112 protein-coding genes, 2 pseudogenes and 1 riboswitch (1 of these 115 cut by a window edge) are annotated in these 109,678 nt (G+C 72.0%); of the genes and pseudogenes, 51 read left to right on the top strand and 63 right to left on the bottom strand.

All coding sequences use genetic code 11. From position 1 onward, the window contains the following. Positions 1-259, bottom strand: the 5' end (the start) of a protein-coding gene (locus tag ACIG5E_RS23525; protein WP_396536260.1) for an ABC transporter ATP-binding protein. The gene continues 671 nt to the left of window position 1, outside the view; 259 of the gene's 930 nt are visible here — the first part of the coding sequence; it begins with the start codon at positions 257-259; its stop codon lies beyond the left edge, outside the window. A 164-nt stretch (positions 260-423) separates the two neighbouring features. Here ACIG5E_RS23525 and ACIG5E_RS23520 point away from each other — a divergent pair, with 164 nt between their 5' ends. From ACIG5E_RS23520 to ACIG5E_RS23485, 8 genes are read left to right on the top strand one after another with little or no spacing between them, the layout of a single operon-like run. Continuing rightward, complete coding sequence (locus ACIG5E_RS23520) at positions 424-1,266, top strand: helix-turn-helix transcriptional regulator (RefSeq protein WP_396536330.1); 843 nt, start codon at positions 424-426, stop codon at positions 1,264-1,266. 9 nt (positions 1,267-1,275) lie between these two features. After that, positions 1,276-2,691, top strand: a complete 1,416-nt coding sequence (gene sufB, locus ACIG5E_RS23515; protein WP_396536258.1) for a Fe-S cluster assembly protein SufB — start codon at positions 1,276-1,278, stop codon at positions 2,689-2,691. A 56-nt stretch (positions 2,692-2,747) separates the two neighbouring features. Then, positions 2,748-3,977, top strand: a complete 1,230-nt coding sequence (gene sufD / locus ACIG5E_RS23510) for a Fe-S cluster assembly protein SufD (RefSeq protein WP_396536256.1) — start codon at positions 2,748-2,750, stop codon at positions 3,975-3,977. Positions 3,978-3,982: 5 nt separating this feature from the next. Continuing rightward, positions 3,983-4,300 (top strand): bifunctional 3-phenylpropionate/cinnamic acid dioxygenase ferredoxin subunit, encoded by a 318-nt coding sequence (locus ACIG5E_RS23505; RefSeq protein ID WP_188303622.1) that lies wholly within the window; start codon positions 3,983-3,985, stop codon positions 4,298-4,300. Positions 4,301-4,306: 6 nt separating this feature from the next. Beyond that, entirely contained in the window at positions 4,307-5,071 is a 765-nt protein-coding gene (gene sufC / locus ACIG5E_RS23500) for a Fe-S cluster assembly ATPase SufC (RefSeq protein WP_030290237.1), read from the top strand. Beyond that, positions 5,068-6,327, top strand: a complete 1,260-nt coding sequence (locus ACIG5E_RS23495; protein ID WP_396536253.1) for a cysteine desulfurase — start codon at positions 5,068-5,070, stop codon at positions 6,325-6,327. The genes sufC and ACIG5E_RS23495 overlap by 4 nt, the downstream gene beginning before the upstream one ends. 15 nt (positions 6,328-6,342) lie before the next feature. Further along, entirely contained in the window at positions 6,343-6,795 is a 453-nt protein-coding gene (gene sufU / locus ACIG5E_RS23490) for a Fe-S cluster assembly sulfur transfer protein SufU (protein WP_033354873.1), read from the top strand. A 22-nt stretch (positions 6,796-6,817) separates the two neighbouring features. Beyond that, the gene (locus ACIG5E_RS23485; RefSeq protein ID WP_396536251.1) at positions 6,818-7,195 is read left to right on the top strand and encodes a metal-sulfur cluster assembly factor; all 378 of its coding nucleotides are present in this window, start codon (positions 6,818-6,820) and stop codon (positions 7,193-7,195) included. A gap of 171 nt (positions 7,196-7,366) precedes the next feature. On the opposite strand, the gene ACIG5E_RS23480 is transcribed toward ACIG5E_RS23485, so the two are convergent. From ACIG5E_RS23480 to amcB, 6 genes are all read right to left on the bottom strand, one after another. Next, positions 7,367-8,251, bottom strand: coding sequence for a hypothetical protein (locus ACIG5E_RS23480; protein WP_396536249.1), 885 nt, complete (start codon positions 8,249-8,251; stop codon positions 7,367-7,369). Between the two features lie 217 nt (positions 8,252-8,468). Continuing rightward, positions 8,469-8,822, bottom strand: a complete 354-nt coding sequence (locus ACIG5E_RS23475; RefSeq protein WP_396536247.1) for a hypothetical protein — start codon at positions 8,820-8,822, stop codon at positions 8,469-8,471. A 79-nt stretch (positions 8,823-8,901) separates the two neighbouring features. Beyond that, positions 8,902-9,618: a hypothetical protein gene (locus tag ACIG5E_RS23470; protein WP_396536245.1), complete on the bottom strand. Its 717-nt coding sequence runs from the start codon at positions 9,616-9,618 to the stop codon at positions 8,902-8,904. Positions 9,619-9,640: 22 nt separating this feature from the next. Continuing rightward, positions 9,641-10,327: a pentapeptide repeat-containing protein gene (locus tag ACIG5E_RS23465; protein WP_396536244.1), complete on the bottom strand. Its 687-nt coding sequence runs from the start codon at positions 10,325-10,327 to the stop codon at positions 9,641-9,643. Between the two features lie 84 nt (positions 10,328-10,411). Then, positions 10,412-10,588, bottom strand: a complete 177-nt coding sequence (amcA, locus tag ACIG5E_RS23460) for a multiple cyclophane-containing RiPP AmcA (RefSeq protein WP_396536242.1) — start codon at positions 10,586-10,588, stop codon at positions 10,412-10,414. After that, positions 10,585-11,727, bottom strand: a complete 1,143-nt coding sequence (gene amcB, locus ACIG5E_RS23455) for a cyclophane-forming radical SAM peptide maturase AmcB (protein ID WP_396536328.1) — start codon at positions 11,725-11,727, stop codon at positions 10,585-10,587. The genes amcA and amcB overlap by 4 nt, the downstream gene beginning before the upstream one ends. 343 nt (positions 11,728-12,070) lie before the next feature. On the opposite strand from amcB, the gene ACIG5E_RS23450 reads away from it, so the two are divergent. The 4 genes and pseudogenes from ACIG5E_RS23450 (at position 12,071) to ACIG5E_RS23435 (ending at position 14,430) form a co-directional block, all read left to right on the top strand. Continuing rightward, positions 12,071-13,222 carry an XRE family transcriptional regulator gene (locus ACIG5E_RS23450; protein ID WP_396536240.1) on the top strand — a complete coding sequence of 384 codons (1,152 nt, stop codon included), beginning with the start codon at positions 12,071-12,073 and terminating at the stop codon, positions 13,220-13,222. Then, positions 13,219-13,749 carry a GNAT family N-acetyltransferase gene (locus ACIG5E_RS23445; RefSeq protein ID WP_396536238.1) on the top strand — a complete coding sequence of 177 codons (531 nt, stop codon included), beginning with the start codon at positions 13,219-13,221 and terminating at the stop codon, positions 13,747-13,749. The genes ACIG5E_RS23450 and ACIG5E_RS23445 overlap by 4 nt, the downstream gene beginning before the upstream one ends. A 118-nt stretch (positions 13,750-13,867) precedes the next feature. Then, positions 13,868-14,020: pseudogene (locus tag ACIG5E_RS23440) on the top strand (NUDIX hydrolase); the annotation flags it as partial. Beyond that, positions 14,017-14,430: an NUDIX hydrolase gene (locus tag ACIG5E_RS23435; RefSeq protein WP_396536236.1), complete on the top strand. Its 414-nt coding sequence runs from the start codon at positions 14,017-14,019 to the stop codon at positions 14,428-14,430. The pseudogene ACIG5E_RS23440 and the gene ACIG5E_RS23435, both read left to right, overlap by 4 nt. Positions 14,431-14,854: 424 nt before the next feature. On the opposite strand, the gene ACIG5E_RS23430 is transcribed toward ACIG5E_RS23435, so the two are convergent. After that, entirely contained in the window at positions 14,855-15,232 is a 378-nt protein-coding gene (locus tag ACIG5E_RS23430) for a nuclear transport factor 2 family protein (protein ID WP_396536234.1), read from the bottom strand. Positions 15,233-15,720: 488 nt separating this feature from the next. On the opposite strand from ACIG5E_RS23430, the gene ACIG5E_RS23425 reads away from it, so the two are divergent. After that, positions 15,721-16,377 carry a Uma2 family endonuclease gene (locus ACIG5E_RS23425; RefSeq protein WP_396536232.1) on the top strand — a complete coding sequence of 219 codons (657 nt, stop codon included), beginning with the start codon at positions 15,721-15,723 and terminating at the stop codon, positions 16,375-16,377. Between the two features lie 64 nt (positions 16,378-16,441). Here the strand turns inward: ACIG5E_RS23425 and ACIG5E_RS23420 are convergent, their stop codons facing one another. After that, positions 16,442-17,773, bottom strand: a complete 1,332-nt coding sequence (locus tag ACIG5E_RS23420; RefSeq protein ID WP_396536230.1) for an MFS transporter — start codon at positions 17,771-17,773, stop codon at positions 16,442-16,444. A gap of 328 nt (positions 17,774-18,101) precedes the next feature. Here ACIG5E_RS23420 and ACIG5E_RS23415 point away from each other — a divergent pair, with 328 nt between their 5' ends. Further along, positions 18,102-19,730, top strand: coding sequence for a hypothetical protein (locus tag ACIG5E_RS23415; RefSeq protein WP_396536228.1), 1,629 nt, complete (start codon positions 18,102-18,104; stop codon positions 19,728-19,730). 63 nt (positions 19,731-19,793) lie between these two features. On the opposite strand, the gene ACIG5E_RS23410 is transcribed toward ACIG5E_RS23415, so the two are convergent. After that, positions 19,794-20,252: a VOC family protein gene (locus ACIG5E_RS23410; protein ID WP_396536226.1), complete on the bottom strand. Its 459-nt coding sequence runs from the start codon at positions 20,250-20,252 to the stop codon at positions 19,794-19,796. Between the two features lie 136 nt (positions 20,253-20,388). On the opposite strand from ACIG5E_RS23410, the gene ACIG5E_RS23405 reads away from it, so the two are divergent. Then, on the top strand, positions 20,389-21,564 hold the full coding sequence (locus tag ACIG5E_RS23405) for a hypothetical protein (protein ID WP_396536224.1): 1,176 nt from the start codon (positions 20,389-20,391) through the stop codon (positions 21,562-21,564). A 31-nt stretch (positions 21,565-21,595) separates the two neighbouring features. On the opposite strand, the gene ACIG5E_RS23400 is transcribed toward ACIG5E_RS23405, so the two are convergent. Then, positions 21,596-23,197 carry a PucR family transcriptional regulator gene (locus ACIG5E_RS23400; RefSeq protein WP_396536222.1) on the bottom strand — a complete coding sequence of 534 codons (1,602 nt, stop codon included), beginning with the start codon at positions 23,195-23,197 and terminating at the stop codon, positions 21,596-21,598. A gap of 157 nt (positions 23,198-23,354) precedes the next feature. Between ACIG5E_RS23400 and ACIG5E_RS23395 the strand changes: the two genes are divergently transcribed. The 4 genes from ACIG5E_RS23395 to ACIG5E_RS23380 all read left to right on the top strand — a co-directional run bounded on the left by ACIG5E_RS23395 (position 23,355) and on the right by ACIG5E_RS23380 (position 28,106). Next, a complete protein-coding gene (locus ACIG5E_RS23395; RefSeq protein WP_396536220.1) occupies positions 23,355-23,951 on the top strand; it encodes a PadR family transcriptional regulator in 597 nt (198 codons plus the stop codon). Next, positions 23,948-25,210 carry an FAD-dependent oxidoreductase gene (locus tag ACIG5E_RS23390; protein ID WP_396536218.1) on the top strand — a complete coding sequence of 421 codons (1,263 nt, stop codon included), beginning with the start codon at positions 23,948-23,950 and terminating at the stop codon, positions 25,208-25,210. Before ACIG5E_RS23395 ends, ACIG5E_RS23390 begins: the two co-directional genes overlap by 4 nt. A 177-nt stretch (positions 25,211-25,387) precedes the next feature. Then, positions 25,388-27,016, top strand: coding sequence for an L-glutamate gamma-semialdehyde dehydrogenase (gene pruA, locus ACIG5E_RS23385; protein ID WP_396536216.1), 1,629 nt, complete (start codon positions 25,388-25,390; stop codon positions 27,014-27,016). 160 nt (positions 27,017-27,176) lie between these two features. After that, positions 27,177-28,106: a proline dehydrogenase family protein gene (locus ACIG5E_RS23380; RefSeq protein WP_396536214.1), complete on the top strand. Its 930-nt coding sequence runs from the start codon at positions 27,177-27,179 to the stop codon at positions 28,104-28,106. A gap of 65 nt (positions 28,107-28,171) precedes the next feature. On the opposite strand, the gene ACIG5E_RS23375 is transcribed toward ACIG5E_RS23380, so the two are convergent. Beyond that, complete coding sequence (locus ACIG5E_RS23375) at positions 28,172-28,765, bottom strand: Uma2 family endonuclease (protein WP_396536212.1); 594 nt, start codon at positions 28,763-28,765, stop codon at positions 28,172-28,174. Between the two features lie 149 nt (positions 28,766-28,914). On the opposite strand from ACIG5E_RS23375, the gene ACIG5E_RS23370 reads away from it, so the two are divergent. Further along, on the top strand, positions 28,915-29,607 hold the full coding sequence (locus tag ACIG5E_RS23370) for an RraA family protein (RefSeq protein WP_396536210.1): 693 nt from the start codon (positions 28,915-28,917) through the stop codon (positions 29,605-29,607). A gap of 3 nt (positions 29,608-29,610) precedes the next feature. Here ACIG5E_RS23370 and ACIG5E_RS23365 read toward each other — a convergent pair whose 3' ends face one another. The 4 genes from ACIG5E_RS23365 to ACIG5E_RS23350 form a co-directional block, all read right to left on the bottom strand. Then, positions 29,611-30,099 carry a GNAT family N-acetyltransferase gene (locus tag ACIG5E_RS23365; protein ID WP_396536208.1) on the bottom strand — a complete coding sequence of 163 codons (489 nt, stop codon included), beginning with the start codon at positions 30,097-30,099 and terminating at the stop codon, positions 29,611-29,613. 79 nt (positions 30,100-30,178) lie between these two features. Next, positions 30,179-31,144 carry an SGNH/GDSL hydrolase family protein gene (locus ACIG5E_RS23360; RefSeq protein WP_396536205.1) on the bottom strand — a complete coding sequence of 322 codons (966 nt, stop codon included), beginning with the start codon at positions 31,142-31,144 and terminating at the stop codon, positions 30,179-30,181. Between the two features lie 187 nt (positions 31,145-31,331). After that, positions 31,332-32,693, bottom strand: a complete 1,362-nt coding sequence (locus ACIG5E_RS23355) for a TerD family protein (protein WP_396536326.1) — start codon at positions 32,691-32,693, stop codon at positions 31,332-31,334. A 183-nt stretch (positions 32,694-32,876) separates the two neighbouring features. Then, positions 32,877-34,010: a hypothetical protein gene (locus ACIG5E_RS23350; RefSeq protein WP_396536203.1), complete on the bottom strand. Its 1,134-nt coding sequence runs from the start codon at positions 34,008-34,010 to the stop codon at positions 32,877-32,879. 455 nt (positions 34,011-34,465) lie between these two features. Here ACIG5E_RS23350 and ACIG5E_RS23345 point away from each other — a divergent pair, with 455 nt between their 5' ends. Beyond that, positions 34,466-34,966, top strand: a complete 501-nt coding sequence (locus ACIG5E_RS23345; RefSeq protein ID WP_396536201.1) for an SsgA family sporulation/cell division regulator — start codon at positions 34,466-34,468, stop codon at positions 34,964-34,966. On the opposite strand, the gene ACIG5E_RS23340 is transcribed toward ACIG5E_RS23345, so the two are convergent. The 3 genes from ACIG5E_RS23340 to ACIG5E_RS23330 form a co-directional block, all read right to left on the bottom strand. Then, entirely contained in the window at positions 34,885-36,435 is a 1,551-nt protein-coding gene (locus ACIG5E_RS23340; protein ID WP_396536199.1) for a GAF domain-containing protein, read from the bottom strand. The two genes, ACIG5E_RS23345 and ACIG5E_RS23340, sit on opposite strands and share 82 nt — an antisense overlap. A gap of 208 nt (positions 36,436-36,643) precedes the next feature. Continuing rightward, positions 36,644-37,762: a M48 family metalloprotease gene (locus ACIG5E_RS23335; protein WP_396536324.1), complete on the bottom strand. Its 1,119-nt coding sequence runs from the start codon at positions 37,760-37,762 to the stop codon at positions 36,644-36,646. Continuing rightward, positions 37,762-38,157 (bottom strand): BlaI/MecI/CopY family transcriptional regulator, encoded by a 396-nt coding sequence (locus tag ACIG5E_RS23330; protein WP_396536197.1) that lies wholly within the window; start codon positions 38,155-38,157, stop codon positions 37,762-37,764. Before ACIG5E_RS23330 ends, ACIG5E_RS23335 begins: the two co-directional genes overlap by 1 nt. A 164-nt stretch (positions 38,158-38,321) precedes the next feature. On the opposite strand from ACIG5E_RS23330, the gene ACIG5E_RS23325 reads away from it, so the two are divergent. From ACIG5E_RS23325 to ACIG5E_RS23310, 4 genes are all read left to right on the top strand, one after another. Continuing rightward, positions 38,322-38,987: a DedA family protein gene (locus tag ACIG5E_RS23325; protein ID WP_396536322.1), complete on the top strand. Its 666-nt coding sequence runs from the start codon at positions 38,322-38,324 to the stop codon at positions 38,985-38,987. Beyond that, the gene (locus ACIG5E_RS23320) at positions 38,987-39,655 is read left to right on the top strand and encodes a phosphatase PAP2 family protein (RefSeq protein WP_396536195.1); all 669 of its coding nucleotides are present in this window, start codon (positions 38,987-38,989) and stop codon (positions 39,653-39,655) included. The genes ACIG5E_RS23325 and ACIG5E_RS23320 overlap by 1 nt, the downstream gene beginning before the upstream one ends. A 173-nt stretch (positions 39,656-39,828) precedes the next feature. Continuing rightward, positions 39,829-40,347, top strand: a complete 519-nt coding sequence (locus ACIG5E_RS23315) for a pyridoxamine 5'-phosphate oxidase family protein (RefSeq protein WP_396536193.1) — start codon at positions 39,829-39,831, stop codon at positions 40,345-40,347. Positions 40,348-40,573: 226 nt separating this feature from the next. Next, positions 40,574-42,151 (top strand): IS200/IS605 family accessory protein TnpB-related protein, encoded by a 1,578-nt coding sequence (locus ACIG5E_RS23310; protein ID WP_396536191.1) that lies wholly within the window; start codon positions 40,574-40,576, stop codon positions 42,149-42,151. A 213-nt stretch (positions 42,152-42,364) separates the two neighbouring features. Here ACIG5E_RS23310 and ACIG5E_RS23305 read toward each other — a convergent pair whose 3' ends face one another. Then, positions 42,365-42,646: a hypothetical protein gene (locus tag ACIG5E_RS23305; protein WP_396536189.1), complete on the bottom strand. Its 282-nt coding sequence runs from the start codon at positions 42,644-42,646 to the stop codon at positions 42,365-42,367. Continuing rightward, positions 42,643-43,080 carry a hypothetical protein gene (locus ACIG5E_RS23300; protein ID WP_396536187.1) on the bottom strand — a complete coding sequence of 146 codons (438 nt, stop codon included), beginning with the start codon at positions 43,078-43,080 and terminating at the stop codon, positions 42,643-42,645. The genes ACIG5E_RS23305 and ACIG5E_RS23300 overlap by 4 nt, the downstream gene beginning before the upstream one ends. Positions 43,081-43,362: 282 nt before the next feature. Here ACIG5E_RS23300 and ACIG5E_RS23295 point away from each other — a divergent pair, with 282 nt between their 5' ends. Beyond that, positions 43,363-44,232: a helix-turn-helix domain-containing protein gene (locus ACIG5E_RS23295; protein ID WP_396536185.1), complete on the top strand. Its 870-nt coding sequence runs from the start codon at positions 43,363-43,365 to the stop codon at positions 44,230-44,232. Beyond that, a complete protein-coding gene (locus tag ACIG5E_RS23290; protein WP_396536183.1) occupies positions 44,232-44,432 on the top strand; it encodes a DUF397 domain-containing protein in 201 nt (66 codons plus the stop codon). The genes ACIG5E_RS23295 and ACIG5E_RS23290 overlap by 1 nt, the downstream gene beginning before the upstream one ends. 49 nt (positions 44,433-44,481) lie before the next feature. Here the strand turns inward: ACIG5E_RS23290 and ACIG5E_RS23285 are convergent, their stop codons facing one another. From ACIG5E_RS23285 to ACIG5E_RS23215, 15 genes are all read right to left on the bottom strand, one after another. Continuing rightward, positions 44,482-44,862, bottom strand: coding sequence for a hypothetical protein (locus ACIG5E_RS23285; protein ID WP_396536181.1), 381 nt, complete (start codon positions 44,860-44,862; stop codon positions 44,482-44,484). Positions 44,863-45,150: 288 nt separating this feature from the next. Next, positions 45,151-45,705 (bottom strand): hypothetical protein, encoded by a 555-nt coding sequence (locus tag ACIG5E_RS23280; protein ID WP_396536179.1) that lies wholly within the window; start codon positions 45,703-45,705, stop codon positions 45,151-45,153. Next, positions 45,686-47,329, bottom strand: a complete 1,644-nt coding sequence (locus tag ACIG5E_RS23275; RefSeq protein ID WP_396536177.1) for a hypothetical protein — start codon at positions 47,327-47,329, stop codon at positions 45,686-45,688. Before ACIG5E_RS23275 ends, ACIG5E_RS23280 begins: the two co-directional genes overlap by 20 nt. Positions 47,330-47,362: 33 nt before the next feature. Further along, entirely contained in the window at positions 47,363-47,692 is a 330-nt protein-coding gene (locus tag ACIG5E_RS23270) for a WXG100 family type VII secretion target (RefSeq protein ID WP_396536175.1), read from the bottom strand. 95 nt (positions 47,693-47,787) lie between these two features. Further along, positions 47,788-48,381, bottom strand: coding sequence for a hypothetical protein (locus tag ACIG5E_RS23265; protein WP_396536173.1), 594 nt, complete (start codon positions 48,379-48,381; stop codon positions 47,788-47,790). Continuing rightward, the gene (locus ACIG5E_RS23260) at positions 48,378-49,055 is read right to left on the bottom strand and encodes a hypothetical protein (protein WP_396536171.1); all 678 of its coding nucleotides are present in this window, start codon (positions 49,053-49,055) and stop codon (positions 48,378-48,380) included. Before ACIG5E_RS23260 ends, ACIG5E_RS23265 begins: the two co-directional genes overlap by 4 nt. Next, positions 49,045-50,364 carry a WXG100 family type VII secretion target gene (locus tag ACIG5E_RS23255; RefSeq protein WP_396536169.1) on the bottom strand — a complete coding sequence of 440 codons (1,320 nt, stop codon included), beginning with the start codon at positions 50,362-50,364 and terminating at the stop codon, positions 49,045-49,047. Before ACIG5E_RS23255 ends, ACIG5E_RS23260 begins: the two co-directional genes overlap by 11 nt. After that, positions 50,361-50,660 (bottom strand): hypothetical protein, encoded by a 300-nt coding sequence (locus ACIG5E_RS23250; RefSeq protein ID WP_396536167.1) that lies wholly within the window; start codon positions 50,658-50,660, stop codon positions 50,361-50,363. The genes ACIG5E_RS23255 and ACIG5E_RS23250 overlap by 4 nt, the downstream gene beginning before the upstream one ends. 116 nt (positions 50,661-50,776) lie before the next feature. After that, on the bottom strand, positions 50,777-51,268 hold the full coding sequence (locus ACIG5E_RS23245; RefSeq protein ID WP_396536165.1) for a hypothetical protein: 492 nt from the start codon (positions 51,266-51,268) through the stop codon (positions 50,777-50,779). 87 nt (positions 51,269-51,355) lie between these two features. Continuing rightward, positions 51,356-51,676, bottom strand: coding sequence for a multidrug efflux SMR transporter (locus ACIG5E_RS23240; RefSeq protein ID WP_189916352.1), 321 nt, complete (start codon positions 51,674-51,676; stop codon positions 51,356-51,358). 7 nt (positions 51,677-51,683) lie between these two features. Continuing rightward, the gene (locus tag ACIG5E_RS23235; protein WP_396536162.1) at positions 51,684-52,436 is read right to left on the bottom strand and encodes an HAD family hydrolase; all 753 of its coding nucleotides are present in this window, start codon (positions 52,434-52,436) and stop codon (positions 51,684-51,686) included. Between the two features lie 45 nt (positions 52,437-52,481). Beyond that, positions 52,482-53,567 (bottom strand): ABC transporter ATP-binding protein, encoded by a 1,086-nt coding sequence (locus tag ACIG5E_RS23230; RefSeq protein WP_396536160.1) that lies wholly within the window; start codon positions 53,565-53,567, stop codon positions 52,482-52,484. Positions 53,568-53,601: 34 nt separating this feature from the next. After that, a complete protein-coding gene (locus ACIG5E_RS23225) occupies positions 53,602-54,411 on the bottom strand; it encodes an ABC transporter permease (RefSeq protein ID WP_396536320.1) in 810 nt (269 codons plus the stop codon). Next, on the bottom strand, positions 54,411-55,301 hold the full coding sequence (locus ACIG5E_RS23220; RefSeq protein ID WP_396536318.1) for an ABC transporter permease: 891 nt from the start codon (positions 55,299-55,301) through the stop codon (positions 54,411-54,413). The genes ACIG5E_RS23225 and ACIG5E_RS23220 overlap by 1 nt, the downstream gene beginning before the upstream one ends. Positions 55,302-55,403: 102 nt before the next feature. Beyond that, positions 55,404-56,576, bottom strand: a complete 1,173-nt coding sequence (locus ACIG5E_RS23215) for an ABC transporter substrate-binding protein (RefSeq protein WP_396536158.1) — start codon at positions 56,574-56,576, stop codon at positions 55,404-55,406. 326 nt (positions 56,577-56,902) lie between these two features. On the opposite strand from ACIG5E_RS23215, the gene ACIG5E_RS23210 reads away from it, so the two are divergent. Beyond that, positions 56,903-57,697 carry a GntR family transcriptional regulator gene (locus tag ACIG5E_RS23210; RefSeq protein ID WP_380412988.1) on the top strand — a complete coding sequence of 265 codons (795 nt, stop codon included), beginning with the start codon at positions 56,903-56,905 and terminating at the stop codon, positions 57,695-57,697. A gap of 22 nt (positions 57,698-57,719) precedes the next feature. Here ACIG5E_RS23210 and ACIG5E_RS23205 read toward each other — a convergent pair whose 3' ends face one another. Next, complete coding sequence (locus tag ACIG5E_RS23205) at positions 57,720-59,297, bottom strand: phosphonate degradation HD-domain oxygenase (RefSeq protein ID WP_396536155.1); 1,578 nt, start codon at positions 59,295-59,297, stop codon at positions 57,720-57,722. Between the two features lie 166 nt (positions 59,298-59,463). On the opposite strand from ACIG5E_RS23205, the gene ACIG5E_RS23200 reads away from it, so the two are divergent. Further along, complete coding sequence (locus ACIG5E_RS23200; protein WP_396536153.1) at positions 59,464-60,099, top strand: hypothetical protein; 636 nt, start codon at positions 59,464-59,466, stop codon at positions 60,097-60,099. A gap of 132 nt (positions 60,100-60,231) precedes the next feature. Here the strand turns inward: ACIG5E_RS23200 and ACIG5E_RS23195 are convergent, their stop codons facing one another. From ACIG5E_RS23195 to ACIG5E_RS23185, 3 genes are read right to left on the bottom strand one after another with little or no spacing between them, the layout of a single operon-like run. After that, positions 60,232-60,441 (bottom strand): hypothetical protein, encoded by a 210-nt coding sequence (locus ACIG5E_RS23195; RefSeq protein WP_396536151.1) that lies wholly within the window; start codon positions 60,439-60,441, stop codon positions 60,232-60,234. Next, the gene (locus ACIG5E_RS23190) at positions 60,441-60,644 is read right to left on the bottom strand and encodes a hypothetical protein (RefSeq protein WP_396536149.1); all 204 of its coding nucleotides are present in this window, start codon (positions 60,642-60,644) and stop codon (positions 60,441-60,443) included. Before ACIG5E_RS23190 ends, ACIG5E_RS23195 begins: the two co-directional genes overlap by 1 nt. Continuing rightward, positions 60,641-61,000, bottom strand: coding sequence for a hypothetical protein (locus tag ACIG5E_RS23185; RefSeq protein WP_396536147.1), 360 nt, complete (start codon positions 60,998-61,000; stop codon positions 60,641-60,643). Before ACIG5E_RS23185 ends, ACIG5E_RS23190 begins: the two co-directional genes overlap by 4 nt. Before the next feature lie 105 nt (positions 61,001-61,105). Here ACIG5E_RS23185 and ACIG5E_RS23180 point away from each other — a divergent pair, with 105 nt between their 5' ends. The 3 genes from ACIG5E_RS23180 (at position 61,106) to ACIG5E_RS23170 (ending at position 63,950) form a co-directional block, all read left to right on the top strand. After that, complete coding sequence (locus ACIG5E_RS23180) at positions 61,106-61,939, top strand: Scr1 family TA system antitoxin-like transcriptional regulator (protein ID WP_396536145.1); 834 nt, start codon at positions 61,106-61,108, stop codon at positions 61,937-61,939. Then, entirely contained in the window at positions 61,932-62,135 is a 204-nt protein-coding gene (locus tag ACIG5E_RS23175; RefSeq protein ID WP_396536143.1) for a DUF397 domain-containing protein, read from the top strand. The genes ACIG5E_RS23180 and ACIG5E_RS23175 overlap by 8 nt, the downstream gene beginning before the upstream one ends. A gap of 174 nt (positions 62,136-62,309) precedes the next feature. After that, positions 62,310-63,950 carry an APC family permease gene (locus tag ACIG5E_RS23170; RefSeq protein WP_396536141.1) on the top strand — a complete coding sequence of 547 codons (1,641 nt, stop codon included), beginning with the start codon at positions 62,310-62,312 and terminating at the stop codon, positions 63,948-63,950. 53 nt (positions 63,951-64,003) lie between these two features. Here ACIG5E_RS23170 and ACIG5E_RS23165 read toward each other — a convergent pair whose 3' ends face one another. Beyond that, positions 64,004-65,083 carry a pyridoxal-phosphate-dependent aminotransferase family protein gene (locus ACIG5E_RS23165; RefSeq protein WP_396536139.1) on the bottom strand — a complete coding sequence of 360 codons (1,080 nt, stop codon included), beginning with the start codon at positions 65,081-65,083 and terminating at the stop codon, positions 64,004-64,006. A gap of 98 nt (positions 65,084-65,181) precedes the next feature. Between ACIG5E_RS23165 and ACIG5E_RS23160 the strand changes: the two genes are divergently transcribed. Both ACIG5E_RS23160 and ACIG5E_RS23155 read left to right on the top strand, forming a co-directional pair. Continuing rightward, on the top strand, positions 65,182-66,273 hold the full coding sequence (locus ACIG5E_RS23160) for an amidohydrolase family protein (protein ID WP_396536137.1): 1,092 nt from the start codon (positions 65,182-65,184) through the stop codon (positions 66,271-66,273). Between the two features lie 108 nt (positions 66,274-66,381). Then, positions 66,382-67,059, top strand: a complete 678-nt coding sequence (locus tag ACIG5E_RS23155; protein WP_396536135.1) for a uracil-DNA glycosylase — start codon at positions 66,382-66,384, stop codon at positions 67,057-67,059. Positions 67,060-67,127: 68 nt separating this feature from the next. Here the strand turns inward: ACIG5E_RS23155 and ACIG5E_RS23150 are convergent, their stop codons facing one another. Further along, positions 67,128-68,000 (bottom strand): hypothetical protein, encoded by an 873-nt coding sequence (locus ACIG5E_RS23150; RefSeq protein ID WP_396536133.1) that lies wholly within the window; start codon positions 67,998-68,000, stop codon positions 67,128-67,130. Next, positions 67,997-68,929: an ATP-binding cassette domain-containing protein gene (locus tag ACIG5E_RS23145; RefSeq protein WP_396536131.1), complete on the bottom strand. Its 933-nt coding sequence runs from the start codon at positions 68,927-68,929 to the stop codon at positions 67,997-67,999. Before ACIG5E_RS23145 ends, ACIG5E_RS23150 begins: the two co-directional genes overlap by 4 nt. A 133-nt stretch (positions 68,930-69,062) precedes the next feature. On the opposite strand from ACIG5E_RS23145, the gene ACIG5E_RS23140 reads away from it, so the two are divergent. Both ACIG5E_RS23140 and ACIG5E_RS23135 read left to right on the top strand, forming a co-directional pair. Then, positions 69,063-70,241, top strand: coding sequence for a sensor histidine kinase (locus tag ACIG5E_RS23140; protein WP_396536129.1), 1,179 nt, complete (start codon positions 69,063-69,065; stop codon positions 70,239-70,241). Beyond that, positions 70,238-70,909 carry a response regulator gene (locus tag ACIG5E_RS23135; protein ID WP_396536127.1) on the top strand — a complete coding sequence of 224 codons (672 nt, stop codon included), beginning with the start codon at positions 70,238-70,240 and terminating at the stop codon, positions 70,907-70,909. The genes ACIG5E_RS23140 and ACIG5E_RS23135 overlap by 4 nt, the downstream gene beginning before the upstream one ends. A gap of 50 nt (positions 70,910-70,959) precedes the next feature. Here the strand turns inward: ACIG5E_RS23135 and ACIG5E_RS23130 are convergent, their stop codons facing one another. Together ACIG5E_RS23130 and ACIG5E_RS23125 are read right to left on the bottom strand one after the other, a co-directional pair. Next, positions 70,960-72,219, bottom strand: coding sequence for an MFS transporter (locus ACIG5E_RS23130; RefSeq protein ID WP_396536316.1), 1,260 nt, complete (start codon positions 72,217-72,219; stop codon positions 70,960-70,962). Positions 72,220-72,346: 127 nt separating this feature from the next. After that, entirely contained in the window at positions 72,347-73,201 is an 855-nt protein-coding gene (locus ACIG5E_RS23125; RefSeq protein ID WP_396536125.1) for a LysR family transcriptional regulator, read from the bottom strand. A gap of 142 nt (positions 73,202-73,343) precedes the next feature. On the opposite strand from ACIG5E_RS23125, the gene ACIG5E_RS23120 reads away from it, so the two are divergent. The 5 genes from ACIG5E_RS23120 (at position 73,344) to ACIG5E_RS23100 (ending at position 77,500) form a co-directional block, all read left to right on the top strand. Further along, positions 73,344-73,637 carry a DUF1330 domain-containing protein gene (locus ACIG5E_RS23120; RefSeq protein ID WP_396536123.1) on the top strand — a complete coding sequence of 98 codons (294 nt, stop codon included), beginning with the start codon at positions 73,344-73,346 and terminating at the stop codon, positions 73,635-73,637. Positions 73,638-73,881: 244 nt separating this feature from the next. Next, positions 73,882-74,841: an SCO1860 family LAETG-anchored protein gene (locus ACIG5E_RS23115; protein WP_396536121.1), complete on the top strand. Its 960-nt coding sequence runs from the start codon at positions 73,882-73,884 to the stop codon at positions 74,839-74,841. Between the two features lie 193 nt (positions 74,842-75,034). Continuing rightward, complete coding sequence (gene glnII, locus ACIG5E_RS23110) at positions 75,035-76,057, top strand: glutamine synthetase (protein ID WP_396536119.1); 1,023 nt, start codon at positions 75,035-75,037, stop codon at positions 76,055-76,057. A gap of 115 nt (positions 76,058-76,172) precedes the next feature. After that, positions 76,173-76,712: a hypothetical protein gene (locus ACIG5E_RS23105; protein WP_396536117.1), complete on the top strand. Its 540-nt coding sequence runs from the start codon at positions 76,173-76,175 to the stop codon at positions 76,710-76,712. Continuing rightward, positions 76,688-77,500, top strand: coding sequence for an MOSC domain-containing protein (locus ACIG5E_RS23100; protein ID WP_396536115.1), 813 nt, complete (start codon positions 76,688-76,690; stop codon positions 77,498-77,500). The genes ACIG5E_RS23105 and ACIG5E_RS23100 overlap by 25 nt, the downstream gene beginning before the upstream one ends. Here ACIG5E_RS23100 and cobC read toward each other — a convergent pair. Continuing rightward, on the bottom strand, positions 77,487-78,533 hold the full coding sequence (gene cobC, locus ACIG5E_RS23095) for an Rv2231c family pyridoxal phosphate-dependent protein CobC (protein WP_396536113.1): 1,047 nt from the start codon (positions 78,531-78,533) through the stop codon (positions 77,487-77,489). The genes ACIG5E_RS23100 and cobC overlap by 14 nt on opposite strands. Next, positions 78,530-79,798 (bottom strand): cobalamin biosynthesis protein, encoded by a 1,269-nt coding sequence (locus ACIG5E_RS23090; protein WP_396536111.1) that lies wholly within the window; start codon positions 79,796-79,798, stop codon positions 78,530-78,532. Before ACIG5E_RS23090 ends, cobC begins: the two co-directional genes overlap by 4 nt. Positions 79,799-80,020: 222 nt before the next feature. Here ACIG5E_RS23090 and ACIG5E_RS23085 point away from each other — a divergent pair, with 222 nt between their 5' ends. The 4 genes from ACIG5E_RS23085 (at position 80,021) to ACIG5E_RS23070 (ending at position 84,288) form a co-directional block, all read left to right on the top strand. Then, positions 80,021-80,956 carry an alkaline phosphatase family protein gene (locus ACIG5E_RS23085; protein ID WP_396536109.1) on the top strand — a complete coding sequence of 312 codons (936 nt, stop codon included), beginning with the start codon at positions 80,021-80,023 and terminating at the stop codon, positions 80,954-80,956. 5 nt (positions 80,957-80,961) lie between these two features. Further along, a complete protein-coding gene (locus ACIG5E_RS23080) occupies positions 80,962-82,281 on the top strand; it encodes an MFS transporter (protein WP_396536107.1) in 1,320 nt (439 codons plus the stop codon). Further along, a complete protein-coding gene (locus ACIG5E_RS23075; RefSeq protein ID WP_396536105.1) occupies positions 82,278-83,312 on the top strand; it encodes a TolB family protein in 1,035 nt (344 codons plus the stop codon). The genes ACIG5E_RS23080 and ACIG5E_RS23075 overlap by 4 nt, the downstream gene beginning before the upstream one ends. Before the next feature lie 97 nt (positions 83,313-83,409). Beyond that, the gene (locus ACIG5E_RS23070) at positions 83,410-84,288 is read left to right on the top strand and encodes a hypothetical protein (RefSeq protein ID WP_396536103.1); all 879 of its coding nucleotides are present in this window, start codon (positions 83,410-83,412) and stop codon (positions 84,286-84,288) included. A gap of 81 nt (positions 84,289-84,369) precedes the next feature. On the opposite strand, the gene ACIG5E_RS23065 is transcribed toward ACIG5E_RS23070, so the two are convergent. Next, entirely contained in the window at positions 84,370-85,323 is a 954-nt protein-coding gene (locus ACIG5E_RS23065; protein WP_396536101.1) for an EamA family transporter, read from the bottom strand. A gap of 130 nt (positions 85,324-85,453) precedes the next feature. Between ACIG5E_RS23065 and ACIG5E_RS23060 the strand changes: the two genes are divergently transcribed. Then, positions 85,454-85,966 carry a MarR family winged helix-turn-helix transcriptional regulator gene (locus tag ACIG5E_RS23060; protein ID WP_396536099.1) on the top strand — a complete coding sequence of 171 codons (513 nt, stop codon included), beginning with the start codon at positions 85,454-85,456 and terminating at the stop codon, positions 85,964-85,966. A 166-nt stretch (positions 85,967-86,132) separates the two neighbouring features. Here ACIG5E_RS23060 and ACIG5E_RS23055 read toward each other — a convergent pair whose 3' ends face one another. Both ACIG5E_RS23055 and ACIG5E_RS23050 read right to left on the bottom strand, forming a co-directional pair. Further along, complete coding sequence (locus tag ACIG5E_RS23055) at positions 86,133-86,789, bottom strand: class I SAM-dependent methyltransferase (RefSeq protein ID WP_396536097.1); 657 nt, start codon at positions 86,787-86,789, stop codon at positions 86,133-86,135. A 309-nt stretch (positions 86,790-87,098) separates the two neighbouring features. Next, positions 87,099-88,286, bottom strand: a complete 1,188-nt coding sequence (locus tag ACIG5E_RS23050; RefSeq protein ID WP_396536095.1) for an FAD-dependent monooxygenase — start codon at positions 88,284-88,286, stop codon at positions 87,099-87,101. A gap of 140 nt (positions 88,287-88,426) precedes the next feature. Here ACIG5E_RS23050 and ACIG5E_RS23045 point away from each other — a divergent pair, with 140 nt between their 5' ends. Next, positions 88,427-89,020 carry a TetR/AcrR family transcriptional regulator gene (locus ACIG5E_RS23045; protein ID WP_396536093.1) on the top strand — a complete coding sequence of 198 codons (594 nt, stop codon included), beginning with the start codon at positions 88,427-88,429 and terminating at the stop codon, positions 89,018-89,020. A gap of 132 nt (positions 89,021-89,152) precedes the next feature. Continuing rightward, positions 89,153-90,877 carry a serine/threonine-protein kinase gene (locus ACIG5E_RS23040; protein ID WP_396536091.1) on the top strand — a complete coding sequence of 575 codons (1,725 nt, stop codon included), beginning with the start codon at positions 89,153-89,155 and terminating at the stop codon, positions 90,875-90,877. Positions 90,878-90,964: 87 nt separating this feature from the next. Here the strand turns inward: ACIG5E_RS23040 and cpt are convergent, their stop codons facing one another. From cpt to ACIG5E_RS23010, 6 genes are read right to left on the bottom strand one after another with little or no spacing between them, the layout of a single operon-like run. Next, positions 90,965-91,507: a chloramphenicol phosphotransferase CPT gene (gene cpt, locus ACIG5E_RS23035; protein WP_396536089.1), complete on the bottom strand. Its 543-nt coding sequence runs from the start codon at positions 91,505-91,507 to the stop codon at positions 90,965-90,967. Between the two features lie 40 nt (positions 91,508-91,547). Next, on the bottom strand, positions 91,548-92,918 hold the full coding sequence (locus tag ACIG5E_RS23030; protein ID WP_396536087.1) for a cobyrinate a,c-diamide synthase: 1,371 nt from the start codon (positions 92,916-92,918) through the stop codon (positions 91,548-91,550). Between the two features lie 4 nt (positions 92,919-92,922). Continuing rightward, the gene (cobO, locus tag ACIG5E_RS23025) at positions 92,923-93,528 is read right to left on the bottom strand and encodes a cob(I)yrinic acid a,c-diamide adenosyltransferase (RefSeq protein WP_396536085.1); all 606 of its coding nucleotides are present in this window, start codon (positions 93,526-93,528) and stop codon (positions 92,923-92,925) included. Positions 93,529-93,533: 5 nt separating this feature from the next. Beyond that, entirely contained in the window at positions 93,534-95,624 is a 2,091-nt protein-coding gene (locus ACIG5E_RS23020) for a putative cobaltochelatase (protein WP_396536083.1), read from the bottom strand. Then, positions 95,621-97,159: a cobyric acid synthase gene (locus tag ACIG5E_RS23015; RefSeq protein WP_396536081.1), complete on the bottom strand. Its 1,539-nt coding sequence runs from the start codon at positions 97,157-97,159 to the stop codon at positions 95,621-95,623. The genes ACIG5E_RS23020 and ACIG5E_RS23015 overlap by 4 nt, the downstream gene beginning before the upstream one ends. Then, on the bottom strand, positions 97,156-98,118 hold the full coding sequence (locus ACIG5E_RS23010; RefSeq protein WP_396536079.1) for a cobalamin biosynthesis protein: 963 nt from the start codon (positions 98,116-98,118) through the stop codon (positions 97,156-97,158). Before ACIG5E_RS23010 ends, ACIG5E_RS23015 begins: the two co-directional genes overlap by 4 nt. Before the next feature lie 101 nt (positions 98,119-98,219). Beyond that, a riboswitch (cobalamin riboswitch) is annotated at positions 98,220-98,381 on the bottom strand. A gap of 235 nt (positions 98,382-98,616) precedes the next feature. On the opposite strand from ACIG5E_RS23010, the gene ACIG5E_RS23005 reads away from it, so the two are divergent. The 3 genes from ACIG5E_RS23005 to ACIG5E_RS22995 all read left to right on the top strand — a co-directional run bounded on the left by ACIG5E_RS23005 (position 98,617) and on the right by ACIG5E_RS22995 (position 102,467). Beyond that, the gene (locus tag ACIG5E_RS23005) at positions 98,617-99,270 is read left to right on the top strand and encodes a transcriptional regulator (RefSeq protein WP_396536077.1); all 654 of its coding nucleotides are present in this window, start codon (positions 98,617-98,619) and stop codon (positions 99,268-99,270) included. Between the two features lie 109 nt (positions 99,271-99,379). Further along, positions 99,380-100,504 (top strand): alpha/beta hydrolase family protein, encoded by a 1,125-nt coding sequence (locus ACIG5E_RS23000; protein WP_396536075.1) that lies wholly within the window; start codon positions 99,380-99,382, stop codon positions 100,502-100,504. Positions 100,505-101,141: 637 nt separating this feature from the next. Then, complete coding sequence (locus tag ACIG5E_RS22995) at positions 101,142-102,467, top strand: hypothetical protein (protein WP_396536073.1); 1,326 nt, start codon at positions 101,142-101,144, stop codon at positions 102,465-102,467. A 67-nt stretch (positions 102,468-102,534) separates the two neighbouring features. On the opposite strand, the gene ACIG5E_RS22990 is transcribed toward ACIG5E_RS22995, so the two are convergent. The 7 genes and pseudogenes from ACIG5E_RS22990 to ACIG5E_RS22960 all read right to left on the bottom strand — a co-directional run. Further along, positions 102,535-103,413: a CDP-alcohol phosphatidyltransferase family protein gene (locus ACIG5E_RS22990; RefSeq protein WP_396536071.1), complete on the bottom strand. Its 879-nt coding sequence runs from the start codon at positions 103,411-103,413 to the stop codon at positions 102,535-102,537. After that, complete coding sequence (locus ACIG5E_RS22985; protein WP_270143134.1) at positions 103,400-104,092, bottom strand: phosphatidylserine decarboxylase; 693 nt, start codon at positions 104,090-104,092, stop codon at positions 103,400-103,402. The genes ACIG5E_RS22990 and ACIG5E_RS22985 overlap by 14 nt, the downstream gene beginning before the upstream one ends. A gap of 519 nt (positions 104,093-104,611) precedes the next feature. Further along, a complete protein-coding gene (locus ACIG5E_RS22980) occupies positions 104,612-105,814 on the bottom strand; it encodes an acyl-CoA dehydrogenase family protein (protein WP_270143132.1) in 1,203 nt (400 codons plus the stop codon). A gap of 148 nt (positions 105,815-105,962) precedes the next feature. Beyond that, positions 105,963-106,466, bottom strand: a complete 504-nt coding sequence (locus tag ACIG5E_RS22975; RefSeq protein ID WP_396536069.1) for a MaoC family dehydratase — start codon at positions 106,464-106,466, stop codon at positions 105,963-105,965. A gap of 11 nt (positions 106,467-106,477) precedes the next feature. Beyond that, a complete protein-coding gene (locus ACIG5E_RS22970; RefSeq protein WP_396536067.1) occupies positions 106,478-107,461 on the bottom strand; it encodes an HpcH/HpaI aldolase/citrate lyase family protein in 984 nt (327 codons plus the stop codon). 43 nt (positions 107,462-107,504) lie between these two features. Next, positions 107,505-109,535, bottom strand: coding sequence for a protein meaA (locus ACIG5E_RS22965; RefSeq protein WP_396536065.1), 2,031 nt, complete (start codon positions 109,533-109,535; stop codon positions 107,505-107,507). Continuing rightward, positions 109,535-109,678: pseudogene (locus ACIG5E_RS22960) on the bottom strand (crotonyl-CoA carboxylase/reductase); the annotation flags it as partial. The gene ACIG5E_RS22965 and the pseudogene ACIG5E_RS22960, both read right to left, overlap by 1 nt.

Here is a 109,678-nt window from a genome sequence, read left to right as displayed (position 1 = left end):
ACTGGAGCATGACGCCGATCCGGGGCCGCAGTGCGGCGTTCTGGGTGACCGGGTCGAGCCCGAGGACGCGGACGGTGCCGGCGTCGGGGCGGCGGTAGCCCTCGCAGGTCTCGATGGTGGTGGTCTTGCCGGCGCCGTTGGGGCCGAGGACGGCGGTGATCGCGCCGGGTGCGATGGTGAGGTCGAGGCCGTCCACCGCGGCTTTGTCGCCGTAGCGCTTGACCAGCCCGGCGATCTCTACCGCGGGTTCGGAGTGCATACCGGCGAGTCTAAGAGGGCCGAACGGGCAGACCGGACACCGGCCTTGGTGATCGTTTTCGCTGGTCAGGTAAGGCTTACCTGCGTGACAGATGACACCGGTGAGGCCTGGGTCACGGCTTGTCCTGGCGGAAGTAATTACGCAACACTGGTGTTGTGAAAAACATGCGCGAGCACGCCCAGCAGCAGGAGGCCGAGTCGGTCTCCCACTGCGACGTGCCCGTGACGGCGGCCGAGGTGCTGCTGGAGGGCCACCGCGCCACCCGCGACCGGGTCGCCCGGTCGATCCTGGACCACGGCCCCTCCTCCGCCGCCGACCTGGCGAACCGGCTCGGCCTCACCGCCGCCGCCGTCCGCCGCCACCTCGACGGACTGGCCGCCGCCGGCCTGGTCGAGTCCCGCGAGCAGCGGGTCTACGGCAGCCGGGGCCGCGGTCGTCCGGCCAAGGTCTTCGCCCTCACCGACGGCGGCCGGGACGCCTTCTACCAGGCCTACGACCAGCTCGCGGCCGACGCGCTGCGCTGGATCTCGGACGCGGTGGGCGGCGGCAAGGCGGGCGAGGAGGCGGTCGCCGCCTTCGCCCGCGCCCGGTTCGGCAAGCAGGGCGAGAAGTACCAGGAGACCCTGCGGCGGGCCGAGGCCCAGGAGCGGCCCGAGGCCCTCGCCGAGGCGCTGAGCGCGGACGGGTACGCTGCCACGGTGCGGCGTGTCCCGTCGGCCGTGGCCAAGGCCCCGGCGGGCGCCCAGCTCTGCCAGCACCACTGCCCGGTCGCGCACATCGCCGAGCAGTTCCCGCAGCTCTGCGAGGCGGAGACCGAGGTCTTCTCCCAGCTCCTGGGCACCCATGTGCAACGGCTGGCCACCATCGCCCACGGCGACGGGGTCTGCACCACCTATGTGCCGGCACCCGGTGCCGCATCGTCGCCCGCCCAGCGCCCCGCGGGCAACGGTTCCGATGCAGCGCCGACTGCCGGTACGTCCACCGAAGATTCTGCGTCCGCGCGTTAGGAAGCTCGCATGACTGACACCGTTTCGCACCCGGAACTCGAAGGCCTGGGCAATTACGAGTACGGCTGGGCCGACCCGGACACCGCCGGTGCCGCGGCCAAGCGCGGGCTCAGCGAGGAGGTCGTCCGCGACATCTCCGCGAAGAAGAACGAGTCCGAGTGGATGCTGAACCTGCGGCTCAAGGGCCTGAAGCTGTTCGGCAAGAAGCCCATGCCCACCTGGGGTTCCGACCTCTCCGGCATCGACTTCGACAACATCAAGTACTTCGTCCGCTCCACCGAGAAGCAGGCCGAGTCCTGGGAGGACCTGCCCGCGGACATCAAGGCCACCTACGACAAGCTGGGCATCCCGGAGGCGGAGAAGCAGCGCCTGGTCGCCGGTGTCGCCGCCCAGTACGAGTCCGAGGTCGTCTACCACCAGATCCGCGAGGACCTGGAGGAGCAGGGCGTCGTCTTCCTGGACACCGACACCGCGCTGCGTGAGCACCCGGAGCTGTTCAAGGAGTACTTCGGCACCGTCATCCCGGCCGGCGACAACAAGTTCGCCGCGCTGAACACGGCCGTGTGGTCCGGCGGCTCCTTCATCTACGTGCCGAAGGGCGTGCACGTCGACATCCCGCTCCAGGCCTACTTCCGGATCAACACCGAGAACATGGGCCAGTTCGAGCGGACGCTGATCATTGTCGACGAGGACGCCTACGTCCACTACGTCGAGGGCTGCACCGCGCCGATCTACTCCTCCGACTCGCTGCACTCGGCGGTCGTCGAGATCATCGTCAAGAAGGGCGGCCGCTGCCGCTACACGACCATCCAGAACTGGTCGAACAACGTCTACAACCTGGTCACCAAGCGCGCCGTGGCGTACGAGGGCGCGACCATGGAGTGGGTCGACGGCAACATCGGCTCCAAGGTCACCATGAAGTACCCGGCCGTCTACCTGATGGGCGAGCACGCCAAGGGCGAGACCCTGTCGATCGCCTTCGCGGGCGAGGGCCAGCACCAGGACGCCGGCGCCAAGATGGTGCACATGGCGCCGAACACCTCCTCGCACATCGTCTCCAAGTCGGTGGCGCGCGGCGGCGGCCGGACCTCCTACCGCGGTCTGATCGAGATCGGCGAGGGCTCGCACGGCGCCAAGTCCAACGTGCTCTGCGACGCGCTGCTGGTCGACACCATCTCGCGCTCGGACACCTACCCGTACGTGGACGTCCGCGAGGACGACGTGTCCATGGGCCACGAGGCGACCGTCTCCAAGGTCAGCGAGGACCAGCTGTTCTACCTGATGAGCCGCGGCCTGACCGAGACCGAGGCGATGGCGATGATCGTCCGCGGCTTCGTCGAGCCGATCGCGCGCGAGCTGCCGATGGAGTACGCGCTGGAGCTCAACCGGCTGATCGAGCTGCAGATGGAGGGCGCGGTCGGCTGACCCCCGCCGCCACCGCCGTCCACTGATTTCCGAGGAAGAGAGCACTACGAACAGCCATGGCTGAGCAGAACACCACCGGCTCCACCACCGCCGGTTCGATCGAGGTCGGCACCGCCGGCGCGGGCGCGCAGCTCGCCGGCCCCGGCACCGGCCGGACCGCGGTCCAGCAGCCGATCGACGCGCGCGTCGCGGTCAAGCCGTCCTTCGACGTGAACGACTTCCCGGTGCCCACCGGCCGCGAGGAGGACTGGCGGTTCACCCCGCTGCACCGCCTCGGCGGGCTGCACGACGGGACCGCCGCCGCTGGCGAGCGGGGCGAGGACAAGGTCGAGTTCGCGCTGCCGGACGGCGTCACCGCCGAGACCGTCGGCCGTGACGACGCGCGCCTGGGCAAGGCCGGCACGCCGGTCGACCGGGTCGCCGCGCAGGCCTTCAGCGCCTTCGAGCAGGCCCTCGTGGTCACCGTCCCCAAGGACGCGGTGCTGACCGAGCCGGTCAAGATCGACGTGCGTGCCCAGGGCGGGGTCCGCTTCGCCCACGTGGTGATCGACGTCAAGCCGTTCGCCGAGGCCGTCGTGGTGCTCAACCACGCGGGCACCGGCACCCGGGCCGCCAACGTCGAGCTCCTGGTCGGCGACGGCGCCAAGCTCACCTTCGTCTCCGTGCAGGACTGGGAGCGGGACGCCGTCCACGTCGCCCAGCACAACGCGCTGGTCGGCCGGGACGCCTCGTTCAAGTCCGTGGTCGTCACCTTCGGCGGCGACCTGGTCCGCCTGCACCCGCGGGTCAACTACGCCGGCCCCGGCGGCGAGGCCGAGCTGTTCGGCCTGTACTTCGCCGACGCCGGCCAGCACCTGGAGCACCGCCTGATCATCGACCACGACACGCCGCACTGCCGGTCGAACGTGGCGTACAAGGGCGCGCTCCAGGGTCAGGACGCCCACGCGGTCTGGGTCGGCGACGTGCTGATCCGCGCCGCCGCGCTCGGCACCGACACCTACGAGCTCAACCGGAACCTGGTGCTCACCGACGGCGCCCGGGTCGACTCGATCCCGAACCTGGAGATCGAGACCGGCGAGATCGTCGGCGCCGGCCACGCCTCGGCGACCGGCCGCTTCGACGACGAGCAGCTGTTCTACCTGATGGCCCGCGGCATCCCGGCCGACGAGGCCCGCCGCCTGGTGGTCCGCGGCTTCTTCGCCGAGCTGCTGCAGCAGATCGGCGTGGCCGAGGTCCAGGAGCAGCTCATGGAGAAGATCGACGCCGAGCTGGAAGCGGCGGTCTGAGCCCGATGAGCTTCCTCCGTGCCTGCGCGTTGAGCGACCTCCAGGAGGACGTGCCCAAGCGCGTGGACCTCAACGGCGTGCCGGTCTCGATCGTCCGCACCGACGAGGGGGTGTTCGCGATCAACGACACCTGCTCGCACGCGAACGTCTCGCTCTCCGAGGGCGAGGTCGAGGACTGCATGATCGAGTGCTGGCTGCACGGCTCCAGCTTCGACCTGCGCACCGGCAAGCCCTCCGGCCTGCCCGCCACCAAGCCGGTCGCTGTCTACCCCGTAAAGATCGAAGGGGACGATGTGCTCGTCTCCGTCAACCAGGAGTCCTGAGTACACATGGCAACCCTTGAAATCCGCGACCTGCACGTCTCCGTCGAGGCCGAGAACGGCCCGCGCGAGATCCTGAAGGGCGTCGATCTGACCGTGAAGCAGGGCGAGACCCACGCCATCATGGGTCCGAACGGCTCCGGCAAGTCCACCCTGGCCTACTCGCTGGCCGGCCACCCCAAGTACACCGTGACCGGCGGCTCGGTGCTGCTGGACGGCGAGGACGTCCTGGAGATGTCCGTCGACGAGCGGGCCAAGGCCGGTGTCTTCCTGGCCATGCAGTACCCCGTCGAGGTCCCGGGCGTCTCGGTCAGCAACTTCCTGCGCACCGCCGCCACCGCCGTCCGCGGCGAGGCCCCCAAGCTGCGGCTGTGGGTGAAGGAGGTCAAGGAGGCGATGGCCGCCCTGCAGATGGACCCGGCCTTCGCCGAGCGCAACGTCAACGAGGGCTTCTCCGGCGGTGAGAAGAAGCGCCACGAGATCCTCCAGCTGGAGCTGCTCAAGCCGAAGATCGCGATCCTCGACGAGACCGACTCCGGCCTGGACGTCGACGCGCTGCGGATCGTCTCCGAGGGCATCAACCGGGTCCGCTCGACCGGCGAGGTCGGCACCCTGCTGGTCACCCACTACACCCGCATCCTGCGGTACATCAAGCCCGACTACGTCCACGTGTTCGCGGGCGGCCGCATCGTCGAGTCCGGCGGCGCCGAGCTCGCCGACAAGCTGGAGAACGAGGGCTACGAGGCGTATGTGAAGGGCGGCGCATCCGAGTGACGCATTCGCTGACCGGTCTGCTCGACACCGACGCGATCCGCAAGGACTTCCCGGTCCTGCAGCGCGTGCTGCACGAGGAGAAGCCGCTGGTCTACCTGGACAACGCGGCCACCTCGCAGAAGCCGCGCCAGGTGCTGGAGGCCCTGAACGCGTACTACGAGCGGCACAACGCCAACGTCCACCGCGGCGTGCACGTGCTCGCCGAGGAGGCCACGGCGATGTACGAGGGCGCCCGCGACAAGGTCGCGGCCTTCGTCAACGCGCCGAGCCGCAACGAGGTGATCTTCACCAAGAACGCCTCCGAGTCGCTCAACCTCGTTGCCAACATGCTTGGTTGGGCCGACGAGCCGTACCGGGTGGACGCCGACTCCGAGATCGTGATCACGGAGATGGAGCACCACTCCAACATCGTCCCGTGGCAGCTGCTCTCGCAGCGCACCGGTGCGAAGCTCAAGTGGTTCGGGCTGACCGACGAGGGCCGGCTCGACCTGTCGAACATCGACGAGCTGATCACCGAGAAGACCAAGGTGGTCTCCTTCACCCTGGTCTCCAACCTGCTCGGCACGATCAACCCGGTCGAGACGATCGTCCGCAAGGCCCAGTCGGTCGGCGCGCTGGTCGTCATCGACGCCTCGCAGGCCGCGCCGCACATGGTGCTGGACGTGCAGGCGCTGGAGGCCGACTTCGTCGCCTTCACCGGCCACAAGATGCTGGCCCCGACCGGCATCGGCGTGCTCTGGGGCCGCCAGGAGCTGCTGGAGGACCTCCCGCCGTTCCTCGGCGGCGGCGAGATGATCGAGACCGTCACCATGGGCTCGTCCACCTACGCCCCGGCGCCGCACAAGTTCGAGGCCGGCACCCCGCCGATCGCCCAGGCGGTCGGGCTGGGCGCGGCCATCGACTACCTGTCGGCGATCGGCATGGAGAAGATCGCCGCGCACGAGCACGCGATCACCGAGTACGCGGTGGAGCGCCTGCTGGAGGTCCCGGACCTGCGGATCATCGGCCCGCGCACGGCCGTGGACCGCGGCGCCGCGATCTCCTTCACCCTCGGCGACATCCACCCGCACGACGTGGGTCAGGTGCTGGACGAGCAGGGCATCGCCGTGCGCGTCGGGCACCACTGCGCGCGGCCGGTCTGCCTGCGGTACGGAATTCCGGCGACCACGCGAGCGTCGTTCTACCTGTACTCGACGCCGGGCGAGGTCGACGCGCTGATCGACGGCCTGCACCACGTCCGGAACTTCTTCGGCTGACGGGACGCGCAGGACATGAAGCTCGACTCGATGTACCAGGACATCATCCTGGACCACTACCGCAACCCGCACGGCAAGGGGCTGCGGGACGGCGACGCCGAGGTGCACCACGTCAACCCGACGTGCGGCGACGAGATCACCCTGCGGGTGAAGCTCGACGGCGCGAAGGTCGCCGACGTCTCCTACGAGTCCCAGGGCTGTTCGATCAGCCAGGCCAGCGCCTCGGTGCTGAACGACCTGGTGGTCGGCAAGACCGTCGGCGAGGCGCAGGCCGTCCAGGAGGCCTTCCTGGAGCTGATGCAGAGCAAGGGCCAGGGCGAGGGCGACGAGGAGGTGCTGGAGGACGCGGTCGCGTTCGCCGGCGTCTCCAAGTACCCCGCCCGGGTCAAGTGCGCCCTGCTCAGCTGGATGGCCTGGAAGGACGCCACCGCCCAGGCGCTCGCCCAGAACCCCGCAGTGAACGACTGAATCCGCGAAGGAGGACAAGACCATGACTGACGCAACCCCCTCCGCCGCGGAGGAGCAGCCGAACGGCGGCATCGTCGGCACCACCGCCGGCACCGTCTCGGTCGAGGACCTGACCGAGGCCCTGATGGACGTCGTCGACCCCGAACTGGGCATCGACGTCGTCAACCTGGGCCTGATCTACGGCATCCACATCGACGAGACCGATGTGGCCACCATCGACATGACGCTCACCTCGGCGGCCTGCCCGCTGACCGATGTCATCGAGGACCAGGCCAAGACCGCCACCGACGGCCTGGTCCAGGACCTGCGGATCAACTGGGTCTGGATGCCGCCGTGGGGCCCGGACAAGATCACCGACGACGGCCGCGAGCAGCTCCGGGCGCTGGGCTTCAACGTCTGAGGTCTGTCGATCGTCAACCTGCTGCCGCGCAAACCCATGGGTTTGCGCGGCAGTGGTGTATCCGCGCCCCGGGCCTCGCCGCGTGCCGCTGGTGGGGCAGGACGATATACCTGCCGGAAGCGAGAGGCCCCGTCCTGCCGGAGCCCCTTCGGACCCGTGGGAGAGCGTGTCTCAGGCGGCGATGTTTGCAGGCCGACTGCCGGCCAGTGCGGAGCGCAGGGCGGTTCGGACTCGGGCGGCACCTGTGGCTGCCACGTCCGCCCCCTTGCCGACCGTGAGGGTTCGGGTTGTCAGGCCGGCGCACGGGCGGCAGATGCCCGGTTGGGGCACGGGGTCGTGGCACTTGGCACACTCGGCGTACCGGGCCGGTGGCCGTGCAGCGGGCCGGGCGGGCGGCATCTTGCGCTCCAGACGGTAGCGGAGCACGGCGGCCGCCGAGTGCATCGGGGCGGGCAGGCCCGGCAGCAGGGCGTGGGCGAGGTCGGCGTGGGTCGCGCCGCGCTGCAGCCACTGTGCGACGAGGGGCGCGAGTTCGGCGGCTTCGGCCTCGCCCAGGTGCAGTCGGGGCTCGGGGCGGATCACCCGGAACAGGGTTGCCACTGCCTCGCGGATCTCGGGTGGCACCTCCCGTCCTCCCGGGTCGCTTTCGTCGGCCGGGCTCGTGGGGAGGGAGGGTTCTTGGCGCCGGTTCTTTGCAACAGGGCTGCCAGCACTGCCGGTTGCCGCTTCACCGGGCGCCGGACGGGTGGCACCCGGCGTCGTGAGCTGCGGGGTGTCGTAGACGTGGTTCTCGGTGATGATCGTGCCGTCGGGCAGGCGGATCGTCTCGATCCGGTAGTAGCCGGCCTCGGTCAGCTCCTTCAGGGCCTTGCGGATCGCGCCTCGGCCCTGGGGGCTGGTGTCGGCCATGTGCCGGCCGTCCTCGCGCCAGCCGTCGGGGCGGGAGAGGAGGTCCGCGAGCAGGCCTCGGGCGGTGTAGCTCAACCGCCGGTACTGGAGCAGGGCGTTGGGCAGCACGGTGAAATTGCGCACGTGGGCGCTACGATGGACGCGCATCGGGAGTGTCAGCTCCTGTTGCCGGACCCCGGAGCGTTGGCGCGCTGCCGGGGTCACCTGTTTTTGGTTGGATTACGGAACGTACCACGGCACTTGACGCAGTGTGAGACGTTCGCGACATTCAGTGCGCGACCAGTGCGGGCCAACCCGGTTGGGCCGCCCCCAAGACCCGAGCCCGCCGCGTCCATCACGGCCCGCTCGCGTCAGCAGGCCAAGGTCAGGCGGCTTCGGCCCGACCCACTGCTGCTGCACTCGGCTGCGCGAGCCAGACCAGCCGTGCGGTGATCCCCGGTCGCCCGGCGAAATGGCGCAAGGCCCGATCGGGAGACGTGAGGGTCATTCGTGCCCGCCCGTCGATGCTGATCACGTGCGCTCGCCCGCTGTGGTCGGCGACCCCCCAGGCCACGACCCACCCGTCGACGTCCGGGAGGCCCTCACCCCAAACCTGGACGACGGCGAACAGGCGGGGTGCGGTGTCGAGCACGAGCCCGCACAGCTCCTGTTCGAAGGTCGGGCCGGTCGGCAGCCGAGGCGTGACCGGACGGGGGCTTTGCGGCGGCGCAGCAGCCATGGAAGTCTCCTACGTGAATGGCGATCGGACGCGGCGCTGCCACCAGAACGGGCAGCGGAACAGCTCGCACGGGTCGGTGTCAGATCAGCGAGGCCAGGACGCCGCGTGGCCAGTGGCCGAGCCAGAACGCGGCGGTGGACGGTTGGGGCTGGTCCTCGGTGGAGCCGTCGTGGGGCAGCAGCTCGGTGGGCGCGATGTAGCCCTCGCCGGGGTCGATCCGCAGCCGGAAGACATGCAGGGGCAGCCCGAGGGCGGCGTAGGCCCGCAGGTCGTCGGTGTGCGGATAGCGGTCCTCGGGGTCGGCGTGGAGATCGCGGCAGACGGCGCGGATGTCGAGGCCACCGAGCAGGAGGTAGCGGCTTCCGGGACCGAGGTTGAAGCACAGGCGTCGGCGACCGGTGTGCTTGGCCTGGTAGCGGAGCCTGTCCCAATTGTCGATGTGCAGGCCGATGCGGCAGCCGTCCTGGTCATTGGGAGTGGTGGTGAGGGCCTTGGCCGGGCTCCTGGCTTGGCCGAGGTGGACGGCGTCCGGGTCGCCGAGTTGGTCGGCGAGGGCGGCAAGGGTGGCCGGCGGCGGGCCGTCGGGCAGCTTCACCAGTTCCACGAGCGTGCTGTCGGCGCTCCGCTCGGTCGGGCGGAGTTCTGCCGCCAGCACGGCGGTGAGGGGCTGCCAGGGGCCGGCCGGGAGGACAGCCTCGTCCTCGTAGTCGGGCTCGCCGCGAGCGGTGCGGACGCCGGTGCTGTCACACCTGGCGATGAGGGCGGCGGGATCGGTGTGGGCGATGGCGAGAGTCACGCGGATTCCTCCCGGGCTGGGTTTACCGGTCGTCGAGGTTGTCGGCGAAGGTCACGTCCAGCTCGGCGACCAGGGCTTCGGCGAGTTCGGTCTGCTGGGGGCGGTCGATGAGGACCTTGCCGAGGTTGGCGACGCCCCGCAGCGTGGTGAGGTTGTTGCCCCGCAGGTCGAGGCCCTGGTACTTGCCCCGGCCGAACTCGGTCAGCCGCAGGTTGCAGGCGTCGAGGACCGCGCCGCCGAGGTCGCAACCAGTGAACGACGCCTCGGTGAGCGCGCACTTGGAGAAGACGACCGCGCCGGTGGCGCGGATCTGCTCGAAGGTCGCGTAGTCGAGCTTGCAGTTGTCGAAGAGGACGTTGTCCAGGGTTCCGCCGATGAGCCCGGCGCCCATGATCTTGCAGTTACGGAAGACGACCCGGGAGAGCTTACTGTCGGTGATGCGGGCGGCGGCGAGGTCGCAGGTGTCGAACTCGACGGATTCGAGGCGGACTTGATCGAGCTGCATGCGGCTGACCCGTAGGTTGGAGACGCGGCCGGTGACGAGGCGGGTCTCGGCGAGGTCCAGGTCCCGCAGGTCGGCGTCACCGTACTGGAAGTCTTGGACGATGCCCCGGGCGGAGTCGAGGGTGGCGACGTTGGACAGGTACAGGCCGGGTTCGTCCAGGTGGGGCAGGGTCACGGTGGCACGGCCGAAGGTGATGCTGTCCATGAGGGGCTCCGCTCTCTCGAGGGTTGGGCCGGGCCCGCACCGCTGGTGCGGGCCCGGGGTGGTTCGGGGTTGGCGCTACTTGCCCTAGTTCTTGTTCGACCAGTTGTCCCAGGTGGGCCGGTTGTCGAACTTCGGCCCGTTGTTGTCCCAGGTGGGCCGGTTGTCGAACGGCCCGGCGGTGGGGTCGGTCACGGTGACGACGCCGGTGAGATCGGCGACGACGGCGGTGTTGCTGGCGGCCAGCAGTTCGAGCAGGCTCATGCGGCTTTCTCCTCTTGGACGGTATCGGACAAGGCGGTGACCAGGGCCTGTCGGGACACACGGCAGTAGTTCGTCTCCGTGGTGTCCAGGCGGCCGTTCTCGAAGTAGCGATTGCCGGCCTGGGCCCCTCGGCAGAAGTCGAAGACGTCACAGGTGGTCTCGCACGCGTCCAGCCCGGTCAGGAACTCACGTACGTAGCGCAGGCGGTGGGCGCGGTCCAGCATCGAGCCGATGCTCTGCTCCAGGACGTTCCCGGCCCGGAAGTCGTCGTAGGCCGGGTCGGTGGTCCCGGCGAGTTCGGGCGAAAGCAGGACGACTTCGCCGTTGGAGGCGATGGTCGGGATCGGGTCGATCAACATGCGATCCCAGGTGGCCCGGTGTCCGTCGCGGACATCCCGCAGGTAGCCGCCGAGTCGGTCGATCTCGCGGATGGTCAGGTCGCGGTTGCAACGTGACCAGGCGATGGTGCGGCGCCAGAACTCGCGGGCCTGCTCGGCGGTGGGAAGCGTCCGGTCGGTGTTGACGCCTTCCCTTTCCTCCATGTTCAGACCCACCGTGTGGCAGCCGAGGTCGGCCACGAAGTCGAGCAGGCCCTCGGGGTCGCCGATGCTCTCGGCGGTGACGATCGCGATCGCCGAGAACCGTACGTCGTACTCGCGCAGGCACCCAATGCCCTTCATGATCCGGTCGAAGGCCGGACGTCCGGTCCAGTCCACGCGCCGACGGTTGAGGGCGGAAGGGCCGTCGATGCTCACCCCGACGCGGAACCCGTACGCGGTGAGGAAGTCGCACCAGGCCTGTGTGATCAGTACGGCGTTGGTCTGCACCGAGTGCTCGACCAACCCGGCCTGCCGCAACGGCTCGAACGGGGCCAGCAGCTCCGCGAGTCGCGTGCGGCCGACGGCCAGCGGCTCGCCGGCGTGCCAGACCACCTCTACCGGCTCCAGTGACGCGGTATCGGCGAACTCGGCGACGGAGCGGGTCACCGCCTCGGCGATCGCGACCGACATCGGTGCCCGCCGCTTGCGGTCGGGCAGGTAGCAGTAGGTGCAGTCCAGGTTGCAGAGAGAGTCAGCTTGGACAACGACCGTCCTCGGACGACGGGCAATGCGGCGCCGATATCGGGCCGGGGAGTGCATCATGCTGCTCCTCCAAGGGCGGAGACTGGGCCAGCGCAGGGCGGTTCACGGGGCGGGATCCTGCACCGGGGCCGCCCGGGGCGGGCGGCGTGCAATCAGTGAACGATGGTCACAGGCCGTACGGCGAGGCAAAGTTGCTGGCACTCTGGTCCCATTCCGACCGGAAAACTTGACCGTTCCATCACCTGGCTCCATGCGCAGAACGTGACAACGCGACTACGTTGACCTCATGCTGGCCAATGTCCCGCTCCGCCTCCGGATGTCCGAACGCCGCATGACCAAGGCCGAGTTGGCACGCGAAGTAAACACAGAGATCAGGACCCTCACGGGGAAGCTCGGCTCCGTGTCAGAGCGCACGGTGCACAACTGGCTGACCGGCGCGACCCGGTGGCCGCCGGTGAAGATCCGCCTCGCACTCAGGGCAGTATTCGCATGTACGCCCGAAGACCTGGGCTTCGTCCCGACCGGACGGGCCCGCACCACACCGGAGGACGACGTGAGGCGACGCGACTTCATAGCGGCGGCCGGAGGCGCGGCCGTGACCGTGCTCACGAGCTCCCCGGCCGTGGCATCGAGTGGCCGGATCGGCGTCGGTGACGTGCGGAGACTGCAGGCCCGCTTCGCCGAGGTCATCGTCAGCGACCACCGCCACGGCGGTCGGCTCAGTATCGAGACCAGGGCGACCGCGCTCGCCGAGGAAGCCCTGGACTTGCAGAAGAACGGCACCGCGACCCAGCGGGTCCGGGCCCAGTTGTACGAGTGCGCGGCATCGTTCATGTCCTCGGCGATGTGGGCCGCGATCGACGGCCGTCGCTTCGACGCAGCCCTCGAACACCACCAGAAGGCTGCCACCCTCGCGGCGATGTCCGGCGACTCCGGCATCCAGTTCCGCATCTGGTCCCACGCGGGTAGCCTGTACCGGCACCTCGGGCAGGCAGGCGACGCGCTCGCCGCCAATGAGGTCGCCCGCAGCCTACCGATCGCCCGACGCGACCCGCTGTTCGCCTCTCTCGGACACGCCCGCCACGCGGCGATCCACGGCCTGACCGGGGACTCCAATGCAGTCCGCCGGTCCATCGGGCACGCACAGGACGCCCTCAACCGAGCCGACCTCGACGTCTCCCGACCGGTGTGGATCACCGCCTTCTACGACCAGTCCGAACTCGACTCCCTCGCCCTCGCCGCCCACCTCGCGGCCGGGAACTGGGAGGACGCGGAAGCACACGCGCACCGCAGCATCGCCCAGCGGCGCGACACCATGCAGAGGTCCCGAGCGATCACCACCGTCCGGCTTGCCCGCGCCCAGCTCGGGCAGGGCGATCTCGAGCCCGCGGTCGCCACCGCCATGTCCGTCCCGGCCGAGGACTTCGCGCACCCCCGCGTCACCCGGATGCTGGCCGCCTTCGGTACCTCGCTGCACGAGCTGGCCGGCGGCAGTGGCCCGGACCGCACCTGGTCGGCATACGCCCACAACAGCTGGAGGACCACCGCGTGACCGTCGAACTCCGCCACCACACCACCCTTCCCCCCGAGGCCCGGCAGGACCTGCTGGACGTGTACGCCGATGTGCGGGCCCCTCTGCTGCACTTGCCGAACTACCGCGTCGACGTGTTCGCCGAACGCCTCGACCGGCATGCCACCGAGCCCGGCTTCGGGCTCGTCCTCGGCTACGACGGCGAGGTACCGGTCGGCTACGCCTACGGCAACACGATCGAGACGAGCGACCGGTACTGGAAGCGCATGACCGAGCCCCTTCCGGACGGCTACACCGAGGCCCCGGCTCTGGCCATCAAGGAAATCGGCGTCCGGACCCGCTGGCGCGGCACGGGAGCCGCCCGCCGGATCCACGACGACCTGCTGAGCCGCCGCGTTGAGGGCCGTGTCACCCTCCTGGTCAACCCGCTCGCCGGGGACGGCAAAGTCCAACGGCTCTACGAGACTTGGGGCTACCAGGCGTTCAACACGCAACAGCCCACTCCGGATTCGCCCCGGTTGACCGCGATGATCCGCCCGATCCACTGAGCCTGGGTCGGCGACGCCTGGTAGTACCCGCCGATGTTGCCGTGCTCGCCGCGTGTGGCCGTCCACAGCGTCAGGGGACGGGCCATTTGGTCAACCAGCTGCCGCGCAAACCAAGTGCTTCCTGGGCAAGTACCTGGCCGGCGAGGCAACCAACAGCGACGCCGTCGAGAACGTCGACGTGATACGGGCTCCTCGAAACTCGGTGGCCCGCTTCATCGACGTCGATACGATCTTCCCACCCGTCCTGGCCGCCCTGGAGGAGCAGACGTGACACAGCAGACTGCGGAGGAACGCCCGGGTATTGCCGCCGCGATCGTGGTCCACGAAGGCCGCGTCCTGATGGTCCGGCGGCGGGTCAGCGAGGGCCAGCTCTCCTGGCAGTTTCCGGCCGGTGAGATCGAGGCCGGCGACTCGCCCGAGGAAGCGGCCGTCCGCGAGACTGCGGAGGAGACCGGCCTGGGAGTGGCCGCCGTCAAGCTCCTGGGCGAGCGGGTGCATCCGAAGACTGGTCGGCTGATGTCGTACACGGCCTGCGAGATCGTCAGCGGCACCGCCGAGGTGGTCGACACGGACGAGCTGGACGCCCTCGCGTGGGTGGCACTCGCCGAGATACCCGAGTACGTGCCGTACGGGCTCTTCGAGCCGGTGCAGGCGTACTTGGATATCGCGCTCACTGCCTGACCCGATAGCTCTACGGGCGGCCACCACTGGGGGCTGCCCGTAGAGCTAGCCGTCACACCGGCGTCGCCGCAGCCGTTTGATTTCGAGATCAGCACCGAGAGGTGGAAGTCCTGGCCGGGGCGGCACGCGGCCAGGCCCGGGGCGGGTACCCGTCGGCAGGCGGGTGGGGGGTGGATGGTGGGGAACGGCGGTAGAACTGCTCAACGAAGCAGATGATGCGCGGGTGTTCACCCGGCGGCGGGCGAAGCGGGGTAGGCAGGGGCCGCTCGATGGCTGCCGCGAGGATCGAGGACCGGAGCACGGTGCGCGACTTCCTGGCCGAGGCCGGACCGGGCCGCACAGCGAGCTCGGCGACGTCCAGATCGTCCTTGACCAAGGGCCGACGGGGGCAAGTTCAGGCGAAGGACGGCGACAGAAGGATGACTCAGGAGTCGAACGGCTCGATCTCGCCCGCGAAGACGATGACCTGGTCGATGAGGTTTCGTCGCAGATGGACGACATCCGTTCCCGTCAGGCGGGGGCCTCCATCAGGCGTGGTGAAGGTCCACTGGTACCGGGCCCATTCGTCAGGCATGTCCACCGCTGAGCAGCGCACCATCGTGCCGGTCCCCGCCGGGTGGCGTCGGATGTCCAGCACGAACCGCTCGACCGCCCCGATTCCTTCGCTGCGACCCAACGGCCCCCAGAAGACCACGTCTGAGGTCAGGGCCTGGGAGAGCAGGGGAGTCACATAGCTGTCGTCCGAGGCGTTGAACGCGGAGATGAACGTGTCGATCGCGGAGCGTGCGGTCTCTTCCTGCATGCCCCAGTAATACCAGGAGTTCGGGCGCGCTCGTCCCACGAGCCGCCTTCCGATCACGGTGAAACTTCCCGGCCACAGCACTGGTCACCGCCTCCGCCAAGGGCGAGCAGCGTCGTGCCCGACCCGAGGGCCTGGGCGCAGCTACCAGGGGGCAGTCAGCGCCACGCGCCGCCTGGCTGGGCGGCACGCGGCAGAGGGCGCTCATCTCGGAGCCCCGGCGGTCCGGGTTCATCGCGGCGACGGCGGTGGTGAACAGGGAGGGGAAGGCGACGCCCTGGCAGGCGCCGCCGAGGACCCTGCCGATGAAGAGCAGCGCCGGGGTGCCGGCCGTGCTCGCTGCGTGTGGCCGTCCACAGCGTCAGGGGACGGGCCATTTCGTCAATCTGCTGCCGCGCAAACCTCTCCTTCGGGGGAAAGGTTCGTGCGGCAGTGGTATATCCGCGAGCGGGCGGCCAGGCTGGAGCCGCGACCTCGGAGGGAGCGAAGTCATGTCGGTGATTGCGTTTGCGCAGTTGCTTCTGCCTGACTCGCCGTACGCCATGTGGGTTCGGGGAGAGCTTGAGGAGTACCTCCGGCTCCCGGACGACGGCACGCGGGTTGAGGTGATCGGAGGGGAGATCGTCGTGTCACCGGCGCCGGTAGTTACGCATGCGGTATTCCTCTCGCACATCGAGCGGCGGTTCACCTTCGCCCTGGGGGCGGATCCAGACTTCCCGTGGAGGGTGCTTCAATCGATCGATCTGGATTTGGTGGAAATCGGAGACGGTTACATTCCGGACCTTGTCATCGTGGATACCGAGGTGGAGGAGCGCGCGCTGAGCGGGAACGTAGCTCGTCTCTACCCGCACGACGTTGCCATGGTGGTCGAGGTGACCTCCCCGTCGAACGCGCGGTACGACAGGCGCCCGATGTTCGGCCGGCAGGTCAAACCCACCAAGTGGAATGGCTACGCACGGACGGGCGTGCCGTACTACCTGCTGGTGGACCGTGATCCGCGGCAGCCCGGTGTCACGCTGTTCGGCGAGCCGAAGAAGGCCGAGGGGGTGTGCGAGGTGCTCGGGGAATGGAAGTTCGGCGAAACCGTTCGCCTGCCGAAGCCCTTTGACATCGAGGTTCCCACCGAAAAATGGAAGCCTTGGGAGTAGACGGAAGACGCCGCTGCCCGGGACTTCTTCGGAAGTCCCGGGCAGCGGCGTTCGTCGTACGGGGTCAGGCCTGTTTGGGCTTGCGGGCGACGGCGACTGCCAGGGCGGCGCAGAGGACGGCCGCGACGGTGGCGAAGCCGCTGACGGCGGGGAGGAGGCCGTAGGCCTGGACCAGGGCGCCGACGGCGATGATGGGGAGGGAACTGCCGAGGTAGACGATGATCCACAGGGAGCTCATCTCGGAGCCCCGGCGTTCCGGGTTCATCGCGGCAACCGCGCTGGTGAACAGGGAACGGAACGCGACGCCCTGGCAGATGCCACCGAGGACGCTGCCGATGAACAGCAGCGCGGGGGTGCCGGTGTACCCGGCGGCGACGACCAGGCCGAGGCCGCCCGCCAGGCCGGTCATGCCGAGGGCGATGACCAGGCGGTCGGCGGTCGGCGGGACGATCAGCTGGGCGGCGGCCGAGGAGCCGAGCAGCAGGGCGGCCACGATCGCGCCGGTCAGGTGCGAGGGGGTGTGGAGCAGCTTGGCGGAGAAGGCCGGGGCGAGGGCCAGGTAGACGCCGAAGACCCCGTAGGAGATGAAACCGGCACCTGCGGCGAGCAGGAACTCGCGGCGGCCGGCCCGCGGCAGTCGCAGGCGCTGCGGGCGCAGGTGGGCCGGGGTGGTGATGCGCGGCGGGGACGCGGGCGGGCGGTTGCGGCCGGGCATCCGGGGGTGGACGACGGCCAGCGGTATGCACAGCGCGACCAGGGCGATGGCGTGCAGCAGGAAGGGCGTCAGCAGCGGGTCGGAGCCGCCGGACAGCAGCGCGCCGACGATCGGGCCGAGTGCGACGCCGCCCGCGGAACACGCCAGGGTGAGCTTGGCGGCAAGCGTCGGGTGGTCCGGCAGCAGGTCGCCGAGGGCGGCGCCGGCGGCGCCGGTGGACAGGCCGACGGCGATGCCCTGGACGGCGCGGCCGAGCGCCAGCTGCCAGAAGCTGCCGGAGGTGGCGAACACGACGTCGCCGGCGGCGGCCAGCGCCACGGCGGGCAGGATGAGTGCGCGACGGCCGAGGTGGTCGGACCAGTGGCCGACGATGGCCAGCACCGGGACCAGCGCGAACACGTAGATCGTGAAGAGGATCGTGGTGTCGAGCGGGCCGAGTCCGAGGCGCTGCTGCAGGAGCGGGTAGATCGGCGTCGCCAGGTTGGCGCCGATCAGCATGAACAGCAGGGCGGCGGCGACCAGGCCGACGCGGACTCCGCGCAGCGCGTTCCAGCGGCTGATCGCGGCGAGCTGGAGCTGGGCGCGTGGCGCGAGCTCCAGGGGGAGCAGGGCCTCCGACAGTCGGCGTCCGTCGAGCTGCGCGGTGCGCAGGCCGGAGCCGGCGGGGGAGAGGTCCGCCATGTGAGGGGTCTCCTGTGGCAGGGCACCACCGGGGTCGGCGGGGTGTGCCGGCGCGCCCGTCCTGAGGCGCTGTGGTGGTGGCCGCGGTGCGGGGCTCCCTGGTGGAGCGGATGAGCTGAGAGAAGAGGGCTTCGTTGCCCGGTGGGCGCGCGGGGTTGTGCGCGGTACCACTGCGAAGGATAAAGGGTGGGCGCACGGAAGCGGCGCGCGCCCCTGTGTACGCCCCCTGCGGCCGGGCATCGGGGGTGCCCGGCCTATACGCTGAGGTGGTAGATCGGGTACGCGGAGCTGTTCGAGCTGACCGCTGGCTGAGGGAGAGCGCACAACGATGGCCGGACGACGTCGGAAGAACGGTGGGGCTTCGGCGGGGGAGGGCGCGGCCGAGGCCGTGCTGCCCGCCGACATGGAGCTTCAGGACCTCTACGGGGCGTTCGCCGCGCACGGCCTGGACGACGAGGACCTGGACGACGCCGCGGTCCTGGTGCCGCCGGTGAAGCTGCCCGCCGAGCAGGAGCTGGCCGAGCAGGCGAAGGCCGTGCCGATGTTCGGCTACGCGCTGGCGCTGGCTCGCTGGGCGGCCCCGCACCGGGTGGTGGACGAGTTCGGCGACCTGGTCGAGGAGGACCGGGCGCCCGCCGCCCGGCTGCTGGGGCTGGCCCCCGCCGAGGGCGAGGTGCCGGAGGAGGCCGAGGTCGAGGCGCTGCGCGCCTGGTCGCTGGCCTGCGACCTGGACCTGGTGGAGCTGGGCACGACCAAGGACGGCGAGCACGTCGCGGTGCCGGGGCCAGACCTGGAGCCCGCCGAGCAGGGGGACCCGGAGACCGTCCTGGAGCTGTGGCTGACCGCGGCCGGGATCGTTCGGGAGCTGGCGGTGGAGGCGGACTCGCTGCCGGAGGAGGAAGAGGAGGAGGCCGAGGAGGCCGCTCCGGAGGGCGGTGGCGACGAGGACGAGGACGGCCTGAACGAGGTCGAGGAGGCCCGGGACGCCGCCGCCGAGCTGCTCGACGAGGCGCTGCAGGTGCTGTACGAGACCACCGCCTTCGCCGACCCGGGCAACGAGACCGTGCCGCTCGGCGTGCTGGCCGCGCTGCTGGTGGTGCCGGAGGGCGAGGAGCCGAGCGAGGAGCTGCTCGGCGACATCACCGATGTGATGGTCGCCCTGGACCCGATGCTGGGCGACCTCGCCGAGCTGGGCCTGCTGGACTACCGTCCGATCGACCCGGAGCTGTTCGACGAGGAGGAGGGCGAGGAGCCCGCCGTCGTCGGCGAGGAGGCTCTGGACGAGGAGGAGTCGGCCCGCTTCGGGCTGGTCCGGCTCACCCCGCTCGGCCAGTACGGCATCCGGCAGTGGCTGCTGGAGGACGGCTACGACGCGCCGCTGGTCGGCGAGCTGGCCCAGGGGGACGCGGCCGAGCTGCTGCGCGGGGTGTGCGAGTCGGCCAACGTGCTGCCGGAGGAGGAGCTGCGGGTCTGGGTGGCCGGCCGGGAGCCGGTGCCGGCGGCGCGCGAGCTGCTGGCGGCGGCGCGCGGCGACGACGCGTACGGGCCGCTGCGCCGGATGCTGTGCTTCTCGGCGCTGAACCTGCTGGGGGCGGACGCCGAGCCCGCCGTCCGGGAGGTGCTGGACGACCGGGAGCTGGGCGGCTCGGCCAGGGCCTGGCTGTCCGCGCTGGGCGCGACGGACGTGCCGGTGCCGGACCGGGCGATGGCGCTGTGGACGGTGGTCGACACCTTCGCCGCCCAGCTGCTGGACAGCGGCGGCGATGCCGCGCTGCTGCGCGAGCTGATCACCGACCTGCCGGTGAAGGGCGATCCGGCCGCGTGGTTCGGTGAGCTGTGGCGGGTCGACCACCCGTACACGGCGGACGTCCTGGAGGCGATCGGCGAGCTGCACACGGACCGGGCGCTGGCCAAGGAGGCGCGCAAGGCGGCCTTCAAGGCACGGTCCAAGGGCTGAGCCGCTGGGCCGAGGGCTGAGCCACTGGTCCGAGGGCTGAGCCGCCGGTCCAAGGGCTGAGCCCTACGGGAGGTCCAGCGAGCCGTCCTCGGTGAAGGGGAAGAACGGGTTGTGGGCCAGCTCCCACAGGTGCCCGTCCGGGTCCTCGAAGTAGCCGGAGTAGCCGCCCCAACTGGTCGGGACCGGCGGCTTGACCACCACGGCGCCGGCCTCGACCGCCGTCCGCAGCGCGGCGTCCACCAGCGCGGGGGACTCCAGGTTCACCGCGAGGGTGACGCCGCGGAAGGACGGCTCGCCGGTGGCGGGCACGCCCGCGTCGGCGGCCAGCTCCTCGCTGGGGAAGAGGCCGAGCACCGAGTCGGCGGTGCGGAACCAGACGATCTCCGGGCTGGAGGCGGAGGAGCGCTTCCAGCCGAGGTCCTCGTAGAAGCGGGCGCTGCGGTCGAGGTCGGAGACGCCGAGGGTGACGATGCTGATCCGGGCGGGGAAGGTGGCCTGGGCTGCGCTGTTCTGTGCTGTCATGCCGCCAGCGTAGGGAGGGCGGCTGACATCCGGCCCGACTGACACGGCCACCGCGCCCGTCCGGCAGTCGAGCTGATGACCCGGCAGCTCCGGCCACGTAAGGTGGCGTCAGCGGTGCGGGCGCGAGGACTCGGGGGTGCGGCACAGGATGGTGCGGGAGAGCGGCGGAAGGCCCCAGGAGCCCCGGGAGTGGAACGCCGAGCGGTCGGGGCCGGAGCGGCCGGGCACGCAGGATCGTTTCGCCGACCAGGAGGAGTTCTCCCGCCGGACCCTCGCCGCGGTGGACTTCCCGGTGTACGGCGTGGCCGGGTCGACGGGCCGCGGCGAGGCGCTGGCGGCCTTCGAGACCTGCGGCGACGAGCTGCGCTGGGTCGAGGTGCAGATCGGTGACTGGACCACCGCGGCCGGACCGTACGTGACCGTGCGCACCTACCGGCCGGGGGCCGACGACTGCGAGGTGCTGCCCGAGCTGGAGGACGTGGTCGAGGACGAACGCGACCGGGTCTACGAGCAGTTGGGCATCGACGAGGGCGACGGTCCGGGCCGGGTGCGGGCGCTGCGCGAGTGGATCACCGTGGACGGCGAGTCCTGCGCGGTGGAGGTGCACGAGGACCGGCCGGTGGCGGCGGGCGGAAGCGGGGCGGCCGGGCAGGTCTGGGCCGGACGACTGCGGGTCGGCGGGCAGGCCGTCACGGTGTGCGGGCGCGGGCTGCCCCCCGGCTGCGTGGAGCTCGGCGGGATCGGGGACTTCGAGTGCTACCTGCGCGGGCGCACCGAGCTGCTGCGCGACCTGGCCTCCCGGCGGGCCCGGTACGTGCCGGTCGAGGAACGCGAACTGCCGCCCGCCGCAGGGCTGGAGGCGCACCGGGAGCTGATCGCGCAGAGCATCGCGGAGGCCGCCGCGATCGAGGCGCAGGTGCGGGCCGGGCGTACGCCGAGGCTGCCGCGCGGGCTGCGCGGGGACGCCTGCGCGGTGCGCTGGGAGGCGGCGGTGCGCCAGCAGATGCGGCTCGCCACGGAGACCCGGGAGGAGGCCGCGGCGGCGGTGACCTCGATGGTCAACCACCTCAACCGGCTGTCCCAGCAGACGGCTTGGCTGGTCGGCACGCCGGAGGGGGAGGCGGCGGTCGAGGAGGTCGTCCGGTACACGGTGTTCGCCAGTGAGGTGGCGAGCCTGCCGGCCCAGCGGGCGTGGGAGCAGCTGTGGCGGGAGCGGCCGGGCGGTGGCGGCGAGGGGGCCTGGGAGGAGCAGCGGCTGGTGGAGCAGCTGTGGCTGTCGGCCTGGGAGCAGTGGCGGGCGGGGCGCGGCTGACCGGCGCTCGGTGAAGCTCTCGCCCGTGGGCCTAATCGTCTGCGGGCAGCCGCAGTTGCAGCATCGCCAGCAGCCGCTGCTGCGGCTGGGCGAGGTCGATGCCGGTCAACTGCTCGGCGCGGCGCACCCGGTAGCGCAGGGTGTTGGGGTGGATGTGCAGGGAGTCGGCGGCGACCCGGACCTCGCCGAGCGCGTCCAGCCAGGCGAGCACGGACTCGGCGAGCCGGGTGCCGTGCCGGCGGTCGTACTCGGTGAGCGCGGTGAGCCGCGGGTCGCGCAGGCCGCCGCGCTCCTGGAGCAGCGCCAGCATCTCGCTGACCAGCACCTCGGCCTGGACGTCGATCAGCGCCGCGACGTCCAGGTCCACCCCGCCGCGGCCCATCGCGTCCAGGATCCGGTCGGCCTGGGCGCGGGAGTCCGGCACCTGGGAGAGGCCGTCGACGGTCGAGCCGATCGCGGCGCGCAGCGGGACGCCTAGGTGCTCCCGGGCGGCGGTGACCACCTCGTCGGCCCAGCCGCGCACGGTGGTCATCGGCAGGCCCGGCGGGAGTTCGGGCAGCAGCACGTAGACCCGGGACTCGATCGGGGCGAGCAGTGCGGTGCGGTGCCGGGCGGCGGTGTGCACCGAGATCAGGCCGGTGACGTCGGAGCGGTGCAGCGCCCCGGTGGTGTGGGCGCTGTACGCCAGTACGGTGGCCGGGCGGCGCAGGTCCAGGCCGAGGTGGGTGGCCAGCGACTGGGGGCCGGTGGAGCCCTCCAGCAGTCCGGTCAGCAGGGTCTGGGTGAGCCGGACGTCGGCGGACAACTCGCGTCGGCGGCGCACCAGTTGGGCGGCGGCCACCCGGGCGGCGCCGACCAGGGCCTGTTCGGCCAGCGGGGCCAGTGGCTGGGCGCCCTCCTGCACCCAGATGGTGCCGAGCGGCTGCGCCCCGGCCCGGATGCCGACCGCGAGGCGGCGGCGCAGGCCGAGTTCGGGGTGCGGCTCGACCGCGATCGGGGCGTCCGAGCTGCGCAGGTGCTGGAAGATGCCCCACTCGCGGAGCTTGGAGAGGTACGGCTCCGGGCCCTGCCAGCCGAGGATGGACAGCCGGCGCAGGTCGTCGACCTCGTCGGAGTCGGAGGAGCGGGAGTAGGCGAGCACCCGGCTGGAGGTGTCCTCGATCGAGACGATGCCGTTGGTGAGCACGGCGACGGTCTGGGCCAGCGAGAAGAGGTCGCCGGCGTTGGGCTCGGGGGCGCCGGGGGAGTCCGGGGCGTCCGGGCCGGCGATGATCGCCCGCGCCAGCGAGTCGAGGTGCTCCCAGCGGGTCTCACGGCGCACCGAGAGCAGGGCGACGCCCGCGTCGGTGGCGGCCTCGCGCAGGGCGTCGGCCTGGCCGGGGGCGTCCAGCTTGACCGCGACGGCGGCGGCGCCGGCCCGGCCGGCCGCGCGCAGGGCGGGGAGGGCGGCGCGGCCACGGGCGCCGATCGCGAGGACGAGTTCGCCGGGGGCGGCGGTGGGCGGGTCCTCCGGGTCGAGGATCGCGACGTCGCGCACGGGGACGTCCAAGCCCAGTGGGGCGGCCTGGAGTTCGACCAGGGGCTCGCCCAGGGACATCAGCAGTTGGCGGAGCGGAAGGCCGGGGGTGGTCACTCCGGGCCTCCTTCATCCGCTCGGACAACGGTGTGTGGTTGATTTTAGCCGGGCGGACAGAGTTCTGGGCTGTCCGGCGTTGGTTACTCCTGAATAGTTGACTCTGACTATCCGAGAATGGATAGTCAGTACTGACCAAGTGATGAGGAACGTTCTCATGGCGAAGCGACGCAAGGTCTCGAACCCACTGGCCCTCGCGGTCCTGGCCGAACTCGGAGCCGAACCGATGCATCCGTACGAGATGGGTCGTCGGCTCAAGGAGCACGGCAAGGACCGCAACATCAAGTACAACCGCAGCTCGCTCTACATGGTCGTGGAGCAGCTGCGGAAGGCCGGGTTCGTCGCCGAGCAGGAGACCGTCCGCGACACCCAGCGACCGGAGCGCACCGTCTACGCCGTCACGCCCGAGGGGCAGGCGGAGCTCTTCGACTGGATGCGCGAGTGGATCGCCGAACCGCAGGAGGAGTACCCGGCCTTCGGGGTCGCCCTCTGCCTGCTCGTGGTGCTTCCGACCGAGGAGTCGGCCGAGCTGCTCGGCCGTCGGCTGGAGGCGCTGGACGCGCGGATCGACACCTCGCGCGCCATGCTGCGCAAGGCCGACGGCATGGGCGTCCACCCGATGTTCGTCGTCGAGGAGGAGTACGCCCTCGCGTTGCTGGAAGCGGAGCGCCGCTACACCGAGAACCTCATCCGACAGATCGGGGAGCCGGAGTTCAACCGGACCCTGCAGGAGTTCATGAGGAGCCTGGAATGAGCACCACGCGTACGTCGAAGAAGAAGGCCCTGGTCATCGGCGGCGGCATCGCCGGCCCGGTGATGGCGCTGGCGCTGCGCAGGGCCGGCATCGAGGCGGAGATCTTCGAGGCCTACGAGACCTCCGCCGAGGGCATCGGCGGAACGTTCATGATCGCCCCCAACGGGCTCGGCGCCCTGGCCGTCGTCGGGCTGGAGGCGGAGGTCGGCCGGATCGGGCAGCCGGTCGGGCCGATGGTGATCGAGGACGGCAAGGGCGGGGCGCTGGCCGAGTTCGCCGGCCTCCCCGACCTGCCGCGCGGGCGGCTGATGCGCCGCGCCGAGATGTACGAGGTGCTGCAGCGGCGGCTGCGCGAGACCGGCCTCGAAGTGCGCTACGGCAAACGGCTGGTGGGCGCCGAGGAGACCGCCGACGGCATCACCGCGCACTTCGCCGACGGCACCAGCGCCACCGGCGACCTGCTGATCGGCACCGACGGCACCGGATCGACCGTCCGCACCCTGATCGACCCGGCCGCGCCCGCCGCCCGGTACACCGGCCTGCTCGGCGTCGGCGGCTACAGCCCGTACCGGCTGCCCGGCCGGGCCGGACGCGGCGAGACCGTGCACTTCGCCAACGGCGCCCGTGCCTTCTTCGGCTACTGGGGCCTGGCCGACGGCAGCGGCACCGCCTGGTTCAGCAACATCCCGCAGCCCGAGCAGCTGAGCCACGAGCAGGCCCGCGCGGTCAGCCCGGAGGACTGGCTGCGCCGCTGCCGCGAACTGCACGCCGACGACCTGCCCGCCCGCGAGGTGCTGCGGGTCGCCGACGCCGGGACGATCGAGACCTTCCCCCGGCTGGAGATCATGCCGTCCGTCCCGCACTGGTACCGCGGCCGGATGGTGCTGGTCGGCGACTCGGTGCACGCGCCCTCCAACAGCTCCGGGCAGGGCGTCTCGCTGGCCGTCGAGAGCGCCGTCGAACTCGCCCGCTGCCTGCGCGACCTGCCCGACCTGCCCGACCACACCGAGGCCTTCGCCGCGTACGAGGCGATGCGCCGGCCGCGGGTGGAGAAGATCGCCGCCGACGCCGAGCGCACCAACAACCAGAAGGCCTCCGGGCCGGTCGGGCGGATGGTGTTCCGGCTGGTCGCGCCAATCATGATGCGGACCTTCATGAGCCCGGAGAAGATGCTCCGGCCGGTGCACGGGTACCGGATCGACTGGGAGCGGCGGGTGGTGCCGGTGACGCCGGTGAGGCCTGCGGGGCGGGCCGCCTGACGGGCGGTCGTGACCGCGGCGTGACCGCCTTAGTCGGGGCGGACAACGCCGTACGGGGGACTTTAGCCGCCCGGCCAATCAAGTGGCCGGGCGGGCAGGAATAGCGTTCGTGCTGTGGCCTGCGTGCGACCCGCGCAGGCAATCCCCCCGCATTGAACGAAGGAGAGCGTGCGCTCTATGGACGCTGTGACCCAGGTCCCCGCGCCGGTGAACGAGCCGGTCCACAGCTACGCACCCGGCAGCCCGGAACGGGCTCGTCTGGAGGCCAAGCTGAAGGAGCTGGGCGGCCAGGAGCCGGTCCAGCTGACCATGACGATCAACGGTGAGCGCCGGATGGGCGGCGGCACCGAGATCCACGTCGTCCAGCCGCACAACCACGCGGCTCGGCTCGGCACCCTGCGCAACGCCACCCAGGCCGATGCGCAGGAGGCCATCGACACTGCCCTGGCCGCTGCGGCGGGCTGGCAGGCGCTCTCCTTCGACTCCCGCGCCGCGATCTTCCTCAAGGCCGCCGACCTGCTGGCCGGCCCCTGGCGCGAGACCCTGGCCGCCGCCACCATGCTCGGCCAGTCCAAGACCGCGCAGCAGGCCGAGATCGACACCCCCTGCGAGCTGGTCGACTTCCTGCGCTTCAACGTGCACTTCGCCCGCCAGATCATGGCCGAGCAGCCGATCTCCTCGGACGGCGTGTGGAACCGCAGCGACCACCGCCCGCTGGAGGGCTTCGTCTACGCGATCACCCCGTTCAACTTCACCGCGATCGCCGGCAACCTGCCGACCGCGCCCGCGCTGATGGGCAACGTGGTGCTGTGGAAGCCGTCCCCGACCCAGCAGTACTCCGCGCACCTGCTGATGCAGCTGCTGGAGGAGGCCGGCCTGCCCAAGGGCGTCATCAACATGGTGACCGGCGACGGCCTGGACGTCTCCGCCGTGGCGCTCAAGCACCCGGCGCTGGCCGGCATCCACTTCACCGGCTCCACCGCCACCTTCCAGCACCTGTGGCGCGAGGTCGGCAACAACATCGCCGGCTACCGCACCTACCCGCGGATCGTCGGCGAGACCGGCGGCAAGGACTTCCTGGTCGCCCACCCGTCCGCCGACCCCGCCGTGCTGAAGACCGCGATGACCCGCGGCGCCTTCGAGTTCCAGGGCCAGAAGTGCTCGGCGCTCTCCCGCGCCTACGTCCCCGCCTCGCTGTGGGCCGGCCTCAAGGACGAGTTCGCCGCCGAGGTCGAGGGCCTCACCATGGGCGACGTCACCGACCTGTCCAACTTCATGTCGGCCGTCATCGACGAGCGCGCCTTCGCCAAGAACAAGGCCGCCATCGACCGCGCCCGGGCCGACGACTCCGTCGAGGTCCTCGCCGGCGGCACCTACGACGACTCGGTCGGCTACTTCGTCCGTCCGACCGTCCTGGTCTGCCAGGACCCGGCCTCGGAGTACTTCCGCGACGAGTACTTCGGCCCGATCCTCGCCGTGTACGTCTACGAGGACGAGAAGTACGAGGAGATGCTGGCGCAGATGGAGTCGGTGTCGGCCTACGGCCTGACCGGCTCGATCATCTCCCAGGACCGCGCGGCGGCCCAGGACGCGATGCACAAGCTGCGCTTCGCGGCCGGCAACTTCTACATCAACGACAAGCCGACCGGCGCCGTCGTCGGCCAGCAGCCCTTCGGTGGCGGCCGGGCCTCCGGCACCAACGACAAGGCCGGTGCCAAGCAGAACCTGGCGCGCTGGACCTCGACCCGCTCGGTCAAGGAGACCTTCGTCCCGCCGACGGACTACCGCTACCCGCACATGGGCTGACCAGCCCTGTTGCCGACCGATTCGCTGTAGAAGCCAACGGTCACCCGCGACGCCCGGTCCCGCAGCCGGGCGCCGCCCCGCCGGGGCGGCGGGCCACCCCCGTACCGCCGCCCCGGCCCTCTTTCTGCCACCCTTGGAAACACCAGCTCCAGGAGTCACGATGCTCCGTTCCGCCCTTCTCGCGGCCTCCCGGTCCCCCCAGGTCCGCACCGTGGTCGAGAAGTTCCCCCCGACCCACGCGATAGTCGAGCGCTTCGTCGCCGGTGACGTCCTCGACGACGCCGTCACCGCCTGCGACGACCTGGTCGCCACCGGCCGCAAGGTCACCCTCGACCACCTCGGCGAGGACACCAAGGACGCCGCCCAGGCCGCCGGCACCGCCGAGGCGTACGAGCACCTGCTCAAGGCCCTCAAGGAGACCGGCCTCGCCGCCGGCGCCGAGGTGTCGGTGAAGCTGTCGGCCGTCGGCCAGTTCCTGCCGGTGGACGGCGAGAAGATCGCGCTGGAGAACGCCCGCCGCATCTGCGAGGCCGCCGCCGACGCGGGCACCACGGTGACCCTCGACATGGAGGACCACACCACCACCGACTCCACCCTCGCCATCGCGCGCGAGCTGCGGGCGGACTACCCCTGGCTGGGCATCGTGCTCCAGGCCTACCTGCGCCGCACCGAGGCCGACTGCCGCGAGTTCTCCGGCGCCGGTTCGCGCGTGCGCCTGTGCAAGGGCGCGTACAAGGAGCCCGAGTCGGTCGCCTTCCAGGGCAAGCACGAGGTCGACCTCGCGTACGTCCGGGCCCTGAAGGTCCTGATGGCGGGCGAGGGCTACCCGATGATCGCCTCGCACGACCCGAACATGATCAAGATCGCCGGCCAGCTGGCCCAGTGGAACAACCGCACCCGGGACTCCTTCGAGTACCAGATGCTGTACGGCATCCGCCCCGAGGAGCAGCTGCGCCTCGCCGGCGAGGGCAACACCATGCGGGTCTACCTCCCGTACGGCCAGGAGTGGTACGGCTACTTCATGCGCCGCCTCGCCGAGCGCCCCGCCAACCTCACCTTCTTCCTGCGCGCCATGGCCACCCGTAGCTGACCTGGTGCCCGGGCAACGCAACGGCCCGCACCCCTGACGGGGGGTGCGGGCCGTTGCGCTTGTCTCTAGAGGAAGGGTTTGGTGTCCAGCTCGAAGTCGAACGGGGCCGGGAGAGCGAGGGGCTCGCCGAAGGCGGCCAGGTGGACTTCGGTGTACTCCTCGCGGTGCGGCTTGCTGAAGAGGCTGACCTGCGCCTTCTGCCTGTCGATGAGGAGGTAGAGCGGGATGCCTGCCCGGGCGTAGCAGTGCCGCTTGGTGATGCGGTCCTGGTCGGGCCGACTGGACGTGACTTCGGCGACCATCACCATGCCGTCCGGGTCCATCCACGGCGGAGCGCCCTTGAAGAGACGGAGCTCCTCGGGTGCGAAGATCGCGTCCGGGATCACGTGGTTCTTCGGGCACAGACCGCCGCTTACGAGGCGGAGGCCTCTGGTACCGGAGGTGCTCATGTCGGTCGCCGCGCGGCGGATGACCTGCTTGACCAGGTGGTTGATGCAGTCGTCGTGATCTCCGTCCGGCGGTGGTGCCACGATGATCTCTCCCTCGATCAGCTCAGCTCGGAAGCCTTCGGGGGAGTGCAGGCTCAGGAAGCTCTCCAGCAGGATGTCGGCCTGCGATGGGGAGCCCGTGATCGGTTGCTCATGCGCCACAGCACTCATGATGCCCCTCCTTCAGATGGGCGTCACGCTATTCGCGGTCGGGTCCGGATATGCAGTACACGGCGGGCTTTCACTCGATGGTGTGAGTTTGAGGCTCGGCGTAGGATCGCGCTGCTGGTCAACTTGGCTCTTGCTGGGAGGAGTTGGGGATGCTGAAGGAGTTCGAGGGGTTGTCGACGCCGTTGGTGGCGGATGCGTGTGTGCGGGTCGGGGTGGGGGTGCGGGTGGCGCCGGTGGGGGTGGGGGCGGTGGTGGCCGGGGCGCGGGTCGCGGGGCGGGTGCTGCCGGTGCGGCACTACGGGAGCGTGGACGTGTTCCTGGAGGCGTACGGGGCGGCGCGGGACGGGGACGTGCTGGTGATCGACAACGGCGGGCGCACGGACGAGGCCTGCATCGGGGACCTCGCGGTGCTGGAGGCGCGGGCCGCCGGGGTGGCCGGGATCGTGGTGTGGGGGCTGCACCGGGACACGCCGGAGCTGGTGGAGATCGGGCTGCCGGTGTTCAGCTACGGCGCGCTGCCGCTGGGGCCGCTGCGGCTGGACGGGCGGGAGCCGGAGGCGCTGGTGTCGGCGCGGGTCGGGCCGCACCTGGTGAGCGCCGAGGACGTGGTGTTCGCGGATCCGGACGGGGTGCTGTTCGTGCCGGCCGACCGGGTCGACGAGGTGCTGGAGACGGCAGCCGGGATCGCCCGGACCGAGCGCGCGCAGGCCGGGCGGATCGCATCCGGGGACACGCTGCGCAGGCAGACCAGGTTCGAGGAGTACCTGGAGCTCCGCGCGGTCCGTCCGGAGTACAGCTTCCGGCAGCACCTGCGCACGGTCGGCGGGGCGATCGAGGAGTGAGCCTCAGAGCGGGCGGTGCATGACGTGCAGGCCGACGTAGCCGTCCACCGGGTGGTGGAAGGCCTCGGGGACGGTGCCGACGATCTCGAAGCCCAGTGACCGGTAGAGCTTGACGGCGTGGTGGTTGTTGGCGACCACCGCGTTGAACTGCATGGCGCGGAAGCCGGCCTGGCGGGCCCAGTCGAGGGTGTACTCGACCAGGGCCCGCCCGATGCCCTTGCCGTGGTGCGCCGGGTCGACCATGTAGCTGGCGCTGGCCACGTGCGCGCCGTTGCCGGGGCGGTTGCGGTTCATGGTGGCGGTGCCGAGGACCGTGCCGTCCTCGTCCACGGCGACCACCGTGCGGTCGGGGGCGGAGCGCATCCACCACTCCCGGCCCAGCTCGGAGGGCATGTCGAGGGGGTAGGGGAAGGTTTCGCCGTCGGCGACGATGGTGTGGAAGAACGGCCAGATGGCCGACCAGTCCTCGGGGGTGGCTTCGCGGATGTGCATCGGACCAGGATGATCGCGGACGGGTGGTCGGGCCAGTGGTTTTCCGGTGGGTTTTCCAGTGCTCGCCGAGGGGTGCCGGTCAGCTGCCGAGGACGGTGTCCTCGACCTGGGTGGCGGCGAAGGCCTGGCCCTTGGCGTTGGGGTGCACCACGGCGTACTTGAGCGGGATGACGCTGGTCAGCACGCCGTCCAGCCAGTGGTCGGCGTCGCAGACGCTGTGCCCGGCGGAGCCGGGGTAGAGGTCGACGTAGGTGTCCTGCCGGGCCGAGGTCACCTGCTCGATGACCAGGTTGAGCGGCTCCAGGACGCGGGTGCGGGCCCAGGCGAGGTCGCCGGCGGTGAAGGTGGCGAACTGCAGCGGGTCGCCGTACCGGCAGAGCTTGGCGTCCGTGGGGATCAGGTGCGGGTACCCGACGGTGATGACCCGGGCGGACGGGGCCTTCAGCCGCAGCGCGCCGAGCATGGTGTTGTAGTCGGTGCGCAGCTGGTCGAACCGGCCGGCCAGCTGGGCGTCGTACTTGTCCTTGCAGGGCGTGCCCTGGCCGAGGTTGGTGGCGCCGAGTTCGATGCAGTCCTTGAGGATGCCGGCGAAGCCGAGGTCGTTGCCGCCGATGCCGACCGTGATCACCCGGGTGTCCGGGTCGACGGCGTCGACCTGTGGCGGGACGGGCGGGTAGGGGGCGTTGGGGTCGGTGCCGAGCGGCGGGAGGGGGCGGCCGATCGGGCTCTGCTTGTTCGCGTGGACGTCCAGGGTGGTGGCCCCGCTGCAGCTGACGTTGCGCAGGTCGGCCAGGGAGCCCAGGTCGCGGCGGATGAGCTCGGGGTACGAGCCGGTGGTGCGGGCGCAGCCGTCCTGGGGCGCGGTCAGGTCGCCGGTGGCCTCGATGACGCCCGCCGTGTAGGAGTCGCCGAGGGCGGCCCACTTCAGCGCGCCGGCGCGGGTGGCGGGCTTCGCGGCGGCCTGGGCTGCGGTGGGGGCGATCAGACCGGCGGTGAGTGCGACGGCGGTACCGGCGACGGCGAGGCGGGACGGGGAGCGGGGCACGGTCTCTCCTCAACGGGTGCACGAGTGCGGGAGTCAGAGGAGAGCGCGATTCACCCCCCCCGGAGAGTCAATCGAGTCGAACCGTATGCGACTTGATGCCTCGGGAGGGTGAATTCGCGGGCGTGGCTGTGACGTTGTGGGGTGGGTGAGCCGCGTGAGCCGCGTGGGCCCCCGCGGGCCCCTCGGGTCAGAGGAGGGCGGCGGAGGGCTCGATCATCGCCCGGGCGGTCTTGCCGTCGACGAACTCGCCGAGCGCCGTCATCTCCCATTCGCCGGAGGGGCGGCGGACCAGCTTGCACATCACCACGCCGGTGCGCGGCTCGGACTGGGTGAGGTCGAAGCGGACCAGCTCCTCCTCGGTGCGGACGTCCACCAGGCGGCAGTAGGCGTTGCGCAGTTCGGTGAACTTCTGGCCGGAGAAGGAGTTGACCACAAAAACCAGTGCGTGGACCTCGGCCGGCAGGCCCTCCAGGTGGACGGTGATCGACTCGTCGTCGCCGCCGTCACCGCCGACCAGGTTGTCGCCGGAGTGGGCGATCGCGCCGTTGAAGATGGTCAGCTTCATGAACCAGGCCGTCTCCAGGCGCTGGTGCCGGGCGTCGAAGGCGAGGCAGGAGGCGTCCAGGTCGATGTCCCGGCCGCGGGCGGCGGACTCCCAGCCGAGGGCCATCCGGACCGAGGAGAGGAAGGGGCGGCCGTTCTTCACCAGGGAGACGGAGCTGCCCTTGACCAGGCTGACCCGGCCCTTGTCCAGGGTGACCTTCGGGCGCTCGGCGGGTGCCGGGGCCGGCGTCGGGGCTGCCGGGGCCGGGGCCGGGGGCGGGGGCATGGTGGGCATCACGGGCATCGCGGGCATCGTGGGCATCGCGGGCATCGACGGGACGGTGGCGAGGGCGATCCGGGGGTCGACCGGGGGCATCGGCGGCACCGGGGGAACGGGCGGCAGCGGTGGGGTCGGCGGGGTCGGCGGGGCGACATCGGCGGTGGAGTGGATCTGGACGGTCGGTGCGCTCGCCGAGGCCGAGGCCGAGGCCGGGGTCGGCTGCGGCGCGGGGGAGTCGTCGACGGTGACGCCGAAGTCGGTGGCGATGCCCGCCAGGCCGTCGGCGTAGCCCTGGCCGACCGCGCGCACCTTCCAGACCCCGTTCCGCCGGTAGACCTCGACCACGATGAGCGCGGTCTCCAGGCCCAGCCGCGGCGGGGTGAAGGTGACCAGCACCTCGCCGGTGTCGGCGTCCCGGAGGGTGGCGGTGGGCTCCATCCCGGCGAAGGTGGCGGACTGGTCGGCCGGGCTGGCGGTGATCACCACCTTGCTGATGTCGGCCGGGACGGCCGGGGTGTCGACGGTGATCGCGTCCGGGGCTCCGGCGGAGGCCGGGCGGAGGCTGACGCCGGGCCCGTGCGGGGCGTTGAAGAAGACGAAGTCGGCGTCCGAGCGGACCTTTCCGGCGTCGGTCAGCAGCAGGCCGGAGACGTCCAGCGCCTTGGGCGCGGTGACCTCGACGGTCACCCGCGCGGCGGTCAGCGGTGCGTTGCCGCCTTGGGTCAGGACGGTGGACAAGGACTCCTCCTCGGGTGCGGAACGACGGCCCGGGCCGGGGCCGGTGGGGCGCCGGGCCGGGTGCTGCCCACAGTAACGAACATGGGTGCGGGGATGAGCCCGGTGAGCTGCCCGATCGTCGGACGGTCTGACCGGTTGATCGGATAGGAGGTTCGACCGGCCGACGGGCGGTCAGCGGGCCTGGTGCGCCAGGTGCTGGGCGGGCTGCGGCAGCAGCGGGCCGAAGCCGCCGAGCGCGGCGACCGCCCGGGGGCGGTCGATGCCGAAGGCGGCGGCGTTCCAGCTCTCCTGCGGGCCCGGCTTGCGCACCGGGCCGACCTGGTCGGCCGGGCGGGTGCCGCGCACCACGAAGGCGTAGCGGCCGGGCTTGACGTCGGTGCCGGGCGGGGTGGTGAAGCGGTAGACCAGGGTGCCGCGTTCCTGCTGGGTGGTCACCACGGCGCCCGGCAGGTCGGTCCAGACGGCGCCGCTGCCGGGGGCCAACTCGCCCGGGGCGAGCCGGAATTCGGCCTGCAGGGCGGTGACCGGCTCGGCCACGGTGAGGTCGAGCCCGTGTCGGAGGCCGTCGCGTCCGACGGCGGTGGTCAGGCCGGCGCCGGTCAGGGCTTGGTCGGTCTCCGGGTCGGAGCCGTCGGCCGCGGGGGTGCCGGTGTCGGGGGTGCCGGTGTCGGGGATGTCGACGGTGGGTGCGCCGGAGTCCCCGAGGGAAGCGCCCGGCCCCGGGGCCGGGGTGGTCGGCCGGAGCCCGGGCGGGTGCGGGGACTGCCCGGCGTCGGTCTGCCCGGCGCCGGCTTGGGCCGCTCCGGCCTGACCGGTGTCGGCCCGCCCGGTGTCGGTCTGCCCGGCGGAGGGCGTGGCCGGCGCGAACGAGGTGGCCGGCGCGGACGGCTGCGCCGAGGGCGAGGCCCCGGCGTCCGGCTGCCCGCCCGTCCCGGTGCCGTTCGCGGGGGTGCCGGCCGAGGACCGGGGGTCGTGCCCGGCGGAGGCCTGGCCGCCGGTCGACGGCGTGACCGGGACCGCCGCCCCCGGCCGCGGTCCACCCGGCGGCGTGGCCACGGCGTTCGCCGGACCGGCGGGGTGGGCCGAGGCATGCCCCGAGGGCTTCGGGTCGTGCGGACGGCCGGAGGGCGGCGCGGGCGTGTCCGTGGTCCGGTCGGAGGCCGCCTCGGCCTGGTCGGTGGCGCCGGGGCTGGGCGGCGGGGTGGTGCCGACCCGGGCGACGCCGGCCCGACGGCCGATGCCCTGCTGCTCGTTCAGCAGGAGGGTGGTGGCGATACTGATGCCGACGACGGTGGACATCGCCATCGCGGCGCCGGAGAAGCGAAGGGTAGGCAGCCGGAACCGGCCGCCGAACGGGCGTGGCCGACCGTGTCGACCCTGCCGTGCGGGCTCGTGCTGCACGTCCCGCGCGGTCTCCCCACGCACAGCCACCGGACCCCTCCCTCCCCGAAGTTGCCGTCGCGTCGCCGTATTCTTCCACGCACCGGCGACGGGCCCGGATCCGGCCGTCCCGGGCCGGTCCCGACGCGGGCCCGCGTCGGGAGGGGGAGAGCGTACCAGCGGGTGGTCGAATGACGGACAGTATCCCTCCATTTTCCGGACATCCGTTGGACGAACGGAAGTTGACGGTCCGTCTGATACGACGGGTAGGGATCGGTCGGGCCGGAGAAGGGCTGTTGCAACCCCCTTGCAACCCTTGCCCGCCCGGCCGCGGGTGGCGCAGGCTGATGGCATCCCGCGCCGTTCCCGGAGAGACCGTCATGCCGCCCGACCCGCTGTCCGCAGCCTCCAGTGCCCCCCTCGCCGCCACCCCCACGGGCGGCGATGGGGGCGGCTCCACCGCCGCTCCGGCGGCGGTGGAGGAGGTGCTGACGCTGCGGATCTCCCTGGGCGATGAAGTGGTCGGCGAGGTGCGCACCCGGTTCCGCTTCGACGCCGCGCGCCCCTACGAGGTGCTGCTGACCTTCCATCTGGGGCGTCCGGACGAGGCGGACTGGGTGTTCTCCCGCGACCTGCTGCGCGACGGCCTGCGGACGCTGAGCGGCCAGGGTGACGTCAAGCTGTGGCCGGCGTACTGCCCCTGCCACGGCTCGACGCTGCACCTGGCGCTCGAATCCCCGTACGGCAGCGCCCTGCTGGAGGCCTCCAAACCCCGGGTGCGGGCCTGGCTGGACCGCACCTACGCGCTGGTCTCGGTCGAGCAGGAGCGCGACTGCGGCCCCACTGATGCCCAGCTGGCCGCACTGCTCGCGGGCGGCTGAGCCCCGGGCTCGCCGTTCGAACGCGGTGAGGGCAGCGGTGCGGGCAGGGGCGCCGCGGCGCCCGGCAGCCGGACCCGGTCCGCCGCCAGCTCCGCCCGCAGCCGCCGTACGGCCGGCGCCGTCGAGGCGGGCAGCAGGTCGTACGGGTCCTCCGGCCCCTGCACGGTGACCAGCACCGAGTCGGCGAAGCGGTACGGCCGGTGGGCCAGCAGGCCGCCCAGGTAGCGGCGCAGCCGGGACAGCTCGGCCCGGACCGTCACCGTTCGTCCCGCGTCGCCGAACAGCGCCTCGGCGAGCTGCGCCGCGGTGCTGCCCTCCCGGGTGGTGGCGAGCAGCAGCAGCAGTTCGGCGTGTCGCGGGCTGACCGGGTGCGACCAGCTGTCGGCCGCGCCGCGGACGGACAGTTCGGGGCGGTCCGGCTTGCGCAGGTCGAGCAGGAGCCGGGCGCCCTCGGCCTGTTCGGCGCTCACCGTGCCGGAGCCGTCCGTCTCGGGCGGGCGGACCGGGCGCACCAGCCAGCCGTCCGCGAGCGGTTCCAGCACGCACTCGCCCAGTCCCGGCACCCAGTGCACGGCGGCCGGGGCCCAGCCCTCGCTGGGGATGCGGAGCCGGCTGGGCGGCGGCAGCCCGGCCGAGGCGGCGGTCCAGCCTGCCGCGTCCACCACCAGGGCCGGGCCGCCGACCCGGGCGAGCAATGGGGCGGCCAGGGTGCGCAGCTGGTTGAGCGCCTCCAGCCGGTGGGCGCGCAGCTCGGTCTCGGCGAGCCGGGCGGCGGTGGCGGTGAGCTGGAGCAGGTACGGGCGGACGTTGTGGGCCGGGCCGCTGAGGTTGATCGCGCCGACCAGCCGGCCGGTGGCCGGGTCGTGCACGGGCGCGGCCACGCAGGTCCAGGTGTGGTGGCTGCGCAGGTAGTGCTCGGCGGAGTGGACGTGCATCGGGCGCTGGGCGCGCAGCGCGACCGCGATGCCGTTGGTGCCGACGCTCTCCTCGATCCAGCGGGCGCCGGTGACGAAGCCGATCCGGTCGGCGCTGCGGCGCAGGCCGCGCTCGCCCTCCTGCCAGAGCACGTGGCCTTCGGCGTCGGCGATGGCGAGGATCAGCGGCGCCTGGCCGACCGGCTCGAGCAGGGTCTCGCGCAGTACCGGCATGACGCTGTCGAGCCCGCTGGACCGGCGGCGCTGCTCCAGTTCGGCGGGGCCGAGCAGGACGGCGGCGGCACCGGTGTCGGGGTCGAGGCCGAGGCGGCGCAGCCGGGCCCAGGAGTCGCCGATCTCGGGGCGGGGTTCGAGCAGGCCCGGCCCGTTCGGGCCGCCGGGCCCACCGGGTCCGCCGGGTCCGCCGGTCTCGGGGAGGGCGAGTTCGCGGGCGGCGGCGTCGGCGAGGGTGCGCTCGTGGACCTTGGCCAGCTCCGCCGCGGTCGGCGGGGTGCGGCGCTCTGGTCGTCGGGACTGCCGTCCGGTCTGCCGCACTCGTTCTGCTCCTCGCCGCCGTTCGAGGACGCGCCGGGGTCGACGCGCTGACGAAAGCGTACGGGTGCGGTGGGCGTGTGGGGATGGGGTCTGCCAACTCCGCATACCGCTCGGTACGGAAACCGTTCCGAGGTGCACTGGCTCTTCGGGTGGAGGTGCAGCGGCGCTTCGGGTGGAGGTGCACCGGCGCTTCGGGCAGGGCGGCTTTCTAGCGCGGCGCACCCGGTTCGTGCTGGGCCGCCTCGACGGTGTGGTGCAGGTCGGCGGTGGCCTCCAGGGTGGCGCCGGTGGTCAGCGCCAGGCAGGCGGCCAGGGCCAGGGCGACGGCGCGCAGCCGGGTGGCCGGGGTGGTGGAGGGGCGGGGCTGGAGCAGGGCGGCGACCCGGCGCGGGACCGGGCCGGAGTGCGCGGCGGCGACCAGCCGGGGGCGGGCCGGCCAGGGCGAACGGCTGGCGGCCAGGGCGGCCCGGCCGACCGCGCGGGCGGTCACAGCGCGGTCGCCGACCCGGGCCGCGGCCACCTCGTCGGCCCAGCGCTCCAGGTGGTACCCGAGGGGCGCGCGCAGCAGCCGCAGCGCCGGGTGGAGGTCGGCGGCGTGCTCGGCGAGGGCGAGGAACACGTGGTGGCGGCCGGTCAGGTGGGCGCGTTCGTGGGCGAGCAGGGCGGAGCGCTCGGGCCCGCTGAGGGCGCGCAGCATCCCGGAGGTGACCACGATCCGGCCGGGCTCGCCGGTCCGGCCGGGGAGGCGCAGGCGGCCGGGGAGGGCGAAGGCGTCGGCGCGTTCGTCGTCCAGCACGGTGAGCGGGTGCTCGCCGGGCTGCCGCAGCCGGGCCAGGGCGTGTCGGCACAGGGCGGAGCCCGACAGCCACTGGGTGGCGCGCGCCCGGCGCACGGAGGCGCTCCGGGGGCGCATGTCCGGATGCTGGTCACCGGCGGGGCCGTCGCCCGCGTACGGCCCGTCGGCAGGCAGTGCGGGCAGGGCGGCCCGGGCGGTCCGCAGTTCCAGTCGGCGGCGGCGGGCGGTCCGGACCGCCAGCGCGGCGAGCGCGGCGAGCACCAGGCCGGCCAGGGCGGCCGCGAGCGGGGCGCTGGGTGCGGCGGCGGTGAGCCAGGGCAGCGAGAGGTGGCCGAGGGCGGCGACCGGGGGCAGCTGGAGCAGCCCGGCGGTGGCGAGCAGGCCGAGCGAGCAGAGGGTGCCGCCGGCCAGGACGGCGGCGGTACCGGCCAGCAGCCAGGCGGCGGCCCGGGGCGGGAGCGCCTCGGCGAGGCGGCGGGCCAGCGGGACGGCGAGGAAGGGCAGCAGCAGCGGCACCCAGACGGCGAGCATCACGGTGCCGCCCCCGCCGATTCCGGTCCGCCGTCGCCGAGCAGCGCGCGCAGCAGCTGCTCGTCCTCGGCGGAGAGGTCGGAGACGAAGCGGGCGAGCACGGTGGAGCGGTCGGCCTCGCGGCCCAGCTCGGTGTGCATCCGGCGGGCGGCGAGGCCCGCGGTGTCCTGGACGGTCGGGGTGTACGCGTAGGCGCGGCCGGCCCGGGTGCGCTCGACCGTCCCCTTGTCGTGCAGCCGGGCCAGGATCGTCGCGATGGTGGTGCGGGCGAGGTCTCCGCCGAGCGCCGTCTGGACGTCCTGCGGCGTCATCGGTTGCCGGGCGGACCAGAGGGCGGCCAGCACCTCGGCCTCCAGCTCCCCGGCGGGCCGGCGGGCGGACGGTACGTCGGACATGGCGGCGCTTCCTCCAGCTTTCGTCTACAGTCATGTAGACCGTCTACGTCACTGTAGACGGTCCTGGGCGGGTTCGCCGCGAACCGCGACGGACCGCCCCCCAACGTACGGGAGGTCCGCCAGCCTTGCTTCAGTTCCCTGCCGATCCGGCCGTCCACCTCGCGGTGGGCCCTCATCTCGCGGTGGCCTCCCACCTCGCGGTGAACCCGCTGGACGCGTCCTCGCTGCTCGCCGCCTTCGGCGCGCTGGGCATCGCCGTGGTGCTGTTCGCCGAGACCGGCCTGCTGGTGGGATTCTTCCTGCCCGGCGACTCGCTGCTGTTCACCGCGGGCCTGCTCTGCGTCCCCGGCGCCACCAAGGGCCCGCAGCTGCACCTGTGGCAGGTGCTGCCCGCCGCCCTGGTCGGGGCGCTGGCCGGAGCCCAGGTCGGCTACCTGATCGGCCGGCGCGGCGGCCGGGCGCTGCTGAGCCGCACCAAGCGCAAGAGCCTGCTGGAGGGCGTGGCGCGGGCCGAGGAACTGCTGGCCAAGTACGGGCACGGCAAGGCGATCGTGCTGGCCCGGTTCATCCCGGTGGTCCGGACGGTGCTGAATCCGCTCTGCGGCGTACTCGAAGTGCCCGCTCGCTCGTTCACCGTCTGGCAGGTGGTCGGCGGTGTGGTGTGGACGGTCGGCGTGGTGCTGGCCGGGTACGGGCTGGGATCCTCGATTCCCGGGATCGACCAGTATCTGCTGCCGATCATCGGTCTGGTAGTAGTTGTCTCCGTGCTCCCCATTGTTCTTGAACTGTTCCGCGCCCGTAAGGCGCGCCGTCACGGAGGTGACGTGTGATGTCCTCTCGGGCCCTGGCCGTCTACGACGGCAGCGGGATCGACGGCAGCCTCTACACCCGGGTCAACGGGTGGGCGCAGTCGGCCCCGCACTGGCTGGACGACGTGATCAAGGTCTGGTCGGCGATCGGCCTCGGGCTGTTCGCGCTCTTCATGCTCTACGCCTGGTGGCGGGCGCGCGGCGCCGACTCCGTGGTGATGGCCAAGGTGCTGGCCTCCCCGGTGATCGTGGTCGTCGCGTACGGCATCAACTCCGTGCTCAAGAGCATGGTCGAAGAGGTCCGGCCGTGCGCGCAGATCCGCGGCAGCGTCTCGCTGGAGACCTGCCCGAGCGCGACCAGCGGTGACTGGTCCTTCCCGAGCAACCACTCGGTGATCGCCTTCGCCGCCGCCATCTCGCTCTGGTTCGTCAGCCGCCGGCTCGGCGCCGTCGCCACCGTCTTCGCGGCCCTGATGGCCGCCTCCCGGGTCTGGGTCGGCGTGCACTACCCGCACGACGTCGCGGTCGGCGCCCTCGTCGGCACCCTGGTCGCGCTGGTGCTGGCGTCGCTGGCCGGACGCTGTGGGCCACTGGTGGACAAGATGCGCGCCGGCGCGCTGCGCCCGCTGCTGGGCCCCGGCACGGTGCCGGTGGTGACCCGCGGGTACGCCTCGCACCGGGCGCGGTAGTGCCCATTTCGTGAGCGCCCCACCCCTTGTCCGGTTTCGGACGGGGGGTGGAGCATGTGAGCCGGGCGTGGGGCCCCTGACCGGGGCGCCCGCCCGGCTCAGTCGTGCTCAGGCGCGTCCGGGGGCCGCGCTCGGGGCGCGGCGGCGCCGGGCGCCACCGGAGGGAGTGCCGAATGCCGTACCGACTCGACATCACGCAGGGGGACTGGCCGGGCGACCTGCTGCACAAGGGCGTCGAGGGCCTGCTCGCCGAAGCCATGGTGCTCACCCTCGCCACCGCCGGCCACGAGCACGGGCCGCACGCCAACCTCGCCTTCTACGCCCACGACGAGGACCTCGTCCTCTACTTCGTCAGCGAGCGCTCCACCCGGCACAGCCACCACCTCGCCGAGGAGGCCCGGGCCGCCGCCACCGTCTTCCTGCCGCCGCCCGCCTTCGGCGAACAACTGCGCGGCCTCCAGCTGACCGGCAGCGCCGGCGAGGCCTGGGGGCGGCAGGCCGAGGCGGCGCTCGCGGCCTACCAGGGGCGCTACCCGTCCTTCGCGCAGGACGAGGAGACCCGCCGGCAGTACCTCACGGGGGGCGGGGCGGCGGCGCTGTACCGCTTCCAGGTCGAGGAGCTGACGGCGGTCGACGAGCCGAACTTCGGCCGGCGCAACTACCTGCGGGCACGGGTGGTGCGGGGGTGGTGAACTGCTGTGATTGAGTGCTGTTGAGCGATCTTTGGTCTTTATGGGTGAGTTTGTCGACCTTCTGCCGATGTTCCGTCAAGATGCTTTCGCTTGAGTCATTTCTGGGTGTCGGTGCCGTTGCATGTGTCACCCTGTGCGTGGTCGAAGGAATCGCCGGGGATTGGGGGTCGAGGTGGCTGTTTTTCGGCAGATCGCTCGGCCGTTCGTCGCCGATCCCGCGTCGGGCGTGTGCATACGGGACCGACTCAAGGGCCTCACCGCCGAGGACGACGCGGTGTTGCGCCTGCTGGGAGGGCACCTCGGATCCCTCGCCACGCGGGATCTGGCCCGGCGGGTCGCCGACGGCCTGGAGCACTCGGCCGAGACGTGGGCGGCCCGCAAGCGGGACCTCACACCGCAGTCGTCGTCACGCTGGGCCGGGTCCATCACGAAGGCCACGCACGACCAGTGGGGTCTGTCCCGTCGTGCGCAGTGGCAGCACCTTCAGGGGCTGGAGGCGGGGATCGCCACGATCCGCCATCGCCTCGCGTTGCCGCTCGGTGAGAAGGGCGCCGGACGTCGACCCGGAGGCTACCGCTCCCGGCGGGAGTGGCACGCCAAGTCCCGCCGCCTGGAGCACCTGGAGCGCGAGCACGAGCGGGTGAGGGCCGACCGTGAGGCGGGCCGGGTGTCGGTGGTGCGCGGAGGGCGCAAGCTCCTCAACAACCGGCACAACCTCCAAATAACTGGCCAGACCGTCGGGCAGTGGCGCGCCCGGTGGGAGGCGGCCCGCTGGTTCCTCGCCGCAGATGGGGAGTCGGGCAAGCGCTACGGGAACGAGACGATCCGGGTCACCCCGGCCGGTGGGATCAGCGTCAGGCTGCCGGCGCCGCTCGCGCATCTGGCCAACGCCCCGCACGGCCGGTACGTCCTGGCCTCGACGGTGTCGTTCCCGCACCGGGGCGCGGAGTGGCGCGACCGCATCGAGGCGAACCGGGCCGTCGCCTATCGGATCCAGCTGGACGTCGAGCGGGACCGCTGGTACCTCGATGCAAGCTGGCAGCGCAAGGACCTTCCCGTCGTTGCGCTGGAAACCCTGCGGTGCGGCGAGGTGATCGGCGTGGACATGAACGCCGACCACCTCGCCGCCTGGCGCCTGGACACCCACGGCAACCCCACCGGCCGGCCACGCCGCTTCGACTACGACCTCAACGGGCCGGCCCCGCACCGTGACGCCCAGATCCGGCACGCGCTCACCCGCCTGCTCCACTGGGCGAACGACACCGGCGTCAAGGCGATCGCCATCGAGGACCTGGACTTCACCGACTCCAGGACCCGCGAGAAACACGGTCGCAAACGCCGCTTCCGGCAGCTCGTCAACGGCATGCCCACCGCGAAGCTGCGCGCCCGGCTCCTCGCGATGACCGCCGAAGCCGGGATCGCAGTCATCGCGGTCGATCCCGCCTACACCTCTATGTGGGGAGCCGAGCACTGGCAAAAGCCCCTCACCACACCAATTCGCCCCGTGAGCCGCCACCACGCGGCGGGCGTGGCGATCGGCAGGCGTGCCCTCGGACACCGGATCAGGCGACGGACGGCACCGCCCCGTGCACACCAGAGTGATGTGCACGGGCATCGGACCGCCCAGGCCCGATCCGGTGACTGGGGGCGTGAGGGAAACCGCCCCCGCGTACCCGGACCACGGACACGATCCGTCGGCGCTGAACGCGGAAGGAACGCGGTGGACCAGAACGCCCACGACCGTTCGGGGCGTTCGGCTGAGCGAAGGTCCTGGCAACAGGACTCACTCCCGCTCAGCCTCTAGGAACGGTGGAAGCGTACGCCGGGCCCCTGACGGCCTCCGGGCGGGGTGCCAGGTGGACCCTGGTGAGCCGTCGTCTCCGAGCGGGGTGCCGTATGGGCCGCCATCCCCTCGCGTGACCAGGAAGTCGGCCGGTCCAACTTCCTGGTCATCGTCGGCGGCGCCGGGCAACGGCGCAGGCGGCGCGGGTCAGGCGGACCTCGCCGGTGCAGACGATCAGGAGGAAGAGGAGGTTCGCCGCGCCGGGGTGGTCGTGGCGGAGGGGGTGGACGGCCAATTCGGCGAGGCCTGCGCTCGTCGGTACGGCGAGGGCGGCCCCGAGGAGGGCGAGGGCGGCGGGCCGGTGTACTCGGGGCGGGTGGTCCACTCGATGCCGCCGTGCAGGGGGCGGAGGTAGTAGCGGCCGCCGATGACGTCCATGAGGATGCCGGTGCGCCCGGTCCTGCGGTCGTGAAGGACGTCGCCGGGGCGGGGAGTGCTGGGGGTCGGCGCGCTCATCGATCGTCGTCACCGCCGGTCCAGGGGGCGATCTCGTGCAGGCGGCGCAGGCGGAGAACGCCCTGGTAGGAGAGGGTGGCCAAGCCGCCCCGGAGCTCGACGACTTCGGCCGGGATGAGCGGCGCTCCCGGAGTGGTGATCTGCCACTCGGCGGGCGTCATGGTGACGGTCTCGCCGACGGCGGGCACCCAGGGGTCCCGCGCCCACCGGGCGCGGACGCCGTCCCGGATGACGTCGGTGAGCTGGACGATGACGTCGGGCCGGGCGGCGCCGAGGTTGATGAGCGCGACGCCGGTGGTCGCCGCGCACTGCCAATCGACGGCAATGGAAGGCAGCTTGACGTCGGCGGCCGCGAGCGTGGCGACCAGGTCGTCGTGCGCGTCGGCCGCCTCGCGGCGGCTTTCGGTGGTGAGTCTGCGGAAGGCGGATCCCATGGCGATCACTCCTTGGGGAGGCGCGAGCGGGTCGGGGCGTGGAAGGTCGACGCAGCAGACGAGTGCTGTGCGTAGTCGTTCCGACGCGGAGAGCATGGCAGCAAAGAGTCGCCGTGCGCGACTTGCTCGCGAAAATTTCGCCGCGCGAATTCATGTTCGAGGAGGCGTTCTTGGCGTCGACCCACCCCGTCTGGGCTATCGTCGGCGTCGTCCAACCCGTGGCTCCCTGCCGCCGGGCCGTCAGGCTCGGTGGCAGCCCGACCGGAGGAGCAGGTAGCGCGCATGGCCGGAACCAGCGACCTGGGCTCGCCCACGCTGTGTCGACTCAAGCTGAGACTCGAACTCCGCGCACTGCGTGAGGAGGCGGGCCTGACGTCCAGTGATGTTGCGAAGACGGTCAGGTGGTCCGCGGCCAAGATGACCCGGCTGGAGACTGGCGACGGCTGGGTGCAGCCCACGGACGTCGAGGCGCTGTGCCGGCTGTACGGTGCGAGCGCGGAGAAGACCGAACTGCTCGCCTCGTACGCACTGGTGACGAAGACGCACAAGGACGAGTGGAAGAGCAAGGAATACCAGCAGGTCATCCTGCCTGGATTCTCTGCGTGGCTGGGGCTTGAGAACGCGGCCGCGCACGTCCGAACATACGAGTCGGAGTATGTGCCCGGGCTGCTCCAAACCGAGTCGTACATGAGGGAGTTGCTGAGGCACACGCGTCGGCCGCAGGAGGAGATCGATCGGCAGGTCGAGATCCGGCTCAAGCGGCAGGCCGTCCTGACGAGGGAGATCGATCCGGCTCGCCTGAGCGTCGTCGTCAACGAAGCTGTGCTGCGACGTGTGTTGGGAGGCTCGGAGCTGATGCGTGAGCAGCTGAACCACCTGGCGAATCGAGCCACGGCCGCCAACGTCAAGTTGCAGGTAGTTCCGTTCCGAAGTGGGTTCCACCCCGCGATGACGGGCTCGTTCACGATGCTGAGCTTCGAGGACGCGAAAGTGGGCCCGATCGTGCATATTGAGGCGCTCGGGTCCGCGACGGTGATAGATGATCGTGAGCGCGTTCGAGGCTACGAGGACACGTGGGCCGATCTGATCGGCACGGCGGCCAGCCACGACCGATCGATCCGTATGCTCAAGCAAGCGGCCAAGGAGATGTGATGTACCTGCACGACCAGACGGCGGGCTGGTTCAAGTCCAGTTACAGCAGTGAGCAGGGCGGCAACTGCGTGGAGGCACTGCGGCTGTCCTCGGGGGTCGCGATCCGCGACTCGAAGGACAAGAGCGGCCCGCACCTCCAGTTCACCACTGAGGCCTGGCAGAGCCTCGTCGTGAGCGTCAAGGCCGGCGAACTCGGTTAGTTGCGAGCGTTGGGGGCTCCGGCTGGCCGGAGCCCCCAACGAAGGCACTTCAGTGGGCTGCATCGTGCTTCGCACGGTTGAACCGGGCCCAGCCTGCCGCGTCCACCGCGTCGAGGGCCCGGTCGTCCAGTCCGACGACCGGGGCCAGGGACAGGTGCTTCCGAAAGTTGCCGCGCGGCACCATGATCATGCCGAAGTCGATGAAGCCGTTGGCGAAGGAGAACCCGGAGCCACCGCGCTCGTACAGGCGGAGCAGGGGCTCGAAGGGGTCCGGCAGCGGGCGCAGCTGCACCCCAGGAGCGCTGGTCAGGGCTGCCCACTGGACGGCGGCCGCGCCGCTGTCCATGGCGTATGAGGAGCCGGAGGCGTCGTCGATGAAATCCTCGATGTCCGTGATCACTGCCGGGGCGGCCCGGACGGTGGGATCCACGACGGCCGCGAGGTCGAAGAACGGCCATCGCTCTGGGTCCCCGTAGACATCGAGTCAGAGAGCGGCCCGCCGGAAATACTCCTCCATCAGCGCGGCGCGTGAATAACTCCTTTCCATGGCCTCGGCGGGCGACCTCCAGTTGATGGCCTTGAGGCGATCAACCATCGACTGCACAGCATCGGAACTCACTTGAGGGTGAGACCTTTCACACGAGCGCTCGGGTGGTTCGGGGCGTTGGTGGCTCCGGCCGGGCCGGAGCCACCAACGATGGCACTTTGCTGCGGTCTGTCACCCGTGGTCGACGTTGGCCTGTTCGTACTCGCGGTCCAGGGCGTCCAAGGTGGCGGTGTCGAGGGCGGTTGCGGGTTCCGGGGAGAGGTGCTCACGCCAGGGCTTGATCTGTACTCGTCGGGTACCGAAGTTGAAAGCCCAGCTCTCGTCGGGGACGAGTTCCCCGCCCCGCTCGTACATGAGGATGAGGGGCTCGAACGGGTCCGGAAGGTCCGGAAGCTGCACCCCCGGCGTGTCCCGCAGCGTCGCCCACCGTACAGCCGCGCGGCAGGCGTTCTCAGTCGAGATGCCGCCGACGTTTGCCACCAGGAACTCCTCAAGCCGCTCGGCCACCTCGGGGTCCACCCGAACTTCCGGTGCGAGGGCCCCGGCGATGTCGAAGACAGGCCACTTCGGCGGACCGCCCAGTACCTCGGCCCAGAGCGACGCTCGGCGGAGGTACTCGACCATCAGCCGGGACATTGAGGCCACATGCGCGTTGTGGCCCTCCATGTTGGTCCACTTGATTCCGGCCAAGCGTTCCATCATCGCATCAGTGAGAATTCTGCTCATTCGCGTGCCACCACTCCAGGATTGATTGAGCCAGTAGATGGACATTTGAGAGGTCCTTCGCGATCGGCACGTCGGGCGGTTTGATCCCGAGCTCCCTCCAGTGATTCAACGTACCTTCAAGCGTAAGGGGGAAGCCACTTCCAGATTTCGGCGCCAAGTCGTGTGCACCGACATTGCCGGGGCGAGGCGTGTACTCATCCACCCACGCGCTCGGATCCTCGGAACGGTACGGTAGGCCGGCCTGCATGAGGATGCTCTCGACGTATTCGTGGGCAATGATGCCACGGACGATTCCGATGGTCGACTCCGAGACGTTCCAGTTCCTGGCGCGAAGCCAGTAGTCGGCCAATTCGTCGCGAGCGTTGAAGTACTCATTGTCCACTGACTTGCCGGGGCCGAACTGAACCTTGTGCCTGGTCTGGAAAAGATGCTCCTTGGCCTTGGCGACAATATTCTCGTCGATCTCCAGGTTCTCGGCGATCCGAGGAATGTCATCCTCCATCGCGCGAATTTTCTCGTATCTCGGCAATGCCTCCGGGTCACTTCGTGCGGCGTATTCCGCCTTGAGGTCCCCTGCCGGGATGTTCTCCGAGCTCGGCGGAACCCGGTCCGGGGTCAGGTTCGCGCCCGAGGTGCCGGGATGCACTCCGCTGGTCGGCTCGGTAGGTGCGGTCGGCTTGGTGGGTGCGGGCACTTCCACCGTGGGGCGCTTGCCGGTGCCACGTGGCCCGGCGGCTCCGCCGACGGCGCCGAGGACGAGGTCGAGGGGCATGACGGGGCCGGTCTTGAACGCGGTGTCGTAGCCGTAGGTGAGGCCGGCGCCGGTGATCATGCGGCCGGGGACGGTGTCGGCGGCGTTCGCGACCTTGGCGAGGCCGGCGAGGGCGACGGAGGCGTTCTCGGTGCCCTCGGCGGCGGTGGTCACGACGCGGGCGCCGGCGCCGAGCCCGCCGCCGGCGCCGCCCATGATGCCGCCGGTCTTGGCGGAGTCGACGGCCTCGGTGAGGCTGTAGCCGCCGTCGCCGAACAGTTCGACGCGGATGGGCTGGGCGACGGCGAGGTCGACGGTGATGGCCTCGACGGCGCCGAAGGCGGCGCCGACCAGCACGGTGGCGGCGATGGTGGCGATGGCCTCGGACACGGTGACACCGACGGCCGCGGCGGTGGCGACGATGCCCGCGGCGGTGGCGGCGGCGATGTCCGCCGAGATGCTGAAGGTGACGATGGCCAGGGCGGCGCCGACGACGAGGGTGCCGCCGACGATCGCGGCCTCCTCCTCCAGCTTCTTGATCGCTTTGTCGACCTCGTGGGCGAAGTCGCGCAGCGCCTTGGCGAGGGCGCGGCAGGCGTCGGCGGTCTCGGGCAGCCAGCCCTTGCCCTTGCCCGCGCTGTCCTTGCCGCCGTAGTACCGGGCCCAGAATTTGCCGAAGGCGTCGATCGCGGGGCCGTGGTTGTTGGCGACGATGGCGGCGGCGGCCTGGTTGGTGGGAGCGGTGACGTCGTCGATGGCGGTGGCCATCGCCTCCCACGCGTCGGCCACCGTGCGCAGCTTGTCCGGGTCGGCGTCCGGCCACCACATGCCGGTGACCTTCTGCACGGCCTTCGCGGCCGCGGACTCACCCATGCGTCACCGCCGACCGGCAGGGGTTGCCGGTCATCAGGTGAGGTCCTTCCGGGCCTTGTTGTCCGCGTCGGTGTGGTTGTCGGCGTGGGCGACCAGGCCGTCGTGGATGCTGGTGAGCCCCTGGACCAGGATGTCGAGCCCGGAGAGCACGTGGTCGTGCGGGCCGTTGTAGGCCGCCGCGAACTCGTTGCCCTGCTTGTCGCTGCCCCAGGGACTGCCCGCGTCGGCGAGGCTGTGCCTGAGCTTGTCGAGCGCCTCCTTGAGCGCCTTGCTCTGGTTCTCGAAGGTCGGCGCGGCGTCCTTCAGTTCCCCCGGCCGGATCTTGAACTCCGGTCCGCCGGCCTTCGCTGCGTCGTCTGCCATCGAGTCAACCCCCGTACTGCCCGTTCATCAGAAAGCGCGAAGGACAGGACGGCCAGACAGGGTGACGTGGTTTCAGCGCGGCGGCGTGATGCGGGTCATACCGAGGAGGGTCGCCGCCGGGAGGCGAGGCCGATCCACAGCACTGCGGCGGAGGAGGCGAGCAGGACGGCGGCGGCCCAGAAGAGGTCGGTGCGGAGGTCGATCTCTTCCGGGCGCTTGGGGCGGGCGGTGCCGTCGGGGGCGGTGCGGACGGTGACCTGGTCGCCGATCCGCAGGGTCTGGGAGCGCTGGTTGAGGGTGCCGCCGGGGACGGGGGTGCCGTCGTCGGTCACCAGGCGGTAGTCCCAGGAGGGGTCGCGGTTGCCGGGGGTACGCTCCACTTCGACGACCCGGGCGGACACCGTGGGACCGGCGCTCAGCACCACGTCGTCGCGCACGTTGCCCGTCGCTGCCGCCGCGACGAGCAGCGCGAGCGGGGCGATCAGGGCCGCGAGGCACCCGAGCGTGCGGCCGGCCAGGCGGCCGAGGCCGGCCGACAGGACGGCGGTGCCGAGCACCAGGGCGCCCAGACCGGCCGGCCAGCCGTACGCCCCGTAGGCGGCGGAGAGGCCGACGATCGACAGTGGCGCGGCGAGCGCGAGGGCGATGACCAGCGGGATCGAGCCGCGGCGGGGCGGAGCCGTGGTCATCCGAAGGCCTTCCGGATGTTGTCCCACTGCTCGGGCGGCAGCTGGTCGAGGCTCTCGTCCCGGGGCGGGTGGAAGGCGATGCCGCGGAAGGCGGTGGCCAGCAGGGGGAGCCACTCGTCCCAGTGGTCGATGTCCTCGGTGGTGAAGACGGCGGCGACCACGTGGGGGCTCCACGGGTGCGGGATCAGCAGCTCCAGCTGGCGCACGGTGCTGACGGTGGAATCCGGCACGCCCCACACCGCGCCGGGGACCGGGACGGTCAACTCCCGAGCGGCGAGGGCGGCGCGGCCGATCGGCAGCTCCACCACGCCGACGTCGGCGTCCGGCCAGGCCGCAGCCAACTCCTCGGCGGCGCGGTCGGGGTAGCTGTCGCGCGGGCCGAGCTCCTGGGGGCGGACGAAGACGGCGAGCATGCCGTGGATCGGCTCGCCGTCCTCGGCGCGGACCAGGCAGCTGGACAGGTGGACGGCGCCCTCGCGCAGTTGGGCCTGGAGGGCGGTCTCCGCGGCGATCACCGCGCTGAGCTTCTGCTCGGGGAGGGTGTCCGGGAAGAGCGCGTCCAGGCTCTCGGCGGCGCGAGCCATCCGGTCGCCGAGGTCCTCGTCCAGGTCGACGGTGGTGAAGCCCGCGGGCAGGGTCAGCCACAGTGCGGGGAAGGCGGTCTCAATGGGCATAGCCGGTCGCCCATCCCGTCACGCCGATCAGGTTGCCGAGGGCGGACACCGTGCCGACGACGGCGTTGGCCTTGCCGCCGCCGAACGCGACGCCGGCCGAACCGACGACGTTGTTGGCTCCGGTGGTGTTGTTGACCGCACTGTTGAGGTCGTCGCTCGGGTTGTCCTGGGTGAGGGCGTACGCGGTCGGGGCGTTGAGCCCGGCGGTGGTGGCGCCCTGGACGCCGTCGGAGACGTCCATCGCGGTGGCCTTGGAGAGCCCGAGCTTGATCGCGGGCTTCTCGATCGCGGTGGTGAAGACCGGGTTGGCCGGGTCGACCGCGCGGGCGGCGGCGCGGACCTCGGTCGTTCCGGTGGCGAGGGCCCCGCGTACGCCGGAGCCGGCGGCGCTCGCCTCCCGGACGGCGGTGGCGCCCTTGGCGGCGACGCCCACCCCGGGGATCGCGCCCAGCACATCGCCGCCCAGGGTCAGCCAGTTGCCGATGTTCTTCTGCGGTGGCCACAGCTTTCCCTCGGCGGCGAACTTGGTTCCGTGCGCAAGTGCTGCCGCGCCGCTGAGCAGGATGGCCGGCAGGGCGAAGGCCGGGAAGAAGATCGCCGCGACGCCGCAGACGCCCGCGGCGACCGTGAGCAGGTCGGCGCCGTGGTTCTTCAGCCAGTTGCCGACCTTGCTCAGCCAGCCCGGCTCCGGTGGGGCCTTGCTGTCGGCGGCCTTGCGGATGGCGGTGGCGGTCTTGTGGGCGTCGGACTTGTGGCCCTCGGCGAGTTCGTGGGCCTGGCTCTGCAGGCCGCTGAGGGTGGTGGTGGCGCTGGTGAGGAGTTCGGCGGCGGCGTCGAGGTGGCTCTTGGCGGCGTTGTAGCGCTGTTCGGCGGCGGCGAGGGAGGCGTCGTCGGGGAAGCTCCGGCCGGCCAGTGCGAGGTCGGGGGCGGCGGCCGCGGTGCGGTGGGCCTGTTCGGCCTGGTCCTTGGACTGCTTGGCGGTGAGCGCGGCGCGGGCCAACTCGGCTGCCTTGGGCTGGTGTTCGGTGAGCGCTTTGTACCAGACGTCGAGGGCCTGGTAGGCGGCGGTGACGGACTCGGCGGCGTCCTGGAGGTAGCCGGGGAGCTTGCCGAACTGGGCGGCGAAGGCCTTGGCGGCCTCGCCCGTCCACTGGCCCTGGTTGCCGGAGATCTGGGTCAGCGTGGTGTGGACGCCGGTGAGGTGCTGGGAGACCCGGCGCAGGCTGCTGCTGAGGCCGGCCACGGCGGCCGGGTCGCCCGGGGTGGGGTTGAAGCCGAGGCCGGACCAGTCGGGCTTGGGATCGGTCATGACCGCCCCTGCGCGGGGGTGAGGGCCTTGGTGACGTTCTGCTCGGTGCCCGCGTAAGACTGCTGCACCTTCTCCAGGCCCTCGTCGAGGACCTTGACGCACTCGCGGACCTTCTTCAGGCCGTACTCCCACTTCTCCTGGAAGTGCTTGCCGGCGTCCTCCAGGAAGTCGAAGCCGAGCCCGTCCCGGCTGGCTTCCTTGAGCGCCTTCATCCCCTGGTCGAGTTCGTCGCCGCAGCCCTTGAGGTCCTTGGCCAGCTTGGCGAGGAACTCGGGACTTACCGTGAAATCGGCCACTTTCTCCCCCGATGCGTCGGTTGTCGGACCGGCCGAGCATAACGCCGTTCGGTACGTGCGCGATTCGTGCCGTAGGGGCGCGGACGCTAACGGGGGAGGAAGCGGGCGTGGCGGGGTCAGCGGCGCCAGAAGCCGCGCTTCTTCGGGGCGATGAGCTGCACCACCGCGGCGACGAAGAGGTCGGCGACGGGGGAGGGGCCCGGGCCGTGGTTGAGGTGGCTCTCGGTGGTCCACTCGCCGAGGACGGTGCCGGGGCTGCCGTCGAACGGGTTGACCGCGTACTCCAGGGTCAGGTAGCGGACGGCGTTGGCGCCCTTGGGCAGGACGGAGGCGCAGAAGTACGCCTCGGTGGAGCCGACCGGGGTGGGCAGGGTGACCAACAGCAGGCGGTGGCCCTCGACTTCGACGTGTCGGCAGTCGAGACCGTGGCTGGGCAGCCGGTCCTCGGGCGGGAGGGTTTCGCCGAGGCTGTTCCAGAGCTTGGTGAAGGCGGGCAGCAGACTGCCGCCGTTCGGCGCCGGGCTGGTCACCTGGGGGCCGAACTGCAGCAGATGGCGCGAGAGTTCGCGGTGAACGAAGCGGTAGTGGTGTGGCCGGGGGTTCGTCATGGGGACACGGTAGCGAACGGGCCGGGCCGGGACGTCGGCGCATCCGACGGCCCGACCCGGCCCGGGGTCAACAGAACTGACTGTCCGTCAGTGACTGCCCTTGAGATTGAGGACGACCACCCCGACGATCACCAGGGCGAGCCCCAGCCACTGCAGCCGGCCCAGTGACTCGCCGAAGGCGACCACGCCTATCCCGGCGACGGCCGCCGTCCCGGCCCCCGACCAGACCGCGTACGCGACCGAGACCGGTATGTGCTTGAGCGCACGGCCGAGCAGGTAGAAGGACAGCGCGTAGCCGATGCCCACCCCCAGGCTGGGCCAGAGGCGGGTGAACCCCTCGGTGAGTTTGAGGCAGCTGGTGGCGCAGACCTCGCTCAGGATGGCGAGGGCGAGCAGAACGTAGGGCATGTCGCTGTCAAACGGCCGGGGCGGCGCAGAGCTTCCCCAGCAGCGCGAGGTCGGCCCGTTCCAGGCTGTCCAGCAGGGTGATCCGGTCGCCGTCGGGCATCGGGACGGCGGTGGACGGCACGGCGAGCACCGCGCAGCCGGCCGCGGCGGCGGAGGCGACCCCGGTCGGGGTGTCCTCGACGGCGACGCAGGCGGCCGGGTCCAGGCCGAGCCGTTCGGCGGCGGCCAGGTACGGGTCCGGCGCGGGCTTGGTTCGGGCGGTGTCCTCGGCGGCCAGGGTGACGGCGAACCAGTCGTGGCCGATGGAGGAGAGGACGAGGTCCACCACCAGGCGCGGGGAGGCGGAGACCAGCGCGGTGGGCACCCGGGCCTCGCGCAGGGCGGCCAGCAGGGCGAGCGCGCCGGGGCGGGGCACCGTCTCGGCGGCGACCTTGGCGGCGAAGGACTCGCCCAGCCGGGCGGCGAGTTCGGCCTCGGGGCGGGTGGTGCCGCTGACCCGGTGCAGGTGGGCGGCGGTGTGCTCGACGGCCTGGCCGAGCACCTCCGGGGCGTCCTGGTCGGTGAGCGGGTGGTCCAGTTCCTCGGCGAGTTCGGCGGCGGCCTGCCACCACAGTTGCTCGGTGTCGACCAGGGTGCCGTCCATGTCGAAGAGGACGGCGGAGGGGAGCGCGGCGGAGGGGAGCGCGGCGGAGGGGAGTACGGCGGATTCGGGCCGGACGGATTCAGGCCGGACGGATTCAGGCAGGGAGGATTCAGGCATGGCGGTACCTTCGGGTGTTCTTCGGTCGATGCGGGGAAGAGGTTCTCAGGCGGCGCGGCGGTCCACCAACACCGGGCGCTCCGGCAGCGTGAGCTCGGCGCGGGAGCCGGCCGGCAGGGCGGCGGCGGCCTCGGTGGGCAGGTCGGCCTTGACCTCGGTGCCGTCGTCCAGGCGGACGGTGAGCCGGGTGACAGCGCCCAGGAAGGACGCGGTGACCACCAGCGCGGGGCCGGTCCCGGACGGGCTGAGCAGGACGTTCTCCGGGCGGACCAGCACCTGCAGCTCGCCGTCGGCCGGGACCTCGCCGTCGACCGCGTGCCGGCGGCCGAGCACCTCGACGCCGTCCGAGGTGCGGGTGCACGGGATGCGGCTCATGGTGCCGACGAACTCGGCGACGAACGCGGTGGCGGGCCGGCCGTACAGCTCGGACGGGGTGGCGCACTGCTCCAGCTTCCCGGCCCGCAGCACGGCGACCCGGTCGGCCATCGACAGCGCCTCCTCCTGGTCGTGGGTGACGAACAGGGTGGTGATGCCCAGCTCCTGCTGCAGCCGGCGGATCTCCTCGCGCAGCTGGAGGCGGACCTTGGCGTCCAGCGCGGACAGCGGCTCGTCCAGCAGCAGCACGCGCGGCTGCAGTGCGAGCGCGCGGGCGAGCGCGATGCGCTGCTGCTGGCCGCCGGACATCTGGTGCGGGTAGTGCTCGGCGCGGTGCGGCAGGCCGACCAGCTCCAGCAGCTCCTGGGCGCGCTTGCGGCGCTCGGCCTTGCCGGTGCCGCGCATCCGCAGCCCGAAGGCGACGTTGTCCAGCGCGGTCAGGTGCGGGAAGAGGCTGTACGACTGGAACACCATGCCCGCGTCGCGCTTGTGGGCGGGGATCGCGGTGATGTCCTGGCCGTCGACCAGGACCTCGCCGGAGTCGTGCTGCTCGAAGCCGGCCAGGATGCGCAGCGCGGTGGTCTTGCCGCAGCCGGACGGGCCGAGCAGGGCGAGCAGTTCACCGGGCTGGACGGTCAGGTCCAGGCCGTCGAGGGCGGTGGTGGCGCCGAACGCGCGGCGCAGCGAGCGGAACTCGACGGTGGCGCTGCCGGGGGCGAGCGAGACACCGTTCGCGAGGGCGGTGGCCGTGGTCATGGCTGGTGACTCCTGGAGAGCAAAGGGGGGTTGGTCAGGACCGGGCGGCCTTGCGGCCGCGGCCGACGGCGGACATCAGCAGCAGGACGAGCCAGACGATCAGCAGGCTGAGCATCGAGACCGCGACGGACATCTGGCCGTCGCTCTTGCCGTTGGAGTTGATCCACACCGAGAAGGGGGTGAAGCCGAGGATGGAGGCGGTGGTGAACTCGCCGAGCACCAGCGCGACGGTGAGCACGGCGGCGTTCAGCAGCGAGCTGCGCAGGTTCGGCAGGACGACGGTGAACACCGCGCGCAGCCAGCCGGCCCCGCAGTTGCGGGCGGCCTCGACCAGGGTGACCACGTCCACGCCGCGCAGACCGGCGTCGATCGACCGGTAGGCGAACGGCAGCGCCATCAGCACGTACGCGATGACCAGGACGATCGGGAAGTTCGGGTCCTGGATGGCCACGATGGTCTGGAAGAACGGGGTGTCCTGGAGGTAGTCCGGGCCCCAGCGCAGCACGCCGATGATGCCGGTGGTGAGCGCGACGACCGGGACGACCAGCGGCATCGAGCACATGACCTCGATCACCGGGCGCAGCTTCGGCGCGCCGAGTCGGGCGGCGAGCACCGCCGGGACGAGCAGGAGCAGCAGCACCACCACGGTGACGGCGGCCAGTTCGAGGCTCAGCACCAGGCTGTCGGTGAAGCCGGGGGCGTTCAGCAGCTCGGTGTAGGCGCGGAAGGTGGTGCCGCCCTTGTTGTCGTCGATGCTGAACCACAGCGAGGCGGCCATCGGCACCGCGAAGTAGATCCCGCAGATCAGCAGGACCAGGCCGCGGCCGAAACGGATGCGATTGATCAGGCGAGCCACTTGGCACTCCGGCGCTGAAGGGGCAGGTACAGGGCCATCACCAGGCAGGCGACCACGATCATGTCGAGGCCGAGGGCGAGGGCGAGGTTGCCCTGGCCGACCAGGACGTTGCCGGACAGCGCGTCGCCGATCTGCATCGAGATCAGCGGTACCGAACTGCCCACCATGGCCTCGGCGGTGGCGTACGCGGCGAACGAGGCGCCGAACAGCAGCACGAAGCCGCCGAGCAGCGAGGGCAGCAGGACGGGCAGGGCCACGTGCCGCCAGTACTGCGGCGAGGTGGCGCCGTTGTTGGACGCGGCCTCGCGCCACTGGGTCTTCAGGCCCTCCAGGGCCGGGGTGATGGTGATGACCATCAGCGGCACCAGGAAGTAGAGGTAGACCACCGACAGGCCGGAGAAGGTGTAGAGGTTCCAGCCGTGCTTGGTCAGGCCGAGCTTCTTGGTGACCTCGCCGGAGTTGCCGAGGGTGGCGACGAACATGAAGGCCAGCGGGACGCCGCCGAAGTTGGCGAGCACGCCGGAGGCGGACATCACGGCCTCGCGGAAGGCCCGGAACCGGGAGGTCGCCACGGCCTGGGCCAGCGGCAGACCGACCACGGTGGCGATCAGCGCGGTCAGCAGGGAGAGCTTCACGCTGCCCCACAGGGCCGTCCAGTACGCGCCCTGGAGGGAGCCGGTGAGGTTGTCGGTGGTGAAGGTGCCGCCGCCGTCGGGGGCGTCCGAGGAGGTGGTGAAGGCGCCGATGGCGATCGCGACGGCGGGCAGGCCGAAGCCGATCACGAAGAACAGCACCAGGGGGAGGGCGGCGAGCCAGGCGCGGCTGCCGCGGGCCCGGCGTCCGGCCGGGCGGGGGGCCTTGGTCTTCACAGCCGTGATGGCCGGGGTGGTGGGGGAGGAGGCGGGGCCGGGGGCGCCCCCGCCGCTCTGGGCGGCGGAGGCGGTGGCCGGCACCGGGGTGGGAGCCGTGGTCATCTCAGGTCAGCCCGCGATCGCCTTGGCCCAGTTCTCGGTCACGACCTTCTTGGCCGCGTCCGTCTGGTCCTGGGTCGGGAAGGTGGTGAAGGGCTTCTCGACGGTCGGCAGCTTGGCGGCGGCGGTCGCGTCCAGGGTGCCGGCGGTCTTCATGGCGTCGAACAGGGCGGGGGTGGCGTAGCCGCCGAGGAAGCCGTTCTGGCCCTGGGCGCTGTAGAGGTACTCCTCCCACAGGCGCGCGGCGGCCGGGTGCGGGGCGTCCTTGTTGATCGCCTGGTTGTAGTACTGGGCGTAGGAGCCGTCCGAGGGGATGGCCACCTGCCAGTCGATGCCCTTGTCCTTGAACTTGTCGCTGTAGCCGGCGTTCAGGTACGACCAGTCGATGCTGATCGGGGTCTCGCCCTTCTCGATGGTCGCCGGGGTGACCTCGACCGGGTTGAAGTTGCCGGCCTGCTTGACCTTGCCGAAGAAGTCGATGCCGGGCTGGATGTTGTCCAGCGAGCCGCCGTTGGCGAGCGCGGCCGCGTAGACGGCGCCGAAGGCGGCACCGGCCTTGGTCGGGTTGCCGTTCAGGGCGACCATGCCCTTGTAGTCGGGCTTGAGCAGGTCGGCGAAGGTCTTCGGGCAGACGGACACCTTCTTGGCGTCGCAGCCGATCGACATGTAGCCGCCGTAGTCGTTGTAGCTCAGGCCGTTGGCGTCCTTCATGGTGGCCGGGATCTTGTCGAAGTCGGTCACCTTGTAGGGGGCGAGCAGGCCCTGCTTGCCGGCGCTGATCGCGAAGGCCGAGCCGAGGTCGACGACGTCGGGGGCGCGGTCCTGGCCCTTGCGGGAGGTGACCGCGTTGATCTCGTCCTGGCTGGAGCCGTCCGGGTTCTCGTCCTCGATGTCGATGCCGTACTTCGCCTTGAAGTCGTCCATCAGCTTGCCGTAGTTCGCCCAGTCGCGCGGCAGCGTGATGACGTGCAGCTTGCCCTCCTTCTTGGCGGCGGCGACCAGCGCGTCCATGCCGCCGAAGTCGGCGACCGAGGTGGCGGTCTTGGCGCTCTTGCCGCCCGAGAGGTCGTTGCTGCCGGCCTTCGCGGAGGAGGAGCCGGCGGAACCGCAGGCGGTGAGGGACAGCGCGGCGGCGGTCAGAACGGCCGCGAAGGCGGCGGAGCGGGCGCGGTGCAGGGACACGGGTCAGTCTCCTGAGACGGGGGAACTGCAAGCGGGTGTCTTGAACGGGGGAGCAGGCGAGTGGCGGTTCGGAGGCTTCCGGTAACCGTTCGGAACCGTCCGAGTTGACTAGCCAACTTCGCTGTCGGGGGTAAGTAACCCGAAGTTCGGTGACGGGAAGGTGAACGGACGGCCCAGAACCGGGGTCGGCTGCGGGAACGGTGGAATCCGGCCATCGGAGCGTGATCCGTTCGGTGCGATGCTCGAACCGCGCAGCGGGATAAGGTCGGGCTGTCCGCGCCGGTACGGCTGCGCAGGACACCGCCCCAGGAGGGACATTGACTGACGTGGCAGTAGAGCCCGGGCGCCCCGTCGAGCGTGCGACCGGCGAGCGCGCGACCGGCGCCCTGTACCGCAAGGTCGCCGCCGATCTGCGCGAGGCCATCACCACCGGCGCGTACGGCGAGGCGGGCCGGCTGCCCGCCGAGGGCGCGCTCGCCGAGCAGTACGGGGTCTCCCGCGGCACCGTCCGCCAGGCGCTCGCCGTGCTGCGCTCGGACGGGCTGGTCACCTCCCGCCGCGGCACCCGGCGGGTGGTGCTCGGCGGCGCCCGGGTGCAGAGCTTCTCCGAACTGCTCAGCTTCACCCACTGGGCGTACTCGATGGGCGAGGAGCCCGGCGGCATCCTGGACTCCCTGGTGCGCCGCCCGGCCGACGCCGCCGAGCGCGAGCAACTGCGCCTGGAGCCGGGCGCCGAGGTGTACGTGACGGTCCGACTGCGGACCCTGTCCGGCACGCCGGTGATGGTCGAGCGCACCATCTACCCGCCGCGGGTCGGCGAGATCGTCGCCGAACTGCCGCCGGACGTGGTCTCCCACACCGAGGTGCTGCGCGAGCACGGCATCCTGTTCACCGACGCCGACCACACCATCGACATCGTCGCGGCCAACGCCGAGGACGCCCGGCTGCTCGGCTGCCGCCGGGGCGGCCCGCTGCTGCGCGAGCGGCGGCGCACGACCGATCCGACCGGCACGCCGGTGGAGTGGTCCCAGGACCGCTACCTGCCCGGGACGGTGGCCTTCAGCGTGCACAACTCACTTGCCACGTCGGCGCTTTCGCGGCACGCCCGGGAGCTGGACTGAGCTCCCGGGCGCTGTTCGGGTACTAGCGCATGAGCGAGGCGAGCAGCGGGCGGTAGTGCTCGAAGTCCGGCGTCTTCGCGCCGGGCTCCTTCGCCCGCTCGTCCCAGCGACGGACGGCCACCGCGTCGACGGCGCCCGGGAGTTCGGCGAAGGCGGCGGCCTCGCGGGCGTCCATCGGGCCGCCCTGGACGGTGAGGGTGTACTCGGAGGCGGCGGAGAGCTCGGCGTGGTAGTCGGGCTCGACGGCGCACAAGTAGCGCTTGGCGGCCACGTGCAGCCGGACCGGCTCGGTGACCTCGGGGCCGAACCAGCGGGCCAGCCAGTCGGCGCCGCTGTCGCTGTGGTGGTTGTCCTGGCCCTGCATCAAGTCTCGTCCGTGCAAGGCGCCTTGGAAGTGTCCGATGTCATGCAGCAGTGCGGCGGCGATGAGGTGATCGGGGGCTTGTGCGGCCTCGGCAGCGGCGGCGGCCTGCAGCATGTGCTCGGCCATGGTGACCGCCTCGCCCAGGTACTCCCCGGCGCCCTCGCCCGCGAACAGCTCGGCCAGCTCGTCCAGGGCGGCGGTGCGGCGGTGCAGCACGGCGAGGGTGCTGTGGAGGGCGTCCAGGTCGGCGTAGCAACCCTGGAGGTGGCGCCGGCCGTCCTGCTCGAAGGCGGTACGGGCGTGCAGCAGGCGGGTGTTGTCGAAGATGAGGCAGTCGCCGGGATTCAGGCGGAAGGTGAGCTGCAGTTCGGGACGCAGGGTGATCGCGGCGAAGCGGCGGTAGGCGGCGTAGAAGGCCTCGCGGTCGGTCCCCCGCAGGGTGCCGATCGAGCGGTTGTTGAAACGGATCTCGCGTATCCGGTCGAGCGGGTCCACGTCGATCAGCGGGCGGTCGGCGCGTAGTTCGGTGCGGCGGTCGCGGAAGACGAAGGGGACGGGGGTGCGGGTGAGGGTCGCGAAGTCCTCGGGGGACTCGTCGCGGAGGATCGCGGCGGCTTTGAAGCCGTCCACCAGGCCGGAGTCGCCGCCGGTCGCCGAGTTCTCCAGGCAGTGCAGCAGCTGGAGGGTGGGGACCGGGTCCCGGTACGGGTTGTCGGTGTGCGGGGCGATGGCCCTGTCCGTGAACGCCAGGTTGTTCGGGTCGGGCTCGACCCGGACGTCGAACAGCTCACCGTAGTTGGTGACCCGGACGTAGCCGAAGCTCTCGGCCACCCGCAGCACCTGCCGCTCCACCGTCGGCACCCCGCGCAGCACGGCGAAGCCGCTGCGCCGTACGGCGGCGAGGACGGCGGCCTGCTCGGCGGGGTCGGTGAGGTACGCCGCCCAGTCGGCCTCGGGGATGCCGCGCGCGAAGTCGGCGGCCGCCCAGAGCCGCTTGCCCTGCTCGGTGCGGCCGTCGCCCTCGTCCGTGTCGTGCAGCCAGTCGAGCGGGTAGCGGGAGCGGTGCCCGTCGGACCAGAGGACCTCAAGGTTGCCGTCGAGCTCCTTGCTGGCGGCGATGGTGAGGTCCGGCGGCAGGTCGTCGATCTGGAACAGCTTCTGCCCGTTGCGCGGGTCCCGGCACTCGGCGCACGGGCAGTTGTCGCGCAGCCAGTAGGGCGGCGGTTGCTCGGTCATGGGTCTCCTCCTGGGATGAGTTGTATAGCCAACTTCACCTCTCGCTCGGAGCCTGCCGCTCCCCGGTGAGTTCCGCGTGCCGGTCGGATGAACGTCCGGGGAACGGTCCGTCGAGATCGCCGTCAAATCCCTTGCGCCGACGGCTTCGACCTGCTCGGATATGCCGGTGCCAGATCAAGATCAACACCAGGACGTCGACGTCCTGGTGGACATGACCCCCGTCGCCCCCATCCCGACCCTGCCCCCACCGCCGGGCTCGCGCCAGCGGCTCTGGCTGACCCTGGCAGCCGTCGGGTTCGCCGCCGTCATCGCCCTCGCGCTTGCCTTCGCCCACGACACGGCCGACCTCCGCGCGTACCGCTACAGCCCGCCGGAGGAGTTCCTGGGACTGCCGCGCCTCCCCGCAGGACAGCTCGCCAAGGCGTCGACGGTCGCCAGAGACGCGAAGGTCGCCGGCTACCAGACCTCGGACAGGTCGCGCACCGTCTTCCTCACCGTCCGCGAGCTGCCCATCGTCTCGCCCTCGGCCGTGATCGACACGGTGATCACCGAGGCGAGCACCGGCTTCCACGTCGAGAGCGTGCGCACCGTCGACCCGGGTGAACGCGGCGGCGTCATGAAGTGCGGCCACGCCAGCGGCATGAAGATGGCGGGGAGGCCCCAGGACATGGCCTTCTGCGTCTGGGTCGACGGCAGCATGTGGGCCGTCTACATGGAGCACGGCGAAGACATCACGCTCGACACGGACGACCTGGCCAACGACGCCCGCAAGTTCCGCCACCTCGCCGAGGTGCGGGCCTGACCTCCCTGGCGGGTCATCCGAGATCCAGCACCATGACATCGTGCCCGGTGCCTCGCTCAGATCGTGCCCCATCGGGCGGCCCCCGTCCTGCCAGGCAGGACGGGGGCCGCGCTGTGAGTGCCGTGTCCTCGGCTACCGGGGGCTGCCGGGCGTGGAACGGAGGTAGGCCTCGGCGGCGGCGCGGGTGTAGAAGCGTCTGATCCTGCCCGAGGTGCCGCGCACGCGGAGGTACCGGTGCCGGCTCGGGTCCCACAGCCCCCAGCTCTCCAGGAGGAGGAAATGGGGGCTCCGGGAGTCGATCAGGCGGACCTCGTACCGCTTGCGGGAGAGCACGGTGGTCATCAGGCGGTCTCCGGGGCCGGGAGGGGCTGCTCGTTGGCGCTCACCCATCGCTCGGCCTGGTCGTACGAGTAGAAGCGGAGCGGTTCGGGGCGGGGCGGAAGCGCCTTCACCAGGTGGCCGGTCGTGTGGTCCTGGATGACCCAGACCGGGTAGCCGGCCCCGCTGGGGGCGTCGACGGGAACGATCCCGTACCGGTCGCTCATCGGCGGGCCACCTGGAGGAAACCGCCGACCTTCTCGACCTGAGCGGCGAACTCGTCGAACTCGCCGTCGATGGGGGAGATGGCGGTTCTGGAGGGGGCGAGGATCGCTCCGGCGGTCTTGTCCTTGATGGTCTGCAAGGCGGCCAGGAGCAGGGGGCGCTGCTCCGGGGGCTTCTCGGTTTCGTCGTCCAGGACGGTGAGGGTGACGTCCCAGTTGTGGGCGAGCGCGTACTCCTCGCAGCTGCGCATCTCCAACTCGGGGAAGGCGGGGCTGGGTTTGGCCAGGTAGATCACCACCTGGAAGCGCTCGGTGGGGATCTGGGGCGAAGGGGCCGGTGGGGTGTGGTGCAGCTTCAAGGCCCGCTCCTCTCAGTAGTGAGATGACTACCCGGGGTCCCAACTGTGGTCTAGGATCTGGAGTACTTCAACCTTTCCCTCAGGAAGGAAGGGCCTCCAACGATCATGAACCGCAAGGAACTTGATCCGGATGCCTCACCCGCCGCCAAGTTCGGTGCGGAAGTTCGCGCGTTGCGAGAGGCGAGAGGCTGGACGCAGGAGCACCTGGCGGAGCTCACTGGCTACTCGGCCGTTCATGTGTCCGCCGTTGAAACTGGTCGCAAACCTCCAACCCAACGTTTTTCAAGAAGACTTGACGTTGCGTTCGAGACGCCCGAGCGTTTCGAACGAGAGTGGCGCAAGTCGGGACAGAGGGTCCTGTTCGAGGGATTCGGTGAGTACCTGCGCAATGAGGCGGACGCCGTGGCTCTGCGATTGTTCGAGATCAACATCATCCCAAGCCTCTTCCAGACCCCTGCCTACGCGAGGGCGTTCCAGGAAGCGCGAGTCCGCCGAGGGTGGGCAACTCAACAGCAGGCTGAAGAACGACTCTCGCTGTTGCTGCATCGACAACAACGTCTGAGCCAGCATCCGGCGCCCCGAGTCCATGCGGTCATAGACGAGGGTTGCCTGCGCCGAGCCATCGGTGGCCGGGAGGTCATGCTGGAGCAGCTCGTACATCTGGAGGAGTTGTCCGTTCAGCCCCAAATGGTTGTTCAGATCAGCCCGTTCTCGCTTGGCGAGGACAGGCCGTTCGGGCTTCCAATTACCTTGCTGACCCTGCCGAATAGGACCATCGTGGGATACGGCGAGACACAGCGCCGGGGCTTCCTTGAGCGGGAACCGGACACCTTGGCCGAGTGGGCTGGTGAGTACGATCAACTGCAAGTCGAGGCGTTGTCCCGCTCGGAGAGCCGAGAGTTCATCCGGCAAGTTCGGAGAGGTTTTGAGGATGGATGACCTGACAGGCGCCGCATGGCGCACCAGTAGCTACAGCGTCCAGGAAGGGCAGTGCGTGGAGGTCGCGGACAGCTTCCTCGACCGGGTGCCCGTGCGGGACAGCAAGGATCCCCACGGCCCTGCCCTCGTCTTCCCTGCTGACGCATGGTCGGCGTTCGTCTCCGCCATCCGAAACGGGGAGTTCGGCACCGTCTGAGCGAACGGGTGACGGGCCCGCCCTGACCGCTCTCGGGGCGGGCCCGTGCGGCGTTAGCCCCTGCGACCGTTCGGGTGAGGGCGCAGGTCGGAGGGTGTTTCGGGGCGAAGGGAGCAGTCGGGGCTGCGGCACTGTCGGGGTGGATTCTCCCCGATTCGAGAGGTGACCGCCCCCATGGCTCACAGTACGAACACGAGTCCGCCTGCCGCTGGGCACACCGGGCTCAAGCGCGAGGTCGGCCTCGCCGGGCTGCTCTGGGCCTCGGTCGGCGCGATCATCGGGTCCGGCTGGCTGTTCGGGGCGCAGAAGGCGGCGGTGGCGGCGGGGCCCGCCGCCCTGCTCTCCTGGGGCATCGGTGCGGTGGCGATCATCCTGCTGGCGCTGATCCACGCGGAGCTGGGTGGGCTGTTCCCGGTCGCGGGCGGTACGGCACGCTACCCCCACTACGCCTTCGGTGGCTTCGCCGGGATGTCGTTCGGCTGGTTCACCTGGCTCCAGGCGGCGACCATCGCGCCGATCGAGGTGCAGGCGATGATCAACTACGCCCAGCACTGGTCCTGGGCGGACGGCCTCCTGAACAAGGACCTGACGCTGACCGCGACGGGATTCGTGGTCGCGGCCGTGTTGATGGGTGTGTTCGTCGCGATCAACTTCCTCGGCGTCCGGCTGCTCGCCCACACCAACAGCGCCGCCACCGTCTGGAAGGTCGCGATCCCGATCCTGACGATCTTCGCGCTCGGGATCACCGAGTTCCACGGCTCCAACTTCACCGTCCACGGCTTCGCGCCGGACGGCTCCAAGGGCGTGCTGGCGGCGATCAGCAGCAGCGGCGTGATCTTCGCCCTGCTCGGGTTCGAGCAGGCCATCCAGTGGGCGGGGGAGAGCCGCAACCCCCGCAAGGACATCCCCCGGGCGGTGCTCGGCTCGGTGGTGATCGGCACGATCATCTACCTGATGCTCCAGGTGGTGTTCATCGGCGCGCTGCCGGCGGGGGCCATCGCGGGGGGCTGGAGCAAGCTCACCTACCCCGGCATCAGCGGCCCGTTCGCCGGTCTGGCGACGCTGATCGGCCTGGGCTGGCTGGCGACGGTCCTGTTCATCGACGCGGTGATCTCGCCCGCCGGCACCGGGCTCGTCTACATCACCTCCAGCTCGCGGGTCACCTACGGCCTCAGCCGCAACGGCTACGCGCCGCAGGCCCTGCAGTTCACCGACCGCAACTCGGTGCCCTGGCTCGGCCTGCTCATCGCCTGGGTCGCCGGCGTGGTCTGCTTCCTGCCGTTCCCGAGCTGGCAGAAGCTGGTCGGCTTCATCACCTCGGCCGTCGTGCTGATGTACGCGGGCGCGCCGCTGGCCTTCGGGGTGCTGCGCAAGCGGCTGCCGGGGATGGAGCGCTCGTACCACCTGCCCTGCGGCACGATCATCTCGCCGATCGCCTTCGTGGTGGCGAGCCTGGTCATCTACTGGGCCGGCTGGGACACCCTGTGGCGCCTCGGGCTGGCGATCGTGATCGGGTACCTGCTGCTCGGCGGGTACTCGATGTACGCCGCCTCGAAGGGGGTCCCGAACGCGCCGCGGATGGACTTCAAGGCGGGGCAGTGGCTGCCGGTCTACCTGGTCGGGATGGGGGTCATCTCCTGGCAGGGGACCTTCGGCGTGGGTGCCCAGGGGAACCTGCCGCTGTGGTGGGACATCGGGGTCGTGGTGGTGTTCTCGCTGCTCATCTACTACTGGGCGCTGTCCGTCGCGCTCCCGGCGGAGGAGATCGAGCGGAACATCCGCGGCGTCGAGGTGGTGGACGCGGGCGGGCACTGAGCCTTCCCGCGCACACGGCGGCCCCGGTCTTCTGACCGGGGCCGCTCGGTGTCTCAGACCGTCGTGGCCCAGGCCGTCTCGGCGGCCGCCAGGGCCGGCGCGGCGTCGGCCTTGGTGGCCGTCGCCAGGGCGGTCAGGCAGGCGCGGACGGTCTCCAGCGAGGCCGCCCGGCCGTAGTGGTTGACCCGCAGCATCTCCGCCGCCAGCGCCCCGCCACCGGGCTGGACGGGCAGCGCCGGGTCGAGGTTGGCGGCGAGTTCGGCGGCGTGCAGACCGGCCGGGGTGCGCAGGGTGGTGGCGACCGGGGCCGCGTGGGCGTCTTGGTGGACGTACGGGGTGAGCGTGCCGAGAGCGCGCACGCCGGCCCGGGTGGCGGCGGTGGCGGCGCGGTGGCGGGCGATCACGGCGGGCAGGCCGTCGGCGGCGATCCGGTCCAGGCAGGCGCCGAGCGCGAGCATCTCCAACTGGGCCGGGGCGTGCGGGAGTACGGTGCGCCCGGCGTCGGTCCAGCGCTCCTTCCAGTCGAGCAGGGAGAGGTAGGAGCGGCGCGGGGCGGCCGGGTTGGCGGCGATCCGCTCCCAGGCGCGCTCGGAGACGGAGACGGCGGAGACCCCGGCCGGGCCGCCCATCGCCTTCTGGCCGCCGATCACGCACAGGTCGATGCCCCACTCGTCGGTGAGCAGCGGCTCGGCGGCGACCGAGGCGACCGCGTCGAGCATCAGCAGGGCGCCGTGCTCGCGGACCACGGCGGCGATCTCGGCGACCGGGTTGGTGTTGCCGGTGGCGGCCTCGGCGTGCACCAGGGAGACGAAGTCGATCTCCGGGTGGCTTTCGAGCGCCTCGGCCACCTGCTGGGCGCTCACCGCGCTGTCGAAGGGCACGGCGAGGTCGACGACCGTGGCCCCGCAGGAGCGCAGCCAGTTGCCGAAGGTCTGCCCGTACGGGCCGGTGACGATGTTGAGCGCGGTGGAGCCGGGGTGGGCGGCGCCGCGGATCGCGGCCTCCAGCGGGAGCAGGGCCTCACCCTGGGTGACGATCACATCGGCTTCGGTGTGCAGCAGCGCGGCCACCTGGTCCTCGATCGCCGCGAACCCGGCGGCGCTGAGCGGGGGGAGGTCGAGGAAGGGACTCACGGCGTCACGGCCTTTCGCTGCGCGGATGGTGGGTGCGGCAACGAGTCTGCCGCATTCTCACTGCTCACACGGAACCCGCCCGTCGGTAGAGTGCGGCCATGAGTGATGGCGCGGTGCTGCACGTCCGAGGTCGGGTGCTGGTCGGTCCGGAGGAGGTCCGGGACGAACTCTGGGTGGTGGACGGCCGGGTGAGCTTCACCCGCCCGCCGACCGCCGGGGACGTCCGGACGGTGACCGGCTGGGTGCTGCCCGGTCTGGTGGACGCGCACTGCCACGTCGGACTGGACGCGCACGGCGCCGTGGACGCCGAGACCAGCGAGAAGCAGGCGCTCACCGACCGTGACGCCGGCACCCTGCTGATCCGCGACGCCGGTTCGGCCGCCGACACCCGCTGGATCGACGAGCGCGAGGACCTGCCCCGGATCATCCGCGCCGGGCGGCACATCGCCCGCACCCGCCGCTACATCCGCAACTACGCCCACGAGATCGAGCCCGGCGACCTCGCCGCGTACGTGCGGGCCGAGGCCCGGCGCGGCGACGGCTGGGTGAAGCTGGTCGGCGACTGGATCGACCGGGAGAGCGGCGACCTCGCCGCCTGCTGGCCGGGCGACGCGCTGGCCGAGGCGATCGCGGCGGCGCACGAGGAGGGCGCGCGGGTCACCGCGCACTGCTTCGCGGCCGAGTCGCTGCCGGACCTGCTGGCGGCCGGGATCGACTGCGTCGAGCACGCCACCGGGCTGACCGAGGAGCTGATCCCGGCCTTCGCCGAGCGCGGGGTGGCCATCGTCCCGACGCTGGTCAACATCGCCACCTTCCCGGAGCTGGCGGCCGGCGGTGAGGCCAAGTTCCCGGCCTGGTCGGCGCACATGCGGCGGCTGCACGAGCGCCGCTACGACACCGTCGGCGCCGCCCACGACGCGGGCATCCCGGTGTTCGTCGGCACGGACGCGGGCGGCTCGCTGGCGCACGGGCTGGTCGCGGACGAGGTGGCGGAGCTGGTGAAGGCGGGGCTGAGCCCGGCGGAGGCGCTGTCGGCGGCGAGTTGGGGCGCGCGGGCGTGGCTCGGGCGGCCGGGGCTGGAGGAGGGCGCGCCGGCCGACTTCGTGGTGTACGGGGAGGACCCTCGGGCGGACGTCCGGGTGCTCGCGGATCCGCTGCTGGTGGTGCTGCGGGGGCGGCCGGTGGAATGACCGTTCGCGGTGATCGTTCGCGCGATCGGTTACGTGGTCGTCTATCTGATCGTTTGCGTGATCTTCTGCGGTGACGCCCTGTCGGTATCGGCCGATAGGGTGACGCCCATGGCACCGCGTCCACTGAATGAGATCGTCGAGCCCGGTTGGGCCACCGCCCTGGAGCCCGTGGCCGGGCGGGTCGCCGCGATGGGTGACTTCCTGCGCGCCGAGATCGCCGCCGGCCGTACCTACCTGCCCTCCGGGCCGAACGTGCTGCGGGCCTTCCAGCAGCCCCTCGCCGACGTGCGGGTGCTGATCGTCGGGCAGGACCCGTACCCGACCCCCGGGCACGCCGTCGGGCTCAGCTTCTCGGTGGGGCCGGAGGTGCGGCCGATCCCGGCAAGCCTGATCAACATCTTCCAGGAGTACGGCACCGACCTCGGCCTGCCGCAGCCGTCCAACGGCGATCTCACCCCGTGGACGAACCAGGGCGTGCTGCTGCTCAACCGGGCGCTGACCACCGCTCCGCGCAAGCCCGCCGCGCACCGGGGGAAGGGCTGGGAGGAGGTCACCGAGCAGGCGATCCGGGCGCTGGTGGCGCGTGGCGGCCCGCTGGTGGCGATCCTGTGGGGCCGCGACGCCCGCAACCTGCGGCCGTTGCTCGGGGACGTCCCGGCGATCGAGTCGGCGCACCCGAGCCCGTACTCCGCCAGTAGCGGCTTCTTCGGCTCGCGGCCGTTCAGCCGGGCGAACGAGCTGCTGGTGCGGCAGGGGGCGCAGCCGGTGGACTGGCGGCTGCCTTAACGCGGCCGGGTCGCCGCAGGCTTCGGAGCTGGCACGCCCACCGGTCCGTCGGTAACCAAGGACAGCTGTCAGACGTCGCGGGAGCGGAAGGCCGTCACGATCACAGCGACCGAGCCGACTGCCCACACGCCGAACGAGATCCATGAATGCGTGGCGGACGGGTGGTGGCCGACGATGTGCCCGGTGGGGCCCAGCCCGGTCAGGAAGATCCATCCGGAGAAGGGCAGGCTGTTGGTCACGAAGGCGAACAGTTGGCCGGTGTGGAAGAGCGTGTCGAGGGTGGACGAGCCGCCCATGAACAGCGACACCATCACGAAGTAAGCGAAGAGGGCGAACACGGTGGGCGCGGTGTGGCGAATGAGCGAGGCGGCGGCCATGCCGATCAGGCCGGACACCGGGAACGCGATCACGGTGGCCAGCATCCACCGGCCGAGACCGGGGGTGCTCCAGGACCAGGCGGTGAGCCGGTCCGAGTAGCCGGCCAGGGTGACGGCCCAGCTCAGCACGGCGACGAGCGCGCCGACGACGGTCGTTACGGCGGTCACGACGCTGACCTTGGCGAGCAGTACCCGGCTGCGGTTCGGTACGGCGATGAAGGTGGTGCGGATCAGACCGCTGGCCAGTTCGCCGAGCACGGTCTGGGCGCCGATCACGCCGGCGATGGTCATGAGCAGGCAGAACATGGGAGGAAAGAGGGCGTCATGCCCGGGTTCGTAGATCTGCTTGAACGAGTCGGGGTAGCTCGGCCAGGCGTTGTACGCGGTGGTGGCCACCTTCCAGGCGGAGAGGCAGGCCAGCACGGGGGCGGCGGCGACCACGATGAGGGTCGAGCGCAACGACCAGAGCTTGATCCACTCCGCGCGGAACAGGTCGAGCCAGCGGGCGGGTGACCCGACGGGAGGCTGGGTCCTGGTGGTGGGCACTGCTGCGAGGGTGGTCATCGGCCCTCACTCCTCTCCGAGGACGCGACTGCGGCGCGGTACTGGACACTGTCTGCGGTCAGCTGCATGAACGCGTCTTCCAACGTTCCACCGTGGGCCGTGACTTCGTGGACCATGACGTGGTGGGTGAAGGCGAGCTCGTTGATCTGGGCCCCGGTCAGTCCGGTGACGCTCAGGACATCCGGGCCCTCGGAGAGCACCGAGCCACCCGCGTCCCGCAGGACCCCGGTCAGTGCGGCCGGGTCCGGAGTGCGCACGGTGACGCTCGCGGTGGTGGCGCGGGCAGCGAAGTCCGCGGCGGGCTCGTCGGCGATCAGCCGGCCGCCGCCGATCACGATGAGGTGGTCGGCGGTGTTCGCCATCTCGCTCATCATGTGACTGGAGACGAAGACGGTGCGCCCCTCGGCGGCCAGGCTCCGGAACAGCTCACGCGCCCATCGGATGCCCTCCGGGTCAAGGCCGTTGACCGGCTCGTCGAAGATCAGGACGGGCGGGTCACCGAGCAGGGTGGTGGCGATGCCGAGGCGCTGGCGCATCCCGAGGGAGAAGCCGCCGATCCGCCGACGCCCCGCCCCGCCCAGGCCGACCCTCTCCAGGACCTCCTGGGCCCGGCGCTTCGGCAGGCCGTTGCTGCGGGCCAGTGCCGACAGGTGGGCCTTGGCGCTGCGCCCCTTGTGGAGGTCGTCGGCGTCCAGCAGTGCGCCGACGTGGTGCAGGCCGGTGCCGAACTCGCGGTAGCGGCGGCCGTCGATGGTGGCGGTGCCCTTGGTGGGCGTGTTCAGGCCCAGGAGCATGCGCAGCGTCGTGCTCTTGCCAGAGCCGTTGGGGCCGAGGAACCCGGTCACCCGGCCGGGCCGCACGGTGAACGTCAGGCCGTCCACCGCCAGGACATCGCCGTACCGCTTGGTCAGTTCATTGATTTCGATCACGCATCGGATGCTGTCGCGGTTCGGGCCCGCGCCACATCGGTCGCCAGAGCGGACCGCGACCCTGGCGCGTCGGTCTGAAGGATGACGCCCGGGGGACGATTTCACCAGCTCATCGCGCGGTTAGCATCGCGGCGTGACCCAAGCTCCGAAGTTCCCCGCACTGCCGCAGCGGTTGCCCGACGCTCTGACAGCCCTGAGTTGGTGCGCGGTCCCCGCGTTCGCGATCGTGCTGCTCATCGCCACGATCGCCGGGGACGGGCGCTCGCTCCACCTGGGGCGGCACGAGGGCTTCGCCGCCCCCCTGGTCATGGTGGCGGCGGCCGTCGTTCTGGCACTGCCGATCGGCTGGGCCAGCCGGCGACCGGTGCCGGTGCTGGGAGTCGTGCTGGCCGAGGCGATCGGGGTGTGGGTCTACGGGGGGAGGACCTGGCCGCTCCTGCTGGCGGCGGTCGTCCTGGTCTTCTACGTCACCGTCACCCAGGTGCAGCGCACCGCTGCCGCGGCCGGGGGCAGCGTGCTGATCACCTGGGGCATCGTCAACATGGCCGACACGCCCGGCGCGGATCTGCTGAACGTCTTCAAGCTTCCGCCGGCCTACCAGGTGGTGATCACCTTCGTCGCCTGGATCCTCGGCAGTTGGATCCGGCTACGGCAGAACCACGCCGAGACCCTGCGCGTCCAGGCCACGACCCAGGCAGTCCAGGCCGAACGGCTGCGGATCGCCCGGGAGTTGCACGACATGGTCGCGCACAGCGTGGGCATCGTCGCGATCCACGCCGGTGCGGCGGCCCGGGCCATCGAGATCGAACCGGCCGGAGCCCGCGAGTCCCTGACCGTCATCGAGAACACCAGCCGAGAGACCCTGGCGGGACTGCGCCGCATGCTGGTCGCACTGCGGGAAGCCGACTCGGAGGACCCGGGGACGACCCCCGCACCGGGCCTGGCGCACATCGAGGAGCTGGCCGCGACGGCCGCGGACGCCGGAGTGGAAGTCGTCATCCAGTGGCGCGGTGAGCAGCGCCGGCTTCCCACCGAGATCGACTTGTCCGCCTACCGCATCATTCAGGAGTCCCTGACCAACGTGCTGCGGCACGCGAGAGCCGCCACCTGCCGCATCCACGTCGACTATGCGGCGGACGGGCTCGACATCGAGGTCGTCGACGACGGACGCGGCAGTGTGAGCGGCGGCAGCGCCGGGCCCGGCTTCGGCATCGTCGGGATGTGTGAGCGCGTCAGCCTGCTGCACGGCCAGTTCAGCGCCGGTCCCAGGCCCGAGGGCGGGTTCCGGGTGGCGGCTAGGCTGCCGGTATGACGATCAGTGTCGTACTCGCCGATGACCAGCCGCTGGTGCGCGCCGGACTGCGGCTGCTCATCGCCAGTGCCCCGGACATCGAGATCGTCGGGGAGGCCGGCACCGGAACCGAGGCGGTCCAACTGGCCAAGGAACTGCGCCCCGACGTCGTGGTGATGGACATCCGCATGCCCGTCATGGACGGCATCGAGGCCACCCGCCGGATCAAGGCTCACGCCGCCGGGGTGGGGCCCGGGACGGTGGGGGTGGTGATGCTCACCACGTTCGACGACAACGAGAACCTGTACGCCGCGCTGTATGCCGGAGCCAGCGGATTCCTGGTCAAGGACATGGTGCTGGACGAGATCCTCGCAGCGATCCGCGTGGTGGCCGGTGGTGAGGCCCTGCTCGCCCCGGGCGTCACGCGCCGCCTCATCGAGCGGTTCACCGACCAGGCGCAGGCCGCCGAACCACGGCGGACGATCAAGGGGATCACCGAGCGCGAACGCGAGGTCCTGACCCTGATCGGGCGGGGCATGTCCAACAGTGAGATCTCCGCCGAGCTGCACATCAGCATGGCCACCACCAAGACCCATGTGGCACGGCTGCTCGCCAAGCTCGACGCGCGCGACCGGGTGCAGCTCGCCATTGCCGCCCATGAGGCGAAGATCGTCCCGCAGTCCGACTGAGGACCGATCGGACACAGAAGGAAGCGGGGCCCTGATCCAGCGACGGTGGATCAGGGCCCCGTGGTCTGTTCGGCGGTACTCGGTGACCGCAGTGCGGCGAGGCCGGCAGACGCGAGCAGCAGTGAACCGCCGCCGACGACGAAGGACAGTGAGGGCACCGCGTGGTACAGCGGCAGCAGGGCGATCGGGGCAACCGCCGCGCCGCCGAAGCGGAAGGCGGACACCGCTGAGAGCGCGCCACCCCGGTTGCTGGGCACCTCGCGGACGGTGAGGTTCTGCAGGGACACGTTGAGCATCGAGTAGGCGACGCCCGCGCCCGTCCAGCACAGCACCAACGCCGGCAGGCTGTGCGTCGATCCGGTCAACGCGACCAGCACTGCCCCCAGCGCGGCGGCGATCCCACCGCAGAGGCGCCCGCCGAAGCGGTCACTGAGCGAACCCCAGCTCGTGCCCAGCAGCAACCCGGTCAGGCCGAAGCCCAGCAACGCGACACCGGTGAGTTCGGGACGGACGCTGAGGTGCTCTTCGGCGTGCAGGGAGACAAGGAACGGTAGCCCGGCCGCGCCGAAGTAGCTGACGAACGCGGCCACCGACAGCAGTCCCATGCGCGCGTTCACCAGGGGGCGCAGGCGCGGAGCCTGTGCCCCCGGACGGGCACCGCCGGGCGGGGGCGACAGCGCGAGCAGCCCGGCTGCGACGGCGACCCCGACGAACGCCCAGCGCCAGTTCGCCGCCGCGGCCACCCCACCGAGCAGCGGCGAAAGCGACTGGCCGGCGGCCTGGCAACTGGCCAGCAGCCCCACGGACCGGCTCAGCCGGTGCGGTGGAACCATGTCGGCCAGCCCGGACAGCAGCAGTGGCGAGATGAACGCGTTGGCGGTGCCCATCACCGCCCGCACCACCAGCAGCAGCGCGATGTTCGGTGCGACGGCGCCGAGTAGTGAGGCGATCAGGTAGACCAGGTAGGAACCGAGCACGGTCCTGCGGCGGCCCCATCGCTCGCCCGCCGTCCCGGACACCAGTTGCACCAGGGCGAACGGTACGAAGTAGGCGGTCACCGACAGCATGGTGGCGCTCATGGAGGCGTTCAGTGAGTGGGCCATCTGCGGCAGCATCGGTGCCACCACGCCGCCGCCCAGCGGCCCCAGCGCAGCGCCGGCATACACCGCGAAAACGCGTAACTTCCCTGTCAGCCCGCTGCTTTCGGTTCGGGCTTGCGAACGTGCGAACGGCTCGGGCGACCCCGACCGGGCCGCATTGGCCAGTGCGGTGTTTCCCACAGCGCCGCTCGGCGCATGGTCGTCAATCATCACGGTCTCTCTCCGCTCAGAGCGGGCTGATCCGTGAGTGACGCTAAGTTCTCCAGATGGTGCTTGGGTAATGCCCTTCATGGAACACCGATAGCCGACAGGCATAGTCCGAAGTGGGCGGAGCGCGTCAGCGGTCCACCGTGGTGGTCGCCACATCGATGAACCGGCGCAGCAGGAGCTCCTGTACGTGCGGCAGGTAAGCGAGTTCGACCGGGACCGGAGGCGCGTTGACCAGTGGAACGAAGGCCACCCCGGGGTGGTTGATCCGGCGCACCCCTACTGCCGGGGCCACCCCGATGCCGCGATCCGCGGCCACCGACTCCACCCACTCGTCGTAGTTGGTCGTCTCGATCACCTCCTGCGGCCCCTCGCCGGGAGCCCAGGACCAGTGGCCGGTCGCGCCGCTGACCACATTCACCACGAGTGGCCAGCGGGGAACGTCTGCCCAGTCCACCTGGTCGAGCCGACTCACGTCGGACTCGGCGGCGCAGGCGATCGCCACCCGAGGTTCTTCGAACAGGCGCACCACCTTGACCGACGCGGACGGGCGCACACCGCCGCGCACCAGCGCGACATCGATCGCATGGCGTTGCAGCGCCTGGATCGGATCGTCGATGCGTACCAGGTGCACTTTGCTCCCCGAGATCCGCTCGAACTCGCTGATGGTGCGCTGCGTCCACGGGTCCGGCATCAGCCAGCTGAATCCCAGCCGGACGCTGAGCTGCTCACTCAACGCGTTCATCGCCCGGTCCAGCTCGTTGAGCACCCGTTCCACCTGCGCGAGAAAGGAGTTGCCCACGTTGGTGAGTTCCACGTGCCGGGAGCTTCGGTTGAACAACCGCACCTGCAGCGCGGCCTCCAACTGCTGAACGGTGCGAGTCAACGCGGGCTGCGTGATGGTCAGTTCCTCGGCCGCACGGGTGAACGACCGCTGTCGAGCCACCTCGACGAACGCGCGCAGGTGACGCAGCTCGACATCCATGACTGTGGAGCATAGCCGGGGCACACAAAGCATTTCCCAAATTCGTACGGGCATAGCTACGTTCGGCTTGCTACCGCGACGAAAAGTGTCCGGATCGGGTGGGACTTCCCGGGGACAAAGTTGAGAGTGAGGAGTAATCAGCATGGCCAAGGGATATCTGGTCGGCACGTATCGGTCGGTGAGCGACCCAGAAAAACTCTCTGCGTACGGGGAGCTGGCGAAGCCCGCGCTGGAGGCGGCCGGCGGTCGGATTCTGGCCAGGGGCGGCCGGGTTACCGCGTTCGAGTCGGGGCTGGCCGAGCGCACGGTCCTGATCGAGTTCCCAAGCTACGACGCCGCGGTCGCAGCCTACGAAAGCGAGGAGTACCAGCGGGCCGTCGCGGTCTTGGACGGCGGAGCGGAGCGCGATGTGCGGGTCGTGGAGGGGCTTGGCTGAGCGCCCGAACGCTCACGTGGTCCCCGCCGACGACGGCGGGGACCCGTGTGGGGAGTTGATGCGTCCGGGCGGGCCGTAGCAGATCGAGGTCAGTGCAGAACGTCAATCTCACTCCAACGGGTGAAATGACGTTCCGTGGTGCTCATGTGACGGATTGTTCGAGAAGACTGGCGGCTCATCGTTTCATCTGCGTTGGGGTACCGCCTTGTCTTCTCATCGAATCGTTTCTGCTGCGGCTGCCACGGTGGTCTGCACGGTGCTCGCCGCCGCGCCCGTCCAGGCCGCCCCCGTGGCCTCGACCGCGCCCGCCGCCTCGCCCGGCAAAGCGCGTGCCGTCACCGCCGAAGTCGCCCTGGACGTCAAGCTGCTGAACAACGCCGTGGACGTCCCGGTGGACATCGCGCTCAACAAGGTGGAGACACCCGCGCAGCGATGGGGGTCCCCCCAGCCGGAGGCTGGGGGAGGCTCCGTCCTCACCGCCAAGGTGGACGGCGTCGACCAGCGGGGCCCGGTCGAGCTGGTCAAGGCCGACATCGGCAAGTCCGTCACCCGTGCCGACGCCAAGGGCGCCGCCGCCTCCGTCAAGCTGGTCAACGCCGACGTGCACGCCCCCGGCCTGCCCGCCACCGCGCTGCTCGGGCTGGAGGCGATGAGCGCCGAGGCCACCTGCCCGGTCGACGGGCAGCCGACCGCGGACGTGGTCGCGCCCGCCAAGCTGACCGTGCTGGGCAAGCCCGTCACCGTCGGGCTGTACGGCCCGACCAAGGTGGACGTGCCGCTGGTCGGCAGCGTGTCGGTGGAGTTCTCCAAGAAGACCACCACCACGACCACCGCCGCCGCCTCGGCCCTGGAGGTGCAGGTGGAGGTGAACCCGCTGAACCTGAACGTCGCCAAGGTCACCGGTACGATCACCGTGGCCTCGGTGAGCTGCGAGAAGCCCGTCGCCCCCGCTCCGACGGACACCCCGAGCACGGCGCCCACCGGCGCGCCCACCGCCCAGCCGGTCGCCGACACCACCACCTCGCGGGCCGCCGTGCCCCAGGCGGCGGTGGAGAAGCCCGGCAAGCCCGAGACGCTCGCCAGCACCGGCGGCAGCAGCGCCACCGGCCCGCTGGCCGCCGGAGCCGCCGCTCTGGTCGCGGGCGGCGCGGCCGCGCTGTGGGCCACCCGGCGCCGCCGGGCCGCGCACGCCCGTCGGCACTGAGCACGCCAGCCGGTACTGAGCGCGCCTGGCCACCCGAAACGGTGCGGGGTGCCGCACGCGGCACTCCCGCACCGTGACCGTGCCAACGCGGACGGTTGGTTCACATGCGCGTTACATGAGAGGAACAACCGGGAAACGGCGGCTTGCGACGCTACGCGGGCACCCACCACCCAGCAATGCGAGGGACCAAGCCGTGGCAATCAAGGCCGAGTACATCTGGATCGACGGCACCAAGCCGACCGCGAAGCTCCGCTCCAAGACTCGCGTCCTGCCCAACGCCGACAAGATCCCCACTTGGGGCTTCGACGGTTCCTCGACCAACCAGGCCGAGGGCCACGCCTCGGACCGCGTGCTGGAGCCGGTGAAGGTCGTCAAGGACCCGATCCGCGGCGGCGACAACATCCTGGTCCTCTGCGAGGTCCTGGAGACGAACGGTACCCCGCACGAGTCCAACACCCGCGCCCTGCTGCGTGAGGTCGACGAGAAGTACGCCTCGCAGGAGTCGATCTTCGGCATCGAGCAGGAGTACACCTTCTTCAAGGGCTCCCGCCCGCTCGGCTTCCCGGAGGGCGGCTTCCCGGCCCCGCAGGGCGGCTACTACTGCGGCGTCGGCGCCGAGGAGGTCTTCGGCCGCGAGATCGTCGAGCTGCACCTGGACCGCTGCATCGACGCCGGCCTGGCCATCTGCGGCATCAACGCCGAGGTCATGCCCGGCCAGTGGGAGTTCCAGATCGGCCCGGTCGACGCGCTGACGGTCTCGGACGACCTGTGGATCGCCCGCTACCTGCTGTACCGCACCGCCGAGGAGTTCGGCATCGACGCCACCCTGGACGCCAAGCCGGCCCGCGGTGACTGGAACGGCGCGGGTGCCCACACCAACTTCTCCACCAAGGCGATGCGCGAGGGCTACGACGCCATCATCACCGCCTGCGAGTCGCTCGGCACCTCCCAGGAGAAGGTGCTGGAGCACGTCACCCAGTACGGCGCCGACATCGAGTCCCGCCTGACCGGCAAGCACGAGACCGCCCCGTGGAACGTCTACAGCTACGGCGTCTCCAACCGCGGCGCCTCGGTCCGCATCCCGTGGCAGGTCGAGGTGGAGCAGAAGGGCTACATCGAGGACCGCCGCCCGAACGCCAACGTCGACCCCTACGTCGTCACCCGCCTCCTGATCAACACCTGCTGCGAGGCCCTGGAGAAGGCCGGCCAGGTCTGATCCGCCCCTGAGGTGCGTACGCCCGCAGGCCCTCCCCGTTCGGGGAGGGCCTGCGGGCGTTGCGGCTTGGGCAAATCGCTGGTCAATCCCGGTTGGCCACCGGACAATTCACGGCATGACTCGACAGCCACTGCTCCTGCTCGACGTGGACGGACCGCTCAATCCCTATGCCGCGCCGAGGCTCCGGCGGCCGGCCGGCTACCGCGTCCACGAGCTGATGCCCAGCTGGTGGATGGAGCGGCAGGTCCGGCGGGTGGACGGCGAGGCGAAGCCGCTGCGGGTGTGGCTGAACCCGGCGCACGGGGTCGAGTTGCTGGCGCTGCCGTACGAGCTGGTGTGGGCGACCACCTGGATGGCCGAGGCGAACGCGCTCATCGGCCCGAACCTCGGGCTGCCCGAACTCCCGTACATCGCCTGGACGGAGCTGTTCGGCGAGGATCCGGACGGGCTGCACTGGAAGACCAGGGACGTGGTCGCCTGGGCGGACGGGCGGCCGTTCGTCTGGGTGGACGACGAGCTGGGGCCGCAGGACGCCGAGTGGATCGCCGCCCACCACCCGGGCCCGGCGCTCACCCTGCACGTCAACCCGCGGGTCGGCATGCTCGCCGAGGACTTCGCGACCCTGCGGGAGTGGGCGGAGGACGCGCCGTGCTGATCGGCCACGTGGAACGGCTGCGCCGCTACCCGGTGAAGTCGCTGCTGGGGGAGGAGCTTTCGGCGGCGGAGGTGTCCGGGCGGGGCGTGGCCGGGGACCGGGAGCGGGCGCTGCTGGACCTGGCGACCGGGCGGGTGGCCAGTGCGAAGAACCCCCGGCTGTGGGCGGGGCTGCTGCGGTACTCGGCGACGGCCGCGGCGGACGGCCAGGTGGCGATCACCGGCCCGGAGGGGCGGGTCGCGGACGAGGCGGAGCTGTCCGAGGCACTCGGCCGCAAGCTCGCCCTGATCACCGAGCGCCCGCCCGGTGCGGCGGTCGAGCGGGCGGTGCCGGAAGAGGTGCTGGCGTGCGGGATCGAGGCCGAAGTCCCGGTGACGGTCAATGAGTTGGGGCGGGCTGCACCGGAAGGCGGTTTCTTCGACTTCGCCCCCGTGCACCTGATCACCGACGCCACACTGCGCGCCGTCGGCGTCGAGGCCGAGCGTTACCGGCCGAACCTGGTGCTCCGCACCGGGGGCGAGGGGTTCGTCGAGAACGCCTGGGTGGGGCGGGAGTTGGCCGTCGGCGAGACGCTGCGGCTGCGGATCGTGGCGCCCACCCCGCGCTGCGCCGTTCCCACCCTGGGGCACGGTCCGCTGCCCCGCCGGGCGGACGCGCTGCGGGTGCCCGCCGAGCGCAACCGGCTGGTCCCGCTGGAGGGGATGCCGGCACTGCCCTGCGCGGGGGTGTACGCGCAGGTGCTGGCGCCCGGCCGGATCGAGCCCGGGGCCGAGGTCAGGCTGAACTGAGCACGGTCTCCAGGGCGTTGAGGAAGCGGTCGGTGGTCTCCTCGTCCCGTACGGCGATCCGCAGCCAGTCCTCGCCGAGGCCGGGGAAGGTGTCCCCGCGCCGGACGGCGAAGCCGTGCTCGCGCAGCCGCTCGCGGACCGCGGCCGCGCCCGGCAGCCGGACCAGGACGAAGGAGGCGGCCGGCTCGCCGTACACCCGCAGTGCCGGGAAGGCGGCCAGGCCTTTCAGCAAGTACGCCCGCCAGAGGGCGAGTTCGGCGGCCGCCTGCTCAGCCTCGGCCAGTGCCGACCGGCCGCTGCACGCCTCGGCGGCGACCAGGGCCGGGGTGGAGACCGGCCAGAGCGGCTGCGCGGCGCCGAGGGCGGCGATCAGCGGTGCCGGTCCGAGCACATAGCCGATCCGCAGTCCGGCCAGGCCCCAGGTCTTGGTGAGGCTGCGCAGGACGACGACCCGGCCGGGCAGGTCCCGGGCCGGGGCGAGGGACTCCCGCTCGCCGGGCACGGTGTCCATGAACGCCTCGTCCACCACCAGGGTGCGCCCGGGCCGGGCGAGCGCGGCGACGGCCTCGGCGGGGTGCAGGACGGAGGTCGGGTTGGTCGGGTTGCCGAGGACGACCAGGTCCGCCTCCTCGGGGACGGCGCCCAGCCGGAAGCCGTCCTCGGGGGAGAGCAGCACCCGGTGCACCCAGTGCCCGGCGTCCCGCAGCGCGGCCTCCGGCTCGGTGAACTGCGGGTGCACCACGGCGATGTGGCGAGGCGTCAGAACACGTGCGAGCAGGACGAAGGCCTCCGCCGCCCCCGAGGTGAGCAGCACCTCCTCGACCGGGCGCCCGTGCCGGGCGGCCACCGCGGCGCGGGCGGCGCTCTGGTCGGGGTAGGCGGCGAGGTCGCCGAGGGTGGCGGCCAGGCGCTCGCGCAGCCAGGTCGGGGGCGTGCCGGTGCGGACGTTGACGGCGAGGTCGACCAGGCCGCTCCCGTCGGCCCGCACCTCGGCGTCGCCGTGGTGGCGCAGGTCGGGCTCGTGGGCGGTCATGCGGGGTCTCCTGCCGGTCGTGCGGGTACGGCGGTCGGCTGGGGCACGTGGTGGACGTCGTAGCGGCCGGGGGGCACCGCGGGCTCCGCGTCGTCGCCGTGGGTGACCAGTGCGACGGTGTGCCCGTGCGCGGCGAGTTCGGTGGCCGCCCCGATGTGGTCGACCGCCGTTCCGGTGCCGTCCTGCGCCGCGTAGGCCCAGGGCACCACCCGTCCGCTCGCGCTCCGTACCGTCCCGGGCGCCGCCACGGCGACCTGCCGGGTGCCCGGCCGGAGCAGGTCGGCCAGCGCCTCGACCGTGTTCGGCCGGCCCACCACCGCGGAGGCGCCGCGCAGTTCGGTCAGCGCCTGCGGCCCCAACCGGTCGGGGCCGTCCGGTCCGAGGTCGATCACGACCAGCCGCCCGGGCACCGCCGCCCGGGCGATCGCCACCGTCGCCGTCGCCGACTTCCGCTTGGTGACCACGAGTCGGCCGCCCGGCGCACTGGCCAGTGCGGCCGCCTCGGCGACGCTCGCGGTGCCGACGGCGGTACCGACCAGGTCGGACGGGTTCGGCACCGGTACGTCCGCCAGTCGCGCCACCGGATGCTCGTCCACCGGCACCCCGGTCAGGCGGGACGCGGCCCAACGCACCGCCGGATGGTCCGCCTTGCCGGTGACGGTGGCCAGCCGGGCCACCGAGGAGCGGTCGAGGCCCTCCTCCGCCAGGGTATCCGTCAGCAGTCGCATCAGCTCGGCGGGTTCGGTGCCGCTGCCAGCGCCGATCCCGACCACCAGGGTGCGTGGGTACACCAGGACGTCGCTCTCGCCCGGCTCCTCCCAGTCGACGACCCGCAGGACCGGGGCGTCCGCAGGCGTGCCGGGCACGAAGGGCGGGGAGGGTGTGATCGCGGGGTCCCCGGGCGGCGACGGGTAGTCGGTGAGCACCGGGGTGACCCCCAGGACGAGCTGCACCTCCCGGGCCAGTTCCTCGGCGGCCTCGCCGCCGGCGAGCGGGATCACCCATCGTCGCTGGGGGTCCACACAGAGCAGGCTGGTGCCGCGCGGGGCTTCGATGTGCCAATGCCGGAGCAGCGAGACGACCGTGGGCAGTGGTGCGAAGGCGACCACCCGCCGGTACCGACCCAGCGCGAAGGACATCGCATCGGGCGCCTGGAAGCAGTTGCCGATGGAGGCGACGTGGACGCGGCTGCTCTCCGGCCAGGCAGCGTGCAGCTCAGTCGCGAGCGGTCTGACCGCCCCGTCGATGGCGACCAGTCCGATCACGTCGCGTACTCCTTCGTCCAAGCCCCCGTGATCCCACCACGTGCGGCCGAAAAGGGTCAATCGGGACGCGTGTGACATCCGACGCGGCGCCGATTACTCCGTATCAGGACCGCCTCGCAGCTGTTCTTCTGTTCTTCACTTCTCTTGTGCGGTACACGACACGCCGCGATCCTACTGTTCTCGGCGCTCCCGCCCCGGAAGCCCCGACTCACGGAGGACCCCATGGCCTTCGCACGACTCCGCACCCCCGGCACCCCCACCGCCGGTCCGCGCCCCGCCCGTCGCCGCAGGCTCCGCCCGATCACCGCCCTCGCCACCGGCCTCGGCCTGGTGGCCGGCTCGCTCGGCCTGTGGGCCGCGGGCGGCAGCGCGGCCGCCGACACCGCGGCCGGCCTGCCCTCGCCCGACCACGTGGTCGTCGTCATGCTGGAGAACCACGCGTACTCGCAGGTCATCGGCAGCTCCAGCGCGCCGTACATCAACGGCACCCTGGCCGCCGGCGGCGCGACGCTGACCCAGTCGTACGCGCTCACCCACCCCAGCCAGCCCAACTACTACATGCTGTTCTCCGGCAGCGCGCAGGGCGTCGTCGACGACAGCTGCGTGGACGTCGGCGCGCTGCAGCAGCCCAACCTGGCGTCCGAGCTGCTCGCCGCCAACCAGACCTGGGCCAGCTACAACGAGGGCCTGCCGTCCGTCGGCGCCACCGACTGCAGCAGCGGCAACTATGCGCAGAAGCACAACCCGTGGTTCGGCTTCGGCAACGTGCCCACCTCCAGCGCCTACGGCATGGACGCGTTCCCGACCGACTTCACCACCCTGCCCAAGGTCTCCTTCGTCATCCCGGACCTGTGCGACGACATGCACGACTGTTCGGTGGGCACCGGCGACTCCTGGCTGCAGACCAACCTCGACGCCTACGCCCAGTGGGCCAAGAGCAACAACAGCCTGCTGGTGGTGACCTTCGACGAGGACAACCGCCTGGCCGGCAACCGCATCCCGACCGTCGTCTACGGCGCCCACGTCGCCCCCGGCAGCTCCACCGCCACCACCTACAACCACTACGACGTGCTCCACACCCTGGAGGACCTGGCCGGCGTCAACGCCCACGCCGGCAACTCCGCCAACGCCGCCGACATCAGCGGCATCTGGAACTGACACCCGTGTACGTCGCGGACTCCCGCAGCTCCAAGGCCCCCGTCGCACCGGCCACCGGCCAGGTGCGGCGGGGCGCCGCCCTGCGCGCCGTGCCGGGGGCGGTCCTCGCCCTCGGCACCGTCAGCATGGTCACCGACATCTCCTCCGAGATGGTCAACGCCGTGCTTCCGCTCTACCTGCTCACCGGACTCGGCCTCTCCCCGCTCGGCTTCGGCCTGCTCGACGGCATCCAGAACGGCTTCAGCGCCCTGGTCCGGCTCGTCGGCGGCCACCTCGCCGACCGCCGCGGCCGCGACGGGGCCGCCCGCCACAAGGCCGTCGCGGCCGTCGGCTACGGACTGTCCGCGCTGTGCCGGCCGCTGCTGCTGTTCGTCCACACCGTGCCGCTGATCGGCGCCGTCATCGCCGTCGACCGCACCGGCAAGGGCCTGCGCACCGCGCCCCGGGACGCGATGATCTCGCTGGCCACCGAACCCGCCCACCGCGGACGGGCGTTCGGCGTGCACCGGGCGATGGACACGGCCGGCGCCCTGCTCGGCCCGCTCACCGCCTTCCTGGTGCTGCGGCTGGCCGGCGGCCCGATGCTCGCCGACGGCGGCGAGCGGCACGGCTACGAAGCGGTGTTCACCGTCAGCGCCTGCGTCGCCGCGCTGGGCGTGCTGATCCTGCTGCTGTTCGTGCCCAGCCGGCAGAACGGTGACGCTCCGTCAACTATCGCTCCCTCGCTGCGCAGCAGTCTCACCCTGCTGCGCCTGCCCGGCCTGCGCCGGCTCACCGCGTGCGCCGTGCTGCTCGGGCTCACCACCGTCAGCGACTCCTTTCTCTACCTACTGATCCAGCGCCGACTCGGCCTGTCCGTCAACCTGTTCCCGCTGCTGCCGCTCGGCACCGCGGCCGCCTTCCTGCTGCTCGCCGTCCCGCTCGGTTCGCTCGCCGACCGGATCGGGCGCCGCCGGCTCTTCCTGCTCGGGCACGGGGTGCTGCTGCTCGCGTACGGGCTGCTGCTCTCGCCGCTGCGCGGACTGCCCGCGGTGCTCTGCGTCCTGGTGCTGCACGGCTCGTTCTACGCCGCCACCGACGGCGTGCTCGCCGCCGCCGCGGCCGACGCCGTACCCGCCGAGCAGCGCGGCGCCGGGCTCGCCCTGGTCGGCACCGGGCAGGCGCTGGCCCGGTTCGCCTGCTCGCTGCTGTTCGGCGCGCTGTGGAGCGCGGTGGGCGGCCCGACCGCGCTCGCCTGGTCGGCGGGGGCGCTGGCGCTGTGCGTGGCCGGCGCGGCGGTGGTGCTGCGTTCGTCCGGGACCGTTGCCGCTGAGGAGGGTGTGTGAACCTGCAGAACAACCGCACCAGGGTGATCGTGCTGCTGGTCGCCGTCCTGGTGCTCGGCGCGGTCGGCACCGGGGCCGTCCTCTACGCGGCCGACCGCACCGCCCGCCGGGACCAGACCCAGTCCGGCGGCCCGGCCGTCTCCCCCGGGAACGTCTCGCTCCAAGCCCCCTCGAACGGCCGTCAGTTGCTCTTCCGCAACATGGCGTGGGGCCCGCACCGGGACGAGATCACCACCGTCCCCGCCGACCACCCCGACGGGCCGCGCACCGCCTCCGGCACCCAGTGCCTGCGCTTCCACGCCGCCGCCGGCACCGGCATCTGCCTGCAGGCCCAGCACGGCGCGTTGGAGGACACCTACCGCGCCGTCATCCTGGACGACCACCTGCACGAGCGGCGCTCCTTCCCCGCCGCCGGCATCCCCACCCGCGCCCGGGTCTCCCCGTCCGGGCACTTCGCCGCCTGGACGGTCTTCGTCAGCGGCGACTCCTACGCGGGCACCAACTTCTCCACCCGCACCTCGATCGTGGACGTGCGGGACTGGAACCTGCGGGAGAACCTCGAGGACTTCGCCGTCGTCAAGGACGGCCACCCGTACCAGGCGCACGACGTCAACATCTGGGGCGTCACCTTCGCCGACGACAACACCTTCTACGCCACCCTCGCCACCTCCGGACAGACCCACCTCGTCCGCGGCGACCTCGCCGCCCGCACCCTCACCACCCTGCACGACAACGTCGAGTGCCCCTCCCTCTCCCCGGACGGCACCCGCGTCGCCTACAAGAAGCGCGTCCCCGGCCTGTCGCCCGACGCCCCCTGGCGGCTGTACGTGCTCGACCTCGCGACCGGGACCGAGACCGCCACCGCCGAGCAGCGCAACATCGACGACCAGGCGCTCTGGTCCGACAACGGCACCCTGCTCTACGCCCTGCCCGGGGACTACGGCGCCGACCTGTGGACCGTCCCGGCGGACGGCTCCGGCACCGCGCGGCTGGTCACCAAGGCTGCCGTCGCCCCCGCCTACCTGGGCTGAGGAACTCTCCGCTACCGTCCCACGTCGAGCAGAGTGTGACGCCCTGACCGAAGGGTCCGGCCGGGCGTCCTGATCGAAACGGGGGAGCGAGACAACCGTGGACGGTATCCCACCCGAGCGCATGGTCACCGACTCCTGGCCGGCCCTGCACGGCCGCCCGGTCCTGCGGCGCACCGTCGCCGTCGGACTGGTGCTGTGCGTGTCCGTCGCCGCCGCCCTGGTGGTGCGCGGCGTCAACGCGCTAACCGCCGGAGGGGTCGGCGGCCGGGAGACCGACCGCGACCGCGCCGAGCGCCTGGCCGGCCTCCACCCCTCCCAGCACCCCGGCGCCGGCCGCTACTACGTCCCGGTCGGCGCCGTCTACACCCGCACCTCGGACGGCGCGCCCATCGCGTACCTGCACTACCGGCTCGGCGGCGGCAAGGAACCCGGCCTCGGCGACTTCCTGCGCACCTACGACCTCCCCGAGCCCGGACCGGCCGCGCCGCTGCCGCCGGACCTCGCCGCCGCCCTCGGGGGCGACGAGCCGGCGGAGGCGCCGGAACTGCCGGAGGAGCCGGCTTCGCCCTCCGCCCCCTCCTCGGGGCCGAGTGCGGCGGGCGCGCCCGATGCGTCCGCCACGCCTGCCGCGCCGGACACGCCTGCCGCGCCGTCTGCGTCTGCCGCGCCCGCCGCGGCCGCCGCGCCCGCCGCGATCGCGGCGGAGCCGACGCCGACCGAGGCCGACCCGGACGGCGCGGGAAACGCCGCCGTGGCCGACGAGCCCGAGGACGACGCTCCCGGGAACGACGCCCCCGTGGACGGCACGCCCGGCCCGAGCCCGAGCCCGACCCCCACCCCGACCCCGACCTGGACGCCCACCGCGACCCCGTCCGCCGTCCCCACCCATGCGCCGACGGCCCGCCGGATCTACGTCGCCACCATCCCAGGCGGCCTGCCGGGGGCCGCCGACATCTACATCCGCGCCACCGGCTGAGGCGGCGCCGGAAGACGCCTCCGCCCCGCCGGGCGGTGGCGCCCGGCGGGACGGAGGGCGGGACGGAGGGGGCCGGGATCGTCAGCGGGCGGCTGCCGTTCGGAGCGCTTCGGTCTGAGCCGTGGGTACCTGGGGCAAGGTCGCAGGAGCCGCGGCTGCCGGGCTCGCCGTGGCACTCCGGCGGGCCGGGGCCTGGCCGACGAGCATGGCACCGAGCGCCAGCACCAGGCCCAGCACCTGCCACGGGGTGAGCGTCTGGCCGAGCACGACCAGGCCGCCGACGGTGGCCACCACCGGGTTGATCAGTCCCAGGAAGGACGCCGGCCCGGCGCCGAGCCGTTCGATGCCGCGGAACCACAGGACGTACCCGAGCGCGGTGCTGAACAGCCCGAGGTAGGCGAAGCCCGCCAGGTTGGAGGCGCTCAGCGCCGGCGGCGCGCCCTCGACCACGGCCGCGAGCGGGACCAGGAAGATCGAGCCGGCCAGCAGCTGCCACGCCGTGAGGTCGACCATGGTGGCCCCCTGCGGGCGGCCCCAGCGGCGGGTGAGGACGGTGCCCATGGCCATCAGGCCGATCGCGGTGACCATCGCGGCGATGCCGACACCGTCCAGCTTCGCCCCGCTCTTGAGCACCAGCAGCGCCACCCCGCCGACCCCGGCCAGCCCGGCGAGCACCGCCCGGCGTCCGGGCCGTACGCGGAGCACGCCGACCGAGAACCCGGCGACCAGCAGCGGCTGGATCGCCCCGATGGTGGCGGCGACGCCGCCGGGCAGGCGGTAGGCGCCGACGAAGGTGAGCGGGAAGAACAGCCCGATGTTGAGCATCCCGAGCACTGCCGCGCGCCCCCACCAGCGCCCCTTGGGCAGTTTGCGGCCGATCATCAGCAGGAGCAGCCCGGCCGGCAGCGCCCGCAGCGCGGCGAGCAGCAGCGGACGGCCTTCGGGCAGCAGCTGGGTGGTGACCAGGTAGGTGGTGCCCCAGGCGGCCGGGGCGAGTGCGGCGGTGGCGGCGATCCCTGCGCGCTTGCGGTCCATGGCGATCCCGATCCCCTCAACGTTGATTATCTGAACGTTGAGATATTTCTACGCCCCGGGATCGGCGAACGTCAAGTATGTGAATGTTAAGATATCTGGACCGGGCGCACCGAGAGGGAGATGACAGGTCATGCAGCAGCGCGACACCGTCGACGACATCGCCGAGCAGTGGCGGAGGGTCGACCCCGGCCTCGACCTGGAGGCCATGGCCCTGATCGGCCGGCTCCGGCGACTCAACGTCCGGGTCGACAACGCCCTCCGCGAGTACTTCCTCACCTGCGGCCTGGACTCCTCCGAGTTCGACGTCCTCGCCACCCTGCGCCGCTCCGGCGAGCCCTACGAGCTCAACGCCCGCGCCCTGCTCAAGTCCGCCATGGTCACCTCCGGCGCCATCACCAACCGCGTCGACAAGCTCTCCGCCAAGGGCCTGGTCGAACGCAACCCCTGCCCCACCGACCGCCGCGCCGTCCTGGTCCGCCTCACCCCGGCCGGCAAGGAGCTCATCGACGCCACCCTGCCCGGCCACCTCCAGAACGAGGAGCGCATCCTCACCACCCTCGACGCCGACGAGCGCGCCCAGCTCGACACCCTGCTGCGCAAGCTCCTCATCGCCCATGGCGACACCGAATCGCTGATCGACTGAGGAGCTGTCAGTGCCCGCTGCCATGCTGTCCCCGGTGGCAGGCGCAAGGGGCAGGGCAGTGATCGAGCAGGCGGCACGGCGGATCGCCGAAGGCATCGTGGCCGAGGCGCCCGAGGACTGGGCGGAAGCCGTCAACGGCACCTTCGGCAGCGGCTCGTGACTCCCGCTACAGGTCCGCGACCACCGCGTAGCGCTCGTCGTTCACCGGCCCACCCCACAGGGCGGCGTCCCCGCTGAGCGGCTCGATCCGCAGCTCCGCGACCAACGGCCGTAGCGCCGACGCGAGTTCCTCCGCCCCGACGCCGCCGCCCCACGGCAGCCGCTCCGCCCCGGCGACGTACGGCTTCGCCCGCTCGCCCGCCTCGCGCCACCGCCCCTCGACCAACACTAGCCGCCCGCCCGGCCGGAGCAGCCGCACCCAGGCGCGCAGGGCCTGCTCGGGGTCGGGAAGCGTCCAGATCACGTGCCGGCAGAGCAGCACGTCGAAGCTGCCCTCCCGCACCGGCGGCGCGCCCGCGTCCCCCACCAGGAACCGCCCCGCCAGCCCGGCCGCCGCCAGCTTCGCCCGCGCCCGCGCCACCATCCGCGGCGCCAGATCCACACCGGTCACCCGATGCCCACCCGCCGCGATCAACTCCGCCAACGAGCCCGTCCCACAACCGACATCAAGCACATCCACGGCCCCCGCCGGCACCCACCCCCGAACCCGCCGCCCCCACGCCTCCCGTGTCCCGGCCGCCCGCAACCCGTGATCCGGCTCGTCATCGAACCTCGGTGCGGCAGCGTCCCAGTAATCAGCGATGGCCCTGCTGGAGTCACTCATACCGGTCATCATCGCAACCACCTCCGACATCCGGCCCGCCTTGTCGGCCCGGGCCGATCACGCGTGCACAGCAATCGCGACTGACTGCGGAACATATTCCGGATTAGCGTCGAATCATGTCGCCTCTCACCGTGTCCTTCTCCGACCTGTCGAAGAACTCCAAGCGCGTCGCGGACACCGTGGAGCGTGCCCAGCGCGTCCACGTCACGCGGCGCGACGGCGAGGACCTCTACCTGACCACTGAGCGCCACGACCGCCAGCGCGAGGAGACCCCTCCCGGTCGCTGTGTGAGGGCGGGAGGCGGCCCCGTCACACCTCGGTGCGGAGTGTCGGCGGCTGCCAGTTGTAGATCGCCGCGGAGCGGCGGAGGAGGGTGCGGGTGGGGAGGAGGCCGGCGAGGGTGAGGGCGGTGGTGCGGAGGAGGGTGGCGGCGGGGGTGCGGAGGGCGATGAGGGTGCCGGTGCGACGGGAGGCGGTGACGATGGCGGTGGTGCGGGGGAGGCGGGTGGCGGTGTAGGCGGGGAGGGCGGGCGCGGGGTCGCCGGTGGGGGTGAGGAGGGAGGCGAGGACGACGGCGTCCTCGATGGCCTGGCAGGCGCCCTGGCCGAGGAAGGGGCACATGGCGTGGGCGGCGTCGCCGAGGAGGGCGACGCGGCCGTGGTGGTAGGCGGGCAGGGGGTCGGCGAGGTCCCAGACGTCGTTGCGGAGCACCCGGTCGGGTTCGGCGAGGGCGAACAGCTGGGGGACGGGCGCGCACCAGTCGCCGTACAGCCGCTGGAGTTCGGCGTGTTCGCCGTCGGCGGCCCGGGCGCCGGCCGGTGCGAGGGCCGCGCCGTAGAGGTAGACCCGGTCGTCGGCGAGCGGGACGATCCCGGCGAGCCGGCCGCGGCCCCAGACCTCGCCGACGGCGACCGGGCGGCGACCCGGGGCGACGATGGAGCGCCAGGTGGTGAAGCCGCTGTAGCGGGTGCCGGGGTGTCCGGGGAAGAGCAGGCCGCGGGTGGCGGAGCGGATGCCGTCGGCGGCGACGACCAGTGCGGCGGGCCGGTCCCCGTCGGCGGTGCGGACGACGGCGGGCTGCCGGTCGTCGCCCGGGTCGGTGACGGTGGCGGGGGAGTCGGTGCGGACGGTGCCCTCCGGGAGGGCGTCGACCAGGGCGGCGATGACGTCGGCGCGGGTGACGGCGACGATCGGGTCGCCGAAGTGGGCCTCGACGGCGGCGGTGCTGGTGCGGGCGAGCCAGCGGCCGGAGGGGTGGCGCACGCCGACGGCGGGGTGCGGGGCGGCGAGGGCGCGCAGCCGGGGGCCGACGCCGAGCCGGTCGAGGGCGCGCAGGGCGTTGGGGGCGAGGGCGAGTCCGGCGCCGACGGGTTCCAGTGAGGCGGCGCGTTCGTGGACGGTGACGGGGATGCCCTGTCGGTGGAGGGCGAGGGCGGCGGTGAGGCCGCCGATGCCACCGCCGATGACGATCGCCTGGTGCAGGCCCATGGGAGGCATGAGGGCTCCTCTTCTCACACGATCCGGTCACTACAGGTGTAGTATCCGTTGGTCCAGCACGGTACTACATGTGTAGTGATCAGTAAACTACGGCTGTAGTGAGTTGGGGGAGCCCGACCGGAAAGGCCATGATCGGACCCATGACACCCCCGCGACCGACCCTGATCGCCGACGCCGCCATCGACCTGATCGCCGACGCCGGCCTGCGCGGGCTCACCCACCGCGCCGTGGACGACGCGTCCGGCCTGCCCGCCGGCTCGACCTCCAACCTCGCCCGGACCAGGGCCGCCCTGCTGGAACTCGTGCTCACCCGGATCGTCGAGCGGGAGACCGCCGACTACCCGGACCTCACCGAGGGCGGGCTGCCGGGGGCCGCCCTCCCGCCGCGCGAACTGCTGGTCGAGGTCGGCGCAGAGGCGCTCTTCCAGGCGCTCACCAGCGGCCGCAGGCTCACCCTGGCCCGTCTGGAACTGGCCCTGGAGGCCACCCGCAGGCCCGAACTGCGCGCCGTCTACGACCGCCTGGGCGCCCGCTTCGCCCGGATCGCCGCCGACCTGCTCGCCGCCGCCGGCTCCACCGCCCCGGAGGCGGACGCCCGTCGGCTGATCCGCTGGTGCGACGGCGTGCTGTTCAACGCGACGGCCGGCAGCGGGCATTGGCAGGTGCCGATGCCGGAGGAACTGCGCGTCGACATCGACCGCTACCTCGCCGCACTGTTGGACGAGGAGAGCTGAGAGGGGAGAGCTGAGAGGGGAGAGCTGAGAGGGGAGAGCTGAGAGGGGAGGCCTGACGGGGTCGGATGGCGGGCCCCGGTGTCCCCTCCCCCTCCCCCTATACTCCCTGTGCCCGATCAGGCAGGGGGAAATATGCTGGACTTGCTCGACATGGCGCTACTGATCACGGTCGGACTGGCGCTGCTGGTACGGCTGGCGGCACTTCCGGTGCTGGTGCGCGCCCAAACGGCCACCCGGCGGCGGGCGTTGGCTGCCACCGGCGCCGACGCGACCGGGGGAGCGCCGGGCGGCCTCGGCGCGACCTTCGGCGAGCTGGCGGTCGGTCTGGTCGCCGCCGTCGGGGCGGGCGTCACCGTGTACTTCGAGGACCACCACAGCTACTACCTGCTGGAACGGCCGTTCAGCCTCAACAACGCCGTGTACCTCGCCTTCGAATGGCACATCCCCCGGGCCGAGGCGCGGACGTTGTACATCGCCCTGTTCGTCGGGTTCCTGCTGCTGTGGCTGTTGCTGTGGTACCTGACCCAGCGCAAGCTGCTGACCGCCGGCCTGCCCCGGGAGATCTGGACATCCGGTTCGACCCAGGCGCGGCTGATCGGTCTGGTGCTGCTCCGCGCGGTGATCGTCGTGTTCCTCCTGCCGATCGGCCTGATCTTCACCGCCCTGGTCTTCCAGGTGATCGCCCTGCTGGTGAGCCGCCACCCCAAGCCGGTCGGCACGGAGGGGCCGGGCACGCAGGAGGAGCAGGCCGCCCGCGCCGCCCAGGCCGCGCAGGCGCTACTGGCCTCGCAGAACCCGTACGCCCCCACCGTGCCACCACAGATGCCCTACACGCCGCAGGCGCCGCACGCGCCGGCCACCCCGCCGCAGATGCCGCAACCCCCGTACGTCCCCACGCACTTCGCCCAGCCCGCCCCACCGCCCCCGACCGCCCCGCCCGTGCTGTCGAGCCCGCCCCTCGGCAGCCCGCTCAGTGCCCACGAGCCCCGCACGATCGGCGGCTACCAGCTCCTCGGCCGGATCGGCTCCGGCGGCATGGGCACGGTCTACCTCGCCCAGCGCCAGGGCTCCGCCACCCAGGTCGCGCTGAAGACCATCAACCTCGAACTCCTCGATGACGCGGACCTGTTGCGCCGCTTCCAGCGCGAGTCCGAGGTGCTGGCCATGGTCCCCGGCGCCTACACCGCCCGGGTGCTGGACACCGGCGTGGACTCCGGACGCCCGTACCTGGCCATGGAGTTGCTGGACGGCCGCCCGCTGGACGTCCACCTGCGCGAGCAGGGGCCGATCCGCTCCGCCGAGGCGCTGCGCGCCCTCGCGCTGGCGCTGGCCGTGGCGCTGTCCGGGGTGCACCGGCTGGGGCTCGTCCACCGGGACCTCAAGCCCGCCAACATCATGCTGACCACGGCGGGCCCGCGCCTGCTGGACTTCGGCATCGCGGCGATCGTGGACGGCACCCGGCTGACCGCCACCGGCGGCGGGCCGGGCACCCTGACGTACATGGCGCCGGAGCAGTTCGGCGAGGAGCGGGTCGGTCCGGCGGCCGACGTGTGGGCCTGGGCGTGCTGCGTGGTGTGCGCGGCGCACGGCGCGAGCCCGTTCGCGGCGACCAACACGGGTGCGGTGATCCGCCGGATCGTGGAGACCGGGCCCGAGCCGGCGGCGCTGGCGGCGGTCCAGGCGTTCGACCCGGCGCTGGCCGCCGTCGTCACCCGCGCCCTGGCCATCGACCCGGCGCAGCGCCCGGCGGACGGTGCGGGCCTGCTGGCGGCGCTGGCGGCGGCCCAGCCGACCCCACCGGACCCGGCGGCCGTCCACGACCAGATCACCCGCGGCTGGCAGACCCTGGCGCTGTGATCCACGCCCCGGCCCGCTAGGGCCGGTCCGCGACCGTCACCTCGGGTGCTGCCCGACAGTCAACCGCAGGAGGCCGCCCGCGGGCGCTCAACTCCCTGCGGCCACCCGCGTGAGGATCGCCTCGGCGCACTCGTCCGGCGAGGCCTGCGCGGTGTCCACGACGAGGTCGTACGCGACGCCCTCGTGCACCGCCGAGGCCTGCGCGGCGGCCATCCCGGCGACCCGGTCGCCGCGCGCCGCCTCCCGGGCCGCGGCCACCGCCGGGTCGCAGCGCACGCCGACCCAGAGCACGTCCAGGCCCTCCAGGGCCGAGCGCCACCGCTGCTGTGAGGCGGCCCCGCCGAGGAACACCTCGTCCACCAGGATCGGGGCCCCGGCCCGGGCCATCGCCGCCACGCCGACCGTCCAGGCGGCGTCCAGCCGGGCGAAGACCGGCCCGACCGCCACCGTGCCGTCCCCGTCCTCCAGGCCGCCGATGCCCTCGTCCCCGCCGAGGAGCCACGGCGGCAGCGCGTCCACCATGGTGTCCGCGCCGAGGTGCAGCCAGGGCTCCGGCAGCAGCTCCTGGAGGCGCCGGGCGATGCTCGACTTGCCGGAACTGGAGCCGCCGTTGAGGACGATCACATGCATGCGCCCACCCTACGGTCGCGCCTCCGACCCCGTCCCGGCATCAAAGGCCGCCATTGAAAGCAGCCGCGGCGGAGGCGAACGACGAGGCCAGCGAGGGCGTCCCGGCCCAGTGCAGGTGCAGGTACGAGGCGTGCACGTTGCCGCCCGCGAAGCCCTCCGTGCGCGGTCCGGTCGGCAGGCGCCAGCCCCAGGTCGGCTGGTCGCCCGCGCCCGGTTCGCAGACCGTCCGGTGGAACTCGTGCCCGCGCACCCGGGTGCCGGCCGGGGCGAGCGGGGAGTCGTGCAGGGCGACGGCCTCCCGGTAGCCGAGGGTGAGCCGTTCGGTCATCCGGGCGTCGGTGTCCAGCACCCCGCACATCGGCAGGCCGTCCAACTCCCGCCCCAGGTACAGCAGTCCGGCGCACTCGGCGGCGACCGGCCCGCCCGCGGCGGCGAACCCGGAGATCGCCGAACGCAGCGCGGCGTTCCCGCTCAACTCCCGTACGTACAGCTCCGGGAAGCCGCCGCCGATGACCAGTCCGGCCGTGCCCTCCGGCAGTGCCGAGGCGTGCAGCGGGTCGAACGGGACGACCTCCGCGCCCGCCGCGGCGAGCAGTTCGGCGTTCTCGGCGTACGAGAAGGAGAACGCGGCGCCGCCTGCCACCGCGATCCGCGGCCGTCCGGCGACCGGCGTGACCTCCGCCGACGCGTCCCACGGTTCGGCGTCCAACTCCGGCGCGGTGCGGGCGAGTGCCAGCACGGCGTCCAGGTCGACCGAAGCCGCCACGAGGGAGCCCATGTCCGCGACGGCCCTGAGCGCCTCCGCCGAGCGCTCGACCGCCGGGATCAGCCCGAGGTGCCGGGACGGCGTGGCCACCGCCGCCGAGCGGCGCAGCGCACCCAGGACGGGCACCCCGGAGCCCTCCTCCAGGGCCTCGCGCAGGAGTTGCTCGTGCCGGTCGGAGGCGACCCGGTTGAGGATCACCCCGGCCAGCCGCACCTGCGGGTCCCAGGACGCGAAGCCGTGCACCAGCGCGGCCACCGAGCGGGACTGCGAGGAGCCGTCCACGACCAGCACCACGGGCGCCCGCAGCAGCTTGGCGACGTGCGCGGTGGACGCCAACTCCCCGCGCCCGGAAGCCCCGTCGAACAGGCCCATGACCCCCTCGACCACCGCGACGTCCGCCCCCGCGGCGCCGTGCAGGAACAGCGGGGCGATCCGCTCCGGCCCGCACATGAAGGCGTCCAGGTTGCGGCCCGGGCGCCCGGCGGCGAGCGCGTGGTAGCCCGGGTCGATGTAGTCCGGGCCGACCTTGTGCGGCGACACCGCCAGCCCGCGCGCGGCGAGCGCCGCGATCAGGCCGGTGGCGACGGTGGTCTTGCCGGCGCCGGAGGACGGCGCGGCGACGACGAGGCGGGGGGTGTTGCTCAAGGGGTCACCACTCGATGCCGCGCTGGCCCTTGCGGCCGGCGTCCATGGGGTGCTTGACCTTGGTCATCTCGGTGACCAGGTCGGCGAATCCGGTCAGCGCCTCGGGCGCGTACCGGCCGGTGATGACGACGTGCTGGCTGCCCGGGCGGTCCTTGAGCACCGAGACGACCTCCTCCGGGTCGATCCACCCCCAGTGCATCGGGTAGGTGAACTCGTCCAGCACGTAGAAGCGGTAGGTCTCGGCCGCGAGGTCCCGCTTGACCTGCTCCCAGCCCTCCTTGGCCGCCTCCTCGCTGGACATCTCCTGCTCGGCGGAGCGCTGGATCCAGGACCAGCCGGAGCCCATCTTGTGCCAGTCGACGGTGCCGCCCTCGCCGGAGGCGCCGAGCACGCGCAGCGCGTTCTCCTCGCCCACCTTCCACTTGGCGGACTTCACGAACTGGAACACCCCGACCGACCAGCCCTGGTTCCAGGCCCGCAACGCCATGCCGAAGGCGGCCGTGGACTTGCCCTTCCCGGGGCCGGTGTGCACGGCGGTGATCGGCTGGGTACGGCGCTGGCGGGTGGTCAGGCCGTCGTCGGGAACGCTCTCGGGGACGCCCTTGGGCATGTCGGTCAGGCCGCCTTTCGCATCGAAGTGGTGGTCGCACGGTTCACGGCACGGTTCTCCCGGACGAGCGAGGCCACGCCCTCCGCGCGCAGCTCGTCCAGGCTGACGGCGCTGCCGCCGAGCAGCCCGGCCAGGGTACGGGCCAGGCCCAGGCGGACCGGTCCGGACTCGCAGTCCAGCACCACGCTCGCCGTGCCCTGGGCGGCGAACAGCGTGGCCGCGCGCTGCGAGCGGGCGAGCGCCTCCCGCCCGCCGGTGGCCCGGCCGTCGGTCACCACGACCAGCAGCGGGCGCCGGCTCGGGTCGCGCAGCCGCTCCACCCGCAGCACCTCGTGGGCGCGCAGCAGGCCGGCGGCCAGCGGGGTCCGCCCGCCGGTGGGCAGCGACTCCAGCCGGGCCGCGCCGACCTCCACCGAGGAGGTGGGCGGCAGCGCCAGCTCGGCGTCCGCGCCCCGGAAGGTGATCATGCCGATCTTGTCCCGGCGCTGGTAGGCGTCCATCAGCAGCGACAGCACCGCACCCTTGACGGCGGTCATCCGCTGCCGGGCGGCCATCGAGCCGGAGGCGTCCACCACGAACAGGACGAGGTTGGACTCCCGTCCCTGGCGCACCTGTTCGCGGAAGTCGTCCTTGTGCAGCACCAGCGCCCGGCCGGCCCGCCCGCGCGCCACCTGGTGCGGCGCCGCGGCCTGCAGGGTCGCGGTCAGGTGCAGCCGGCTCAGGGTGCCCTGCGGCCGGCGGGCCCGGACGGTGTGCCCGCCGGTGGTCTCGGCGGGGGAGCGGCGGCCCTGCGCGCCGTGGCCGGTGCCCCGCACGGTGAACAGCCGGGTCCGGTACGGGTCGCCGGCCGCGACCGGCGCCGACTCCCGGGCGGGGGAGGGGTGTTGGGCGGGGACGGGCTGCTGCGCGGGCGGCTCGGCGTCCGAAGCGCCGCTCTCGGGGGCGGACGCCTCCGGGGCGCCGCCGTCGAACGGCTCGGGAGCGCCACCGCCGTCGGGGCCGCCACCCTCCGGACCGTCGCCATCGCCGTCACCGCCGCCGTCCGGACCCGGCCCGTCGCCCTCGGGCTCCGGGTCCTCCGGCTGGGCGTGCTCCTCCAGCGTCCGGTCCAACTGCTCCTCGTCCAGCCCCGGAGCGTCGAACGGGTTGCGCCGGCGCCGGTGCGGCAGAGCCAGCTGGGCGGCCTTGCGGACGTCCTCCTCCAACACCTCCACCCGCCCGGCCCAGGCGGCCAGCGCGACCGCGGTGCGGGCCATCACGATGTCCGCGCGCAGCCCGTCCACCTCGAACGCCGCGCATACGGCGGTGATCTGACGCAGCGCCACATCGGTCAGCTCGACCTTGGACAGCAACTCCCGGGCGGCGGTGATGTGTTCGGCGAGCTCCCGCTCCTCCGCCGCGAACCGCGCCGCGAAGCCGGCCGGGTCCGCGTCGTACGCGAGCCGGCGCCGGACCACCTCGGCGCGCTCGGCCGGGTCCCGGGTGGCGGCGATCTCGACGGTCAGGCCGAAGCGGTCGAGTAGCTGCGGCCGCAGCTCGCCCTCCTCCGGGTTCATCGTGCCGACCAGCAGGAACCGCGCCGCGTGCCGCACCGACACGCCCTCGCGCTCGACGTAGGAGCGGCCCATCGCGGCGGCGTCCAGCAGCAGGTCCACCACGTGGTCCTGGAGCAGGTTCACCTCGTCGATGTACAGCACGCCGCGGTGCGCCCTGGCCAGCAGGCCGGGCTCGTACGCCTTGACGCCCTCGGCCAGCGCGCGCTCCAGGTCGAGCGAGCCGACGATCCGGTCCTCGGCCACACCGACCGGCAACTCGACCAGCTGGGAAGGCCGTTCAGTGCTGGTGGCGGCGGAGTGCGGCCCGTCCGGGCACTGCGGGTCCGGCGCGGCCGGGTCGCAGGCGAAGCGGCAGCCGTCCACGGTGGCGATGGAGGGCAGCAGCCCGGCCAGCGCGCGCACCATGGTCGACTTCGCGGTGCCCTTCTCACCGCGCACCAGCACGCCGCCCACGGCCGGGGAGACCGCGTTCAGCAGCAGCCCGAGCCGCAGGTCGGCCATGCCGACGACCGCGGTGAACGGATAGCGGACGTCACTCATGCGTCACTCCCAGGTGCCCCGGGCGGGAGGAACGGCAGCGTTCCGGCCGCCGGCACCCCGCCCTCGATCAGCTTCCACAGCGCGTCGGTGTCCGCGTGCTCCTCGATCAGGTCGCCCAGCCGGTCCAGCCGGGCCTCGCGCGCCGCGGCGAAGCAGGTGTCCGGCGCCGGCACGAACGCCCGCCCGGCCGACTCGGCGACCTCGCGCAGGAGTTCGCGGCGGAAGCCGTCGTTCTCCAGCACGCCGTGCCAGGTGGTGCCCCAGACCGAGCCGAGCCGGCAGCCGTCGAGGCTCTGCCCACCGCCATCGGAGATGAACCCGTCCCCGCCCTCGACGGAAACCACCCCGTGGTGGATCTCGTAGCCCTCGACCCGCTGCCCGTACGCCTCGCCGACCGGCCGCGCCAGCACCTTCTCGGTGCCGAAGCGGACGTCGGTCGGCAGCAGTCCCAGCCCGTCGACGACGCCCGCCTTGGACTCCACCTCGTCCTCGATCGAGCGCGCCAGCATCTGGTAGCCGCCGCAGACCCCGAGGATCGGCAGCCCGGCCGCCGCGCGCGCCTTCAGCGCCGGCTCCAGGCCGCGTTCGCGCAGCCAGGCGAGGTCCGCCACGGTGGCCCGGGTGCCGGGCAGCACCACCAGGTCGGCGTCGGCCAGTTCCTCCGGCCGGGTCGCCCAGCGCACCAGCACGCCGGGCTCCTGCGCCAGCGCGTCCAGGTCGGTGAAGTTGGACAGCCGGGGGAAGCGCACCACGGCCACCCGCAGCACGTCCGCCCCGAGCGGCCCGGGCCCGTCCGCCCGGTCCACCACCGTGGACAGGTCCAGCGAGTCCTCGGCGTCCAGCCACAGGCCCGGCAGCATCGGCAGGGTGCCCAGCACCGGACGGCCGGTCAGCTCCCGCAGCATCTCCAGCCCGGGTGCGAGCAGCCGGGCGTCGCCGCGGAACTTGTTGACGAACCAGCCCGCCACGTGCCGCTGGTCCTCCGCGGACAGCAGCGCCAGCGTCCCGTACATCGCCGCGAAGACCCCGCCGCGGTCGATGTCCCCGACCACCACCACGGGCAGGGCGGCGGCCGTGGCCAGGCCCATGTTGGCGATGTCCCGGTCGCGCAGGTTGATCTCGGCGGGCGAACCGGCGCCCTCGCACACCACCACGTCATAGCGCCGGCGCAGGTCCGCCAGGCACTCCAGGGCGCGCTCCAGCAGGACGGGCTTGCGCTCGCGGTAGTCCAGCGCGCCCACCTCGGCGACCGGCCGGCCGAGCAGCACCACCTGGCTGCGGCCGTCCGCGCCGGGCTTCAGCAGCACCGGGTTCATCGCCGCCTCCGGCTCCACCCGGGCGGCCTGCGCCTGCATCGCCTGGGCGCGGCCGATCTCGGCGCCGTCGGCGGTGACGAAGGAGTTCAGCGACATGTTCTGCGCCTTGAACGGCGCGACCCGCACGCCCTGGCGGGCCAGCCAACGGCAGATCCCGGCCGTCACCACGCTCTTGCCCGCGTCCGAGGTCGTCCCGGCGACCAGCAGTGCGTTCCTCATGCTTTGCCCCTCCTACGAAGAGCACGCAGCAGGACGTGCCCCGCGACCGTCGTACCCAGCGCCAGCGCGCCCACCCGCCGCGACAGCGTGCAGGCCCGCTCGATGTCGTCCACCGTCACCGGCCGCAACTCGGCGCCCAGCACCGGCCGGTGCTCCACCCGTTCGCCGTACTGGAGCGTCCCGCCCAGCCGCACGCCCACCGCGCCCGCGAAGGCCGACTCGGCCTGGCCCGCGTTCGGGCTCGGGTGCGCGGAGCCGTCCCGGCGCCAGACCCGCCAGGCGGTCCGGGGCTCGGGCGCGGCGGCCACCGTCAGCAGCGCGGTGAGCCGGGCGCCCGGCCAGCCCACGACGTCGTCCAGCCGGGCCGAGGCCCAGCCGAAGCGGGCGTAGCGGGGCGAGCGGTGGCCCACCATGGCGTCCAGGGTGTTCGCGGCGCGGAAGGCCAGCAGTCCCGGGGTGCCGGCCAGGGCGCCCCAGGTCAGCGCGTTCACCACGGCGTCGGCGGTGTTCTCGGCCACCGACTCGACCACCGCCCGGGCGATCTGCTGCCCGTCCAGCGCGCTCGGATCCCGCCCGCACAGGTGCGGCAGCCGCTCCCGGGCGGCCGTCAGATCACCCGCGGCCAGGGAGCGGCCGATGGTGCGCGCCTCCCGGGTCAGCGAGGTGCCGCCGAGCACCGTCCAGGTCGCGGCGGCCGCCAGCGCGGTCCGGCCCAGCGGACGGCGCCCGACCGTACGGTCCAGCGCCAGCGCGCCGGCCGCGACCACGCCCACGCACAGCGCCGTGTACCCGGCGCCGGCGGTACGGTCGTCGCGCCAGACGCGCCGCTCCAGGCGGGTGGCGGCGCTGCCGAACAGGGCGACCGGGTGACCGCGGCGCGGGTCGGCGAAACGGGCGTCGGCGGCGTAGCCCGCGACGGCGCCCAACGCGAAGGCGGCGGCGCGGGTCAGCGGGCGCACGACGGCGGCGGGCAGCTCGGAGTCCGACGGGGCGGGGCAGCCTGCATCGCGTGGGTGTCCTCACTCAGGGTCCGCGCCCTGGATCGACGTACCGGGGGCGAGAGTCTCCTGGCTTCCGGGTCGGACGCACCCCCGGGCCCTCCAGCGGCTTCTGACGGCCGCCGTGATGGGCCCCTCCTGCGCGATGGCGGGCAAGGAGGGATTCCGAGCGTGCTCCCCGGTGACAGTGGCGGGACCGCGCCGGACTCGCACCGGCTTCCTCTCCATGCCTCCGTTTGGCCCCAGGATCCCATCACGCGGCCGAACCGGGAGTCAACCGAGGTCAAGGAGGGGTCGGTCACACCCGAGGCCGTTGCCGCCCTGTGCGATCGCCCAGCGCGGGGGAGGGCCCGTCAGCTCCACTTCGTGCGTTCGGCGACTGGGACGGGCCGAGGGCCACACCTACCGTTCGGTGCCATGCGCCGCAGAAAGTCCCCCGCCACTGCCGCCCCTTCTCCCGTGCCGTTCTCACCCGAGGCCGCCCGCGCCCACCGGGCCGGCCTCGGGCTGACCCCCGAGCAGGTCGCCGAGGGCATGGCCGCGCACGGCGTACGGCTGCTGCCCGGCCACGTGCTCGCCTGGGAGGACGGCGAGCTGCGCCCCGGCGAGGCCGAGTTCATCGCCCTGGCCAGGGCCCTCTGGTGCCCGGCCGCCCAGCTGATGGACGGCCGCCCGGTGAGCCTGCGTGACCACCGCCTCGCCCGGGAGCTCGGCCAGGAGGCCGTCGCCGAGCGGGTCGGCGTGACGCTGCCCGCCTACCGGCAGGCCGAACTGACCGGCCACTGGGACGGTGACCCGGACCAGACCCACGCCCTCGCCCAGGTGCTGGGCCTGCGGCTGACCGAACTGGTCGCGGCCACCGGGCGCGGCGAGGCCCTCGACGGCCTGCTGCGCCAGTGCGTGGCCGGCCGCTGGCAGCCCCAGCTGCGCCCGCTCGCCCGCCTCGTCCCCGTCCCGGAAGCCGACCTCGCCGCCGTCCTCCCCGTCCTCCACCAGGAACACCACGTCCCCTCCCACTGGGGCGCCACCACCCAGCCCCGCACCCCCACCCCACCCCTCACCCCCCGCTTCTGGCACCTCCTCAGCACCCACGACCCCGACATCCCGGTCTGACCGTCCCCGGCCGTCCCCCGGACGGCCCAGTCCGGTGGCCGGGGGCGCGGTGCCCCGGTGGACTGGTGCTCGAATACCGTCCGGTCCGTGGAGCAGAGCGGGGAACGAAATGCGTTGGGGAACCGCAGCGGTCGTGGCGGCCGCCGCCGTCGGGGCCGGGGCCGCCGTCCTGGTGATAGGCCGCCGGGCCTCCGAGCGGATGGTCAGCCCGGGGGTGGGGCCGGGCCCGGCCGCGCAGGAGGCCGGACCCGTGGTGGTGCACAGCCTCGGCGTCGGCCGGGTCACCTTCAACCGCCGCCCCGAGAGCCTGCGGCCCGGTCGCTGGGCGGTCGAGTGGGATGACGACGGGCACGCGGTGGTCGAGGAGATCCTGTACCGCGACGCGCAGGGCGTCACCCGGCGGCTGGTCCGGGCCGACCGGGGCACCCTGACGCCCGGCACCGAGGTCCGCTTCACCCCGCGCGTGTACCTGGGCGACCCGACCGAGGCGCTCGGCCTGGCCTTCACCGCGACCGCCGCCGACGGCGAACTCGGCGCCCTCCCCGCCTGGCGGCTCGACGGAAAACGCGGCACCTGGGTGATCCTCGTGCACGGCCCTGAGGCCGACCGCCAGCAGACCCTCCCGGTGCTGCCCGTCCTGCACCGCCTCGGCCTGCCGGCCCTCGCCGTCACCTACCGCGGCGACGAGGGCGCCCCGGCCTCCCGGGACGGCTACAGCCACTTCGGCGAGACCGAGTGGCGGGACATCGAGTCGGCGGTGCGGCTGGCGCTCGACAGCGGCGCGGGCCGGGTGATCCTCTACGGCTGGTCGGTGGGCGCCACCGTGGTCCTGCGGACCGCGGCCCGTTCCGCCTACGCGCACGCGATCAGCGGGCTCATCCTCGACTCGCCGGTCCTCGATCTCCCGGGCTCCGCCCGCCGGGACGCCGCCCGGGCCGGTTTCACCGGTGCCTCCGCCGAGCTGGGCGCGCTGGCCGCGCAGGCCCGCACGGGTGTGGACCTCGCGGACTTCTCCCGCCTCGCCGAGGGCGCGGACCTGCGGGTGCCCACCCTGGTCCTGCACAGCCCGGACGACCGGATCGCCCCCTTCGGCACCGTGGAGCGCCTGGCCGCCGCCCGCCATGACGTGGTGAACCTCCAGCGCTTCCCGGGGGCCGAGCACGCAGCCCTGTGGAATTCGGCCCCCGACCACTACACCGAACTCCTCCGGCGCTGGCTGACCCCGCTGCTCTGAATCCGGGAATCCGCGGCCGCCCACTGAACAGCGCGCGAAGCAAAGCGAGGTAAAGCGAAGCAAGAGGCGAGGTAAGGCGGTAAAGGAGACAATTTGCTCCCGAACCCGGGAAGCTGCTCCGCTTTTTCCCCTGCGCCGACCGCACGGGAAGTCGGACCGGCCGACTTCCGGTGCGCCGCCACCGCCCAGCAGGCACATGCCACCTGGCCGGATTCCAGCCCTCTACTTCCGCCCGCACCCGCCTCCGCGGCTCCGAAACGCTCCGCTCCTGACGCGGAGAGTGACCGCCCGAGCGGGCAGCGCGACGCCTCACCACGCACCTGGCATGCCCCCGCCACACGTTTCCGGCCAGGCGGTTTGCCACTGTTGCCCGATCTTGCGGAGGTGCGGTACCCAGTCGTGCGCTCGTACGGACAACCGGATGTGACAGAAGGCCCGTGCAAGGGGAAGACTGCTCGACGTGACGTCTCGGAACCCGCGCGACCGTGATGCCCCGCTCCCGCCGACGATCGGTACCGGTGCGACGGTGACCCGTCTCCCCGGTACGGCCCACCGGCCCTCCGGTGGCAGGCCGGGCGGGGCCGGTGTACCCCGGCGACGAGGGCCCGCGCCGGCACCCGGCCGAGGTCGGGTCCCGGTGCCGGAGGGCTTCCCCGCACCGGCCGAGCTGGCGCCGCTGGCCCGCCGGATGCTGGTGGACGCCGTCCGGATCGCCCGCTGGGCCGGAGACCTGGAAGAGGTCGACAAGCGCGGCGAGCTCCTCCCGGAGGACGCCCGCGCCGCCGGCCGGGCGCTGGCCATGACGGTCGGCGCCGCCGCCAAGGCGTGGGGTCAGGCGCTGCTGGTGGGCCTGGTGGAGGCCCGGGACGGCGGAGCGGGCCCCGGCTGGCGCCTTCACGCCTGGGAGCACGACGACGAGGCCGTGGTGCGCGGCTGGTCCGGGCTGTTCGACGCCTGGACGCTGCTCGCCCCGGTGCCGCCCGCCGCGCTGCGCGGGGTGTTCGCCGTCCTGGCCGGCCAGGCCGTGGACCAGGCCCCGCAGCTGCTGTCCTTCCTGCACCTGGTGGACGGCCCGGTGGCCGAGAGCGAGCTGCTGGAGCTGCTGCGCCGCGGCCTGGACGAGCGCCGGGTCGGCGCCGGCCTCGGCAACCCGGGCCTGTCGCCGGTGCCGCACGCCGCCTCGGCGGTGTCCGCCGTCCGCGGCACCTGCCGGGCGCCGCAGATCGACACCCCGGCCGCACCCTCCGACGTGGCCGCCGTCCTGGACTGGATGCTGGACGGCCTGGCGGCGGTCGGCGCCGTGGTGCGCAGGAACGATGCCGCTGAGCTGTCCCCGCTGGGCCACTGGGCGGTGCGGGCGAAGCTGGAGGAGATCTGCACGGTCGCACAGACCGCGGCCGGGCACATCGAGCAGAGTGCCTTCGAGCTGCTGAACGCCTGCGCGGACTACTCGCCGGGCCCGGCCCGGGCGGAGTTCCGCGCCTGGGTGGCGGCCCGCCCGGCGGACCGCGCGGTGGCCGAGCTGCTGGACGCCGCCCAGGGCGACGACGCGCTGGTGCGCGGCCTGGCCTTCGAGGCGCTGCGGGTGGCCGGCGGCCCGGCCGAGCAGGCGGTGCGGGCTTCGGTGGACGAGCCGGTGCTGCGCCCGTACGCACTGCTGTGGCTGGCCGAGCGCGCCGACGAGGGGGTCTCCCCGGCGGACGTACTGGGCGCCGAGGACGCGGCCTGGCTGTGGGTGGACACCGCGGCGGCGGTGCTGGACCACGGCGAGACCGAGCTGCTGGTGGGCCATGTCGAGGGCGCCGCGGCGGGCGACCCGGTGCGGCTGTTCGCCCGCGCCCGGCAGTCCGGGCACCCGCGGGCGGCCTCGGTGCTGACGGCGGTCTCCGGCGTGCACCCGGACCCGGGCGTGGCCAGGGCGGCCCGCCGCTCCGCCTTCAGCGTCCACACCGGCGGTGCGTAGGTCGCATCAGAACGCGGAAAGGGCCCGGAACCTGACGGTTCCGGGCCCTTCCCACATCAAGGCGGACTCAGCCGAGCCGCGACTCCGCCCGCCGGGCGCGGACGTCGCCGACCTTCTGCCCGACCTTGCGCCGGATGACCAGCAGCGGCGCCATCGCGGCGAGCGTGATCTGGGCGAACGCGCCGACGTGCATCAGCGTGTCGCCACCGGGCAGCCCGGTCGCCCAGGCGGCCAGGCAGCCGATCGCCACGACGACCCAGCAGAGCGTGGCGGTGGCCAGCAGTCCCTGCGGCTTCGGGTACTCGATCCGGCTGACCATGAGGTACGCGACGCCGAAGATGGCGAGCAGACCGGGCAGGAACGGCGGGTCGAGCAGCACGATGGCGATCACCGTCATCGCGCCCATCGGGCAGGGCATGCCCTGGAACACCCCGGGCCGCATCTTGACGGCCGAGAAGCGGGCCAGCCGCAGGACCACCGCGAGCAGCACGGTCAGCGCGATCAGCGCCGAGAGCGTCCGGTTGGAGCCCTGCGAGACCATGCCCCAGACCGCGACGAAGTAGGCCGGCGCGATGCCGAAGCTGATCAGGTCGGCCAGGTTGTCGAGTTCCGCTCCGAGGGCGGAGGAGCGGAGCTTCCGCGCCACCAGGCCGTCGAAGAGGTCGCACATCGAGCCGATCAGCAGCAGCGTGACGGCGGTGGCCGCGCTGTGCCGGTCCGGAGCGGCGTCCGGGTTGGTGATGTGCGGGATCAGGACCCCGGTGGTGATCGAGTAGATCGCCAGGAAGCCGCAGACGGCGTTCCCCAGGGTCAGGAAGTCGGCGGTGGACAGGTGCTGCGGGGAGCGCGGGGCACGCAGCTCGCGGTCGCGCGCCCAGCGGCGGCGGCGCAGGGCCGTCTCCTCGTCGTCCAGGCCGACGATTGTCTCAGGATCAGTCACGGTCAAGGCGCGTCACCCCGGCTGTGGTCTTCTGGCCGACCTCGACGCCGACCTCGACGCCGGCCGGCAGGTAGGTGTCGACCCGGGACCCGAACCGGATCAGACCGATCCGGTCGCCCTGCTCGACCTTGGTTCCGGCGGCCACGTACGGCACGATGCGGCGGGCCACGGCCCCCGCGATCTGCACCATCTCGATGTCGCCGAGCTCGGTGTCGAAGTGCCAGACGACCCGCTCGTTCTGGTCGCTGTCCTTGTTGAACGCCGGCACGAAACCGCCCGCGACGTGCTCGACCGACGTCACCGTGCCCGGCAGGGGCGCGCGGTTGACGTGGACGTTCAGCGGGCTCATGAAGATGGCGACCCGGGTGCGGCCGTCCGGCCAGGCGTCGATGCTCTGAACCACGCCGTCGGCGGGGGAGATCACTCTGCCCGTGCCGATCTCACGCTCGGGGTCGCGGAAGAACCACAGCATGCCCGCGCTGAGCGCACAGGCCGGGACCGCCGCCAGGGCCCACTTGCCGCTGCGCCGGGTGAGGGCGGTGGTCACGGCGGCCGTGGCGAGGGTGGGGACGAACCAGGGGGTGGCTCCGCGCGCGATGGTCACGCGGGGTCGCCGACCGGCCGTCGGGGCGGCGAGGGCATCGCGGTCCGTGACGGAGGTGTGAGGGGACGGGCTGATGGGCATCGAAGACCTTTGTCGCGGGGGATCATGGCCGCTGGACGGGGGCCACCGCGGAATCGGTAATAGAGGGACGGCTTGCTGTCCCGGTGGATGCTATCGGGAGCACACGGTGGGTGGGCAACCCGCCTGCTCGTTCATGTGTCCGGTGGGAGCGCGTGCACGCGTCCCACCTCTACGACCGTAGCTCGCCCCGGTCCGGTTCCCAAGGGACCGGACACGGCTGGTGACTCTTGTCTCAGCAGGTTGGCGCACGGAACCCCTTGGGGGACACGGCCCGTGGCGGCCGGAAGAAGGTGTACGGAAGCGGCCGCAGGGCGCGTCGCTGCAGCTGTACGCCCTGCGGCCGCTTTCCGGAGGCCGTGCCGGACCCTGGCGGACCAGGCCGGGCCCGTGACTGGGCACGGCACTCTGCCGGGACGGGCCCGCACGCCCGTCGACCGGCGGTTCGGAGGGGGCCGCCCGTCAATCGGGGCGGCCCCGCAATCACTCGGCGGTCCCGCGCTCAGGCGGGAGACCGGGTCGTCACTCGGCGATCTTGTACTCCTCCAGGAGCCGGCGTCCGACGATCATCTTCTGGATCTCCGCAGTACCTTCACCGATGAGCAGCATCGGGGCCTCGCGGTAGAGCCGCTCGATCTCGTACTCCTTGGAGAAGCCGTAGCCGCCGTGGATCCGGAAGGCGTCCTCGACGACCTCCTTGCAGTACTCCGAGGCCAGGTACTTGGCCATGCCGGCTTCGAGGTCGTTGCGCTCGCCGCTGTCCTTCTTGCGGGCGGCCATGACCATCATCTGGTGGGCGGCCTCGACCTTGGTGGCCATCTCGGCGAGCTTGAACTGGATCGCCTGGTGCTCGGCGATCTTCTTGCCGAAGGTGGAGCGCTGCTGGGCGTAGGAGATGCCGAGCTCGAAGGCGCGGCGGGCGACACCGCAGCCGCGGGCGGCGACGTTGACGCGGCCGACCTCGACGCCGTCCATCATCTGGTAGAAGCCGCGGCCCGGGACGCCGCCGAGGATGCGGTCGGCCGGGATCCGCACGTCCTGCAGCACCAGCTCGGTGGTGTCGACGCCCTTGTAGCCCATCTTCTCGATCTTCCCGGGCACGGTGAGGCCGGGGACGGTCGGGTTCGGGCCGAAGCCGGCCGTCTTCTCGATCAGGAAGGTGGTCATGTTCTTGTACGGGGTGTTGCCGCCCTCGTCGGTCTTGCACAGGACCGCGACCAGGGTGGAGGTGCCGCCGTTGGTGAGCCACATCTTCTGGCCGTTGAGGACGTAGAACTCGCCGTCCTTGACGCCCTTGGTGGAGATGGCCGAAACATCGGAGCCGAGGCCGGGCTCGGACATCGAGAAGGCGCCGCGGATCTCGCCGGCGGCCATCTTCGGCAGGAAGTAGTCCTTCTGCTCCTGGGTGCCGTGGGCGTTGATCATGTGCGCCACGATGAAGTGGGTGTTGACGATGCCGGAGACCGACATCCAGCCGCGGGCGATCTCCTCGACCACCAGGGCGTAGGTGAGCAGGGACTCGCCGAGGCCGCCGTACTCCTCGGGGATGGTGAGGCCGAACAGCCCGAGCTGCTTCATGCCCTCGACGATGGCGGTCGGGTACTCGTCCTTGTGTTCCAGCTCGGTCGCGACCGGAATGATCTCCTTGTCGACGAAATCCCGCACGGTGGCGAGGATGTCCCGCTGGATCTCGGTGAGGCCGTCGGTCTGTGCGAGGCGTCCCATCGTGCGGCTCCGGAATGTCTGAAGAGGGCGGGGGGGGGGATTTCCGGGGGCCCTGCCGGCGTGGCTGCGGCAGCAGGGCCCCCGACCGGGTGGGGGTCGGCCGATGACGGCGGCCTCCCCGTCCGGGGTCTCTATAGAGGGGAGTGGGTCAGGAGAGCGGCTCGGGGCGACCGGGCTGCTCGCCGCCGCGCTCCTTGATGTACGTCGCGGTCGGCACCATCACCTTGCGGCGGAAGACGCAGACGACCGTGCCGTCCTGCTTGTACCCCTTGGTCTCGACGTAGACGATGCCGCGGTCGTCCTTGGACTTGGACGGCCACTTGTCGAGGACGGTGGTCTCGCCGTAGATGGTGTCGCCGTGGAAGGTCGGCGCGATGTGGCGCAGCGACTCGATCTCCAGATTGGCGATCGCCTTGCCGGAGACGTCCGGGACGGACATGCCGAGCAGCAGCGAGTAGATGTAGTTGCCCACCACGACGTTCTTGCCGAAGTCCGTCGTCTTCTCCGCATAGTTGGTGTCCATGTGGAGCGGGTGGTGGTTCATGGTGAGCAGGCAGAAGAGGTGGTCGTCGTACTCGGTGACCGTCTTGCCGGGCCAGTGCTTGTAGACCGCGCCGACCTCGAACTCCTCGTAGGTGCGTCCGAACTGCATGGCTCAGGCCCTCAGCTTTCCGGGATCTCGAACTTGGTGGTGCGCTGCATGCCGGCGGCCCGGCCCTTGCCGGCGATGACCAGGGCCATCTTGCGGCTGGCCTCGTCGATCATCTCGTCGCCGAGCATCGCGGAGCCCTTGGCGCCGCCCGCCTCGGAGGTGCAGTAGTCGTAGGCGTCGAGGATCAGCTCGGCGTGGTCGTAGTCCTCCTGCGAGGGCGAGTAGATCTCGTTCGCGGCGGCGACCTGGTCCGGGTGCAGCACCCACTTGCCGTCGAAGCCGAGGGCGGCGGAGCGGCGGGCGACCTCGCGGTAGCCCTCCGGGTTGCGGATCTGCAGGTAGGGGCCGTCGATCGCCTGGAGGTCGTTGGCGCGGGCGGCCATCAGGATGCGCATCAGGATGTAGTGGTAGGCGTCGGCGCCGTAGCCGGGCGGCTGCTCGCCGACCACCAGGGACTTCATGTTGATCGAGGCCATGAAGTCGGCGGGGCCGAAGATGATGGTCTCCAGCCGGGGCGAGGCCTCGGCGATGGCGTCGACGTCGATCAGGCCCTTGGCGTTCTCGATCTGCGCCTCGATGCCGATCTTGCCGACCTCGAAGCCCATGGTCTTCTCGATCTGGGTGAGCAGCAGGTCGAGCGCCTTGACCTGCTCGGCGTCCTGGACCTTCGGCAGCATGATGCAGTCGAGGTTGGGGCCGGCGCCCTCGACCACGGTGATCACGTCGCGGTAGGTCCAGTGGGTGGTCCAGTCGTTGACGCGGACGACGCGGGTCTTGTTGCCCCAGTCGCCGTTGTTCAGCGCGTCGACGATGTTGTGGCGGGCGCTCTCCTTGACCAGCGGGGCGCAGGCGTCCTCGAGGTCGAGGAAGACCTGGTCGGCCGGGAGGCCCTGGGCCTTCTCCAGGAAGCGCGGGTTGCTGCCCGGTACGGCGAGGCAGGAGCGGCGCGGGCGCAGGCGATTGAAGCTGGCGGGCGACGGGTGGGAGTTGCTCATGACGGTGGTTCGGTTCCTTCCCAGTGGTCAGCTGGTCAGCTGGTCAGCTCGTGGCCGCGGTCGGTGCGGGCGTCCACGGCTGGAGCTTGTTGGCCAGCCGGATCTCGTCCACGATCCGGCCGATGATGGTGGTGATGCCGAAGTCCTTCGGGGTGAACACGGCGGCGACGCCGACGGCCTTGAGGGCCTCGCCGTCCGCTGCCGGGATGATGCCACCCACGATCACCGGGACATCCTCCACCCCGGCGCGGCGCAGCCGCTTCAGGACGTCCGGCACCAGCTCGGTGTGGGCGCCGGAGAGGATGGACAGGCCCACGCAGTGCACGTCCTCCGCCACGGCGGCGGAGACGATCTGCTCCGGGGTCAGCCGGATGCCCTGGTAGACCACCTCGAACCCGGCGTCGCGAGCACGTACGGCGATCTGCTCGGCGCCGTTGGAGTGCCCGTCCAGGCCGGGCTTGCCGACCAGCAGGCGCAGCTTGCCGGCGCCCAGCTCCTCGGCGGTGGCGGCGACGGCGGCGCGGACCTGCTCCAGTTCCCCGCCGGGCTCGGCGGTGATCGCGACGGGTGCGCCGCCCACGCCGGTGGGGGCGCGGTACTCGCCGAACACCTCGCGCAGGGCGAAGGACCACTCGCCGGTGGTGACCCCGGCCCGGGCGCAGGCGAGGGTGGCCGGCATCAGGTTGGCCTCGGTGGCGGCGACGGTCTTGAGCTCGGCCAGTGCCTGCTGGGCGGCGGCCTCGTCGCGCTGACCGCGCCAGGCCTCCAGGGCGGTGAGCACGGACTGCTCGGAGGCCGGGTCGACCATCATGATCGCGGTGTCGAGGTCGGCGGTGAGCGGGCTGGGCTCGGTGGTGTCGAAGCAGTTGACGCCGACGATCTTGTCCTCGCCGGACTCGATCCGGGCCCGGCGGGCGGCGTGCGAGGCGACCAGGTTGGACTTGAGGTAGCCGGACTCCACCGCGGGAATCACCCCGCCCATTTCCATCACCTTGGCGATCTCCGCCTCGGCGCCCGCCAGCAGCGCGGCGGTCTTGGCCTCGATCACCTCGGAGCCGTTGAAGATGTCGCCGTACTCCAGCAGGTCCGACTCGTACGCCAGCACCTGCTGGATCCGCAGCGACCACTGCTGGTCCCACGGGCGCGGCAGGCCGAGCGCCTCGTTCCAGGCGGGCAGCTGGACGGCGCGGGCGCGGGCGTCCTTGGAGAGGGTGACGGCCAGCATCTCCAGGACGATCCGCTGGACGTTGTTCTCCGGCTGGGCCTCGGTCAGCCCGAGCGAGTTGACCTGGACGCCGTAGCGGAACCGGCGCTGCTTCGCGTCGGTGACGCCGTACCGCTCCAGCGTGACCTTCTCCCAGAGCTGGGCGAAGGCGCGCATCTTGCACATCTCCTCGACGAAGCGCACGCCGGCGTTGACGAAGAAGGAGATCCGGGCGACCACGTCGCCCATCCGCTCGGCGGGCACCTGCCCGGAGTCGCGGACGGCGTCGAGCACCGAGATGGCGGTGCACATCGCGTAGGCGATCTCCTGGACGGGCGTGGCCCCGGCCTCCTGCAGGTGGTAGCTGCAGATGTTGATCGGGTTCCACTTGGGGATGTTGCCGACCGTGTAGGCGATCATGTCGGTGATCAGGCGCACCGACGGGCCGGGCGGGAAGACGTGCGTCCCGCGCGACAGGTACTCCTTGACGATGTCGTTCTGGGTGGTGCCGGTGAGCTTGGCGATGTCGGCGCCCTGCTCCTCGGCGACCACCTGGTAGAGCGCCAGCAGCCACATCGCGGTGGCGTTGATCGTCATGGAGGTGTTGGTCTGTTCGAGCGGGATGCCGTCGAACAGGGTGCGCATGTCGCCGACGTGGCCGACCGGGACGCCGACCCGGCCCACCTCGCCGCGGGCGAGGATGTGGTCGGAGTCGTAGCCGGTCTGGGTCGGCAGGTCGAAGGCGACGGACAGGCCGGTCTGGCCCTTCGCCAGGTTCCGCCGGTAGAGCGCGTTGGAGTCGCTCGCGGTGGAGTGGCCGGCGTAGGTGCGCATCAGCCAGGGGCGGTCGCGCTTCTGAGCGTCGCTCATCACACGTTCCTGAAGCGGTTGATCGCGGGCAGGTGCTTCTCGCGCAGCTCCTGGTCGCGGACGCCCAGGCCCTCTTCGGGGGCGAGGCAGAGGACGCCGACCTTGCCCTGGTGCTTGTTGTGGTGCACGTCGAGGGCGGCCTG

Origin of the sequence: Kitasatospora sp. NPDC053057 (assembly GCF_044546945.1) — a bacterium.
Classification (GTDB): domain Bacteria; phylum Actinomycetota; class Actinomycetes; order Streptomycetales; family Streptomycetaceae; genus Kitasatospora.
The sequence above is the reverse complement of the archived record's forward strand: the minus strand, read 5'-3'. Positions and strand labels throughout refer to the sequence as shown.

Bases quoted from the DNA above. Each gene is read 5' to 3' on its own strand.
- ACIG5E_RS22985 (WP_270143134.1), bottom strand. From the start codon at position 104,092: ATGCCCATCAGCCCGTCCCCTCACACCTCCGTCACGGACCGCGATGCC.
- ACIG5E_RS23240 (WP_189916352.1), bottom strand. From the start codon at position 51,676: ATGCCCTACGTTCTGCTCGCCCTCGCCATCCTGAGCGAGGTCTGCGCC.
- ACIG5E_RS23260 (WP_396536171.1), bottom strand. From the start codon at position 49,055: ATGCCCATTGAGACCGCCTTCCCCGCACTGTGGCTGACCCTGCCCGCG.
- ACIG5E_RS22975 (WP_396536069.1), bottom strand. From the start codon at position 106,466: ATGCAGTTCGGACGCACCTACGAGGAGTTCGAGGTCGGCGCGGTCTAC.
- ACIG5E_RS23330 (WP_396536197.1), bottom strand. From the start codon at position 38,157: ATGTCCGACGTACCGTCCGCCCGCCGGCCCGCCGGGGAGCTGGAGGCC.
- ACIG5E_RS23085 (WP_396536109.1), top strand. From the start codon at position 80,021: ATGGCCTTCGCACGACTCCGCACCCCCGGCACCCCCACCGCCGGTCCG.
- ACIG5E_RS23245 (WP_396536165.1), bottom strand. From the start codon at position 51,268: ATGACGAACCCCCGGCCACACCACTACCGCTTCGTTCACCGCGAACTC.
- ACIG5E_RS23265 (WP_396536173.1), bottom strand. From the start codon at position 48,381: ATGACCACGGCTCCGCCCCGCCGCGGCTCGATCCCGCTGGTCATCGCC.
- ACIG5E_RS23465 (WP_396536244.1), bottom strand. From the start codon at position 10,327: ATGGACAGCATCACCTTCGGCCGTGCCACCGTGACCCTGCCCCACCTG.
- ACIG5E_RS23480 (WP_396536249.1), bottom strand. From the start codon at position 8,251: ATGCGCGTCCATCGTAGCGCCCACGTGCGCAATTTCACCGTGCTGCCC.
- ACIG5E_RS23290 (WP_396536183.1), top strand. From the start codon at position 44,232: ATGTACCTGCACGACCAGACGGCGGGCTGGTTCAAGTCCAGTTACAGC.
- sufC (WP_030290237.1), top strand. From the start codon at position 4,307: ATGGCAACCCTTGAAATCCGCGACCTGCACGTCTCCGTCGAGGCCGAG.
- ACIG5E_RS23135 (WP_396536127.1), top strand. From the start codon at position 70,238: ATGACGATCAGTGTCGTACTCGCCGATGACCAGCCGCTGGTGCGCGCC.
- ACIG5E_RS23065 (WP_396536101.1), bottom strand. From the start codon at position 85,323: ATGGACCGCAAGCGCGCAGGGATCGCCGCCACCGCCGCACTCGCCCCG.
- ACIG5E_RS23105 (WP_396536117.1), top strand. From the start codon at position 76,173: ATGACTCGACAGCCACTGCTCCTGCTCGACGTGGACGGACCGCTCAAT.
- ACIG5E_RS23125 (WP_396536125.1), bottom strand. From the start codon at position 73,201: ATGGATGTCGAGCTGCGTCACCTGCGCGCGTTCGTCGAGGTGGCTCGA.
- ACIG5E_RS23380 (WP_396536214.1), top strand. From the start codon at position 27,177: ATGCTCCGTTCCGCCCTTCTCGCGGCCTCCCGGTCCCCCCAGGTCCGC.
- ACIG5E_RS23395 (WP_396536220.1), top strand. From the start codon at position 23,355: ATGGCGAAGCGACGCAAGGTCTCGAACCCACTGGCCCTCGCGGTCCTG.
- ACIG5E_RS23050 (WP_396536095.1), bottom strand. From the start codon at position 88,286: ATGCCTCCCATGGGCCTGCACCAGGCGATCGTCATCGGCGGTGGCATC.
- ACIG5E_RS22970 (WP_396536067.1), bottom strand. From the start codon at position 107,461: ATGAGCAACTCCCACCCGTCGCCCGCCAGCTTCAATCGCCTGCGCCCG.
- ACIG5E_RS23345 (WP_396536201.1), top strand. From the start codon at position 34,466: ATGCCGCCCGACCCGCTGTCCGCAGCCTCCAGTGCCCCCCTCGCCGCC.
- ACIG5E_RS23195 (WP_396536151.1), bottom strand. From the start codon at position 60,441: ATGACCACCGTGCTCTCCCGCAAGCGGTACGAGGTCCGCCTGATCGAC.
- cobO (WP_396536085.1), bottom strand. From the start codon at position 93,528: ATGCCCAAGGGCGTCCCCGAGAGCGTTCCCGACGACGGCCTGACCACC.
- ACIG5E_RS23130 (WP_396536316.1), bottom strand. From the start codon at position 72,219: ATGATTGACGACCATGCGCCGAGCGGCGCTGTGGGAAACACCGCACTG.
- ACIG5E_RS23175 (WP_396536143.1), top strand. From the start codon at position 61,932: ATGGATGACCTGACAGGCGCCGCATGGCGCACCAGTAGCTACAGCGTC.
- ACIG5E_RS23305 (WP_396536189.1), bottom strand. From the start codon at position 42,646: ATGAGCGCGCCGACCCCCAGCACTCCCCGCCCCGGCGACGTCCTTCAC.
- ACIG5E_RS23295 (WP_396536185.1), top strand. From the start codon at position 43,363: ATGGCCGGAACCAGCGACCTGGGCTCGCCCACGCTGTGTCGACTCAAG.
- ACIG5E_RS23375 (WP_396536212.1), bottom strand. From the start codon at position 28,765: ATGAGTGCTGTGGCGCATGAGCAACCGATCACGGGCTCCCCATCGCAG.
- ACIG5E_RS23150 (WP_396536133.1), bottom strand. From the start codon at position 68,000: ATGACCACCCTCGCAGCAGTGCCCACCACCAGGACCCAGCCTCCCGTC.
- ACIG5E_RS23170 (WP_396536141.1), top strand. From the start codon at position 62,310: ATGGCTCACAGTACGAACACGAGTCCGCCTGCCGCTGGGCACACCGGG.
- ACIG5E_RS23020 (WP_396536083.1), bottom strand. From the start codon at position 95,624: ATGAGTGACGTCCGCTATCCGTTCACCGCGGTCGTCGGCATGGCCGAC.
- pruA (WP_396536216.1), top strand. From the start codon at position 25,388: ATGGACGCTGTGACCCAGGTCCCCGCGCCGGTGAACGAGCCGGTCCAC.
- amcB (WP_396536328.1), bottom strand. From the start codon at position 11,727: ATGCACTCCCCGGCCCGATATCGGCGCCGCATTGCCCGTCGTCCGAGG.
- ACIG5E_RS23120 (WP_396536123.1), top strand. From the start codon at position 73,344: ATGGCCAAGGGATATCTGGTCGGCACGTATCGGTCGGTGAGCGACCCA.
- ACIG5E_RS23505 (WP_188303622.1), top strand. From the start codon at position 3,983: ATGAGCTTCCTCCGTGCCTGCGCGTTGAGCGACCTCCAGGAGGACGTG.
- ACIG5E_RS23320 (WP_396536195.1), top strand. From the start codon at position 38,987: ATGTCCTCTCGGGCCCTGGCCGTCTACGACGGCAGCGGGATCGACGGC.
- ACIG5E_RS23425 (WP_396536232.1), top strand. From the start codon at position 15,721: ATGTCGGTGATTGCGTTTGCGCAGTTGCTTCTGCCTGACTCGCCGTAC.
- ACIG5E_RS22980 (WP_270143132.1), bottom strand. From the start codon at position 105,814: ATGGGACGCCTCGCACAGACCGACGGCCTCACCGAGATCCAGCGGGAC.
- ACIG5E_RS23410 (WP_396536226.1), bottom strand. From the start codon at position 20,252: ATGACAGCACAGAACAGCGCAGCCCAGGCCACCTTCCCCGCCCGGATC.
- ACIG5E_RS23205 (WP_396536155.1), bottom strand. From the start codon at position 59,297: ATGACCGAGCAACCGCCGCCCTACTGGCTGCGCGACAACTGCCCGTGC.
- sufD (WP_396536256.1), top strand. From the start codon at position 2,748: ATGGCTGAGCAGAACACCACCGGCTCCACCACCGCCGGTTCGATCGAG.
- ACIG5E_RS23015 (WP_396536081.1), bottom strand. From the start codon at position 97,159: ATGAGGAACGCACTGCTGGTCGCCGGGACGACCTCGGACGCGGGCAAG.
- ACIG5E_RS23270 (WP_396536175.1), bottom strand. From the start codon at position 47,692: ATGGCAGACGACGCAGCGAAGGCCGGCGGACCGGAGTTCAAGATCCGG.
- cpt (WP_396536089.1), bottom strand. From the start codon at position 91,507: ATGCATGTGATCGTCCTCAACGGCGGCTCCAGTTCCGGCAAGTCGAGC.
- ACIG5E_RS23315 (WP_396536193.1), top strand. From the start codon at position 39,829: ATGCCGTACCGACTCGACATCACGCAGGGGGACTGGCCGGGCGACCTG.
- ACIG5E_RS23235 (WP_396536162.1), bottom strand. From the start codon at position 52,436: ATGCCTGAATCCTCCCTGCCTGAATCCGTCCGGCCTGAATCCGTCCGG.
- ACIG5E_RS23060 (WP_396536099.1), top strand. From the start codon at position 85,454: ATGCAGCAGCGCGACACCGTCGACGACATCGCCGAGCAGTGGCGGAGG.
- ACIG5E_RS23520 (WP_396536330.1), top strand. From the start codon at position 424: ATGCGCGAGCACGCCCAGCAGCAGGAGGCCGAGTCGGTCTCCCACTGC.
- sufB (WP_396536258.1), top strand. From the start codon at position 1,276: ATGACTGACACCGTTTCGCACCCGGAACTCGAAGGCCTGGGCAATTAC.
- ACIG5E_RS23370 (WP_396536210.1), top strand. From the start codon at position 28,915: ATGCTGAAGGAGTTCGAGGGGTTGTCGACGCCGTTGGTGGCGGATGCG.
- ACIG5E_RS23045 (WP_396536093.1), top strand. From the start codon at position 88,427: ATGACACCCCCGCGACCGACCCTGATCGCCGACGCCGCCATCGACCTG.
- ACIG5E_RS23155 (WP_396536135.1), top strand. From the start codon at position 66,382: ATGGCACCGCGTCCACTGAATGAGATCGTCGAGCCCGGTTGGGCCACC.
- ACIG5E_RS23180 (WP_396536145.1), top strand. From the start codon at position 61,106: ATGAACCGCAAGGAACTTGATCCGGATGCCTCACCCGCCGCCAAGTTC.
- ACIG5E_RS23275 (WP_396536177.1), bottom strand. From the start codon at position 47,329: ATGGGTGAGTCCGCGGCCGCGAAGGCCGTGCAGAAGGTCACCGGCATG.
- ACIG5E_RS23485 (WP_396536251.1), top strand. From the start codon at position 6,818: ATGACTGACGCAACCCCCTCCGCCGCGGAGGAGCAGCCGAACGGCGGC.
- cobC (WP_396536113.1), bottom strand. From the start codon at position 78,533: ATGACCGCCCACGAGCCCGACCTGCGCCACCACGGCGACGCCGAGGTG.
- ACIG5E_RS23350 (WP_396536203.1), bottom strand. From the start codon at position 34,010: ATGGCGATGTCCACCGTCGTCGGCATCAGTATCGCCACCACCCTCCTG.
- ACIG5E_RS23000 (WP_396536075.1), top strand. From the start codon at position 99,380: ATGCGTTGGGGAACCGCAGCGGTCGTGGCGGCCGCCGCCGTCGGGGCC.
- ACIG5E_RS23475 (WP_396536247.1), bottom strand. From the start codon at position 8,822: ATGGCTGCTGCGCCGCCGCAAAGCCCCCGTCCGGTCACGCCTCGGCTG.
- ACIG5E_RS22965 (WP_396536065.1), bottom strand. From the start codon at position 109,535: ATGAGCGACGCTCAGAAGCGCGACCGCCCCTGGCTGATGCGCACCTAC.
- ACIG5E_RS23160 (WP_396536137.1), top strand. From the start codon at position 65,182: ATGAGTGATGGCGCGGTGCTGCACGTCCGAGGTCGGGTGCTGGTCGGT.
- ACIG5E_RS23415 (WP_396536228.1), top strand. From the start codon at position 18,102: ATGGCCGGACGACGTCGGAAGAACGGTGGGGCTTCGGCGGGGGAGGGC.
- ACIG5E_RS23190 (WP_396536149.1), bottom strand. From the start codon at position 60,644: ATGAGCGACCGGTACGGGATCGTTCCCGTCGACGCCCCCAGCGGGGCC.
- ACIG5E_RS23365 (WP_396536208.1), bottom strand. From the start codon at position 30,099: ATGCACATCCGCGAAGCCACCCCCGAGGACTGGTCGGCCATCTGGCCG.
- ACIG5E_RS23280 (WP_396536179.1), bottom strand. From the start codon at position 45,705: ATGAGCAGAATTCTCACTGATGCGATGATGGAACGCTTGGCCGGAATC.
- sufU (WP_033354873.1), top strand. From the start codon at position 6,343: ATGAAGCTCGACTCGATGTACCAGGACATCATCCTGGACCACTACCGC.
- ACIG5E_RS23055 (WP_396536097.1), bottom strand. From the start codon at position 86,789: ATGAGTGACTCCAGCAGGGCCATCGCTGATTACTGGGACGCTGCCGCA.
- ACIG5E_RS23255 (WP_396536169.1), bottom strand. From the start codon at position 50,364: ATGACCGATCCCAAGCCCGACTGGTCCGGCCTCGGCTTCAACCCCACC.
- ACIG5E_RS23430 (WP_396536234.1), bottom strand. From the start codon at position 15,232: ATGCAGGAAGAGACCGCACGCTCCGCGATCGACACGTTCATCTCCGCG.
- ACIG5E_RS23335 (WP_396536324.1), bottom strand. From the start codon at position 37,762: ATGCTCGCCGTCTGGGTGCCGCTGCTGCTGCCCTTCCTCGCCGTCCCG.
- ACIG5E_RS23390 (WP_396536218.1), top strand. From the start codon at position 23,948: ATGAGCACCACGCGTACGTCGAAGAAGAAGGCCCTGGTCATCGGCGGC.
- amcA (WP_396536242.1), bottom strand. From the start codon at position 10,588: ATGAGCCTGCTCGAACTGCTGGCCGCCAGCAACACCGCCGTCGTCGCC.
- ACIG5E_RS23230 (WP_396536160.1), bottom strand. From the start codon at position 53,567: ATGACCACGGCCACCGCCCTCGCGAACGGTGTCTCGCTCGCCCCCGGC.
- ACIG5E_RS23420 (WP_396536230.1), bottom strand. From the start codon at position 17,773: ATGGCGGACCTCTCCCCCGCCGGCTCCGGCCTGCGCACCGCGCAGCTC.
- ACIG5E_RS23040 (WP_396536091.1), top strand. From the start codon at position 89,153: ATGCTGGACTTGCTCGACATGGCGCTACTGATCACGGTCGGACTGGCG.
- ACIG5E_RS23300 (WP_396536187.1), bottom strand. From the start codon at position 43,080: ATGGGATCCGCCTTCCGCAGACTCACCACCGAAAGCCGCCGCGAGGCG.